The 112,954-nt window shown below is 71.7% G+C and carries 102 protein-coding genes and 1 riboswitch (1 of these 103 running past the window's edge); of the genes, 48 read left to right on the top strand and 54 right to left on the bottom strand.

Going from position 1 to position 112,954, the window contains the following annotated elements; translation table 11 throughout:
* On the top strand, positions 1-140 hold the 3' portion of the coding sequence (locus ACQEU6_RS20940) for a sigma-70 family RNA polymerase sigma factor (protein WP_499334189.1). It extends 790 nt beyond the left edge of the window; the window shows 140 of its 930 coding nt (coding positions 791-930); the start codon falls outside the window, past its left edge; it ends in the stop codon at positions 138-140.
* Entirely contained in the window at positions 137-1,285 is a 1,149-nt protein-coding gene (locus tag ACQEU6_RS20945) for a hypothetical protein (RefSeq protein WP_499334191.1), read from the top strand. The genes ACQEU6_RS20940 and ACQEU6_RS20945 overlap by 4 nt, the downstream gene beginning before the upstream one ends.
* A gap of 52 nt (positions 1,286-1,337) precedes the next feature.
* Here ACQEU6_RS20945 and ACQEU6_RS20950 read toward each other — a convergent pair whose 3' ends face one another.
* The 6 genes from ACQEU6_RS20950 to ACQEU6_RS20975 all read right to left on the bottom strand — a co-directional run bounded on the left by ACQEU6_RS20950 (position 1,338) and on the right by ACQEU6_RS20975 (position 7,116).
* Positions 1,338-2,051: an NERD domain-containing protein gene (locus ACQEU6_RS20950; protein ID WP_499334193.1), complete on the bottom strand. Its 714-nt coding sequence runs from the start codon at positions 2,049-2,051 to the stop codon at positions 1,338-1,340.
* Positions 2,052-2,111: 60 nt separating this feature from the next.
* Positions 2,112-2,900, bottom strand: a complete 789-nt coding sequence (locus tag ACQEU6_RS20955; protein ID WP_499334195.1) for a hypothetical protein — start codon at positions 2,898-2,900, stop codon at positions 2,112-2,114.
* The gene (locus ACQEU6_RS20960; RefSeq protein WP_499334197.1) at positions 2,897-4,858 is read right to left on the bottom strand and encodes a helicase HerA-like domain-containing protein; all 1,962 of its coding nucleotides are present in this window, start codon (positions 4,856-4,858) and stop codon (positions 2,897-2,899) included. The genes ACQEU6_RS20955 and ACQEU6_RS20960 overlap by 4 nt, the downstream gene beginning before the upstream one ends.
* A gap of 28 nt (positions 4,859-4,886) precedes the next feature.
* Positions 4,887-5,213: a hypothetical protein gene (locus ACQEU6_RS20965; protein ID WP_499334199.1), complete on the bottom strand. Its 327-nt coding sequence runs from the start codon at positions 5,211-5,213 to the stop codon at positions 4,887-4,889.
* Between the two features lie 29 nt (positions 5,214-5,242).
* Positions 5,243-6,454 carry a hypothetical protein gene (locus tag ACQEU6_RS20970; protein WP_499334201.1) on the bottom strand — a complete coding sequence of 404 codons (1,212 nt, stop codon included), beginning with the start codon at positions 6,452-6,454 and terminating at the stop codon, positions 5,243-5,245.
* A gap of 74 nt (positions 6,455-6,528) precedes the next feature.
* Positions 6,529-7,116, bottom strand: a complete 588-nt coding sequence (locus ACQEU6_RS20975; RefSeq protein WP_499334203.1) for a hypothetical protein — start codon at positions 7,114-7,116, stop codon at positions 6,529-6,531.
* Between the two features lie 101 nt (positions 7,117-7,217).
* Here ACQEU6_RS20975 and ACQEU6_RS20980 point away from each other — a divergent pair, with 101 nt between their 5' ends.
* The 3 genes from ACQEU6_RS20980 (at position 7,218) to ACQEU6_RS20990 (ending at position 12,659) form a co-directional block, all read left to right on the top strand.
* Positions 7,218-7,868: a hypothetical protein gene (locus tag ACQEU6_RS20980; RefSeq protein ID WP_499334205.1), complete on the top strand. Its 651-nt coding sequence runs from the start codon at positions 7,218-7,220 to the stop codon at positions 7,866-7,868.
* A gap of 141 nt (positions 7,869-8,009) precedes the next feature.
* Entirely contained in the window at positions 8,010-11,816 is a 3,807-nt protein-coding gene (locus tag ACQEU6_RS20985) for a hypothetical protein (protein ID WP_499334206.1), read from the top strand.
* A 273-nt stretch (positions 11,817-12,089) separates the two neighbouring features.
* Positions 12,090-12,659: a hypothetical protein gene (locus tag ACQEU6_RS20990; RefSeq protein WP_499334207.1), complete on the top strand. Its 570-nt coding sequence runs from the start codon at positions 12,090-12,092 to the stop codon at positions 12,657-12,659.
* A gap of 298 nt (positions 12,660-12,957) precedes the next feature.
* Here ACQEU6_RS20990 and ACQEU6_RS20995 read toward each other — a convergent pair whose 3' ends face one another.
* A complete protein-coding gene (locus ACQEU6_RS20995) occupies positions 12,958-16,998 on the bottom strand; it encodes a hypothetical protein (protein WP_499334209.1) in 4,041 nt (1,346 codons plus the stop codon).
* Positions 16,983-19,631 carry an ATP-binding protein gene (locus tag ACQEU6_RS21000; protein ID WP_499334211.1) on the bottom strand — a complete coding sequence of 883 codons (2,649 nt, stop codon included), beginning with the start codon at positions 19,629-19,631 and terminating at the stop codon, positions 16,983-16,985. The genes ACQEU6_RS20995 and ACQEU6_RS21000 overlap by 16 nt, the downstream gene beginning before the upstream one ends.
* Before the next feature lie 150 nt (positions 19,632-19,781).
* Between ACQEU6_RS21000 and ACQEU6_RS21005 the strand changes: the two genes are divergently transcribed.
* Both ACQEU6_RS21005 and ACQEU6_RS21010 read left to right on the top strand, forming a co-directional pair.
* Complete coding sequence (locus ACQEU6_RS21005) at positions 19,782-21,515, top strand: CpaE/TadZ family protein (protein ID WP_499334213.1); 1,734 nt, start codon at positions 19,782-19,784, stop codon at positions 21,513-21,515.
* Between the two features lie 43 nt (positions 21,516-21,558).
* Positions 21,559-23,049 carry a hypothetical protein gene (locus tag ACQEU6_RS21010; protein WP_499334215.1) on the top strand — a complete coding sequence of 497 codons (1,491 nt, stop codon included), beginning with the start codon at positions 21,559-21,561 and terminating at the stop codon, positions 23,047-23,049.
* Between the two features lie 116 nt (positions 23,050-23,165).
* On the opposite strand, the gene ACQEU6_RS21015 is transcribed toward ACQEU6_RS21010, so the two are convergent.
* Together ACQEU6_RS21015 and ACQEU6_RS21020 are read right to left on the bottom strand one after the other, a co-directional pair.
* On the bottom strand, positions 23,166-23,675 hold the full coding sequence (locus ACQEU6_RS21015) for a hypothetical protein (RefSeq protein WP_499334216.1): 510 nt from the start codon (positions 23,673-23,675) through the stop codon (positions 23,166-23,168).
* A gap of 44 nt (positions 23,676-23,719) precedes the next feature.
* Positions 23,720-24,727, bottom strand: a complete 1,008-nt coding sequence (locus tag ACQEU6_RS21020) for a hypothetical protein (protein WP_499334218.1) — start codon at positions 24,725-24,727, stop codon at positions 23,720-23,722.
* Between the two features lie 271 nt (positions 24,728-24,998).
* On the opposite strand from ACQEU6_RS21020, the gene ACQEU6_RS21025 reads away from it, so the two are divergent.
* The 7 genes from ACQEU6_RS21025 to ACQEU6_RS21055 all read left to right on the top strand — a co-directional run bounded on the left by ACQEU6_RS21025 (position 24,999) and on the right by ACQEU6_RS21055 (position 33,007).
* Positions 24,999-26,150 carry a hypothetical protein gene (locus ACQEU6_RS21025; protein WP_499334220.1) on the top strand — a complete coding sequence of 384 codons (1,152 nt, stop codon included), beginning with the start codon at positions 24,999-25,001 and terminating at the stop codon, positions 26,148-26,150.
* 194 nt (positions 26,151-26,344) lie between these two features.
* Complete coding sequence (locus ACQEU6_RS21030) at positions 26,345-26,851, top strand: DUF4282 domain-containing protein (RefSeq protein WP_499334221.1); 507 nt, start codon at positions 26,345-26,347, stop codon at positions 26,849-26,851.
* A gap of 11 nt (positions 26,852-26,862) precedes the next feature.
* Positions 26,863-28,683: a protein kinase domain-containing protein gene (locus tag ACQEU6_RS21035; protein ID WP_499334223.1), complete on the top strand. Its 1,821-nt coding sequence runs from the start codon at positions 26,863-26,865 to the stop codon at positions 28,681-28,683.
* Positions 28,662-29,195 carry a hypothetical protein gene (locus ACQEU6_RS21040; protein WP_499334225.1) on the top strand — a complete coding sequence of 178 codons (534 nt, stop codon included), beginning with the start codon at positions 28,662-28,664 and terminating at the stop codon, positions 29,193-29,195. Before ACQEU6_RS21035 ends, ACQEU6_RS21040 begins: the two co-directional genes overlap by 22 nt.
* Positions 29,192-30,316, top strand: coding sequence for a response regulator receiver protein (locus ACQEU6_RS21045; protein WP_499334226.1), 1,125 nt, complete (start codon positions 29,192-29,194; stop codon positions 30,314-30,316). The genes ACQEU6_RS21040 and ACQEU6_RS21045 overlap by 4 nt, the downstream gene beginning before the upstream one ends.
* Before the next feature lie 37 nt (positions 30,317-30,353).
* A complete protein-coding gene (locus ACQEU6_RS21050; protein WP_499334227.1) occupies positions 30,354-32,267 on the top strand; it encodes an AAA family ATPase in 1,914 nt (637 codons plus the stop codon).
* A 65-nt stretch (positions 32,268-32,332) separates the two neighbouring features.
* On the top strand, positions 32,333-33,007 hold the full coding sequence (locus ACQEU6_RS21055; protein WP_499334229.1) for a 4Fe-4S single cluster domain-containing protein: 675 nt from the start codon (positions 32,333-32,335) through the stop codon (positions 33,005-33,007).
* Here ACQEU6_RS21055 and ACQEU6_RS21060 read toward each other — a convergent pair.
* Positions 32,911-33,876 carry a hypothetical protein gene (locus ACQEU6_RS21060; RefSeq protein ID WP_499334231.1) on the bottom strand — a complete coding sequence of 322 codons (966 nt, stop codon included), beginning with the start codon at positions 33,874-33,876 and terminating at the stop codon, positions 32,911-32,913. The two genes, ACQEU6_RS21055 and ACQEU6_RS21060, sit on opposite strands and share 97 nt — an antisense overlap.
* A gap of 51 nt (positions 33,877-33,927) precedes the next feature.
* Here ACQEU6_RS21060 and ACQEU6_RS21065 point away from each other — a divergent pair, with 51 nt between their 5' ends.
* Positions 33,928-34,320 (top strand): FHA domain-containing protein, encoded by a 393-nt coding sequence (locus ACQEU6_RS21065; protein ID WP_499334233.1) that lies wholly within the window; start codon positions 33,928-33,930, stop codon positions 34,318-34,320.
* A 70-nt stretch (positions 34,321-34,390) separates the two neighbouring features.
* On the opposite strand, the gene typA is transcribed toward ACQEU6_RS21065, so the two are convergent.
* Complete coding sequence (gene typA, locus ACQEU6_RS21070; protein ID WP_499334234.1) at positions 34,391-36,244, bottom strand: translational GTPase TypA; 1,854 nt, start codon at positions 36,242-36,244, stop codon at positions 34,391-34,393.
* Positions 36,245-36,434: 190 nt separating this feature from the next.
* Positions 36,435-36,569: riboswitch (cyclic di-AMP (ydaO/yuaA leader) on the top strand.
* A gap of 7 nt (positions 36,570-36,576) precedes the next feature.
* Between typA and ACQEU6_RS21075 the strand changes: the two genes are divergently transcribed.
* Positions 36,577-37,593 (top strand): C40 family peptidase, encoded by a 1,017-nt coding sequence (locus ACQEU6_RS21075; protein ID WP_499334236.1) that lies wholly within the window; start codon positions 36,577-36,579, stop codon positions 37,591-37,593.
* Positions 37,594-37,939: 346 nt separating this feature from the next.
* On the opposite strand, the gene ACQEU6_RS21080 is transcribed toward ACQEU6_RS21075, so the two are convergent.
* From ACQEU6_RS21080 to ACQEU6_RS21110, 7 genes are all read right to left on the bottom strand, one after another.
* Positions 37,940-38,560 (bottom strand): transposase, encoded by a 621-nt coding sequence (locus tag ACQEU6_RS21080; protein ID WP_499331575.1) that lies wholly within the window; start codon positions 38,558-38,560, stop codon positions 37,940-37,942.
* Positions 38,470-39,015 carry a winged helix-turn-helix domain-containing protein gene (locus ACQEU6_RS21085; protein ID WP_499331577.1) on the bottom strand — a complete coding sequence of 182 codons (546 nt, stop codon included), beginning with the start codon at positions 39,013-39,015 and terminating at the stop codon, positions 38,470-38,472. Before ACQEU6_RS21085 ends, ACQEU6_RS21080 begins: the two co-directional genes overlap by 91 nt.
* Before the next feature lie 79 nt (positions 39,016-39,094).
* Positions 39,095-39,541, bottom strand: coding sequence for a hypothetical protein (locus tag ACQEU6_RS21090; RefSeq protein WP_499334237.1), 447 nt, complete (start codon positions 39,539-39,541; stop codon positions 39,095-39,097).
* Between the two features lie 5 nt (positions 39,542-39,546).
* Complete coding sequence (locus ACQEU6_RS21095) at positions 39,547-40,455, bottom strand: phosphotransferase (protein WP_499340281.1); 909 nt, start codon at positions 40,453-40,455, stop codon at positions 39,547-39,549.
* Between the two features lie 25 nt (positions 40,456-40,480).
* A complete protein-coding gene (locus ACQEU6_RS21100) occupies positions 40,481-41,218 on the bottom strand; it encodes a hypothetical protein (protein WP_499334239.1) in 738 nt (245 codons plus the stop codon).
* Between the two features lie 122 nt (positions 41,219-41,340).
* Positions 41,341-41,637 (bottom strand): hypothetical protein, encoded by a 297-nt coding sequence (locus tag ACQEU6_RS21105; protein WP_499334241.1) that lies wholly within the window; start codon positions 41,635-41,637, stop codon positions 41,341-41,343.
* A gap of 475 nt (positions 41,638-42,112) precedes the next feature.
* Entirely contained in the window at positions 42,113-42,370 is a 258-nt protein-coding gene (locus tag ACQEU6_RS21110) for a hypothetical protein (RefSeq protein ID WP_499334243.1), read from the bottom strand.
* 207 nt (positions 42,371-42,577) lie between these two features.
* Between ACQEU6_RS21110 and ACQEU6_RS21115 the strand changes: the two genes are divergently transcribed.
* The 8 genes from ACQEU6_RS21115 (at position 42,578) to ACQEU6_RS21150 (ending at position 49,390) form a co-directional block, all read left to right on the top strand.
* Positions 42,578-43,414 (top strand): helix-turn-helix domain-containing protein, encoded by an 837-nt coding sequence (locus ACQEU6_RS21115; RefSeq protein WP_499334245.1) that lies wholly within the window; start codon positions 42,578-42,580, stop codon positions 43,412-43,414.
* Positions 43,411-43,593, top strand: a complete 183-nt coding sequence (locus tag ACQEU6_RS21120) for a DUF397 domain-containing protein (RefSeq protein WP_499334247.1) — start codon at positions 43,411-43,413, stop codon at positions 43,591-43,593. Before ACQEU6_RS21115 ends, ACQEU6_RS21120 begins: the two co-directional genes overlap by 4 nt.
* Positions 43,594-44,850: 1,257 nt before the next feature.
* A complete protein-coding gene (locus ACQEU6_RS21125) occupies positions 44,851-45,030 on the top strand; it encodes a hypothetical protein (protein ID WP_499334249.1) in 180 nt (59 codons plus the stop codon).
* 20 nt (positions 45,031-45,050) lie between these two features.
* Positions 45,051-47,303, top strand: coding sequence for a type IV secretory system conjugative DNA transfer family protein (locus ACQEU6_RS21130; RefSeq protein ID WP_499334251.1), 2,253 nt, complete (start codon positions 45,051-45,053; stop codon positions 47,301-47,303).
* Positions 47,300-48,382, top strand: coding sequence for a replication-relaxation family protein (locus tag ACQEU6_RS21135; RefSeq protein WP_499334252.1), 1,083 nt, complete (start codon positions 47,300-47,302; stop codon positions 48,380-48,382). Before ACQEU6_RS21130 ends, ACQEU6_RS21135 begins: the two co-directional genes overlap by 4 nt.
* On the top strand, positions 48,379-48,753 hold the full coding sequence (locus ACQEU6_RS21140) for a hypothetical protein (RefSeq protein ID WP_499334253.1): 375 nt from the start codon (positions 48,379-48,381) through the stop codon (positions 48,751-48,753). The genes ACQEU6_RS21135 and ACQEU6_RS21140 overlap by 4 nt, the downstream gene beginning before the upstream one ends.
* 12 nt (positions 48,754-48,765) lie before the next feature.
* A complete protein-coding gene (locus ACQEU6_RS21145) occupies positions 48,766-49,170 on the top strand; it encodes a DUF4282 domain-containing protein (protein WP_499334255.1) in 405 nt (134 codons plus the stop codon).
* The gene (locus tag ACQEU6_RS21150) at positions 49,133-49,390 is read left to right on the top strand and encodes a helix-turn-helix domain-containing protein (protein WP_499334256.1); all 258 of its coding nucleotides are present in this window, start codon (positions 49,133-49,135) and stop codon (positions 49,388-49,390) included. Before ACQEU6_RS21145 ends, ACQEU6_RS21150 begins: the two co-directional genes overlap by 38 nt.
* A gap of 113 nt (positions 49,391-49,503) precedes the next feature.
* Here the strand turns inward: ACQEU6_RS21150 and ACQEU6_RS21155 are convergent, their stop codons facing one another.
* From ACQEU6_RS21155 to ACQEU6_RS21170, 4 genes are all read right to left on the bottom strand, one after another.
* Positions 49,504-50,643, bottom strand: coding sequence for a site-specific integrase (locus ACQEU6_RS21155; RefSeq protein WP_499334258.1), 1,140 nt, complete (start codon positions 50,641-50,643; stop codon positions 49,504-49,506).
* A 754-nt stretch (positions 50,644-51,397) separates the two neighbouring features.
* On the bottom strand, positions 51,398-51,784 hold the full coding sequence (locus ACQEU6_RS21160) for a (deoxy)nucleoside triphosphate pyrophosphohydrolase (protein ID WP_499340283.1): 387 nt from the start codon (positions 51,782-51,784) through the stop codon (positions 51,398-51,400).
* Positions 51,785-51,812: 28 nt separating this feature from the next.
* The gene (locus ACQEU6_RS21165) at positions 51,813-52,589 is read right to left on the bottom strand and encodes a Mut7-C RNAse domain-containing protein (RefSeq protein WP_499334259.1); all 777 of its coding nucleotides are present in this window, start codon (positions 52,587-52,589) and stop codon (positions 51,813-51,815) included.
* A gap of 19 nt (positions 52,590-52,608) precedes the next feature.
* Positions 52,609-53,892: an amidohydrolase family protein gene (locus ACQEU6_RS21170; RefSeq protein ID WP_499334261.1), complete on the bottom strand. Its 1,284-nt coding sequence runs from the start codon at positions 53,890-53,892 to the stop codon at positions 52,609-52,611.
* Positions 53,893-53,953: 61 nt separating this feature from the next.
* On the opposite strand from ACQEU6_RS21170, the gene ACQEU6_RS21175 reads away from it, so the two are divergent.
* Positions 53,954-54,457: a MarR family winged helix-turn-helix transcriptional regulator gene (locus ACQEU6_RS21175; RefSeq protein WP_499334263.1), complete on the top strand. Its 504-nt coding sequence runs from the start codon at positions 53,954-53,956 to the stop codon at positions 54,455-54,457.
* Between the two features lie 13 nt (positions 54,458-54,470).
* Here ACQEU6_RS21175 and ACQEU6_RS21180 read toward each other — a convergent pair whose 3' ends face one another.
* From ACQEU6_RS21180 to ychF, 9 genes are all read right to left on the bottom strand, one after another.
* Positions 54,471-55,529 (bottom strand): C40 family peptidase, encoded by a 1,059-nt coding sequence (locus tag ACQEU6_RS21180; RefSeq protein WP_499334265.1) that lies wholly within the window; start codon positions 55,527-55,529, stop codon positions 54,471-54,473.
* Positions 55,526-56,167 carry a hypothetical protein gene (locus ACQEU6_RS21185; protein WP_499334266.1) on the bottom strand — a complete coding sequence of 214 codons (642 nt, stop codon included), beginning with the start codon at positions 56,165-56,167 and terminating at the stop codon, positions 55,526-55,528. The genes ACQEU6_RS21180 and ACQEU6_RS21185 overlap by 4 nt, the downstream gene beginning before the upstream one ends.
* On the bottom strand, positions 56,167-58,626 hold the full coding sequence (locus ACQEU6_RS21190) for a type IV secretion system protein (protein ID WP_499334268.1): 2,460 nt from the start codon (positions 58,624-58,626) through the stop codon (positions 56,167-56,169). The genes ACQEU6_RS21185 and ACQEU6_RS21190 overlap by 1 nt, the downstream gene beginning before the upstream one ends.
* Positions 58,623-61,112 carry an ATP-binding protein gene (locus ACQEU6_RS21195; RefSeq protein WP_499334269.1) on the bottom strand — a complete coding sequence of 830 codons (2,490 nt, stop codon included), beginning with the start codon at positions 61,110-61,112 and terminating at the stop codon, positions 58,623-58,625. Before ACQEU6_RS21195 ends, ACQEU6_RS21190 begins: the two co-directional genes overlap by 4 nt.
* Before the next feature lie 166 nt (positions 61,113-61,278).
* Entirely contained in the window at positions 61,279-62,676 is a 1,398-nt protein-coding gene (locus tag ACQEU6_RS21200) for a MinD/ParA family ATP-binding protein (protein ID WP_499334271.1), read from the bottom strand.
* Positions 62,673-64,160 (bottom strand): conjugal transfer protein, encoded by a 1,488-nt coding sequence (locus ACQEU6_RS21205; protein ID WP_499334272.1) that lies wholly within the window; start codon positions 64,158-64,160, stop codon positions 62,673-62,675. The genes ACQEU6_RS21200 and ACQEU6_RS21205 overlap by 4 nt, the downstream gene beginning before the upstream one ends.
* Before the next feature lie 56 nt (positions 64,161-64,216).
* A complete protein-coding gene (locus ACQEU6_RS21210; RefSeq protein ID WP_499334274.1) occupies positions 64,217-64,492 on the bottom strand; it encodes a hypothetical protein in 276 nt (91 codons plus the stop codon).
* A gap of 63 nt (positions 64,493-64,555) precedes the next feature.
* Entirely contained in the window at positions 64,556-65,575 is a 1,020-nt protein-coding gene (locus ACQEU6_RS21215; RefSeq protein WP_499334275.1) for a conjugal transfer protein, read from the bottom strand.
* Positions 65,576-66,029: 454 nt separating this feature from the next.
* Positions 66,030-67,121: a redox-regulated ATPase YchF gene (ychF, locus tag ACQEU6_RS21220; RefSeq protein ID WP_499334276.1), complete on the bottom strand. Its 1,092-nt coding sequence runs from the start codon at positions 67,119-67,121 to the stop codon at positions 66,030-66,032.
* A 154-nt stretch (positions 67,122-67,275) separates the two neighbouring features.
* Here ychF and ACQEU6_RS21225 point away from each other — a divergent pair, with 154 nt between their 5' ends.
* Both ACQEU6_RS21225 and ACQEU6_RS21230 read left to right on the top strand, forming a co-directional pair.
* Complete coding sequence (locus tag ACQEU6_RS21225) at positions 67,276-68,661, top strand: DNA recombination protein RmuC (protein WP_499334277.1); 1,386 nt, start codon at positions 67,276-67,278, stop codon at positions 68,659-68,661.
* A complete protein-coding gene (locus ACQEU6_RS21230) occupies positions 68,658-69,272 on the top strand; it encodes a DUF6542 domain-containing protein (RefSeq protein ID WP_499334279.1) in 615 nt (204 codons plus the stop codon). The genes ACQEU6_RS21225 and ACQEU6_RS21230 overlap by 4 nt, the downstream gene beginning before the upstream one ends.
* A 10-nt stretch (positions 69,273-69,282) precedes the next feature.
* On the opposite strand, the gene ACQEU6_RS21235 is transcribed toward ACQEU6_RS21230, so the two are convergent.
* Entirely contained in the window at positions 69,283-70,245 is a 963-nt protein-coding gene (locus tag ACQEU6_RS21235; RefSeq protein WP_499334280.1) for a 4-hydroxy-3-methylbut-2-enyl diphosphate reductase, read from the bottom strand.
* Between the two features lie 140 nt (positions 70,246-70,385).
* On the opposite strand from ACQEU6_RS21235, the gene ACQEU6_RS21240 reads away from it, so the two are divergent.
* Positions 70,386-71,267, top strand: a complete 882-nt coding sequence (locus ACQEU6_RS21240) for a DUF8129 domain-containing protein (protein ID WP_499334281.1) — start codon at positions 70,386-70,388, stop codon at positions 71,265-71,267.
* 57 nt (positions 71,268-71,324) lie between these two features.
* Here the strand turns inward: ACQEU6_RS21240 and ACQEU6_RS21245 are convergent, their stop codons facing one another.
* From ACQEU6_RS21245 to ACQEU6_RS21255, 3 genes are all read right to left on the bottom strand, one after another.
* Positions 71,325-72,119, bottom strand: coding sequence for an MFS transporter (locus ACQEU6_RS21245; RefSeq protein WP_499340285.1), 795 nt, complete (start codon positions 72,117-72,119; stop codon positions 71,325-71,327).
* A complete protein-coding gene (locus ACQEU6_RS21250) occupies positions 72,044-72,604 on the bottom strand; it encodes an MFS transporter (protein WP_499334282.1) in 561 nt (186 codons plus the stop codon). Before ACQEU6_RS21250 ends, ACQEU6_RS21245 begins: the two co-directional genes overlap by 76 nt.
* A 304-nt stretch (positions 72,605-72,908) precedes the next feature.
* Complete coding sequence (locus ACQEU6_RS21255) at positions 72,909-73,334, bottom strand: MarR family winged helix-turn-helix transcriptional regulator (protein WP_499334284.1); 426 nt, start codon at positions 73,332-73,334, stop codon at positions 72,909-72,911.
* Positions 73,335-73,478: 144 nt separating this feature from the next.
* Between ACQEU6_RS21255 and xseA the strand changes: the two genes are divergently transcribed.
* Both xseA and ACQEU6_RS21265 read left to right on the top strand, forming a co-directional pair.
* Positions 73,479-74,687, top strand: coding sequence for an exodeoxyribonuclease VII large subunit (gene xseA / locus ACQEU6_RS21260; RefSeq protein ID WP_499334285.1), 1,209 nt, complete (start codon positions 73,479-73,481; stop codon positions 74,685-74,687).
* A gap of 64 nt (positions 74,688-74,751) precedes the next feature.
* Positions 74,752-74,988: an exodeoxyribonuclease VII small subunit gene (locus ACQEU6_RS21265; RefSeq protein ID WP_499334286.1), complete on the top strand. Its 237-nt coding sequence runs from the start codon at positions 74,752-74,754 to the stop codon at positions 74,986-74,988.
* Positions 74,989-74,991: 3 nt separating this feature from the next.
* Here the strand turns inward: ACQEU6_RS21265 and ACQEU6_RS21270 are convergent, their stop codons facing one another.
* On the bottom strand, positions 74,992-75,741 hold the full coding sequence (locus ACQEU6_RS21270) for a DUF4245 domain-containing protein (RefSeq protein WP_499334288.1): 750 nt from the start codon (positions 75,739-75,741) through the stop codon (positions 74,992-74,994).
* A 20-nt stretch (positions 75,742-75,761) separates the two neighbouring features.
* The gene (locus ACQEU6_RS21275; protein ID WP_499334289.1) at positions 75,762-76,427 is read right to left on the bottom strand and encodes a TetR/AcrR family transcriptional regulator; all 666 of its coding nucleotides are present in this window, start codon (positions 76,425-76,427) and stop codon (positions 75,762-75,764) included.
* A 207-nt stretch (positions 76,428-76,634) separates the two neighbouring features.
* Between ACQEU6_RS21275 and glpX the strand changes: the two genes are divergently transcribed.
* Positions 76,635-77,669: a class II fructose-bisphosphatase gene (gene glpX, locus ACQEU6_RS21280; protein ID WP_499334290.1), complete on the top strand. Its 1,035-nt coding sequence runs from the start codon at positions 76,635-76,637 to the stop codon at positions 77,667-77,669.
* Between the two features lie 4 nt (positions 77,670-77,673).
* On the opposite strand, the gene ACQEU6_RS21285 is transcribed toward glpX, so the two are convergent.
* The gene (locus ACQEU6_RS21285) at positions 77,674-78,285 is read right to left on the bottom strand and encodes a DUF1707 SHOCT-like domain-containing protein (protein ID WP_499334292.1); all 612 of its coding nucleotides are present in this window, start codon (positions 78,283-78,285) and stop codon (positions 77,674-77,676) included.
* Positions 78,286-78,368: 83 nt separating this feature from the next.
* On the opposite strand from ACQEU6_RS21285, the gene ACQEU6_RS21290 reads away from it, so the two are divergent.
* From ACQEU6_RS21290 to ACQEU6_RS21300, 3 genes are all read left to right on the top strand, one after another.
* Positions 78,369-79,322, top strand: coding sequence for an ABC transporter ATP-binding protein (locus ACQEU6_RS21290; RefSeq protein ID WP_499334293.1), 954 nt, complete (start codon positions 78,369-78,371; stop codon positions 79,320-79,322).
* The gene (locus ACQEU6_RS21295) at positions 79,319-80,128 is read left to right on the top strand and encodes an ABC transporter permease (RefSeq protein ID WP_499334295.1); all 810 of its coding nucleotides are present in this window, start codon (positions 79,319-79,321) and stop codon (positions 80,126-80,128) included. Before ACQEU6_RS21290 ends, ACQEU6_RS21295 begins: the two co-directional genes overlap by 4 nt.
* 119 nt (positions 80,129-80,247) lie before the next feature.
* Positions 80,248-81,477 carry an MFS transporter gene (locus tag ACQEU6_RS21300; RefSeq protein ID WP_499334297.1) on the top strand — a complete coding sequence of 410 codons (1,230 nt, stop codon included), beginning with the start codon at positions 80,248-80,250 and terminating at the stop codon, positions 81,475-81,477.
* Between the two features lie 43 nt (positions 81,478-81,520).
* Here the strand turns inward: ACQEU6_RS21300 and ACQEU6_RS21305 are convergent, their stop codons facing one another.
* Positions 81,521-81,754 (bottom strand): hypothetical protein, encoded by a 234-nt coding sequence (locus ACQEU6_RS21305; RefSeq protein WP_499334298.1) that lies wholly within the window; start codon positions 81,752-81,754, stop codon positions 81,521-81,523.
* A 29-nt stretch (positions 81,755-81,783) separates the two neighbouring features.
* Positions 81,784-83,202, bottom strand: coding sequence for a MocR-like pyridoxine biosynthesis transcription factor PdxR (gene pdxR / locus ACQEU6_RS21310; protein WP_499334300.1), 1,419 nt, complete (start codon positions 83,200-83,202; stop codon positions 81,784-81,786).
* Between the two features lie 113 nt (positions 83,203-83,315).
* Between pdxR and ACQEU6_RS21315 the strand changes: the two genes are divergently transcribed.
* The 4 genes from ACQEU6_RS21315 to ACQEU6_RS21330 all read left to right on the top strand — a co-directional run bounded on the left by ACQEU6_RS21315 (position 83,316) and on the right by ACQEU6_RS21330 (position 88,797).
* Positions 83,316-84,257, top strand: coding sequence for a DMT family transporter (locus tag ACQEU6_RS21315; protein WP_499334302.1), 942 nt, complete (start codon positions 83,316-83,318; stop codon positions 84,255-84,257).
* A 1-nt stretch (position 84,258) separates the two neighbouring features.
* Positions 84,259-85,899: a fumarate hydratase gene (locus ACQEU6_RS21320; RefSeq protein WP_499334304.1), complete on the top strand. Its 1,641-nt coding sequence runs from the start codon at positions 84,259-84,261 to the stop codon at positions 85,897-85,899.
* Positions 85,900-86,051: 152 nt separating this feature from the next.
* Complete coding sequence (locus tag ACQEU6_RS21325) at positions 86,052-87,311, top strand: serine/threonine-protein kinase (RefSeq protein WP_499334305.1); 1,260 nt, start codon at positions 86,052-86,054, stop codon at positions 87,309-87,311.
* Positions 87,312-87,396: 85 nt separating this feature from the next.
* On the top strand, positions 87,397-88,797 hold the full coding sequence (locus ACQEU6_RS21330) for a class II fumarate hydratase (protein ID WP_499334306.1): 1,401 nt from the start codon (positions 87,397-87,399) through the stop codon (positions 88,795-88,797).
* A 64-nt stretch (positions 88,798-88,861) separates the two neighbouring features.
* Here ACQEU6_RS21330 and ACQEU6_RS21335 read toward each other — a convergent pair whose 3' ends face one another.
* From ACQEU6_RS21335 to abmR, 5 genes are all read right to left on the bottom strand, one after another.
* A complete protein-coding gene (locus ACQEU6_RS21335; protein WP_499334307.1) occupies positions 88,862-89,872 on the bottom strand; it encodes an aggregation-promoting factor C-terminal-like domain-containing protein in 1,011 nt (336 codons plus the stop codon).
* Between the two features lie 435 nt (positions 89,873-90,307).
* Positions 90,308-91,654 (bottom strand): RNA 5'-3' helicase PhoH2, encoded by a 1,347-nt coding sequence (gene phoH2 / locus ACQEU6_RS21340; RefSeq protein WP_499340287.1) that lies wholly within the window; start codon positions 91,652-91,654, stop codon positions 90,308-90,310.
* A gap of 189 nt (positions 91,655-91,843) precedes the next feature.
* On the bottom strand, positions 91,844-92,731 hold the full coding sequence (locus ACQEU6_RS21345; protein ID WP_499334309.1) for an isoprenyl transferase: 888 nt from the start codon (positions 92,729-92,731) through the stop codon (positions 91,844-91,846).
* Between the two features lie 92 nt (positions 92,732-92,823).
* Positions 92,824-93,381, bottom strand: a complete 558-nt coding sequence (locus ACQEU6_RS21350) for a hypothetical protein (RefSeq protein ID WP_499334310.1) — start codon at positions 93,379-93,381, stop codon at positions 92,824-92,826.
* A gap of 127 nt (positions 93,382-93,508) precedes the next feature.
* Complete coding sequence (gene abmR / locus ACQEU6_RS21355; protein WP_499334311.1) at positions 93,509-94,030, bottom strand: ATP-binding transcription factor AbmR; 522 nt, start codon at positions 94,028-94,030, stop codon at positions 93,509-93,511.
* Positions 94,031-94,146: 116 nt separating this feature from the next.
* Between abmR and ACQEU6_RS21360 the strand changes: the two genes are divergently transcribed.
* Both ACQEU6_RS21360 and ACQEU6_RS21365 read left to right on the top strand, forming a co-directional pair.
* Positions 94,147-95,685 (top strand): DHA2 family efflux MFS transporter permease subunit, encoded by a 1,539-nt coding sequence (locus ACQEU6_RS21360; protein WP_499334312.1) that lies wholly within the window; start codon positions 94,147-94,149, stop codon positions 95,683-95,685.
* Positions 95,666-96,307 (top strand): acyl-CoA-like ligand-binding transcription factor, encoded by a 642-nt coding sequence (locus tag ACQEU6_RS21365; protein WP_499334314.1) that lies wholly within the window; start codon positions 95,666-95,668, stop codon positions 96,305-96,307. The genes ACQEU6_RS21360 and ACQEU6_RS21365 overlap by 20 nt, the downstream gene beginning before the upstream one ends.
* Before the next feature lie 21 nt (positions 96,308-96,328).
* Here the strand turns inward: ACQEU6_RS21365 and ACQEU6_RS21370 are convergent, their stop codons facing one another.
* The 4 genes from ACQEU6_RS21370 to ACQEU6_RS21385 form a co-directional block, all read right to left on the bottom strand.
* Positions 96,329-97,507, bottom strand: a complete 1,179-nt coding sequence (locus ACQEU6_RS21370; protein WP_499334316.1) for a C40 family peptidase — start codon at positions 97,505-97,507, stop codon at positions 96,329-96,331.
* Between the two features lie 211 nt (positions 97,508-97,718).
* Entirely contained in the window at positions 97,719-99,704 is a 1,986-nt protein-coding gene (locus tag ACQEU6_RS21375; RefSeq protein WP_499334317.1) for a thioredoxin domain-containing protein, read from the bottom strand.
* Positions 99,705-99,735: 31 nt separating this feature from the next.
* Positions 99,736-101,109: a dihydrolipoyl dehydrogenase family protein gene (locus ACQEU6_RS21380; protein WP_499334319.1), complete on the bottom strand. Its 1,374-nt coding sequence runs from the start codon at positions 101,107-101,109 to the stop codon at positions 99,736-99,738.
* Between the two features lie 24 nt (positions 101,110-101,133).
* Positions 101,134-102,069, bottom strand: coding sequence for a ribonuclease Z (locus ACQEU6_RS21385; RefSeq protein ID WP_499334320.1), 936 nt, complete (start codon positions 102,067-102,069; stop codon positions 101,134-101,136).
* 79 nt (positions 102,070-102,148) lie between these two features.
* Between ACQEU6_RS21385 and ACQEU6_RS21390 the strand changes: the two genes are divergently transcribed.
* Complete coding sequence (locus tag ACQEU6_RS21390; protein WP_499334321.1) at positions 102,149-102,625, top strand: pyridoxamine 5'-phosphate oxidase family protein; 477 nt, start codon at positions 102,149-102,151, stop codon at positions 102,623-102,625.
* 195 nt (positions 102,626-102,820) lie between these two features.
* Here the strand turns inward: ACQEU6_RS21390 and ACQEU6_RS21395 are convergent, their stop codons facing one another.
* Genes ACQEU6_RS21395 through mca form a run of 3 tightly spaced genes read right to left on the bottom strand, consistent with a single transcriptional unit; the run spans position 102,821 to position 104,545 of the window.
* Positions 102,821-103,384, bottom strand: a complete 564-nt coding sequence (locus ACQEU6_RS21395; protein ID WP_499334322.1) for a hypothetical protein — start codon at positions 103,382-103,384, stop codon at positions 102,821-102,823.
* A 55-nt stretch (positions 103,385-103,439) separates the two neighbouring features.
* The gene (locus ACQEU6_RS21400; RefSeq protein ID WP_499334323.1) at positions 103,440-103,682 is read right to left on the bottom strand and encodes a hypothetical protein; all 243 of its coding nucleotides are present in this window, start codon (positions 103,680-103,682) and stop codon (positions 103,440-103,442) included.
* Positions 103,682-104,545, bottom strand: coding sequence for a mycothiol conjugate amidase Mca (mca, locus tag ACQEU6_RS21405; protein WP_499340289.1), 864 nt, complete (start codon positions 104,543-104,545; stop codon positions 103,682-103,684). Before mca ends, ACQEU6_RS21400 begins: the two co-directional genes overlap by 1 nt.
* 201 nt (positions 104,546-104,746) lie before the next feature.
* On the opposite strand from mca, the gene ACQEU6_RS21410 reads away from it, so the two are divergent.
* A complete protein-coding gene (locus tag ACQEU6_RS21410) occupies positions 104,747-105,130 on the top strand; it encodes a DUF4307 domain-containing protein (protein ID WP_499334324.1) in 384 nt (127 codons plus the stop codon).
* Between the two features lie 209 nt (positions 105,131-105,339).
* The gene (gene greA, locus ACQEU6_RS21415; RefSeq protein ID WP_179832722.1) at positions 105,340-105,840 is read left to right on the top strand and encodes a transcription elongation factor GreA; all 501 of its coding nucleotides are present in this window, start codon (positions 105,340-105,342) and stop codon (positions 105,838-105,840) included.
* A 73-nt stretch (positions 105,841-105,913) separates the two neighbouring features.
* On the opposite strand, the gene ACQEU6_RS21420 is transcribed toward greA, so the two are convergent.
* Positions 105,914-106,420, bottom strand: coding sequence for an Lrp/AsnC family transcriptional regulator (locus ACQEU6_RS21420; protein ID WP_499334326.1), 507 nt, complete (start codon positions 106,418-106,420; stop codon positions 105,914-105,916).
* Positions 106,421-106,548: 128 nt separating this feature from the next.
* Here ACQEU6_RS21420 and hppD point away from each other — a divergent pair, with 128 nt between their 5' ends.
* The 5 genes from hppD to ACQEU6_RS21445 all read left to right on the top strand — a co-directional run bounded on the left by hppD (position 106,549) and on the right by ACQEU6_RS21445 (position 112,893).
* Positions 106,549-107,640: a 4-hydroxyphenylpyruvate dioxygenase gene (gene hppD / locus ACQEU6_RS21425; RefSeq protein WP_499334328.1), complete on the top strand. Its 1,092-nt coding sequence runs from the start codon at positions 106,549-106,551 to the stop codon at positions 107,638-107,640.
* Positions 107,641-107,793: 153 nt separating this feature from the next.
* Positions 107,794-108,582, top strand: a complete 789-nt coding sequence (locus tag ACQEU6_RS21430) for an RDD family protein (protein ID WP_499334330.1) — start codon at positions 107,794-107,796, stop codon at positions 108,580-108,582.
* 98 nt (positions 108,583-108,680) lie between these two features.
* Positions 108,681-109,616 carry an RDD family protein gene (locus tag ACQEU6_RS21435; RefSeq protein WP_499334332.1) on the top strand — a complete coding sequence of 312 codons (936 nt, stop codon included), beginning with the start codon at positions 108,681-108,683 and terminating at the stop codon, positions 109,614-109,616.
* Positions 109,617-109,697: 81 nt separating this feature from the next.
* A complete protein-coding gene (locus ACQEU6_RS21440) occupies positions 109,698-111,311 on the top strand; it encodes a M1 family metallopeptidase (RefSeq protein WP_499334334.1) in 1,614 nt (537 codons plus the stop codon).
* A 103-nt stretch (positions 111,312-111,414) separates the two neighbouring features.
* Positions 111,415-112,893, top strand: a complete 1,479-nt coding sequence (locus ACQEU6_RS21445; protein ID WP_499334335.1) for a M1 family metallopeptidase — start codon at positions 111,415-111,417, stop codon at positions 112,891-112,893.
* The last annotated feature ends 61 nt before the right edge of the window (positions 112,894-112,954 follow it).

Consider the following 112,954-nt stretch of genomic DNA (forward strand, 5'->3'; position numbering starts at 1 on the left):
CGTTGCGCGTCATCGGCGAACGACTCGGGCTGTCCCGCGAAGGGGTGCGGCAGATCCAGCAGAAAGCGCTGGCCAAGCTGCTCCAGCCCGTCGTCGAGACCCCCGAGGGCACCCGGAGAATCGAAGGACGGGCAGGATGAGCGACGGACGGGAGCACGGGGGCGGCCCCGGCGCGGGACCGGCCGAGGAGGCGTCTGCGTGGATCATCATCGATGACACCGCGGACGCCGCCTCCGAGGAGCCCGCCGCCGCACCGCCCGCTGCCGGAGCGAAGCCCGCCGCTCCCCCGTCCGAACCACCGCGGGAGAACCCGAAGCCCGCGCAGAGCGACCCCTGGGCCTCGGTCGGCACCTGGGACTCCTGGAGCGCCTCCCCACCCGCTCCCTCCGATGCCGCAGGCGAATCCTGGAGCGGTCCCACGGCTGCGCCCGGCTCCGCTCCCGGCGGCGCCGGGAAGCCCTCCACCGGTTCCAACGCCCCCTCCGGGAGCCGGAACCCCCGCCCCGCCGCCCGGCCGGCGAACCCGCCGGCTCCCCGGCAGGGCAACCCGCCCCGCCCCCAGAACAACGTCCCGCCAAACCCGCCGCAGGGGAGCGCGCCGCCGCGCCCCCAGGGCAGCGTTCCGCCAAGCCCGGCGCAGGGCACCGTCCCGCCGCGCCCCCAGGGCAACGTCCCGCCAAACCCGCCGCAGAGCATCCCGCCAAGCCCCCAGCAGGGCTTCGCGGCGAACACCCAGCAGGGCGTTCCGCCGAACTACGGCCACCCGCCGAACACGCAGCACAGCGCGCCGCCGAACTACAGCGCTCCGCCGAGCCCCCAGCACGGCGTCCAGCCGTTCGCCCAGCAGGGCGTCCCGCCGAACGCCCGGCAGGGCGTCCCGCAGAACTACGGAATGCCGCCGGGCACGCCGCCCAGCGCGCCCTACGGCGCGCCCGCGAGCCCTCCGCATGCCGCCGCCCCCGGCGTCGGCCACGCCCCCTCGAACGCGCCCGGCGCGATGCCCGCGCCGGCGCCTCAGGGCTTCCCCCAGGCCGGCGGCGCGCTCCTGCCCGAGCCCGCCGCGGACACCGCGCAGAACGCGTGGTTCTTCGACGAGGAGAACGACCCCGAGGTCCTCCCGGAGCCGGCGAAGGGCTCCGGTGGTGGAGTCCGCCGCATGCTGCCCGGGAGGCTGCCGGGGGCCGGCGCCCTCGACCTCATGCCCATGCTCGTCACCTTCGTCATCACCTGCTTGAGCGTTCTGCTGGTCGTCGCGTCGCTCCTGTGGCGTCCGGACCTGCCGTAGCCGCCTCCCGGCACGCCGGGGGCGGGCACGGCCGACGTCCCGCACCGGCAGGTCAGACCGGGGCCGCGTGCCAGAGGCTCCGCATCGTCTCCCGCGCCTCCTCCGCGGCGCCGAAGACGCGCGGAGCCCGGTCCAGGACCGCCGTCAGGTCCCGTGCGGAGCACACCCACACGCCGGCCGCCGTGGTGAACGGCCGGTTCCGCATCCCCGGCACGCACACGACCGCGAGGACCGTGCTGCCGCCCAGCTTGCGGGAGAGCCGGCGCGCCTGGTTCGCGGCCTGCCGGGCCGGATCGCCGTGCAGCACGCGCTTGCCGACCCGCATGCTCCCGTTCTCGGCGGAGACCCGGCCGTGCCCCGTCTTCACCTCGATGGCCGCGGCGCCGCAGCCGCGGGTGAAGACCACCGTGTCGCAGTCGCCGCCGCGGGCGCCGAGAACGAGCCCGTAGGCCGCCGCGACCGACTCCGTGCGCCGGACGGCGGCGCGCACCTCGCGTTCGGACCGCGCTCCCACGGCCGACCGGCGGGCCTGCCCCAGCGCACGCGTCGCGCGGATCCAGGCGTACCCGCACCCCGCCGCCGCGGCCAGTCCGGCGACCGCCGCCGTCACCTTCAGCGCACTCGCGTCCAGGAGCAGCGCCCCCAGGAGGGCCCCCACGGCCGTGAGGGCCAGCGTGACGGCCCCGGCCGCGTAGAGGGACCCCCGGGTCCGGTGACGCCACATCTGCCGGGAGACGAAGTCTCCGGCCCGTCCGACCTCGTACATGGATCTCCCTTGGACGCTCGACTCCGGGGCCGCGGACGCGCGGCGGACTGGGGTCGCGGATCAGGTCCGCGCGCGGAGCCGCTTGCGGCGGGCCGCCTCGGCGTCCGCGCGGCGCGGCGTGGGCCGCCCCTTCGCGTCCCGCGGGCCGCGCTCCGCTCCGCCGTCCTCGCGCCCACCGCCCCGGCGCCTCCGGATGTTCCTCAGCGCCCTGAACCAGATGACGCTCTGCTCCGACCCGTCGCGGACCACGTCCAGGACCTCCCGGCCGAGCCACCGGCCGACCCGCCGGACGATGCGCCAGATCGTCAGCGCCATGCCGGCGATCATGAAGTTCAGCACCGAGGCCAGCCCGGCCACCTGACCCCAGGCGGCCGCCTCGCGCACCCCGCACCGGCCCGTGCTGAACAGCCCGCCGGGGCACTCGCCCGGCACCAGCACCACGAGCGCGCCCGCGGCGGCGGCGAGGGCGCACAGCGCGGCGGCGGCGGTGAACCGGCCGATCGTCTTCTTCCAGCGCCGGTGGAGCCGCACGTTCAGCCGGACCACCGCGGCGGCCGCGACGCCCGCCGCGGCGGCGGTGACGACGTCCCCGGCGTCGAACGTGACCACGTCCCCGTACTGGAGGACGAGCATCCCGATCGAGAGGCCCGCGAGGACGAAGCCGAGCAGCAGGACGATCGAGGCCTCCAGCGCGATCGCCAGCGGGTCGAACCGGCGCTCCCGCACCTCGTCGTCCGCCCGCGCCTCGCTCTTCGAGTTCGCCTTGCCCTTCGAGTTCGCCTCGCCCTTCGGGCGTGCCTTGCCGTCCGGTCGCGCCTCGTCCTTCGGGCGGCGCCGCGGCGGCCTCACACCGGTCCCCTCATCCCCTGCGGGCTTCCCAGCGGCAGCGTGGTCGGCGCGGTGAACGGGTCGGGCGGCGGCTGGTAGCGGTCCATCTCCTGCTTGCGCATCGGGATGATCACGTACTCGACCCGGCTGGCCGGCTTGTTGACCCGCAGGTACCCCTCACCGGTGCCGAGGGCCCGCAGCTCCTTCGGGAAGACGATGAACTGCTCCTCCCCCATGGCCTGCAGGTTCTGGGTGTGGCCGTCCTGGCCGACCCGCTCGCTGAACTTGTTGTTGTCGCGCATGCCGAGGAACTCGGCGCACTTCTCCGCGGCCTCGGGGGACGACTGGGCCATGGCGATCAGCCAGTTGATGTTCTGGGTGAGCCGCGACCAGTCGTCGCCGTCCTTGTCGATCCAGTCCGTCGGCCCCTGGGTGCACAGGATCATGTTGAACAGCGCGGACCGGACCCGGGACAGCATGTTCATCGCGATCTCGCGATCGATGAAGTTCGCCTCGTCCACCACGATCAGCCGCGGCTTGTCCTTGGGGGCGCGGCCCTGGATCCGCTGCGCGGCGTACACCGACAGCCGCTGCAGCGCCGAGGAGGACAGGATCTTCGCCATGTCGGGCTGGCCGAGGGAGTTGAGGCCGATGTAGGTCAGCCCCTCGCGCCGGACGTCGATCATCTGCCGCTCCCCGCCGGGGACCAGGATGCGGCGGCCCGCGCCGGAGTCGTAGAGCCCGGTCAGCTTGGTGCCGAAGCTCGCCGCGGAGACCCCCTCGTCGCGGGACGGCCGGAGCACGTTGGTGTAGCGCTCGGTGCAGTGGCCGAAGCCGCGGACCCCGTCGATCGCGAGGACGTGCTCCTTGACGGCGCCCTTCATGTTCTCGCCGTGCTCCATGATCTTGCCGATCTCGAGCATGTTGGGCGGATTGAACCTGTCCGGCGCGATCTCGGAGGCCTCGTGGAGCATCTGGACGACCTGCTGGAGGACCTTGCGGTTCAGGGCCTGCCAGTACGCGTCGTCGAACTCGACCATCGTCATGATGGTGTCGAACGCCTCGTCGGCGGACATGCCCGCGAGGGCGTTGAACCAGAAGGCCGGCTGCTGGTCGCCGAGGGCGATCTCCTGCATCGGCATGCGGTGCGTCTGCGCGTAGGCGCGCAGGAAGTCGCGGAGGCCGCCGGGCTCGGTGTCCTCCTTCATGTCGATGACGGTGACGTCGAAGCCCATGTCGAGCGCCGCCCCGATGATCCACATCAGCGTGACGGTCTTGCCGCTGCCGGTGGAGCCGACGACGGCGCCGTGCATGCCCATCTCCGCGGTGCTCAGCCACACCGGACGGTCGTTGGCACCGAGCCCGAGAGGGATGGTCTTGGCCTTGATGGGCGTCTTCCTGGCCTTGTCCGTGGCGTACGGGCCGTGCACCGCGGGGATGTCGGCCACGGTCACCCGCATGGACACCCGCTTCTTCAGCATCTCCCGCCGCCCGTCCCGGGGGGTGATCGGGTCGTCGACCAGCTCCTTCTGCCGGAACCAGGTGCCGTCGAACAGGTCGACGAACTTCTTCTTCTTGCGCAGGAAGGACGAGAGCGTCATGACCGCCGAACCCCGGGCCCTCCCGACGATCAGTCCGAAGATGCCCGCGAGCACCGCGGTCAGCGACAGCAGGACGGTGACGGGCACCTTCCCGGGCTGTCCGGGGCCGAAGTCGGCGAAGCTCGCCAGCCAGTAGCCGTAGGCGTAGGCGTTGTCCTTGGCCCGCAGGGCGAACCCCACCACGCCGGCCAGCGCGACGATGATCCAGTCGCGCCGGGCGAGGAACCTGCGCAGCGCGATGAGCAGCAGCCAGGCGCAGAGGGCCGGGATGAGCACGGCCAGGATGACCGCGAACACCAGCAGGACCACGGTGGGGAAGACATAGCCGCCACCAGCCAGGTCCGCGGGCCTGCTCTCCGGCCCTCTCGGGTCCGCCACGTTCACTCCTTACGTTGAGGTCACCGCATCAGCCGCCGCTGTCGCCGACCTGCTCGACGCTGGTGAAGACTTTTCCGACAAGTTTGCTCATCATCGTGACCCCCTGGACCGTGAGGCCGAGGTTGAACAGCATCCCGCCGATGAGCAGAGCGAAGATGAGCGACTTGAAGGCCTCGCCCGGACGTCCGCGGCCGATGCCGTTGATCATCCGGAAGACGCCGAACACGACGATGACGACCGCGATCGCACCGCAGATCGCGACCAGCGCCTTGCCCGCGGGCGATTCGAAGAAGCTATCGGCGCCGTTGCCACCGAGATCAGGTCCCGCGAGAATGAAAAAACCAGGATCTGACATCCTTTTTCCTCCGTGGTTTGAGGTCCCGGTCAGTTGTTCAGTGCGTTGCTGTAGGGATCGAGGTCCGCCGCGGAACCGGCGGGTCCCCACGCGAGCACCGGGGGCTGCGCCCCGCTGGCTCCCACCAGCAGGTCGAAGTCAGCGAAATTGGTGAATGGCGGGACGTTGACCTTCTTTCCAGTGACCGTCCCGGGTTGTTCGGCTCTGGCAAGCATGATCCGCGCCCGGACGACGAGCTGGTCGTTGAGCGTCTTGATCGCCGAAAGGATCTGTACGGCCTGCGCGGAGTCCGCCAGGCGGAACCCCGAAAGGCCTTCGTAGCGGTGCTTGGGGTCCTGGTCACCGGTGACGGCGAGCAGTGCCGTCGAATCACCCGTGGCGTAGGCCGCCGCCCATCGCAGAATCTGGTTTTTGGACTCGGTACTTACTTCCGTGGTCAGCTGCCGATAATTGGTGTAGTCACCGGTGCCCTCGGGCTTGCCGGTGCCGTTCTTCCAGACCGAGAAGGCGGGAGAGGCGGCCAGGCGGGGGCCCGCGGGGTCGAGCAGCACCGGCACGTCCAGTTGGAGCACATGCGCGCTCATCGGCGGCGTCGCGCCGGCGCTCGGCGACGGGCCGCCCTGCGGGTCGGCCGTCGTGCCCGCAGGCGGCGTGCCCGTCGCACCCGCCTGCGGAGCCGCGCCGGACGGAGACGCGGCCGCTCCGCCGGACGGAGACGCGGAAGCCCCTCCGGACGGGGTCGCGGAAGCCCCTCCGGACGGGGTCGCGCTCGCCCCGCCGCCGGCCGCCGGGGACGGACTCTGCGTCGCCGCCTGGTCGTTCATCACGACGAGGTAGTGGTGGATCTCGAAGTCGGTGAAGCCGAGCTCCTTCGTCCCGAAATGCCGAGGCGTGAAACCGACCCAGTTCAGCGCTCGGTAGTCGAGCGGGGTCGAGTTTCCGCCGGGGTCCTCCGCGTACGCCGCGTCCGGGTCGAAGGACTCGGCGCGGGGCACGTCCTGCATCCGGCCGGCCAGGAAGTTCACCGCGGCGGTGTACGACAGGTCGCGACCCTGCGGTGTGACCGAGGACAGGTCCGGCTTGCCGCTCCCGCTCGTCAGGGCGACGACCACCGCGACGATGCTCAGCGCCGCGGCCAGGAACAGCGCGATCAGGATCCTCCTGGCCCGCCTGCGAGCGGTCGGCTCACTGGAACGCCGGGCGGGCACCATGGTGAAACGAGTGGGTGACTGTTCCGGCATCGTCCCTCCTCTATTTGTCGTGTTGCAGCCAGGACCGTGCGGCCCTCACGCGGATGCGCAAGTGCCGGCCGCGCTCACCCGTGGCGGCGATCCTTCCGGCCGCGCCGGCGGCCGCTGGACAACTGGGTGGACGCCGTCAGCGCGCGTCCCTTGCGGCGGGGCGCCCGCAGCCGGTTCGCCCCGGGGATCTCCTGCTGCGGGTATCCGCGCGAGTCCCAGCGGACGGCGTCCACGGGAACGCCGCCGGGCAGCATGCGCACCTTGCCCGCGGCGGTGCGGCGCAGCGGCGAGATGCCGATGTACAGCCGGACCGGCCGGCCGTCCACGTAGAGTTTGCGGTTGCGGGTCCCGTTGAGCTGCAGCCCCATCCACGTCGCCAGCGACTCCCCGTTCAGCGGGGACAGGCTGACGGACGCCCAGCCGGCCGCTCCGCCGAGCACCGGGCCGTACATCAGCGCGTTCAGCCCCGGGCCGAAGACGAGGAAGGCGAGCAGGAACCCGAGCGCCGCCCCGACGATCATGGCGATGAGCGTGGTCAGCCTGAGCGTGCGGGGCAGCGTGATGTCCTTGTTCAGGCTGCCGATCACCGCGGGCGGCGGCTTCAGCATGTTGGTGGCGGCCAGCATCGCCGGCCCCCTGACGCGGTCGTCCTCCTCGCTCATGCCTCAAACCGTGCGGGGTTGCCCCCCGGACGCCATAACGATTCGCGACACGTCGCCGCGCTCCGGTTGCCCGGCCCCCCTCGCTCGCGACGGTCAGAGGCATGCCGAAGTTGACCGACTACGCCCGCGAGGGCTTCCGGCGGCGGCGCCTCTTCCAGGAGACCGAGCTGCCCGAGTGGTGGAACATCGCGGTATGGGCCGGTGTCGGCGGCATCATCCTGATGCTTCTGGTCAGTGCGGTGTTCGACCGCGATGACTCCTCGGGCGCCGCCCCCGCCGCGAGCCAGGCGCCGCGCTACCAGGTCCAGACGCTCGACCCCCGCGGTCTCACCGCCTCACCGAGCCCGGGGGAAGGGACGCCCAGCCCGTCCGGGAGCCCGTCGCAGGTGCTTCCGACGGGAGCCGCGGCCAAGAACTTCACCGCCACCGCCGCGACCAGGGTCCCGATGACGGACGGCGGCGCGACGGTCGTCCCGGCCGGCGCCCTCAACGTGGCCGCCGCCTCCGCCACGGCCATCGTGACCGGGGACTGGAAGGGCATCCCCGTCATCGGCACGGCGCGGCCGTCTCCGGCCAAACCCATGCCGCGGGGATCGGTGGTGCAGGGGATCACCGTCGTGGATCCCACGAAGACCGGCAACAGCCAGTACCGGTTCAGCGCGACGATCACGCACGCGGGCGGGGCGCGACCGGACGTCGTCGACCTCCTGGTGGAGCCGGACGGGCGCGGATACGCGGTCCGGGCGGGATAGCACACCCGGCGACCGCGATCCGCCGCCCCCTTGCCCTGAACGCGAATCATCGGACGGTCAAGTTCGATCGTCTCCCGCGCCCGGGGGGTGAGCGCAGAGCCGAGCAAGGTACCGGAACCGAGGTAGCGGCTAATGCCCTGGATGGACGAGGACAGCAGCCCGTGGAAGGGCTCCGAGGTCTCACCGCGGCCTCTCGACGGCGATGACCTGCAGGACGGCCCGTCCTCGGCGTCCCCGCAGCCGACCGCGCTGCAGCCGGTGGTGGACGGCGAGCCGCCGGAGGACCTGGCCGAGCTCGCGCCGGAAGAGATCGCCACGCTGGGTTCGGACCCCCGGATCGCCGCGGCGGCCCAGCAGCCGCAGAACGTCTCCGACATCCTCAAGGAGCAGTCGGCGATCGACCGCGGCGCGGACGGGACGGGGACGAACCCGTACGGCGACGCGGCGCTGCGGGGCGGGCCCGTCCAGCTCAACAAGGACAACCCGCTCGGCTTGCAGCGGGCGCTGGACATCGCCGCGAAGGCCGCGCAGCTGGCCAATGACCTCAAGGCCCCGCCCACCGGCACGCCGTCGGAGCAGGCGCCCCAGAGCGACCCCAGGGAGGAGCTCAAGAGGGCGGCCGGCGACTTCGCCGAGGGCAAGCTGCGCGAGGCGGCCGCGAAGAAGGGCCTACCGGCGAACTACGTCCCGTCGATGCCGGAGGGCGACGACCTCGGGGAGATGGGCCTCAACCTCCTCGGGCAGGCCGCCGACATCGGCGCCCGCGCCCTGGCCGACCGGTACGCGCCCCAGGCGTACGACACCGTCAAGGACTCCGGCCTCGGCGGTCAGGCGCTGGACAAGTTCGAGCAGTCCAAGCTCGGCCAGAAGATACCGAAGCCGTTCATGGACGGTTTCCGGCGCCGGAAGGGCGGCGCCCCGAACACGGCGGGCGCGGGCGCCGGGCAGGAAGGCAAGGACGAGAGGGCCGACGGCAAGAAGTCGGAGAAGGACAAGAAGCACGGCAAGCTCAAGATGCTGATGGCCGCCAGCCTTCCGATCCTCATCCCGTTCCTCTGCATCATCCTCCTCGCCGGGATGATCATGGGCGTCAACGTCGACGACGACGTCCCGGAGTCCCAGCCCGAGCTGACCTCGGACAACAAGATCGCCGAGTACTTCCCCGGCAACTGGCAGCGGATCCTCAAGCAGGCGGCGGAGCAGACCTCGGGGAACGCGCAGGACTACTCCGAGGTCCCCTGGACCATCCTCGCGGGCCTCGCCAAGGCGCAGACCGACTTCGCCCGCTACAGCCCCTACGACAACGTCGACCGCGACCCCGGGCGCAAGGCGAAGGTGGTCCCCGGCGGGGACGGCTCCGGCGGCGACGGCACCGGCGGCGTGGACGTGAACGTCAGCAACACGGTCGGCGCCGGCCCCGGTCCGGTCGAGGGGATCACCGGCGCGGGCTCGGCCGCCACCGTCCCCGGCACCGGGAGCGACCACGTCGCGCCGCCGGACGGCGATCTCAGCCACCAGCTCGGCTGGTTCCTCTGGGCGCTGCGGATGCAGGAGTCGAACGGCAACTACACCGCCAACGCCGGGACGCGCAAGAGCACCGCCTGCGGCGCCTACCAGTACATCACCAGCACCTGGAACAACTACGGGGGCTACACGAGGGCCTGCGACGCCCCGCCGAGCGTGCAGGACCGCCGCGTCAAAGAGGACATCCTCAAGAAGTGGAACAAGTACCACAAGTGGCAGCCGGTCGCGGTCGACCACTTCACGGGAAGCTGGGGTCCCAACCCGGAGAAGTGGGACCAGTGCCCGGGGGCCTGCGACTTCAACCCGACGGCCTGGAAGTACGTCGACGGCGTCATGACGAAGATGCGGGCGGCGGCGCAGGCGCACCCGGCCGGCTCCGGCGCCGCGCAGCCCGCCTCGTTCAACGTCGAGCCCGCCGGGCCGTGGGCGCAGACCGCCGCGCTCCGCGCGGACACGGGAACGCCGGAGAGCGGGAGCGCCGGCCTCCGCGCCTGGGGCTGCGACGTCGACACCCCGGACCCCGACATCGGCGGCAAGGACAACCAGGGCAGCGGGCCGTACCTGCTCAGTCCCGCCGCCTCGGGCCAGATGCGGTCGCACCTCATGGATCCGCAGAACCCGTGCCAATCCTCGTACTTCGTGGCCTTCGAGCTCGTCAAGGCGGCGGAGAAGGTGCACCGGGACCCGAAGAGCCCCAAGTGGAAGCCCGACGGCGAGGCGAAGGACCAGGAGAACGCCCGCAAGTACTGGAGCAAGGTCATCGCGACCTCCGGCATCTTCATGGAGCGCACCGGCAACCCCGCTGGAGCCTGCGCCATCCCCCCGCCGGACGACCCCGAGAAGCCGTGGTCGGTCAGCTTCAAGATCATTTCGATCTGGCGCTGCGAGAGCAACCGGCTCCAGAACCTCTACGTGGTCACCGGCGGCAAGCCCGAGGAGGGCGGGTTCAAGTACTCCGTGCAGGAGAACCGCCCCGCCGCCGTCGAGACCCTCGTCAACGAGGCGATGTCGGTCAGCTACGGCGCCGGCAAGTGGAAGACCGACAAGTGCGACGACAAGAAGGACTCGCGCCAGGGCATCTTCCCGATGACCAAGGAGGAGGCGAAGGAGGCCGGCGTCGAGGACCGGTGCGACGTCGACAAGAACATCGCCGGCGCCGCCAAACTGGTGCTGTCCGTCGAGAAGGTCCCGCCGGAGGAGCGCCCCAACGGCATCGGGCCCTTCCAGCCGATGATCGGCGGCTGGCAGAAGCTCAGCATCGCCATGGGCACCGACCTCAAGCTGTTCTCGCAGATCGGCCCCGGGCAGAACAGCTTCGACGCGTCGGACAAGTGCCTCACGGTGATGAGGAAGTTCCTCACTGACATCGCCCCGTTCGCGACCGAGTTCGCGTCGCTGAAGAAGCCCCCCGGCGACGACAAGGTGTACAGCGAGTGGAAGCCGAAGCTGGACAAGGTGGAGGAGGACCACGGGATCACCGACCCCGGCATGGACTCCGCCTGCATGATCGGGTCCTGGGCCCCCGGCTTCAACAACACGCTCGCCCAGATCGCCACCGACCTGGCGGGCAGCGGGGCGAACGGCTCCAACCTCAGCGGCCTGGGCAACTACTACCAGGGCCGGGAGGACGCCAACAAGGAGACCCCGCCGGTCGTCGGCGAGGACACCCTGGTCATCCCGCGGCTGGCGCTGCGCCCGCTGAAGCCGGTCGGCGCGCCGGTCGCCCCGGACGCGACCGAGGCGTGGAACCGGCTCGGCAACACCGAGGGCGTGCTGCTCCCGCTGGAGCAGATCGCCGTCGAGTACGCCTGGTTCTTCGGCGGTGTCATCCCCCCGTTCAACAGCGCGGGCAAACTGATCGGCTCGCTCGCCACCGGCGGGGGCGGCGCGGTGGACAACGGCACCGTGCAGATGACGGTCGGGCCTGACGGCTGCCCCGAGAACGCCCCGAACAACACCCTGCGCGAGGGGGCCAAGGAGATCGGCATCCGCAAGCTGTGCGTGGACTCGGTGGCCGAGGCACGCACGCCCCAGGCGGCGATGGCCATCAAGTGGGCCCTCACCCACCTCGGCTGGCCCTACGCCCCGCTCGACTCGGACAAGCGGAACGACCCCGGCTGGGCCGACTGCTCCAGCTTCGTCTCCAGGGCCTACCGCGACAGCGGCGCCATTCCGAACCTGTACCCGAAGGGCACCAACGCCCCCGTCACCACCACGTTCGTGGGGGCGCGCTGGACGCAAAAGATCTCGCTCGGCCAGGCCAAGGCCGGAGACCTCGTGGAGCCGCACTCCGGCCACGTGGCCATGCAGCTGGCCGACGGCTACAAGGTGCACACCAACCAGACCGGCGATGTCTCCAAGGTGGAGCGCGCCTACACGGGTCAAGTCTTCTGGGTCGGCTTCATCGTGCCCAGCAAGGTGTGAAAAGCTCACCCGTGGCGACCGCCGATTCCGCGTGATGGTGATCACGCGGAATCGGCGTAACGGCCTTTTTGTATTGTGCCTGCGCCCTGTTCAGAAGCCCTGCCCAGAAACGGCCACAGCGCACCTTTCACTTGCGAACAGGGTGCCGTGTGCGCGACAATTGATGAGCACATTGCAAACAGAGCCGACCCGGCCCCGTTCGCATCTCATCAGACGCGTACAGAAGCCGGGTCCATCACCCGGCTTCTCGCGCCTTCACCGAAAGGAAGAACCGTGAACAGCGCGCAGCCGAACAAGCGAATCCAGCACATCGTCCTGGCCGTCGTGGCCGCACTGGCCGTCGCCGGCCTGGCGTTCGGTCTGGTCAAGATGACCGGCTCGGACAGCGCCAGTGACCAGACCGACCCCAAGCCCAGCGCGACGGCCCCGGCGAACGAGAACAAGCCCCGCGAGGTCATCGCGATGGTCGAGCACGGCGAGCAGCACGCCCTGCTGAACTTCGAGGTCTACCCCCAGGGCGGTCAGGTCACCGGGACCTACACGCTGGTGCACTTCGACGGCAACGGCCGCAAGGTCGAGTACCCGAAGGACCAGCAGGTCAAGGGCACGGGCACGAACACCTCGTTCGAGCTCTACGACCTGGGGGACTATGGCCCGGTCAAGGCCACGCTCTCCGCGGACGGAACCCGCCTCACGTTCGACCAGACCTTCGGTGTGGAAGAGACCGAGTGGCAGGTCATCGACTCCGAGAGCGTGTTCGACGGCAAGGTCGACGAGTACGCCAAGCGGTTCGAGTCGTGCTCCAAGAAGCACGACTACAACCCCTGCGAGGGTGTCAGCTGAACGCCCGCACAGGCGCAGGTTCCCAGAACCTGCGGGAACACGACCCGAATCCCGACGACGACCGGCCTCCACCCCCAACGGGGCGGAGGCCGGTTCTTCTTGTGGCTCGACGGTTTCCGGCTAGGGCATTTCTCGGAGTGGCCCCGGCCACGCGCGCGAACGCGTGACCTGCCCGGTGGAGCGAAGCCGAAGGCGAGCGGAACCGGGCAGATCGCGAAGCGCTGCCGCGTTCGCCAAGGCCCGGTCGCGTAGCGATCCGCCAGGCGAGCGAAGCGGGCCGGGACTGTGAAAACACAGCCTACGTCCTGGCCATCTCGTCCCGGTACATGTCCCGCAGCACCCTCCGGATGTCGACCGGGGTGTTCGCGTTCGCCGCCAGCCGGGGGTCGACCTGGGTCATCCGCCTGCTGTCCTGGAGCGACCGCTCCAGGTCGCTCAGCCGGTCGATCACCGCCTGGTTCTCCGAGCGTTCGCCGCGGCCCGCCCGGTCGAACACGTCCCGCAACTCGTCGAGGCTGCGGAGGATCCCCGCCGCGGCCCCCGAGTCGGTCGGCCGCTGGGAGATGGCCCCGACCAGCCGGTCGATCTCCTGGTGCACCTGCTGCTGCGCCTGCTGGTTGCTCTTGGTGATCTGGTCGGCGAGCCGCGTCAGCTCATCGGTGTCGATCATGCTGCTCGGATCGGCCATCTGCACCCGCATTTCGCAGACGCCGCGCGCCGAGCGGGACGCGTCGACCGCGTCCCGGAACATGGCGCTCAGCCTGTCGACCTGCTGGGCGGCCTCCTGCTGCGCCTGGGTGAGCCGGGCGTACTCCGCACCGAAGAACTCCCCGCTGATCGCTCCCGCGTTCATCGTGTCGTGCAGGTTCTTGGTCTCCATGGCGACGCTCACCATGGAGCGGATCTCCCCTTCGAGCTGGCGCTGGAGGTTGCCGGCCGACGCGAAGGTGCCGTCCGGCATCTCGATGCGGATCCTGTTGAAGTCTCCGATCTCGCTCCGGGCCGCGGTCATCACGCCGCTCACCGCGTCCAGGTCGCGCCGCTGGCGGATCTCGGGGGCCGGCATGTCGACGTCGCTGGCCCACTCCCGGGCGGCCTCGACGGCGGCGACCTCTCCCCGGCGGGGGGCGATGCTGATGCGGGAGAGCTCCTCGTCCTTGCCCCCGTCGAGCCAGCGCTCCACCCGCACCTTCACCTCGGGAAGGCGCGTGTCGAACCCGTGGGCTTCCAGAACGTTGACGATCTCGCCTTCGTCGGTGACGTAGCCGCGCTCCCTGAGCTGGGCCGTCATCCGGGCGATCTGCTGGTCCTGGTTCTCCAGGACCCCGTCGGCGGTCATCTGGGGCCGCCGGTCGCGCGCCGGCAGGAACAGGTGCGGCATCATGCCCAGCTGCTCGGCGGTGATGCCCTGGGGCCGGCCGTTCGCGAACTCGATGTTGGGGGCGAGCAGCCCCTGGTTGCTGACCTGGAGCTGGCTGGCGTTCAGGCCCATCGCGCTCGCCGCGTCGGCGAGCGCCCGCAACTTCTCCTCGTCGTTGACGAATCCCGTGAACTCCGGGTGGAGCCCGCCGGGCTGCCCCTGGCCCCACTGCCGGGCCCGCAGCATGTTCAGGCCCTCCTCGGCGTGCTCGCCCATCAGCCGCCGCTGCTCCTCGGAGTCGCTGACGCGGATGATGTTGCGATGCCAGTCGTCGGCCTGCCGCAGGCCCGTCCGGGCGCTGTTCGCCGTGGGCATGCCCGCCGCGGAGATCGCGTCCATGCCCGTCCCGTCGCCGCCGGCTCCGGAGCGCATTCCCCTGATCCCGTTGACGCCGGCCTGGATGCCGCGCCCGGCCGCCGCGGAGCCGGTGAAGGCCATCAGCGGCAGCGTCGCCAGCACCGCCGGCGGCGCCACCATCGTCAGGCCGGCCAGACCCGCGGTCAGCCCGGCGTACGCGGCCGCACGCTGCGCGGGCGACCCGGACGCGGCCTTGCGCTGCAGGGCGTTCACACCGTGCTGGAGCTTCGCGCGGCCGCCTTCGTACTTGTCCTTCGCCCAGTCGGTGATCGGGCGGGTGGCCCGCTGCGCCCCCTTCTTCGCCACGCCGGCGACCGCCCTCGTCGCGCGGTTGTTGAGCATGCGCCGCTGCAGCGACCGCTCGTCCAGTGCGGCCAGCCGCATCTTGCCCACGCCGAGGCGGCCGAGGCGCTGGGACACCTGCTGGCCGGCGTTGCGCGACAGCCTCCGGTCACCGCTGCCCCGCAGCACGATGGCCGAGGCGAACCCCGTGGCCCCCGAGGTGGAGGAGATGTCCCCCAGGCTCAGGATCTTGCTGATCTTCTTGAACAGGAACAGCGCCACCAGGGGCGCCGCGCCCTGCGCGACCTGCTGGAAGAAGTTCGGCGTGGCGTCGGTGGTGGTCGCCTGGATGGCCTGGTACGTCGTATCGGTGAGCATGGTCAGGAACGTCAGGGCAAGGGTGAAGAGGGCGTCACCCGCCGCCGCCGCTCCGGTGAGTTTGAGCAGTCTCATCCCTTGCGGCAGGCCCGCTCCTATGAGCAGCAATGTAAAGGGCAATATCATGACAAGCCCTGCCAAACCCACACTGGACACTGTCATACCGATCGCCATCGGTCCCATGACGAACAGGAAGACGAAGGCGACGATCATCGACAGCAGGCCCTGGGTGAGCCGCTGGGCCTGGTTCTTGCCCAGCCAGGCGCTGACGAAGTTCCAGTCGGCCTGGCAGGCGGGCTCGCTCGCGTAGCAGTTCCCCAGCTTGTCCTTGAGCTCGTCGTCGCCGTTGAAGTAGAACGTGCCCATCGTGCCGTTGTCGCAGAGGAAGCAGAGCAGGTCGACGCCGGCGACGCTGAACTGGTGCCCGCTCTTGTCATCCTCATAGGTGACATTGCTGAAGAGCTTCTCGCAGGCCTTGTCCTTGTCCTTGGTGTCGGTGGCCTTTTCCCACTGCGGGAGCCACCCGGCGCTGCTGAGCCCGTCGTTGTTGGCCTTGCAGGCGCCCCAGGCGATCATGATCATCTGCTCGTCCGCGGCGGGGTCGATGAAGTACCCGCGGGCCGAGTTCGACGTGGTGGTGCCCTTGCCGTGGCCGGTCGCCAGGTCGTAGGCCTCCAGCTTGCTCTCGGTGCTCACGTCGGCGTTGGCTTCGAGCCAGCGGCAGGACGCATGGGCCGGCGAGGGGAACTGCTTCGTCCCTTCGCCGAACTGCGCGGCCTGCCAGGAACGGACGAGCGAGATCTCCCACATCTTGCTCACCTGCACCATCGCCTGTTTCCCACTGGAGAGCGAGGTGTTCTTGTTCCGCTCCATGTACTGCTCGTTGAGCGTTCTGTCGAATTTCGCGCAGGTGACCTCGCCCGCCCCGCCCTCCGGGTGGGCGTCGTAGAACACCGGATTGTTGTCCGTGCCGTCGCCGACCCTGCCGAGCTCCTGCAGGCTGTAGAGCGAGTCCGCCGCGGTGGTGAACCAGCCCTGGACGGTCGCGGCCGTCCACGGCATCGTGTACGGCGCCGTCGGATTGTCCCGGTTGCTGTAGGCCTGGTCGCCGATGTAGAAGATCAACCCGTTGGCGGCCAGGAACACCATGATCAGGCGCATCGCGGCCGCGGGCCCCCGGCGGTGGCCGCTGCTGGACCAGCGCCGGATCACCGCCGCCATGACGAGCATCCACGAGGGGATCAGGAACCACTCCGCGTACAGGGAGAAGGTGCGCACGACGCGGTTGATCGGATCCGCCGCCCGGCAGATCATGTCGAACGAGTAGCCGAACCCCATGAGCGCGCCGATGATCCGCCAGCAGAGCGCCCCCGCCATGAACATCAGGCTGGCGATCATCGAGACGAACCGCTGGGTCTTGAAGATCCGGGCGTTGTCCACCACGAAGAGCTCGAAGGACGTCCACCGGTGCATCGGCAGGAAGGACCTGGACTCGTTGTAGGCGGCGCACTTGTCCTGCTTGATGGCGTAAGTGGGGAGCGTGTCGTCCGGGGCCGCCGCGAGGAGGCGCCCGCCGGCGCCCGTTCCGGTCTGCGCCACCGGCGCGGAGGACGCGCCGGGCACAGAGGAAGCGGCGGACACGGGCGACGCGACGCGCGCGGCGGGCGCCACGGGCGCGGCGGCGTTCGACGGCCGGCCGCCGGATCCGAGGCCCTCGGTCTGCCCGGAGAGCAGCGCGAGACCACCGAAGACGGTCAGCGCCAGCGCCCACACCAGCAGCTGGAGTCCCCGGCGTGGGCGCGGGGGTGCCGCCTTCGCGCCGCCCGGCTCCGCCTGGACGGAACGGCTCCGCTTCCGCGGGTCGCCGCGGCGGGCCGTGCCGGGCCTCAGCCGACGAGCCATGGGTTCTCCTCCCCCGTCTGCGGCGGCGCGGCGGTGACGTCGTGTCCCGTGTGCGGTGCGGCGCTGATGTCCTGCCCCGGGGCCGGGGCCGGGGCCGCACCGTTCTGCCCCGGCGGTGCCGTCGCGCCGGGATCCTCCATACGCGCGGCCGCGGCGACGGCCGCCTCGTACTCGGCCCGCTCGACCTCCTCGCGCTTGCGGCGCTCCTCCTCGCGCTTGCGGCGGTCCTCCGGGTTCGTGCTGTACGCCTGCGCCGCCTCGGGCGGCGTGGGGCCGAGGACGACCTGGGCGTGCCGCCCGAACAGGTCGCGGAAGATGCCGCGGGCCCAGCGCGCCGGTTTGCCGTCCTCCGGAGGCAGCGGGCCGAACTCGCGGATCTGCGCGAGCCGTTCGGAGGTCGGGTTGAGGCCGCACAGCCGCAGCGCCGTCTCCGCCTCGCGCTTCTCGTTCAGCTTCAGCACCAGCACCCGGCTCAGGTAGGACTCCAGGTCCTTGGTGACCACGTCCGCGATCCGCTGGGTGAGGAACACCGGCATGATGTTCAGCGACCGGCCCTCACGCGAGATGCGCTGCAGCGAGGCCAGGCCCTCGGCCTGCGAGAGGAAGGTCCACGCCTCGTCCACGATCAGCACGCCGGAGCGGTTGGCGATGAGGATCTCCAGCGAGGCGCGGATGACCAGGCGCACCGCCGCCAGCGCGATGCGCTCCGACACCGAGTACTCGCTCGGCGTCTTGCCCTCCGGCAGGCCGAGCTCGCGGTCGAAGTCGACCAGCGTGAGCCGCTGCGACATGTCCAGGCGGGGCAGCGGCTGGAGGGCGATGCCGAGGGAGAACATCGAGGACGCCTCCATCTGCTGCTCCACCAGGCTGCGCACCCGCTCCGCCTCGTCGCCGGGGACGTACTTCAGGGCGTCCCAGACGCAGCGCGCGCCGTTGAGCGCCCCGCGCTTCAGCCCGGAGCCGAGCGCGAGCCGCTCCGACAGCGAGAGCCCGTCGCGGGAGTCGTCCAGCGCGGACAGGATGTGCACGTTCGCGATCTCGGCCGCGATCGTCGGCGGCGCGTACCGGAACGGGTCGAAGGCCCCGGGCGACTCCTCCAGCGCCGACATCGACACCCGGCCGGCGGGGATCCCCATCCGCTGGACGTAGTCCACCATCCCGTAGAGGGAGTCGCCGCCCTTCGGGTTCACGAAGATCACCGGTAGGCCGTTCAGCGCGGCCTGGGTGGCGATGGACTGGGCGAAGAAGGTCTTGCCGCTGCCCGGGTCCCCGAAGATCCCGAAGACCGGCGGCAGGTTCTTGCGGGGGGCGCCGAGCGGGTCGACGAAGAAGGGCGTGCCGTCCGGGTCGATGAGCCCGCCGTAGACGCCGAGGTCGTCACCGAGGTCGGAGAACGCCTGGAGCCCCGCGTGCGAGACCATCGGCACGTTGACGTCCTGCAAGAACGGGTTCACCCGGACGGAGGAGCAGGGCAGGGTCTCCTCCAGCGCCTGGATCTGCCGGTGCTCCAGCGCCTTCATCTGGATCCCGTAGTACTGGGCGAGGAACTCCATGTAGGTCTCGGTGGCGTCGGTCATCTCCCGCGCCATGATGAAGCTGCACTGGGCCAGCATGGGCTGGTTGGAGCTCGCGAGGTAGTCCTCGACCTCCTTGGCCTGCTGGAAGGTCTGGGAGAGCTCGACCTTCTCCAGGTCCTGGGTCTTGCGCTCCTCCTCCATGTTGGACATGATCCGGCGCTGCGCCCGGCGGGCCCTCGCCCGCGTCAGGTTCGCGGGTTCGAGCTCGGCCCTGATCGAGATGACGTGCGGGGCGTCGCCGGGGTGGCTGATCACGTCCAGCGCCCACTGGGCCTCGGGGGACGGCATGATCGGCTGGTCGAACCGCATGACGGCGGCCATCTCCAGCTCGCCGATGCCGGTGACGTCGAGCCGGGTCGGCATCTCCTCGATGACCGCGTCCGGGCCCCGCCCGAGGTTGTACCAGGACTCCAGCTGGTCGAGCTCCTGACGGGTCGGCTCCTGCGCGTCCGCCCGCTTGAAGATGGAGACGATGTGCTCCATGTCCTTCTGGTAGTCGGCAAGGTCGGGGACGTCGTCGGCCATGGAGTCCTTGACCAGGTCGGTCAGGGCCTTGATCGTCCCCATGCCGCCCTGCGAGCCCTTGCCCGCGCGGGACGTCTTGTCCATGAGCGACGACCGGAGCTGCACGCCGATGAACAGGACGCGCTTCGGGGCCAGGAAGCCGAAGGCCTCGGCCTGGTAGGCGCGCAGCTCGTCGGTGTTCTCCTTCGGCGGGGTGACGAGGTCGTCCCAGGTGATCGAGACCAGGTGGACGTTGCGGTTGTTGGACAGGGTCGCCAGCCCGCCCACGGGCTGCCGCGACGTCCGGCCGAGGTCGCCCAGGAGCCGGGACAGCGGCGCCGCCATGGACAGCTGCTCCGCCGGGTCCTCCCACTTCATCGGCGACAGGCGCACGGTGCGGTAGATCCACACCTCGCCGTTGTAGCCGACGTAGACGCCGTCGGCGGTGCGCCAGGCGTACGGAGTGGTCCACATGGTGGCGGTGTCGGCCTCGGAACGGCCTGCGCGGCTGGTCCCGGTGAGACGTCCGAGCGCCGCCCTCAGGTTGACCATGTGCTGTCATCTCCCTGGTCGTGTTGGCTCTCAGGGAGACAGTCCGGCAACCGGGGCTGGCGGCATCCGTCATTGTCCGCACAGTCGCTATTAGAGATTCCGGCCGCTTCGCCGACCGGGTGACAACCAGAGCGCTGAGGACACTGAGTGATGGCAACTGCGCCGAACCTCGTCGTCGCGGGGGACCCGGGCGTCGCCCGGAGTTTGCGGGATACCGGTCGGTTCTCCGCCGTGTACGACGCCGCCTCCGCGGCGGAACTCCGCGACCTGTCCAGGAGCGGGCGGGTCGGATCCCCCGCCGCCTTCATGTTCGCCCCGGGGTTCGTCGAGGACCTCCCGGGGGCAGGCGTGTCCGTCCTGGCGAACGGGCTGGCGGGCCGCGGGTTCACCGTGCTCGTGCACGGATACTTCGCGGAGCGCGGCGACACCTTCGATCCGGGCGTGCACGTCATCGGCGGGCAGCTCAAGATGTCGGACCTGCTGGCACTGTTCGGCATCGCCGGCCAGCCCGGCCAGCCCGACCGGCCCCCGGCCCGGCCCGCCGCCCCGCCGCAGGCCGCACCCCGGCCGCAGGCCGCGCCCCCGGCGCAGCCGGTGGCCCAGCCGTTCGGGGGCGCCCGGCCGCCCGGCGAGCAGCCGCCGGCCCCGGCGCCCCCCGAGCGACCGCCCGCCCAGGCGCCCGCCGAGCAGCCCGCCGCCGGCGGTTGGAACCCCGACCCGGCGCAGCCTCCGTCCTTCGCCCAGGCGCCCGGCACCGCGGCGCCGCAGGCCGCCGAACGACCCGCGCCGTCCGCGCCGTCCGCACCGGCTCCCGACGACCAGGCGTGGCCGGCGACTCCGCCGGTGCAGCAGGGGTTCGCGGGGCATCCCGTCCAGGGGGCCCCCTCGGAGCCGGCGCCGGACCAGGGGTCCGCGACGAGGCACGACCAGAATCCGATGCCGGCCCAGCCGGCCTCGAACGGATGGCCGGGCCCGCAGCAGACGCCGGCGCCCGCGCCCGTCAGGGCCGAGGCGCCCGCCCCGGCCCTGGGGCGGGTCATCGCCATCGCCTCGGCCAAGGGCGGCGTGGGCAAGACCACCACGGCGGTGAACCTGTCGGTCTACGCGGCCAGGCACCTGCACGCGGCCGGCCGGCCGGGGAGGGTGGCGCTGGTCGACACCAACTTCCAGCAGGCCGACGTCGCGCGGTACCTGAACGTGGAGACGCCGACGATCCTCGACCTGCTCCGGGCGAACGGATCGCTCAGGGTGGAGAACGTGCGCAACCATCTCGCGCACATCGCGGACGCCGACCTGTTCACGCTGCTCGGGCCGCAGGACATCACCATGGCCGACCCGGCGCTGATCAACGCGGTGCTGTACCGGCGGATCATCACGGTGCTGCGGCAGGCGTTCGACTTCGTGTTCGTCGACACGCCGGTCGCCGAGCTCTACCACATGACGTTCACCGACCTGGTCCTGCCGGAGGCCGACGCGATCCTGGTCCCGGTCGAGCCCAACCGGGTGACGCTGGAGGCCGCGCGCGCCTGGCTCAGCGCGATCACCATGGCGCGGCACTCCCGGAGCGGCGGTGTCGACCCCGAGAAGCTGTCGCTCATCCTCAACCGGGCCCGCACGGACGTGGACTGCAGCCCGGAGGACGTCATGGACCTGATGCCCGGCTGGCGGTTCGTCGGCATGATCCCGGAAGACCTGGAGTGGACGCAGGCCGCCAACAACCGCCGGCTGAACGCGCTGCGGATCGGCCCGGACCTGGAGACGACCTTCCGGGAGATCCTCCAGTTCGTCACCGGGGACCCGGTGTTCGGCCAGACCCTGGCCGCGCAGCCGGGGGCCGGCCGGGGCGGCATCTGGAAGCGGCTCCTCGGCATGGACCCCAAGTGATCAATCTCGATCCGGCCCTACTCACGAGAAAGGAAGCGGCCATATGGCAGCGCAAAATGAGCCCGCCACCGGAATGGACTTCTGGGCGGCCATCGGCGTCGGCCAGGAGGAGGACGACGGGCCGGAAGAGCAACCCTCGCAGGACAAGCTCCTGGTGACAGGCACCCCCGCCCCCGCCGCGCCGGCGGACGCGGGAGCGGCGGCACCGGCGGACACGGGCGCCCCCGCGGACACCGTCGTCGGTCCGGTCGCGGACTCCGAGACGGAGACCGACCAGCGGAGCCCGCAGGACGACTGGGCGTCGCTGTTCTCCGCCTGGGACGACTCCGCCAACGGCGCCGCCCCCGCACCGGCGGCTCCGGCGACTCCAGCGGGCGAGGCGGGCGGGGCGCAGGCTCAGGCGTCGGCGGCCGCCACCGAGCCGAAGGCACCGAAGGCGCAGAAGGCGCAGAAGGCGCAGAAGAAGACCAGGAAGCAGGACCCGGAGCAGCCCGCGGACGCGCCGACGGAGCAGCCGCCCAAGGCCGCCGAGAACGCGCAGGGCGCCGAGGCGCCGTCCGCGCCGGAGGCGGAAGGGGCGGGGCCGGCCTCCCCGCCCGCGCAGGATCACCGGACCACGCGCAGCACGCCCTTCGGCACGGCCGGGCAGGCGACCCAGACCGCGCCGCCCGCCCAGGCCCCGCAGAGCGCACCCGCACCGCAGGAGGCGCCGGCGGCGCAGACCCCGCGTGAGCCGGCGGAGGGCTCCTCGTCCCAGACCCCGCCCCCGCCCGCGGCGGACCAGGCGTGGGCCGTCGCGGAGAGCATCGCCACCACGCTCCGCCCCCGGGTGGCCGAACTCTGGCTGGAGGTCCTCACCCGGCACACCAACGGCGACCCGGCCATGGCCAGCAGGGTCTACCACGTCCTGAACGGCACCCACCTGCTCGGCGAGCTGATGCGCGACGAGACGATCGACGAGGTGCACGTCCACGGGACCCAGGTGACCGTCTGCGGAGCGCGCGGGATCCGCCAGATCCCCGGGTTCCCGAGCCTCTCCGCGTCCCGCCGGGCCGTCAAGACGATCACCGCCTCCCGGGAGAAGCGGGGCCTGGTCGTCTCGAAGGTGAACGACTCCGTCGTGATCAGCAGGCGGAACGGCGCGGTCCCGAACACCAACGGCCTCGTCGCCAGCGGGGTCGTCGGCGGGGACCAGCTCGCCCGGATCCGGCAGGCGCTGCAGCAGATGCAGGCGGTGACCGTGACCGGCCCGGCCGCGCGGATCGTCATCCGCGCGCTCGCCTCGCTGATCCCGGAGGGCAGCCGCGTGTTCCTCGGGGCGTACGCGACGCTGCCCGCCGGGTGCGTCACGGCGGTGAGCCCGATGGAGGCCGACTACGTGCTCGGCGTGCGCCCGGGCGCGGTGGCCGAGGAGATGGCGGGCGCGGGCCAGGTCGGCGGCCTCATCGCCAACCCGGAGACGCAGTTCCCGGCGGCGCTGCGGTTCGCCGTCACGGGGCCGTCCGCCGCGCCGGAGCGCCTCGTCGACCGCTGACCGCGCGCCGCCGGAGCCGAGGCCCGTCCACGGCCCGCACCCGGTCTCCGAGGACGACGAAGGGGGCGCCGCTCGCCACGTCCGGCGCCCCCTTCGCCTCCCGGCTCACCCTCTTGTCAGCTCAGGTGCACGGTGCGCTTGTGCTCCCCATCGCCTATCTCCAGCACGTGCGCGCGTGCCGCCGCGTCGGCCAGCGGCGCGATGAGACGGGCCAGGGGGGCGCGCTGCGGGGTGCCCGGCACCTCGGCCAGCTCGGTGACCCGGCGCACCCCGGTGGCCTCGTGGAGCTCGAAGCCGCGGACCGGGTGCGCCCAGAGCCTGCCCTGGGCGGTGTCCATCACCGGCACCGCCTGATCGCCGGGGGCGACGGCGATGTCGCCTAATACCCAGCCGGTCCGGCGCGCCGCGTCGGCGTAGGCGATGACCTGCTCCAGGTCACGCCGCAGCCGCGCCACGCAGGAGCCGCCGAACGTGACCGGCGGGCCGGCCAGCGCGACGGCGTCGCGGCAGCCCAGCCGGCCCGCGATCTCGGCGACCCGCTCGAGGACACTGCGGTGAACGTGGCCCACGTCCTCTCCATCCACGGTCAGCAGCACCACGTTCGCGCGGCCCTGCGAATCGGCCATCGGTTCCCCCAAGCCCGGGCGGCCCCCGCGGCCGCCGGGGTCGCTCAGGCAGTACGCATGTCCACGACGCGGTCGGAGTCCAGGATGAAACTCGCGGCCTCGTCCGGCGTGACCCCCAGGACATCGATGACCAGACGGATCGGGCCGACCTTCTCGGCGTCGCAACGGTGGCACCTGGTCCGGTTGTCTCCGTACACCTTCATCGAGGGGTTCTGGTCGCCGTTGCTGTGCCTGCTCGGACGCGGGCAGTGCCACAGGTTCCCGTCGTCGGAGGAGGAGCCGAGCCGCGTCAGCACCGTCCGGACGTCCACCGACTTGGCCTCGGCGATCCGCTTGTTGTGCGGCGAGACGGGGACGGGCGGGACCATGTCGGCGCCCCGGCGCCCGGCCCGCAGCTCCTGCCGGTACTTGGCCGCCTCGCGCCGCAGCTTCTCCAGGTCGATGCCCTGGGTCGGGTCGTCCTTGGTGACGGGGGCCGGCTCGTTCCCCGTGGACAGGTAGGGGAACCGGTCGTCGGCCCGCCGCCGCAGCGCGGCGACGAGGACGAAGGTGGCGAGCGCGTCCCGGGCCGATTCCGGCGGGACCATGCGCAGCCGCGCCGCGTAGCGGATCACGGTGGCGGCCGCCGGGGTCACGAGCTGCTGGGCGCCGGAGCCCACCTGGACGGTCGGGACGCCCTCCGCGTCCGCGCCGCCGACCTGGCCCCACTCCAGGTATCCCGGGGGCCGGCCCGCGTCGGGGAAGGCCTCCCCCTGCGGGTCCAGCCGCGAGAACTCCAGGACGGTGCCGCCTGCGTAGGCGTCGACGCGGCGGCCGGCGAAGCCGCACAGGGCCGCGTACGGCACGAGGCAGTTCGGGTCCTCGGGCGCGAGGTAGATCACGCGGGATCGGAAGTCGGCCGCGGTCAGGCCGCTCGCCCGCAGTCCGGCGATGGTCGCCGCGATCACGTCCTCGTCGTCGCCCGGAACCAGGTCGACCGACTTGACCCCTTCGATCGCCGGCGGCGAGCCGGTGGTGCGAACGGCCAGCACGTAATCGGTCAACTGGTGCATCTGGTCTCCTTTGTAGTGTGCCGCCCCCGTGTGTCACGCATGACTGTCCACGTACCGGGGCGAGCCGCATCCTTTATTTGTCAACCGGTTCGTCGAGACCCCGGTCCGGTCCTCTGGTACTTGCCGATCCGACCTCGCCCGAAACGGTTATGACTGAAGAGTGGACACCGGCCGGTGCGACCGGTGCCGCACCTGGCCGGAATCGGCCGGGTGCCGAAGTTACCGCCAGCCGTCCGCGCGGCCGGTGGCAGGACACGGAGAAGGGTGCACAGTGCCAACGCAAACCAAGGAAGAATTCTACGTCCGGCGCCTCTTCGACGACGACGTCCCCGTGTTCGTGGACGCGACCAAGTACGTCCGGCAGGACCTGCCGTACCCGCTCAGCGCCAAGAAGGCGCTGAAGGCGACCTGCGGGGTGCGCACGGACAACGAGGTCCTGGCCTTCAGCCTGCGCAACTACACCGGCAAGCAGGCCGAGCGGGAGGTCGAGCACGTCGAGAACACCGTCGGCGGGCGGGTGACCGCGCAGAACCAGCTGCGGCTGCGCATGCCGCGCAGGACTCTGCACGGCCTGAACGAGACGGCGCGGGCCCTGTCGGTCGTCCTCGGCGACGAGGTGATCACCGAGCTCGACGGCGACCTCTACGTCCTCACCCTCACCCGCACCGGCAACGAGGGGACGCTGGCCCTGGCCGGCAAGCTGACCAGATCGGAGAGCGGCTTCGACCGCTCCGAGGTCGGCGACGCCGACACCGAGTTCGAGCTCCCCGTCGCGGGGGTCCGGCTGCGGATCTTCCTCCGGTCCCCGGTCCGGGAGCGCATCATCGCCTACGGGTTCAGCGGCTACCTCACCCGCAAGCCCGGTGAGATGGAGACGGTGACCCGGGCGACCGCGCTGGCCATCAACAGCATCCTCGGCCTGGCGACGTTCCGGATGCTGTCGCAGCTGGACCACATCGACGTCCCCGCCGTGCCGCGCGGCAACGCCGTCCGGGCGCGCAAGCCCGCCGAGCGGGTGACCTTCTCGGTCCCGGCGCTGCTGTTCACCGAGGACGGGACCCCGGCGGCCCGCGGCCGCGTCGCCGCCGAGATCGACCTGGACCAGGTGGACCCGGTGACGGGCGGCCTGCAGCTGCACGTCACGGCGGGCGACCAGATGGAGTGGAACCCGGCGGTGGCCGAGACGACGGCGTTCGACGCCTACGAGCGGGTGCTCACCGAGACCATCGGCGCCATGCTCCACTCGGCCGTCGGCGTCGACACGGTGCGCGACCTGGCCTACGACATCATGCTGGGCGATCTCGGGGCGGAGGGCATCGCCCGCCTGCGCGCCGCGACCACCGACCTTCCGGGCCTGGCGGCCAAGCCCAACCAGGCCGAGGTCCGGTCGGCGCAGCCGGCCTCCGGCGTGCCGGCCGCCTGAGCCGGGGCGCGGCCCGGCGCCGCGCCCCGCACCGTTCGTCCGGACCGGTGGCGCCCGAACACCGGCGCCACCGGTCCGAGCGTTCACACCGGTCTCCGCGCGATACGGGATCGTCGCGCGGCGGGTTCCGGCGGCGGACGGGGCCAGGCTCTAGAGTCTCCGTGTAGCGGTCCCCACACTGGAGACGAGCGGTCATGACGAACCCACCGGACCCCGGCCCCCCTCCCCGTCCGCAGGCGCCCGGCGGGCCGGGCGGGCCCTACGGTCCGCCGCCCGGCGGACCCGCCGGGCCCTTCCCCGGTCACGGCCCCGGTCACGGCCCCGTCCCCGGCCCCCGGCCGCCCGGCCCGGCCTCCGGGTACCAGGACCCGCACCAGGGGTGGGCTCCCGCGCCCGGCGGTCCGGCGGGCAAGAACGTGCTCCAGGCGCTGTTCGACCTGAACTTCGACAACATGATCACCACGCGGGTGGTGAAGATCCTCTACGTGCTCGCGCTGATCCCGATCTCCCTGTTCTCGCTGCTGATGGCGGTGTACGGGCTGGCCTGGATGGACGACAGCACGGCGTTCGGCCTCCTGCTCCTCGTCGGGTCCCCGTTCGTGTGGTTCTTCCAGGTCTTCGCGACCCGGATCGTCCTGGAGTTCGTCATCAACCAGTTCAAGATCAGCGAGTATCTTCGGGCCATCAAGGACAAGGGCTAGACGGGACTGCTGTGGGCGAGTTCGATGGCGCCCCGCCGCGGGACACCCGGCGGGACGCCGGGACGACGCGGCGGGACGCGGGAGTGCCCGGGCCGCGCCCGGCGTCGTCGACCCGGCGGGAGGGGCACGGTCCCGGCGATCCGCTGATGCGGCTGCCGGCCGTGCTCGGCGAGCGGTACGCGGTGGTCGCCGAACTACCCGTGCAGGGCGCCGAGTCCGACCTGCTCCTGGTGCGCGACGCCGGCGGCGCCGAGTTCGTGGTGAAGATCTTCCGCCGCGGGTACCGCGCCGACCGCGAGGTGTGGGCGAAGCTGCCCGCGCTGGAGGCGCCGAACGTCCTGCGCATCCTGGAGACCGGGCACGCCGACGGGCGCGACTACGAGATCGCCGCGTACGCGCCGGACGGCAACCTGCGGGCGCTGATGGACGAGGGGCCGCTGTCCGGGGAGGCGGTCGGCGAGGTCGCGGGCCAGCTCGCCGCCGGCCTGCGGGCGCTGCACCGGGCTGGCATCGTGCACCGGGACCTCAAGCCCGAGAACGTCCTGGTGCTGGGCAGGGAGCCGCTGCGCCTCACGATCGCCGACTTCGGGCTGAGCCGGGTCCTCGACCAGAGCGTGGTGTTCGCCTCGTCGTCTCGGACGCTGGCCTACGCGGCGCCGGAGTCGCTGTCCGGCCAGGTGTCCCCGGCGCGCGACTGGTGGTCGCTCGGCATGATCGTCCGGGAGCTGGCGACGGGGCGGGCGCCGTTCCAGGGGCTGAGCGAGACCGTCGTGGTCGACCATCTCGCGACGCGGCCGGTCAGCGCGGACGACGTCCCCGACCCCCGGCTGCGGCTGCTGTGCCAGGGGCTGCTGACCCGCGACCCGCGCGGGCGGTGGACGGGCGAGCAGGTCCGGGAGTGGCTGGACGGCGGCTCGCCGCGGGTCGCGGAGGAGAGCGTCCAGCCGGGCGCCGGGCTGCCGTTCGGGGGGCGGCGCTACGCCGGCAGGAGCGAGCTGGCGCGCGCTCTCGTCGAGAACTGGGACCACGCCGCCCAGTACTTCTTCGGCCGGGGCGAGACCGGCGAGGCGTGGCGGAGCCTTCGGGAGTGGCTCGCGGAGGTGCCCGACGACAGCCGCATCGCGCTCGTCGACGGCCACCTCATGACGACGCTGCCGCCCGACGTCAAGCTCCTGCACCTCGTGCGGTGGCTGGATCCGGCGCTGCCCCCGCACTACCTCGGCCGCCGGATCACCGCCGACGACCTGCCCGGGCTGGCGGGCCTGGCCGACGACCGGCGCCACCCCGACCACCGCACCGCCTGCCTCATCGGGCGCGCGCTGTGGGAGCACCGGCTGCTGCCCGTGCTCGCCGGCTTCGCGGGCGGCGAGGAACTGGCCCGGGTCGACGACCAGTGGCGCGCGCACGTGTCGGCGTGGAACGACCTGGCGCGCTGGCTGCGCGAGCAGGCCGCCTCCCCGCCGGGCCTCGCCGCCCGGCTGCCCGACGCCGGCGCGGAGGAGCCGCCCGCCGTGCTGCTCGCGCTGCTGGCGCTGGCGGCGCGCCCGGAGGAGACCGGGCGGCTGATCGCCAAGGGCGCGGCGCGGGCCCGCGAGCCGGTCTCCGCGCCGGTGCCGTGGTTCGCCTGGATGGCGGACGGGGCGGGCGACGATCCGCTGCGGCTGCTCGCCCTGGCGCGCGCCGCCCCGAGGCCGTCGCGGAGAGCGAGTCGCGGACGCGCGAGCGGCACGCCGCCGAGCAGCGCGACGAGGCGCTGCGCACGCACTGGGCCGACCGCGAACGGCAGCGGCTCGCGGGGCGCGGCAGGGCCGTGGCGAAGGCCGTGGCGCTGACCTCGCCGCTGCTGCTCTTCTGGCTCCTGGGCAGCTGGGTCATCGGTTCGCTGTTCGGCGGCGGCAGCGACGACGGCACGACGTCGGTCGGCCTGCACAGCTCGTCCTCGGGCATCTCCTTCGGCGTCCTGGCCGTCGTGTCCGTGCTCGCCTGGGCGGCGCAGTGCGGCGGTGAGGTCCTGGTGGCGCGCGCGCAGGGCGCGGACTACCTCCCCCACGGGCCGTGGGCGATGCTCTCGGGCGTCCTCGGCGCGGGCGGCCGCGGGCTGTCGACGGCGTCCCAGACGATGTCGGGCGCCGCGCAGCGGACCGGGCGGCGCGGCTGCGGGTGCGTGCTCGCCGCCGCGACGGTGCCGCTGCTGCTCTTCCTCCTCCTGCTCGCGGCGGTGACGTCGATCGCGAGCCTGCTGTGGGTCCTCGTCCTCGTCGCCGTCCCCGCCGCGCACGCCGTCGCGGCCGGGGTGCGGCTGCACCACTGGCGGCAGGCACGGACGATCGGAGGGACCCCATGAGCAGCGGGATCGACGCGGACATCGCGCTGGACGCGGCGGTGGTGCTCAGCCTCGGCATGAACCGCCTGCTCGGAGGCGGCGCGGGCCTGGCCGGGCGCGGCGCGGAGGCGCTGGCCGCGCTCGCCGCCGGGCGCGCCGAGGCGCGGGCGGCGGCGCTCGCCGAGGTCCGGACGCACGAGCGGGCGCTGCGCGAGGCGGTGGAGCGGAGCGCGCGCATCGCCGCGCTCGCCGAGACCCGCGCGAAGATCGGGGCGGACGTTCCGCTGCCCGCCGCGCTCGACCCGGCCGAGCGGTCCGCCGCCGAGCTGACCGCCTGGTGCGCCGCGACCGACCCCGTCCTGGACGAGGCCGAACGGCGCCTCTCCGAGCATCTCGCCGCCCAGGTCGGCGCGCAGATCTTCGGCGTCCCCGCCGAGGGGCTGGCGGCCGACGTCGGGGACGGCGCGCCGCCGCCCGCGGGCGCCGACGTGCGCGAGCACCTTGAACGGATCATGGCGCGGCTGCTGCCCGACGCGCCGGAGGCGGAGCGGCGGGCGGTCGCGGAGGCGGCGCGGCTGCTGGCCGCCGCCGCGACGCCGGCCGACGCGGAGGGCGTCCTTCAGGAGGTGCGGCTGCGGATCCAGGAGGCCAACCGCCGCACCCGGGAGCGGCGGGACGAGGAGCGGCGGCGGGCGGCCGAGCGCGACGCCGCCGAGCAGGCCGAGGCCGAGCGCCGGTACGTCCTCGACTCGGTCACGGCGGCGTTCGAGGACATGGGGTACGAGGTCCGGGCCGGATTCGAGACGCTGACGGCCGACGGCGGCACCGTGACGCTGACCAGGGGCGCCTGGCCCGACCACAGCGTCCGGATGCGCGTGGACGACGCCGCGCACGTGCGCGCCTCGATGGTGCGCGAGCGGCCCGCCGAGAGCGAGGACGACCGCCGGGTGGACGTCGAGCGTGAGCGGGAGTGGTGCGAGGCGTTCGAGGCGGCGCGGGAGCGCCTGGCCGGCGCGGGGATCAGCTCGGACGTGGCGTGGCGGCTGGAGCCCGGGGTGCGTGAGCTGCCCGTTTCGGCGGAGGCACGGCAGACTAGGGGCCGTGTCGGCCAACGCGAACGCTCCCGCGAGCGTCACAAGTGAGGTGTGCGGGGGGCGCCGGACGGAGTGGAGTGACCAGATGAGCATTGATTCGCCGACCCTCGGGGGCCGGCTGCAGGGTTGGCCGCCGTTCATCCGGGAGCTGGACGCGACCCTCTCGGTGCACTCCCAGTACGTCCTGTCGGGCAACCTCCACGACAGCTTCCTCGCGCCGTCCTCCGACGGCGGCCCGGCGGTCCTGCTGCCGCTTCGGGAACTGCTGTGGGAGACGCTGCGCTCCAGCGGCGCGTCCTTCATGGCCGTCTACGACCCGGTGGACGGGCTGCAGATCGTCCCCGGCCCGACCGACGCGTCCGGCGGCGAGGCGGCGTCGGCGGCGGAGTCGCTGCTCGGCAAGGTCAAGGCGGACGAGAAGCCGTCGCTGGAGGGGCTGACGCGGCATCTGGCGGCGATCGCCCGGCCGCAGGAGAACGTCCGCGCCGCGTTCGTGATCGACTCGGCGTCGCGCATCGCCCGGACCCCGACGGACCTGGAGCCGGCCGAACGCGACTTCTTCCGGTTCTGCGTGAAGCTGTCGCGCGGCGCGCGTCCCGTCCGGGTGGCGGGGGCGCGGCCGAAGCCGCTCTACAACCCGGTCATCTGGCTGGTGGAGCGGCCGGGCGACCTGCCGCCGTGGCTGACGGCCGACAACGAGAACGTCCGCGAGATCACGATCCCGCGCCCGCACCTCGGCGACCGGCAGGAGACGGCGCGGCTGCTGGCCCGCGCGTTCGGGGTGGGCGACGTCGGGTCGGACGAGGCGGCCGCCGCGGCCTGCGACGCGTTCGCCGAGCAGGCCGACGGGCTGACCCTCCAGTCGATGATCGAGGTGACCCGGCTGGCGAAGGAGCGCAATGTCGACCTCGCCGACCTGCCGGACGCGGTCCGCACCTACAAGCTGGGAGTACTCGACAACCCGTGGAGCCGCGGGCACCTGCGGCGCCGGGTGCTGGACGGCGAGAAGCGCGTCCCCGAGCGGGTGATCGGGCAGCCGCAGGCCGTCACGAAGACGCTCGACATCCTCAAGCGGGCGGTGCTCGGCCTGTCGGGCGCGCAGGCGACGCGGTCCGGCAGCCGCCCGCGCGGGGTGCTGTTCTTCGCCGGCCCGACCGGCACCGGCAAGACCGAGCTGGCCAAGGCGATCACCGAGCTGGTCTTCGGCGACGAGTCGGCCTACCTGCGCTTCGACATGAGCGAGTTCTCCGGGGAGGGCTCCGGCGACCGGCTGATCGGGTCGCCGCCCGGGTACGTGGGGCACGAGGCCGGCGGCGAGCTCACCAACGCCGTGCGCGAGGACCCGTTCCGGGTGATCCTCTTCGACGAGATCGAGAAGGCGCACCCGCGCATCCTGGACAAGTTCCTGCAGATCCTGGAGGACGGCCGGCTCACCGACGGGCGCGGCAACACCGTCCACTTCTCCGAGTCGATCCTCATCTTCACCTCCAATCTCGGGATGTTCGTGCCGGGACGGGACATCACAGCCGGTGACGGAGCCGCGTACGGGTCCCCGGACCGTGTGCAGAACATCACACCCGGGATGTCCTACGAGCAGGTCGAGCAGCGCATCAAGGGCGCCGTCGCCGACCACTTCACGGCGGTGCTGAACCGGCCGGAGCTGCTCAACCGGTTCGGCGACAACATCGTGGTGTTCGACTTCATCTCCGGCGAGGCGGCGCACAAGATCTTCGATCTGCAGTTCGCGAACATCTGCCGGCGGGTCACCGAAGAGCACCGGCTCGTCCTCGCCGTGAAGGGGGACGCGCTGAAGACGCTCCGCGGATGGTGCACGGAGGCGCTCGCCAAGGGCGGGCGCGGCATCGGCATGGCGCTGGAGTCGCACTTCGTCAACCCGCTGGCGCGCGCGCTGTTCGACCGGGAACTCGTCCCGGACGAGAAGGTCACCGTGACGGGGATCCGGCGCGAGGGCACCATCGTGCACCTGGACCTCCAGTGAGCACGGCCCGTCCCCCCGCGGCCGGAGACGGCGGGTCGCTCCTGCTCGCCAAGGCGCACTACCCGGTGACCACACTCGGCCCCGGGACGCGGGCGGGCATCTGGACGCAGGGCTGCACGCTGCACTGCAACGGCTGCCTCTCGCGGGACACGTGGGACGCCGACCCGGGGCGGGCGATCCCCGTCGACGCGGTCCTAGGATGGCTCGCGTCCCTTCCCGAACCGGTCGACGGGGTGACCATCTCGGGCGGCGAACCGTTCCAGCAGCCGGCCGCGCTGGCGGCCCTGGTGCGGGGGATCCGCGCGTGGCGGGAGACCCGCGACCGTGAGACGATTGCGTTGGACATATTGGTTTACAGCGGATATGTCTTCTCTCGGCTCTCGCGCGCCGCCGCGACGCGAGAGATCGTGGACATGTGCGACGCCGTGATCACGGGACCCTACGTCGACCGGCTCAACCCTGGGGGGAGACACTCCGGGGACGGCTCCCTACTCTGGAGGGGGTCGGCCAACCAGCGTGTCGTGCCGGTGTCCCCCCTGGGACGCGAGCGGTACGGGGCAGTGGCCGGCGTCGGTGACACTGAAGGAAGAGGGCCCCGAGTACAGGTGTCCGTGGACGAAGGGCCGGAGGGAAAGCGGGTGTACTACATCGGGATCCCGCGAAGAGGTGACATGGAGCACCTCTCGTCGAGGCTCGACCGCGCCGGGGTGCGCTCGGGGGATGTGTCATGGCGACCTTGAACTGTCCGGTCTGCGACGAGCCGTTCCAGCCGGGCGACCTGCTCTGCATGAGCTGCGGAGCCAACCTGGCGCGCGCCGGTGGCGGCGCTCCACAGCAGGGCCCGGGCGGGTACGAACCGCAGCGGATACCACCGCCGCCGGGGCCGCAGCAGGGGGGCCAGCAGTACGGCGGCCCGCCGCAGCACGGCCAACCCCAGCATGGGCAGCCCCAGCACGGCCAGCCCCAGTACGGGCAGCAGCAGGGGCAGCCACAGTACGGGCAGCCGCAGCAGCAGCAGGACCAGTGGGGCGCCCCGCAGCAACAGCAGCAAGACCAATGGGGTGCGCCGCAGCAACAACAGCAGCAGCCGGACGCGTGGGGTCCGCCCATGCCCCAGCAGCCTCATGACCAGCACGGGCAGGGGCAGCACGGGCAACCCCAGTACGGGCAGCAGCAGGGGCAGCCACAGTACGGGCAGCCGCAGCAGCAGCAGGACCAGTGGGGCGCCCCGCAGCAACAGCAGCAGGACCAGTGGGGTGCGCCGCAGCAGCAGCAGGCGCCCGACCCCTACCAGCAGCAGCCGCAGCAGCAGCAGTACGGCGCCCCGCAAGACCAGTACGGCGCTCCACAGGACCAGTACGGCGCTCCGCAAGACCAGTACGGGGCCCCGCAGGACCAGTACGGGGCGCCGCAGCCCGGCCCGGCCGACCACCAGTACGGGCAGCCGCAGCACGGCCAGCCCCAGTACGGCCAGCCGCAGCACGGGGGGCAGCCGCAGCACGGAGGGCAGCCGCAGCACGGAGGGCAGCCGCAGCACGGAGGCCAGCCGCAGCACGGAGGCCAGCCGCCGCTGCCGCCGCACGGCCGCGAGGCGACACTGCTGCCGCACGAGCACAACCAGGGCCAGCAGCGCCCGCCCGCGCCCGACAGCACGGCGTTCATGTGCCCGTACTGCGAGGCGGTGCTGGCCAACCCGGGCGCCGCGCAGTGCGACTCGTGCCTGCGCCCGCTGCCGCAGAAGGGCACGCCCGTCCTGCGCGTCCAGTTCCCCACGGGCGAGCTCAAGGTCTCGGTCGGCCAGCACCTGGTGCTCGGCCGGGACGTGGGCCAGTCGCCGGTGGCGGCCACGTTCACGCAGTACGACAACGTGTCGCGGCGCCACTCGACGGTGTGGCTCGACCCGTCCGGGACGGCGTGGGTGCGCGACGAAGGCTCCACCAACGGGACGTTCGTCAACGGCGAGCGGCTCCCCCGCGGCGTGGACGCCCCCCTCCGCGACGGCGACCAGCTCCGCCTGGCCGCCGACGTCACGGGCACCGTCCAGCTGAGCTGACCGGCACACGTCGAAAGAGGCGGCCCCGCGGTTCCGAGAACCGCGGGGCCGCCTCTTTCGGCTTCGGCGCTCAGCCGGCGCGCTTGGTGCGGGCGCGCGTGCGCTCGCGCTCCTTGGCGTCCAGGACGACCTTGCGGATGCGGACGGCGGTCGGGGTGACCTCGACGCACTCGTCCTCGCGGCAGAACTCCAGGGCCTCCTCCAGCGACAGGCGGCGGGGCGGGGTGAGCCGCTCCAGCTCGTCGCCGGTGGACGACCGCATGTTCGTGAGCTTCTTCTCCTTGGTGATGTTGACGTCCATGTCGTCGGAACGGGAGTTCTCGCCGACGATCATGCCCTCGTACACCTCGGTGGTCGGGCCGACGAAGAACGTCCCGCGCTCCTGGAGGTTGGTGATCGCGAAGGCCGTGGCGGCGCCGGACCGGTCGGCGACGAGCGAGCCGGACGGGCGGGTGCGCAGCTCGCCGAACCAGGGCTCGTAGTCCTCGAAGACGTGGTGCGCCATGCCGGTGCCCCGCGTCTCCGTCATGAACTCGGTACGGAAGCCGATCAGGCCGCGGGCCGGGACGAGGAACTCCATCCGGATCCAGCCCGTGCCGTGGTTCGTCATGTGCTCCATGCGGCCCTTGCGGACCGCCATCAGCTGCGTGACGGCGCCGAGGTACTCCTCGGGGATGTCGACGGTGAGCCGCTCGACCGGCTCGTGCTTCTTGCCGTCGATGTCGCGCGTGACGACCTGCGGCTTGCCGACGGTGAGCTCGTAGCCCTCGCGGCGCATGTTCTCCACCAGGATCGCCAGGGCCAGCTCGCCGCGGCCCTGCACCTCCCAGGCGTCGGGACGCTCGGTCGGCAGCACCCGGATCGACACGTTGCCGACGAGCTCGCGGTCGAGCCGGTCCTTGACCATCCGGGCGGTGACCTTGGTGCCCTTCTCGCGGCCGGCCATCGGCCCGGTGTTGGTGCCGATCGTCATGGAGATCGCCGGCTCGTCCACCGTGATCAGCGGCAGCGGGCGCGGGTCGTCGGGGTCGGCGATGGTGTCGCCGATCATGATGTCGGGGATCCCGGCGATGGCGATGATGTCACCGGGACCGGCCTCGTCCGCGGGCTTGCGGGTGAGCGCCTCCGTCATCATCAGCTCGGTGATCTTCACCCGGTCGACGCTGCCGTCGTGGCGGCACCAGGCGACCTGCTGGCCCTTCTTGATGGTGCCGGCGTGCACCCGGCACAGCGCGATCCGGCCGAGGTAGCTGGAGGCGTCCAGGTTCGTCACGTGCGCCTGGAGCGGGGCGTCGGGGTCGTAGGACGGAGCGGGGATCGTCTCGGTGATGACCTTGAACAGCGGCTCCAGGTCCTCGCTGCCCGGCATGGCGCCGTCGGCCGGCTTGTCGAGCGAGGCCCGCCCGGCGCGCCCCGACGCGAACACGATCGGGAAGTCGATCTGGTCCTCGTCGGCGTCGAGGTCCATGAACAGCTCGTAGGTCTCGTCCACGACCTCGTCGATGCGCGCGTCGGGACGGTCGGTCTTGTTCACGACCAGGATCACGGGCAGCCGCGCGGCGAGCGCCTTGCGCAGCACGAACCGGGTCTGCGGGAGCGGGCCCTCGCTGGCGTCCACCAGCAGGACGACGCCGTCCACCATGGACAGGCCGCGCTCGACCTCGCCGCCGAAGTCGGCGTGCCCCGGGGTGTCGATGATGTTGATGGTCAGCCCGTTGTGCAGGACCGCGGTGTTCTTCGCGAGGATCGTGATCCCCTTCTCGCGCTCCAGGTCGTTGGAGTCGAGCACCCGGTCGTCGACGTCCTGGTTCTCGCGGAAGGCGCCGGACTGCCAGAGCATGGCGTCGACCAGCGTCGTCTTGCCATGGTCGACGTGGGCGACGATCGCGACGTTACGGAGGTCGTCGCGCGTGGAGATGGGCATGCGGGTTCGCCTTGCGTGAGAGTTCGGGAGTCGCCGCAGACGTGCGGCCGTATCCATTCTACTTGGCCGTGCGTACCACCCACTCCGAGTCGTTCGTCCCCTCCGTCACACGAACCTCGATTGGCCAACTTTGCGCATCCTTTGTAATCTGCCCGAGATCCGGTCGTCCGAGGCCCCACCCCCCGGGGCTGCGGCCGGAACGCCGAATCTCCCGCGGGGAGAACCGGGGACCCACGTCCTCCGGGGTGAATCGACTCACACGTCGTAGGGCGACTCCTGGCCCGAACCCGTCAGCTAACCCGGTAGGCGTACGAGGAGAGGAGAGCACCGGCTTGGCTCCGGATCCCCATCGGCGGCGTCGCGTCCTGCCCACCGCCACCGCCACCCTGCTCCTGATAGGCCTCGGCGCCACCGCGCCGGACCTCGCCCACGCCGCCCAGCCGTTCCGGCCCGCCTCCGCGCCCGCCGCGCCGAGCCCCACGCCGACGACGGAGAAGGGCCTGCGCAAGAGCCTCGACGCGCTGAACGAAGAGGCCGAGATCCTCACGGAGAAGTTCAACAAGGCCCGCGTGGAGTTCACCAAGGCCCGCAAGGCCGAGCGGGACGCCACCAAGGAGGCCGAGCGGCTGCGCGCCCTCGCCGAGCCCGCCCGCCAGAAGCTCGGCAGCCTCGCCGCCGCGAACTACATGGCCGGCGGCCCCGACGTCCTCTTCGGCTCCGGCACGTCCGCCGAAGGGCTGTCCGACCGCGCCTACCTCGCGCAGAGCCAGGCCACCGCCGTCCTCGCCCTGAAGAAGCAGATCGACCAGGCCGACGCCGCGGAGCGCACCGCGAAGGCGAGGACCGCGCAGGTCAAGAAGACCTGGGACGACGCCAAGAAGACGCGCGAGGCCGCCAAGACCAAGGTCTCCGAGGTGATGAAGCGCCTCGACAAGCTGACCACCACCCACGCCAGCGACCCGCGCACCGGCCTCAGCGCCACCGTGAAGGGCTCGGGCCTGCCCGCGAAGATGGCCCGCAAGGCGCTCACCAAGCTCGGCTCCCCGTACGTGTGGGCCGCCGCCGGACCGAGCAGCTTCGACTGCTCCGGCCTCGTCGTCTGGGCCTACGGCCAGGTCGGCAAGCCCGGCCTCCCCCACTACACCGGCGACCTGTTCGCCATGGGCACGAAGGTCTCCCGCGGCGCACTCCGCTCCGGCGACCTGGTGTACTTCGGCGGCAACCTGCACCACATGGGCATCTACCTGGGCGACGGCAAGTACCTCCACGCCCCCCAGACCGGCGACGTGGTCAAAATCTCCAAACTCTCCGACCGCTCCGACTACGCAGGCGCGAACCGTATTTCTTAGCTTCTTTCTCCTCCTTCGGGCCTGGCGGCCCTCCCGCAACCATCTTGGTCACAGAGTCTGGCAGGGTCGCCGGGATGGCCGTTGACCAGCCGATACGCCGGTTACCCGCCAAGGGGCGTCGGGGGATGACGGGCGAGATCTTGGGGAGTTGGCTCCCTCTCTGGCTCCCGTGGGCTCCCCTGTGCCGGGTCCTAGGGGGCTGTTCGCCCCCTAGGTCTGGTGGTGCTCGACCTGCTGACGAGTGAACCGCCGAATGCCTGGAAGGTGCCGAACCTAGACAAGGCGCAGGGCCCGTACATCACCCTGGAAATGTACGGGCCGTGTCTCTGCGCCCTTCTAGAGAGCTTCAATAGCTGGGGTTACTGATTTGCAGGTGGGTGTGGGCGAGGAGGCTGTTGAGCAGTGCGGGCCGGTGCTGGATGCGTTTCAGGCGGGTCTTGATCAGCTGCATGAGCTGGTCGATGGTGTGCTTGGTGAGGTTGGCCAGGGACCGTTTCAGGTGTGACCACACGCCCTCGACGGGGTTGAGTTCAGGAGCATGGGGCGGCAGGTGGAAGACGGTGAGCCAGTCCCGGGCGGCCAGGTAGCGGCGCATCCGGGCCGAGCGGTGGGTGTTGAGGTTGTCCCACACGACGACGATCGGCCCGCCGAGTTGCTGGTGAGCGGCATCCAGTAATCGGATGTAGTCGCCCTCGTCGAATCCCTTCCTCTCGTGTTTTCGGCCGCGGTAGGCGTGTGCGCGGTAGATCAGCCGGGGATGCTCGCCGGGCTTGATCGCCACGAGCGCGGCCAGCGAGATCCGGTGGGTGCCGCGGGCGGTGACGCGCACCACCGGTGTGCGTCCGCGTCGTCCCCAGGTGGTGCCTTTGGGCGGCCTCAGCCCCTGGCCGGCTTCGTCTTCGAAGCAGATCCAGGCGCCCAGGTCCGCCGCGGTGCTTCCACCGTCGGCCACACCTCCGCCCGCCACCGGTCAACCCGCTGCTCGTCGCGCTCGGCCGCACGGCGGGTCGGCGTCTGCACGCTCCACCCGATCCGGTGCAGCAGCACGTCCACTCCGGCCGGTGTGTAGGAGACCGAGAACAGATCCCAGATCACCTCGGCGATCCGCGCGAGTGTCCACCGCTGGTCTTCGGTCCAGCCGTGCGCGGCCGGGCCGAGATCCAACGCCTCCTCCAGGAGATTCACCTGGTCATCGGTCAGTTTGCATTTCGCGCCGCCGGCTCCCTTGGACGCCAGCGCCGCCGTACCGCCGCTCTGCCAGGCCCGCCGCCACCGGTTCACCGACATCCGCGACACACGGAACCGCCGCCCGATCTGCGCATCTGACAGCCCCACCTCGAACAGCCGGGCCGCCTCCAGCCGCAGCGCCTCCCGCCGCGCCCGCTCCACAGCGGTCAACCCGCCGCCCTCGCCATACCGCATCCACCAAGGGAAACCCGCCCACACCCGACAGGCCAGTCACCACCAAGACACAGTCGGTAACCCTAACTATTGAAGCTCTCTAGCTGTTTCGGGTCGCCCGTTCTTGGGTGAGGATATCGGTGACCTCGGCGATTTGTGTTCGTGGGAAGTGCACTTGTGCCCACGTCGATAGAGACGCACCGTCTTCGTCTGCGGTGATGTAGACGTATGAGTCCCATGCGTCGGGCATCGTCCACCGGTTAAGGCGTTCCCGGAATACCGGATTGGTCCCCACGAGCGACAGGAAAGCGCACGCGTCGGCCTTGGGCATTTTGAGCCACGCTTGCCCGGTGTAGAAATGCGCGTGCCTGCGTCGGCCGGTGCAGGTCTCCCATGCGGCTGCGGGCAAGATAGATTCGCCGAGGTCCTGGCAACAGCCAGCCGTGCGGAGCCTGATTGCCCACAGCGCGCGAATGAGTGGGATCATTTCGGTGTCTATCGAGACCCGGTCGCCTTCGGGCGTAGCCAGTTGCTCGGAGGGGTGCACGTTCGCTAACAAAGACATTCGGTTGCCTCCGACAGATGTCGCCGCACAACTTTCTGAACGGCCGGGTCATTGGCTGGGTCTGGAATCCAGTAGACGCACTGTTGCAAGTACCATTCACTGATCCATACGCGATGCCACCCCCCGGCCCATATCTGCGGCGCTAGTCCGTCTCGCTTCTTCATTGCTTCGAGAGGGCCGCCCGCTTCGACGTAGCGGACGATCAGGTTGGCTAGCGCGTCGGTGTTGAGTGGCTTTGGCGTGTCCTCCCAGGATGCGAGATCGAGTAGACCGGGCCCGGTGAATGCGCGTGCCCAATCGAGCACGTACAAGCCTCGCGGTCCTCTGTGTATCGACGTCGGATGAAACTCGCTGTGGCACATCCCGAACGGCGGAACGGCTGCATCACGAGACCGCCGCCGTGCAACCTTCACGAGTGCCTCTAGCGATTCCCGGATGTCGTCGGTGTCGCTCCATCTGCCGAACCTATGCAGGGTGGTCAATGACGCGAGGGCATCTTTCGGGAGTGCGGCAAGGCGCGCTCGCGATAGACGGGGAAGTGCGCCTTTCGGCGGGCATGCGTGCACCCCGACGGCGACGCGTGCGCCTACCTCTAGTGGCGGGTCTTCCTCGGGATGCTCGCCCAGATCTTGCAAAAGCATGGCTAGGCGGCCGTCGGGAAGTGTGCGTGCCCCAAGCATTTGCGGGACGGGAACGTAAGGAGCGACGTGTTTCAGGGTCGCCGCTTCTTTGGCGAAGAGTGGGGACGCTGATTTGAGGATGACCGTTTGGCCGTCCTTCAAATGGACGCGTTCCACCGATGACATTGCCCAGACGTGGATTGGTTCCCGCCGGATGGCTGGCGGAAAATCGCGGGCTCGTAGCATCGCGGCGAGGACGGGGAAGGGGGCGGACATTCCGCCCGCCCCCTCCAGTCCGGAGTTACCGGCCACAGGCTTCCACCCGCGTGATCCAGTCGTCGCCGAAGTGGGCGAGTTCCCGCCGGAACTCGGTGAGGTCGACGCCGAACGGCACCACAGCGCCGCCCCGCATGTCCGCTTGCGACTGGCACCCGTGAACCAGTCGGCCGCCGAGCGCGGCATTGGCCTTGACCGCCTCGACTCTGCGGGACTCGTCGAACCATGCGCCGTGGTACAACTCGTCGACGAGTTCGGCCTCACCCTGGTTCAGGCCGTAAACGGCTTTGACGGCAATCGGTGCCATCCATGCCGGGCCGACGTTGCTGATGCGCCCGGACAACTCGACCCGGTTGAGGGCCATGAGCGTTGACACCTCCCGCAGCATTCGCGCGTGCACCGGCCGGACGCCGAGTTTCGCCATTCCCGGCTCGGTTGCGATCTCGTCGCGGAAGATCCACGCGTTGACGTGCCACGCGACGCCCAGAACGGCCGCCGGGTCTTCGGTGGTGCGGCCGTAGGTCTGGACGAATTCCAGAGCCTGCTGCTCGATGGCTTCTGTTGTGGTTTCCCGGACGTTGAGCAGGCCCGCCCTGACGTGTTGCCAGTCGCACACGATCCATGAAGGGTTCTCGTACCGGAAGAAATACTTCTCCGGCTGGATCGTGAGGGATTTTCCGTCGACGGTGACACCGTCGATTCGGTTCCACCCCGGGTGGAATTGCTCGGGGAACTCCACCCGAATCGCTTCGTTCTGCTTCATGCCCTCTCCTGGTTCCTGATCGGCTTGACTTGACCGTTCATGTCTTGGCGCTGTCGCGTAATCCATAACGCTGCACACAGGAGGTGCCCGAGCTAACCGTTGAGGTGCAAGCATAATTCGCTTTACACCGTCCCCTCTATCTTATTGAGCACGGACAGGAATTCGACATACGCGCGGATACGCCGGGCTGCCCCGGAAACGTCGTCCATCGAATGATGGTTGAGACTGCAACCCCAGAAGAATCGAGACTCGCCGTCGCGGCCATACACGAACACTCCATTTCCGGGGTTTCCGGTTTCCGGGTCGAGTTCCGTAAAGGCCGTGAAGTACTCATAGTTCCCTTCGCTGGACCTCGTTTGAACGCCCATCTGCGCGAGAGTGTCCCGAAGTGCAAGGAACTCCAGATCTTCGCGAGCCATAGCAATTGCCCTCCCTTCTAGGGAGTCGGGTCGGGGAGTTGCGGGGGGATCAGTCTGTGCGCTTCTAGAAGGAAGTTGATCTCGTGTATGTGGCGTGTGGTTAGTCCATCAGTCGATTCGAGTTGATCGATGGCGCGCAGTTTGAGTACGTGCCCGATCTCCAGTCCCGCCCCGTAGGTGTCGGTAAGTGGCTCCAAAGCGCTGCCGGATAGCCCGAGACAGACCAGAAGGCACCCGTTTGTTAGGGGTGCGCGGAATCGACCGTGCAGCAGGTCGACCAAGGCACGGGCATGCGCTGGTGCCGCGTCCAAGATCTCGCCATGTATTTCGCCGACGAGATCGGGCAGCGCAGCCGTGAGGCAGCCGGGGGCGGTCGCCTCGTTCGGAGCGCGTTCTATCGACGGGGAAGACGGCGGCTCGGGAGTCGCGACGTTGGTTCGGGGTGCCCGAAGCCCTGAGCGTGTCTGTGGGCGCGTCACGGCCGCCGCCCGTGCCCGTGGTAGGCGTCGACCTCCGTCATGCGGGCGGCGAGCGCTTCGGGCGTGACGCCCTCCACCACCCCGCGCCAGGGGTACGGGTGACGAGGCATGCCCCAGTAGTGGCCTGTGATGTGTCCGTACCAGCACACCCACCGGTCGCCAGTCCACGCCTGGAGCTGGGCGGCCGTCGCGTCCTGGGGGAGTCTGCGCAGCAGGTCACTCATAGTCGGTGCCGGGTCGGGTAGGTTGCTCACGGGTCGGAACCTCATTTCCGATCAAGGCCCCGCATTCCGGTGTTTGCACCACCGGGCGGGGCCGCCCTCGTTTGAGGGCCCCACCTGCGAGGTTGTGAAGGCGTCGGGGTACTCACCGTGACCCGAACGGCCTACGATTGGTAGCCGGAGCACAAGCGCGCCGACCGGACAAGACCCCACCCCCAACTTGTACGGAGCCGTACCCCCATGACTTCGCGTATCAATAGGTCCCCTCGCAGGTTCCTTGCTAGAGAGATACAGCGTGCTCGTGAGACAAAAGGGATGACTCGGGACGCATTGGCCAAAGCGATCTATGTTTCTGAATCGCTTGTCCGATCATGGGAGCGAGGCCGGCGGCTACCCAAACCGGACACCCTAAAGGATGTTGAGAAAGTCTTGGGGCTGGGCGACGGAGCCGAGCCGGGGATTCTTTGCAGAATTCGCAACGACCTCATTAACGACTCCGTGCCCGTGGAATGGTTCGGGAGATGGCAAGAGGCCGAGGGGCAAGCCACGTCTCTATGGACAGTTCAACCCCTTCTAATCCCGGGGCTACTGCAAACGGAGGGTTATGCAACCGCCGTATTGCGCGCAGCGAATCACAATGCCGACCTGGAAGAAATGGTCTCCGCGCGTCTTGAGAGACAACGGATTCTGACCAAAGAAGACTCGCCGATGTTCGTGGCCCTGATTGCCGAGGCTGCGTTACGACACACTATCGCCGACCCCAAAGTCATGCATGAGCAGCTTTTGCATCTGGTCGAGATGGCAGGGCGGGACAACGTCATCGTACAAATCATTCCGGCTAGCTCTCACGTCTGTGCCGGTTTCCTGAGTGGGTTCGTGGTCGGGAACCTTGATGGTGGCGATGATGTGGCCTACGTTGACAATCAATTAAGCGGCGAAGTAATCGAGGATGCCGAAGAAGTTACGCGACTTAGACATATGTTTGAGGTCTTCCGCGCGGAAGCCCTTCGGGCGCAAGAATCAATCACATTTATCAAGAAGGTGGCGGACGAACTATGGATGGAACAGGAAACATGAGGTGGCGTAAGTCGTCATACACCGGTGCCAACGGGGGCGACTGCGTCGAACTCGCAGAACTTCAGCAGGCAATCACGGTCCGGGATTCCAAAGACCCAGACGGCCCCGCGTTGACAGTGCCGCGCCGCGCTTGGGCGACGCTGCTGATAGAGGTAAAGCGTGGTCGACACGATTTTTGATGTCGACTTGCCGCCTGTTGGGCACTCGGTTCTGCGCAAAAGATGGCGGCCCGGCTTTTAGATAAACGTAAACGCTCCGCCGATGTTCAGCCATCGGCGGAGCGTTGCGTGTGCGGGGTAGTACTGCTTTCAGGCCCTTGTTTGGGCCGAGGGTTGCTGTATTCGGTAGATTTCCATTGCTACTTGTAGGAGTAGCATGCGTTCATGCCGGGGGCGGCGGAACGTGTCCGGTTGTATGTCGAGGATTCGTGCGGCGGCTTTGCGGCGCGTCTCGACAGTTGTCGCGGTGTACCCAGGCGCGAGGCCGAGGAAGACGGTTAGCGCTTGTGCTCTGTTTCCTCCGATTCGCCGGATGATAATCCGAAGTTGATGCTCGGCTTCCATTGCCCTTTCTTCGATTGGCTTTTCGGATTGCGGGTCGGGCGGTGCCAGTAGGTTGATCAGTGGGCGCGAGTAGACGACCATTTGTGCCGGGTGCATTCCGTGGCGGAGTGCCCGGCGCAGGAGGCCGTAGATTGACGTTATTCCTATTCTGCGCTGACGGTGGCTGGTGGCGGGGGTCGCGCGGCTGTTCATCTTTGCTGTTTTGTTCCTCCCGGCCTGGCGGGGTACGGCTGTGGCTTTGACGGCAAGCTTAACTAACCCCGCTCTAATAGAGATCAAGTTTCTTTTCTACGGCCGGACACACTCCGCAGCGATCATTGACATGAGCAGGTCAGCGCGCGTGGCTGTGGAGTCAGGTATCGCCTGATTGGTCACAGGAGTCACGTGAGTATCAGTTTCGGATACTCGTCAATTGCCTTTCTGGTCGGGCCGTTTGCCCGGCGCGCGTTCTGCTACGGAGCGTGCATATGAGGCGGTCAGTCCGCCTGTCCGGACGTCTGTGACGCCGGTTGGCCCTTCGGGCACGCTCCGAACCCAACTGCGCACGCACCGTTCCGGACACCTCGCGCCGGCACTCCCTGACCTGCGGCGATGCCACATCTAGGCCCCGTCTTCGGTGCCGTGCGCCGTGCCAGATGACAGGCGCACTGACGGGTCCACTACAGGCCCGCTGACATGCCCGGCCTGCGGCCGGTCGGCGGGCCCCCATTAGTGCCGGGTTCCATGCCGCCTTTCCCGCCTTGTTGTGCGCCCCGGTTGATGCCGACAAATTGCCCTCTGCCGAATTGCTGGCTGGCGCGCCAGATTGGAAGTCGGCCGGACCGTTCAAGGCCCCGGCAGACCTTCACAGCCCGACAGGAGAGGGGAAGAGGCATGGCGCGTTACTACGTCCGGCGATCGATCTGGGGGCGCTTCCTCGCGTTTCTGGTGGCCGTTCCCGTGGTCGCCTTCCTGGCGCACCTGACGTATCGGTGGCTGCTGCCGTTCGTCCCGCTGGCGCTGGCGGGCGTCCTGCTCATCGTCCTGTGCTGGGCCGGTTTCCGGCGTCGCTGACCACAGGCAGGAGGGCACACGTGGATTACTCGGCAATGGACTTCAAAACGGCGATCGAGTTCCTGGTCACCGCGCTCACCGGGCTCGGCATCGTCGGTGCGGCCCGATGGATACACGGCCGCATCTGGGCGCGGTCGCTCGTCGCCTTCCGCGTTCGGCTCCCCGCCGACGTCGGCATCGACGCGGTGGCGCGGACGCTGGCGGTGGTGGCGGGCTCGACCCGGCGGCGGCCGATCGTGTTCGAGACCGTGGGCACTCACCGGGGGATCTCGCACTTCCTGCTGGTGGGCGAGCCGATGGCACCGGGGGTGGTGACCACGGTCACCGCCACCCTTCCCGGCGTCCGTCTGGAGGAGGCCGAGGGGTACCTCTCGACCCGCCCCCAGGTGCGGCTCGCGCGGGAGCTGGGCGTCGCGCGCACCTGGCGGCCGCTGGCCACCGACCGCGCCGCACACGCGGCGGCCGGAGTGCTGACGGCGCTATACCCGCTCAACCCCGGGGAACTGGTCCGGGTGCAATGGACGCTGCGGGCGCGCGGATACGTGCGCCCCGTCGGCGACCTCCCCCCGGAGATGGTCCGCGACTTCCAACTCAAGCAGTCCGCGCCACTGGTGGACGCCTGCGGCCGGGTGGCCGTGACCGCCCCGCATCGCAAGCGTGCGGGCCTGCTGATGTGGCGAGTGCTGTCGGGCCTCAAAGCGCTCGACGCGCCCGGAGCGGCCTTCTCAACGCGGCTCACACCTACCCGGGTGGTGGCACGGCGGGTGCGGGTGCGTGCGGTGCCGCTGCTGCCGTGGCCGTGCGTGTTCAACACCGGTGAGGCGGCGGCGCTGCTGGCCTACCCGACAGACGGCCTGACCGTTCCTGGGCTGACCACCGGCAGCGCGCGGCCCTTGCCGGTCCCCGCCGACATGGGCGGTTCGGGGCTGGTCGTGGGGGAGAGCAACTATCCGGGAATGGCGGGCCGCCCGCTCAGCCTGGATACCGGGGACCGTTTGCGGCATGTGAGCGTCCACGGTCCGACCGGTGCCGGGAAAAGCGAACTCATGGCGAACATGATTTGCCAGGACATCGAGGCCGGCCACGGGGTCGTCGTCATCGACCCGAAAAGCGATCTGGTGTCACAGGTCCTCGCGCGAATTCCCGAGCATCGAACCGATGACGTCATCGTGATGGACGCATCGGCGACCAAGAATCCGATCGGATTCAACCCGCTGTTTTCGGGAGCCGGTGACCATGCGCGGGAACTGTCGGTGGACCGGATGGTCTATGTGATGTCGAATCTGTGGCGGAATTCGTGGGGGCCCCGTACCGCGGACGTCCTCCGGAATGCGCTCCTTACGCTCACTCATGCGCGTGCGGAAGACGGCTCCAGGTTCACCATGGTGGAAATTCCCGCACTGCTGGCCGACTCCGATTTCCGGCGTTCGGTGCTGGGGTCGTCGCGGAATATCCCGCAACCGGTCCGCGAGTTCTGGTCGTTCTACGATCAATTGAACGAACATGAGCGCTCGCAGCTTGTGGGCCCGGCGATGAACAAGCTTCGGGCTTTCACCACACGAACCGCGCTGAGGCTGGTCCTGGGGCAGAGCGAGGGAATCGACCTCGGGGCCGTTCTGCGGGAACGGAAGATTCTCCTGGTGCCGCTCGCGAAAGGCGTTATCGGCCCCGATGCCGCTAATCTTCTTGGCTCTCTTCTGGTCGCGATGCTCTGGCAGGAGACCCTTAACCGGGCAACCGTCGCCGAGGACAAAAGAAGCCCGGCATTCGCCTACATCGACGAATTTCAGGAGTTCTTGAAATTTGGCGCCGGCGGAGACATCGCGGAAATGCTCGCGCAGGCCCGCTCATTCGGGCTGGGAGTGGTGTTGGCCCACCAATACCTTGACCAGCTTCCACACGATGTCGCGGCGGCGGTACTCGGCACCGTCCGCTCTCAGATCGTGTTCCAACTCGAATACAGCGACGCCCGGGAAATGGCGCACCGGTTCGCGCCTCTGGAAACGGCGGACCTGTCCGGCCTGGACACATACGAGATCGCGATGCGGCCGTGCGTGAACTCACGCACCCTTTCCCCGGTCACCGGCCGCACCCTGCAACTACCCGAGCCCATTCGCGCCCCCGCAGACCTCAAGCGAGACAGCCTCGCCCAGCACGGAACCGCCCGCGCTGAGATCGAGGACGCGTGCCTGCGGCGAACCATTCTCGCCCTGCCGACTCGTCCCGCCAGCCACAACAACAGCCGCCAGCGCATGCCCAAGGAAGGGTCATGAACCACCCGCCCCCCGACGTCCCCGCCGGACCCCCTTTCGGGGTGCGCCGACAGGCACCGTCTACGCAGGCCACAGGCGCGCCTGACAGCGAAGCCCGCCGGACTCTCTCTCCGTTCGGCGGCGGCTCCGCCCCCGCCTCACCTCGCTCGGCGAGCCCCTCCCCAGAAGGGGAGGGGACTCGCCCCGCCCCGCCCGCGAAAAGCCGAAATCAGCCCCTCCCCCGCCCCTCCCCTCCCCTACCCCCGCACCGAATCAACGCCCGTGCACAATGGCTCGAACCGCGCCTCAGCGTCCGGGATTGGGCCATTCTCGACACCCTTTATCGCGTCAATATGGCGACGTCAGGGCAGCTGCAAAGAATGCATTTCTACGGGCTGGCGCAAGCCATCCACGCACGGAAACGAACATTGAAGCGACTTGTTCGGTCGGGGGCGCTTATCGCCCCGCCCCGACGGGTCGGAGGCCCGCAAGGGGGTTCGCAACAGCGAATCTATTCACTCGATCCCGCAGCGAGAATGCTCATGCAAATGCGGGTCGGGGTGGCCGAGGACGAGCCCGGCGACTCCGGATATCTGCGCGCATTGCGACTCGCACAGCACACCCTGACCGTGTCGGAACTGTACACGCGGTGTGTCGAACTCGCCCGAAATGCGCCGGTCGACATCGTCGAATTCCAGGCGGAACCGCAATGCTGGTGGCCCCTCGACCGGCGTCGCTATCTCAAACCAGATGCGCACCTGAGACTCGCCAACTTCGACAATCAGATCATCGACAATTGGTGGCTAGAAGTCGACCTAGGCACCGAACGAGCCCGCGCGATCCGCGACAAATTCCGCCGGTACCTGTCCTTCTACGCCAGCGGCGAACCAGGCCCCGACGACGCGATACCCCGCGTACTCGTGACCGCTCCCGACAATGCCCGCGCGAAAGCCCTCACGCGCGCCGTCGCGCGCCTCGGGCCCTACGCGCAATCCCTCATTCACGTCACGGCATTCGATGCCGCCACGACCTTTCTCGCCACGTTCTCAACAACCCCTATCCAGCCACCGAACGAACCCACCGAAAGGAATGAACCGTGACCGACGAAACCCACCCGGAAACCCCGAACGACCCGACCGCCGACCCACGGCCCGAACGCCGTTCCCGACTCGTCGACGGGTTGCGGAACCTCGCCGCATTCCTCGAAACACACACCGACCTCCCCGTCCCCGGAACCGTCGAAGTCCTGTATTCGGTCATCGACGCGACCGACGAACGCGAACGCGCCGAGGTGGACCGAATCGCCGAAATCCTCGGCGTGACCGCCACCCCCGAATGCGACGGCGCGCACTACGTCGCGACCGGCAGTTTCGGGACCGTTCATTACCGCGCCGTCGCCATCACGGAAGAATGGATGAAACGCAGAACGGGAGCAGTCGACGTCATCACGTCCGAGGAATGGCCCATCTGAAAGGGAGGCGTGATGCGCACCGCGCCATACCGCAGATTCAACCGGAGCCCGTTGCGGCTGCTGTTCTCCGCCGACTACTCCGAATTCGTCACCACGCGGGTCATCACCACCGGATACCGCATGGTGATCACGGCAACCGTGATAGCCGTAACATCCTGCTCATGGATCGGCCTTTCCGTGGCAGAAACCGCCGGGTGGGGAGTCGCTGGACTCATCTGCATATCTGCCACATTCTGCGGGCTGGCCACGCTCACCGCCGTCCGCGTATCCTTCGAGTTCCTGCTCGTGGTCTTCGACATCGCGGAAACGCTCCACCGCACCGACAGGAAACCCGGCGACCTGACGCGCATCGCCCACAACGAGAGAAAGGAAGCCAATCGTGCCCAAAACGAACAAGACCACACCACCACCGGATGACGAGGGCGATCACAACGGCGCACCCGGCGACCCGATACCAGACGATCGGCTGCTCACAGTTATGGATGTGGCGCATTATCTCCGAATAGGCCGTGACTCGGTGTTCGGCCTTCTGCGGTCCGGCGAACTGAAATCAGTGCTCGTCCGCAAACGGGGTCGCCGCGTCACCCCCGAACAACTCCGCGACTACATCACCGGACTACAGCAGCAAGAGCACTGACCGGACACACACCGCCTGCGCGGCGCTGAGAGTCACGCAGACGGCCGCGCATCCCCCGGCGAACATAAGAGAGCCCCTGACGGCCGTCAGGGGCTCTCTCGCGTGTTTGGGCGTCAGGCGGCCCGGAACACGCTGTTGATCACATCGGCGCTTTGCCGGTGAACCGGCCGCAGAACCTTGCGGTAGTGCTTTTCCAGCGTCCGGACCGTGTGACCGCAGATGTCCGCGATGACCTCACGCGGGACACCGTTATGCGACATCACGCTCACGAACGTCGTCCGCGTCTCCCGAACCGTCCACGCGTCCGGATCGGCGATACCCGCCGCCTTCAACACCTTGCGGAACTCATACCGCGCCGTCCGCTGGCTGTACTCCGACCCGTCCGGCCGCGTGAACACCGGCGTTTCCTCGGTCACCTGACCACCGAAAGCAGCGAACTCCTTGGCCTGCATTTCCCGCCATGCCTTGAGTGCGGCAATGGCGATGTCCGCCAATTCCAGCGACCGGACCGATCGACGCGTCTTTGTCTTCCCCTGGAATCGGTCGGCGCGCACCACCGAAACCGTTCCCGAATCCAAGTCGAGCCCGTACCACTTGAGCCCGTCCAACTCATCCCCGCGCAACCCACTCGTGAGAGCGAGAATCACGTAAGCGCCGAAACGCAGACGGGGGATACCGGCGCTGGCACGGGCGAGAATCCTGCGCACATCATCGGGGCTGAAACTCTTACTTTCGCGTCCCTCGTTCTCGCCCTTGATGTTGACGACCATTCGAGACACGTTCCGATCGGCGAGACCGTGAACCATCGCGCGATCAATGGCACTGGAAAGCAGACCATGCACGCTCACGATGGTTTTGGAAGACAAGTTCTGCGAGATGTCCACGAGCCAATCGGACACGTGCGTCGGGGTGAGTTCCTCCCGGACTTTCAGCGCGCCGATCTTCGCGATGTGATTCCGGAGAAACGAACGCAGACCCTCAATGGTCCTCGGGGCGCGTCCCTGCCGGGCGAGATCGTCAATGTAAGCCGTGACGATAGCCGTCACGGTCTGGTCCTGCTTCGGCTTGATTCCCTTGCCCAGATCATCGGCAAGGCGCGTGAGCTTTTCCGCCACGGCCGCCTTGCTCGGGCCCTTGCGCTTCGGCCGGTTCCGCTTGCCGTTCGGGTGGTACCCGAGATCCAGAACCCCGGTGTACCCCTTGCCCTCCCGGTAGATGCTGCCCTTGTAGCCGTTGATGAGTACGCTAGCCATTGCGTTCGCCTCTCGGTCTCGTCGAGTGGTGGGCGAAGGGGAGGTCAGACGTTGGCGCGTCTGGCCTTCCCGCCTCTCGACCTCTAGGAGTTCGAACGACTGTTCGAATGGGTCGGTTCCTGCGGAGCCTAGATTATGGCTCCCCGGATGGCTCCCTAGAGGTCATATGCTGTTGTGAACCCCGATCTAGCTGGGGCTTCACAGCATGTCACTTTGGCGGCCCTCCATCGTCGAAAAAAGCGGGCGATCGCTGGCATCGCTCCGGCTCGCCTGGCGGCTCGCTGCGCGATCAGGTTCTCGCTTCGCTCGAACCTGCCTTCGGACGCGATCGCGGCTCCTCAGGTTGTTGCGGGGTGCTGTGGGGCTGAGGTGGTCGCGATAGTGGGTGCGCGCTGGCGCGGTGTTTATGGCAGTGCTCTCCTCCTTCGGGCGCTGGGCGCCCTCCATCGTCGAGAACTGCAGCGATCGCTGGCATCGCTCCGGCTCGCCCAGGGGCTCGCTGCGCGATCAGGTTCTCGCTTCGCTTGAACCTGCCTTCGGACGCGACCGCGGGGCCTCAGGTCGTTGCGGGTTGCGGCGATGGCTGGGGCCAAGTGGCCCCGGCCATGCGCGCGAACGCGTGACCTGGCCGGTGGAGCGAAGCCGGAGGCGAGCGGAACCGGCCAGATCGCGAAGCGATGCCGCGTTCGCCCCAGGCACGGTCACGCAGCGAGCCGCCAGGCGAGCGAAGTGGGCCGAGACTGAGGAAACACCGCTAGGTGAGGCCCTCTTTGGCCAGGAGGTCTATTACCGGGCGGTCGCCTGGGAGCCATTGGACGGTGTAGAGGTCGGGCTCGGTCAGCCAGCGGAGTTGCAGGTGTTCCAGGGGCTGGGGCTCGCCTTCTACCAGTTCGGCCGTCCAGACGCGTAGGACGGCGCGAGCGCTCAGGTGCCAGTCGCCGCCCAGGCGGCGGCCCAGGCGCACCTTGACGGCCAGTTCCTCGTGGCACTCGCGTACCAGGGCGTCCTCGTCCGTCTCGCCGGGGTCGACCTTGCCGCCGGGAAGCTCCCAGCCGCCCGCCATGTGCGGCGGCTCGGCGCGCTGGGCGGCCAGCAGCCGACCGTCCGCGAGGATCGCCGCACCCACCACCACGAGTTCGATCGCGACCAGCTCCTCTCCGTGTTCGTGATCAGACTCCGGCGCCGGCCCTTCCGGTTCCGTTCCCCCGGAGGGAGTCGACCAGTCGCGTCGCCTCGCGGACGATCTCCTCCAGGTGGTCGCCGTGGGCCCCGCGCCAGTACACCTGCCCGCACCCGGCGCAGCGGCCGTAGACGTCGTAGCTGCGGCGCGTGCCCGACTGGAGCTCGCGCTCGATCTCCTGCTTGTCGACCGGCACGAGCTCGCCGTTGCAGGCGGTGCAGCGCGTCCACGGGCGCAGGACGGGCGCGAAGCGGTCGAGGAGGTCGCGGAGCTGGTCGTCGGGGCGCGAGCCGCGGACGTAGGCGCCGAACCACAGCGCGCGGCGGCGCAGGAGACCGCGGTCCTGGGTGAGCAGGACGCGGCGCTCCTCGTTGGCCTGGACGACCAGCGCCGGGTCGTCCATGTCGTTGTGGTAGGCGGTGTCGAGGCCGAGCAGGCGCATGCGCCGGGCCAGCGTGCCGAGGTGCACGTCCAGGAGGAAGCGGGGGGCGACCTGGCCCGGGTCCAGCGGCACGGGCTGGGGGCGCGGCACCGCCGCCACGCGGACCTCCGCCCCGGCGTCCGGGCGGGTGGCGGGCCCGGCGGGCTCGCCGTCGGCGGTCATCGGGCCCGCCTCGGGCAGCGGCACGCCCAGGGACTCCACCAGGTGCCCCAGCGTCGAGGTTCCGTCGTAGGGCACCCGCGCCGGGGACTCCCGCCGGGTGGCGGGCAGGAACATCAGCAGCTCGTCGGCGACGCCGATCGTTATCTCCACGCCGCTCAGCATGCCACGCGCGGCCGACGGTTCAGGCGGCCGCCACGTGCGCGGCGGAGTCGGTCAGGGACGCCAGGAGGGCGGGAACGTCGTGGCCCTCCAGCACTCCCCCGCGCTTGACCACGCGTCCGCCGACCAGAACGGTGTCGACGTTGCGGGTGTCCGCCGCCAGGACCACGGCCGCGATGGGGTCGTGGGCCGCCGCGAGGCCGAAGGTGTCGGTGCGCAGGACGAGGATGTCGGCCTGCTTGCCCGCGGTCAGCGAACCGGTGACGTCCGCGAGACCCGCGGCCTCGGCGCCCTCGATCGTGGCCGTCCGCAGGGCGCCGGCGGTGGTGAAGCCGAGGCCGGCGCCGTCCGGGCGCGCCCGTTCGAGGACGTAGGCGGCGCGCATGACGCTGAACATGTCGCCGGGGCCGGAGGCGACCGTGTCGGCGCCGAGCCCGGTCGGGGCGCCGGCGGCGCGGGCGCGTCCGGTGGGCGGGGCGCCGATGTCCAGCGCGGCCTCGATCGCGGGCGCGACCGACACCGTCCCGCCGCTACCGGCGATCCGCTTCAGCTCCTCGTCGGTGTAGAAGTTGGCGTGCACGTAGGTGGCCGGGTGGTCCATCAGCCCGTTGGCGTCGAGGAACGCCAGGCCGCGCGCGGCGCTCTCGGCGCCGTGGCCGCCCATGTGGGCGGTGACCGGCAGCCCGAGGTCGCGGGCCGTGCGCCATTCGGCGAGGGCGCGCTCGTCGCCCGCGATCTCGGGGCCGAGCGCGGCCATCGCCATCGTGAGCGCGCCGCCGGACCCGAAGTGCTCGCGGTGGACGCGGCCCGTCTCGGCGGCGAGGGCGTCGAGGTCTCCGCCGCCGTAGCAGTACCCGAACACCGCCCGGATGCCGGACGCGCGCAGCGCCGCGACGCCCGCCTCGGTGTGGGCCGGGCTCAGCTGGATGTGCGACCAGTCGACCAGCGTCGTGATGCCGGAGTCGAGGCACTCCAGGGAGCCGGCGAGCGTCCCGGCGAACACGTCGCCCGGCCGGTACCGGGGCGCCAACTCGACGAGGACCCGCTGAAGGTAGCCGGGGAGCGTTCCGTCCGGCAGGGCGGCGCGGATCCCGGCCTGCCAGGTGTGCCGGTGCGTGTCGACGAAGCCCGGCATGACGATGCGCCCGGTCGCGTCGATGGTCTCGGCGCCGTCCGGCGCGGCCAGGCCCGGGCCGACCGCGGCGATGCGTCCGTCCTCGACGAGCACGTCGGCGATGCCCAGCACGACGGGTTCGGGGGCCGTGTCGATCACGAGGCCGTTGGTGAGCAGGAGCGTCTTTGTCATGCGTGAAAGCTTAAGAGTTAGCTTTTTAAAAAGCAACAGGCTGAGCGAGTACGCTCGGGGCGTGCGGGACGAGATCGATGACGTGGCCGAGGCGTGGCGGCGGGACGGGCTGTCCGAGCCGCTCCTGGCGATGCTGGAGCTGAGCAAGCGCGCCGGGCGCGTCGCCAACCTGGTGCAGCAGGCCCTCCGCGGCCCGCTGGCCGAACTCGGCCTCACCTACGCCGAGTTCGAGGTGCTGACCGTGCTGCGCCGGGAGGGCGAGCCGTACCGGCTGAGGCCGAGCGAGCTCACCCGGTCGGCGTTCCTCACCTCGGGCGGGACGAGCAACGTCCTGCAGCGGCTGCAGAAGGCCGGCTACGTGGAGCGCGAGGCCAACGCGGGCGACGCGCGCAGCCGCTTCGTCCAGCTGACCGCGGACGGGCTGCGCGTCACCGAGCGGGCCCTGGCCGCGTCGGGGGCCGCGCACGAGGACGTCCTGGAGCGGGTGCCGCCGGAGGACGTCCGGGCCGCCGCCGACGCGCTGCGCGAGGTCCTGCTCGTCGCGGGCAGGCGCCGGTTCCGCTGAGCCCGCCGGGCGGCTACTGCCGCGCGGCCAGCTCGGAGACCTTCTTCTTGAAGTCGGGGCGCGCGAGCGGGCGGGTCACCCCGACCCAGTTCGCCTTCTTGTAGGTCTTCACGCCGATCGCGGGCACGCACGCCGAGCAGCTCGCCACGATCATCTTGCCGCCCCCGATGACCATCCCGACATGGCCGGGATTGTCGGCCGAGGTTCCGGGGCCGGAGTTGAAGAACACCAGGTCGCCGGGCTGCTCCTTGCCCTTGGCGATCTTCACGCCGAACGGCCACTGCTCGAACGTCGTGCGCGGGAGGTTGAGCCCGACCTGCCGGTAGGCGGCCTGGAGCAGGCTGGAGCAGTCGTAGGCGTCCGGCCCGTTCGCCCCGAACACGTACGGCTTGCCGCGCTGCGCCATCGCGAACGCGATGATCGTCTTGACGAGGGCGCCGACGTTGGCGGGGAGCTCGTTGTCCTCGCAGTTGATCCCGTTCGCCTGGACGGCCTTGAAATCGCCGCCGACGTAGCGCTTCGCCCAGTCCAGGACGAGGTCCACGTAGTCCCACGAGTGGTTGTACTGGAAGATCGCGGTGCGCATGCGCTCCGGGGCGCCGTTGTGCTTGAGGTAGGCGGCGGCCGTCGGGACGGCGTCCGCCGGGTCGTAGCGGTCCTTCTTGCCGTCCTTGTCGCCGTCCACCGCGAACGCCTTGAACGTCGCGGCGAGGAACTGCATGGGCCCGCCCGCGCCGGCGTAGTTCTCCCCGCTGGAGACGCCCGGCATCGTCGACCGGCCGTGGTCGGTCTCGACCTTGCCGACGCCCGCCAGGACGTTCCAGGGGATGCCGTACTTCTTGCCGGCCTCCTGGTACAGCTTCAGGAAGTCGGCGGGGACGGACTTCGCGTCGGCCGCCGCCGCGGGCTGCGCGCCGGCGCCGGCGACGTTCACGCAGCCGCCGCCCCCGCCGATCCCGCCGCCGAACAGGAACTGGCTCGCGCCGAACAGGATCGGGATGAAGACCAGTGCCACGAACATCACCGCGGCGACGCCGAGGGCGCCGACCATCAGCAGCCTCCGCGGACTCATCCCGTGTCACCCTCCTGCCCGGCGTCGGCGGGCTCGAACGAGTAGACCCGCAGCGAGCCGCCGTCCCGCGTCACGGTCACCGCGTACTGCTTGGTGTCGCTGCTGGTCCGCCCATTCTTGGTGACCTGCTGCCGGCCGGTCACCAGGAAGATGATCGAGTTGTTCTCGATGTCGCGGACCTGGTCGAGGGACGCCGTGCCCTGCGCGACGAGTTCCTCGCGGCGGCGCTCCTCCACCATGCCTGGCGTCGCCACGCCCTGTCCGAGCCGCTGCCCGAGGTCGGTGGTGGTCAGGCCGGTGAAGCGCGCCATGTAGGCCTGGGGGGCCTCGTCGTAGCGGTACGTCCCGTAGGCGGCGACGAACCGCTGCGCCATGTCGGCCGCCGTGGCGAACTCCTGCCGGGAGAACGGCAGCAGCCGGTAGAGGTCGAAGTCGTTCGGGTCGACGGGGCTCCGGATCCCCGGCGGCGGCGACGCGGGGGCCTGCGGGCCCTGCGAGGCCGTCGCGCTCGGACGGGCCTGCGGCTCGTCGCCGGACCCGCCCGAGGGCGAGGCCACCGTCAGGTAGACGCCGACCGCCGCGAGCAGCACGACGAGACCCGCGAACAGCAGCTTGCGCCGCCGGTCGTTCAGGTTCATCACTCGTCCCGGCCCGACTCACCGGACCGGCGGTCCACCGGACGCAGCCAGAACGGGATCGGCGGGCTGGCGTTGGAACCGCCCCTGCCCCACAGCGGCGGGGGCGCCTGCCGCCCGCCGGGCTCGGGACGCGAGGGCCTCGCGCCCCCGCCGCCGCCGGAGCGGCCGCGCTGCCGGGGGACGTTCCCGGAGCCGCCGCCCGAACCGCCCGAGCCTCCGTTGCCGCCGCCGTTGCCGCCGCCGAACCAGCCGCCGCCACCGGAGCCGCCCGAACCGCCGGAACCACCCGAACCGCCGGAACCGCCGCCCGAACGTCCGCGGCCGCGCCCGGAACCGGACGAGCGTCCGCCACCGCCGCCGAACCAGCCTCCGCCGCCACCGCCGGAACCACCGCCCGAACCGCCGCTGCCGCCCGAACCACCGCCGTCGGACACGCCGCCGCCGTTGCCGCCGCGCCCCGTCCAGGACGTCGGGCGGACGGTGCCCTTGCCGGAGCCCGTCCCGCCTCCGCCGCCGGAGTCCTCACCGTCGCCCTTCGCGACGGTGACGCCGCCGGGCTTGGCGGCCCCCGCCCTGCCGCCGTCCGTGCGGCGGTCGCCGAGCGCGCCCGCCCTGGTCGGCAGGTTCAGCGGAGGAGCACCGCGCCTGGAGCGCCCCTGCGCCGCCGCGGCGCCCGCGCCGCGCGGCTTGGCCGCGAGCACCGGCGCGTCCTCGGGCGACTGCTCGGTGCCCGCGCCGGGCGTCGTCCGGTCGGCCGCGGCCACCGTGCCGGCCACCGCGCCGCCGCCCGTCACGCCGCCGGCGACGGCCGCGGCCACCGCCGGGTCGTTCTTGGCCTTGCGGAACATCTGGTAGGCGGCCACCGGCGGCATCGCCTCGGTGCTCTTGCGGGCCGCCGCGATCGACTTGCCGAGCTCGGCCTCGCCCTTGCCCCTGGCTCCGACCGCCGAGTAGCCGACGGAGGAGAACAGGTGCTGGAACGGCTTGCGGTACACGAACGCCGCGAACGTCACCAGCGCGATCAGCACCACCTGCAGGCCCCAGGGCAGCGTCTCGCCGAGGATCAGGCTGTACGCCCACAGCAGCAGCGAGAGCACCCCGATGAGCGCGGCCTGTTTCAGCAGCATGGACAGCAGCAGTTCGAGCCAGCGGATGGCGACGACGCGCCCGACGCCCGGATGGATGCCGATCCCGAGGAAGATCGGCCCCGCGACGAGGAGCAGCAGGAACGCGATCTTCACGACGATCAGCGCGAGCGCGATGACCAGGATGAGCAGGCCCGCGACCAGCGCCGCGAACAGCGCGATGAGCGACACTCCCAGCCGGTTCTGCCAGTCCTTGCCCTGGAAGAGCGCGTAGTTCTGGGGATGGTTGTCGTGGATGTCCTTCGTGACGTCCTTGTAGGCGTCGGACTTCTTCCCCAGGTCGACCTTGTTCGTCCCGTACGTCTCCGGAAGGTCGACCGCCTGCGCCCAGAGCAGCTTGTCGGCGTTCTGCTTGATGATCTTGGCGTTGGGGTCGCTGGTGCCGAACTCGCCCTGCAGCCACGGCTTGCAGACCAGCGCGACCCACAGCGCGTTGGCGTTGCGGGACGTCGCGTCCATGCGCTCCGACGTCGCCGGGTCGGGTCTGCCCTCGGGGACGGGAACGCACGTCCCGCCCTTGGTATCGCTCGGTGGCAGCGCGGCGCTGAACGCGGCGCTGGTCGCCTCGGACACCTTCGTCCCGAGCGTGGTGAAGTCCGCGGGCCGCGCGATCAGCCAGACCAGCGCCACCATCGCGGCGACCATCCAGATCACGCCCTCGGTGACCTTGCTCGCCCGCTTGCGCACGAGCCCCCACCAGGCGAGCCACATCGCGCCGAGGATGACCACCCACGACCAGTAGCGGGCGTTGAACGTCTTGCCGACGTTGGTGATGACCCCGTCGACGGTCTCCTTCAGCCAGCTCAGCAGCGACTCCGACGCGGCCGCCTGGTAGACGCTGATCGTCGTCCGGTCGATCGTCCGGACGAGGGTGAACACGGTGTTCGCGATCGCGTTGCCCATCATCGACATCGCGTCCGAGCAGCCCATGTCGACCGCGTACCAGGTCTGCCCGGCGGTGCCGTACCGGTCGTAGTACGTGAGCTTCTCGACGGGCGTCTTGCGCAGCTTCTCGTTCGGGTAGTCGGGCGGCTTGATCATGCCGTCCGTCCCGGACCCGTACTGCTCGGGCGCCGGATGGTCCGCCGGGCTGCACGCGTCGTTCAGCGGGTTCGGCAACTGCGGCACCGACGCGGACGCCGGCGACAGCGGGCCCAGCATGAACAGCGCCATGACGACCAGCAGCATCACCGAGCGGCGCGTGCGCGGCGCGTGGCGGCGCCGGACGCGCCGAGGGCGCCGCAGAACCTTGGGGTCGAGTCCTTCGGCGGGCGAGCGCTGCAGTCGCGCGGCCCTGTCGCGGGAACCCATCATCGGGAGACCTCCTCGACCTCGGCCCCCGCGGCGGTGAGTTCGGACGTGCCCGGACGGGACCGGGTCGGGTTGGTGTCGAGCCAACGCTGCAGTTCCTCGGAGATCAGGTCGACGCCGATGCGCCCCGCACGGCCGTCGAGGTCACGGAAGATGCATTCGCCGTTGCCGAGGTTGCGCAGCACGGCCTTGTGCTCGTCGGACGCCTCGACCCCGAGTAGGGACATGACGCTGCCGACCTCGACCCGCTCGGTGGAGCGGAACGAGAACACCGAGGACAGGCAGTTCGTCACCTGCTCGTTCAGGAGGTCCCCCGCGTTCTGGGAGACCAGGATCAGCGCGGTGTTGCGGGAGCGTCCCATCCGCGACACCTCGGGCACCAGCTTGGCCCCCTCGGGCGTCGAGGTGATCGCCCACGCCTCGTCCAGGAAGATCGCCTTCGGGAGCCGCCGGTCGAGGCCGTGCATGAGGCGCCGCGCGAACTGCGACACCAGGTACATCAGCGCGACCGACAGCCGCTGCTCGTAGGAGTAGTCCTCCCGCGAGATCGCGACGTCCGGCAGGGTGAGCCCGCCGAGCGTGAACACGGTCGTCCAGCCGGCGCTGTCGATGCGCTCGCCGCCGGACGGGTCGAAGCACAGCCGCGCGAGCCGCATCTCCGACATCGAGCGCAGCACGGCGCCGAGGTTCTTGGACGCCGGGTCTTCGGCGGCCTCCAGGTGGTCGACGACGCGGCCGAGCGAGGGCCGCTCGGCGTTGGCGACCGCGCCGACCGCCTGGATCATCGCGGACTCGCGCTCCTCCGACATCCGCGGCAGCAGCAGCCGCAGCGTCTCGGTCGCCATCGTCTTCATCGTGGCGAGGTCGTCGCCGAAGGAGAACGGGTCGAGCAGGCCGGGCGCCGCCGAGCCGAGCGGCAGGATCCGCGCCTTCCGGCCCCGCGCCTTGAGCAGCTCCACGAGCGACTCGGCGTCGCCCTTCGGGTCGATCGCCGCGATCGTGACGCCGCGCAGCGCCATCTGGTAGATCAGCAGCAGCGCGAGGGTGGTCTTGCCGCCGCCGGGCTCACCGGTGATCGCCACGGCCGTCGGGCGGTTGCGCGCCGCGGCGACGAGCGGGTCGAAGTGCACGATCGCGCGGGCCCGGCCGAGCGTCTCGCCGATGTAGGGGCCGACCCAGCCCTCGCCCTCGTCGTCGGAGCGGTCGCCGAGGTCGACGGTCGCGACCGGCATGCCGCCCGCGATGGTGCGCAGCGGCTGCCGCTGCGCGTAGGCGTTCAGGCGGATCTGGTCGCCGGGCAGCGACTCCAGGAACAGCGAGAACTGGTCGCCGGTCGAGTTGACCACGTCGATGCCGATGTCGCGGTAGTGCTCCACGACGGCGTCCACGCGCTGCGCGAGCAGGTCCTCGCTCGGCGCCGACACGATCAGCCGGTGCCACCCGTAGACGAACGGCAGCCGCTCCTTGGTGATGCCGTGCTCCAGCATGCGGGCGGCGTCGATCTGCTCCGCGAGCGCGATCGGCGCCTCCGCGCCCGCCTCCCGGATGTGCTGGTCCATGTCGCGGGCGTGCGCGAGCTTGCGCGAGACGTCCTTGGACGCCTTCGCCGGCGGGATCAGCTTCATCCGCGCGCTGATCTCCACGGGGAACGGCAGCGCGTCGGCGTAGTGGAACCAGGGCTCGCCGTCCGGGAACGGCATCATGTCGGGGAAGCGCGCGAACGACAGGTACGCGACGTACGACGCGGCCGTGGCGCCGCCGCCCGCCCCGGTGAAGTTCGGCTGCTCGATCCGCAGGTACGAGCGCCCGTTGTGGATGGCGCCCTCCACCAGCGACTCGATCTCGCCCTTGCCCCACGTCCGGCGCGGGACGGCCGACGGCGGCGGATCGGCCAGCGAACCCGTCACCGCGTGCTGGAACAGCCACGCGACCTCGGTGGAGGTGGCGTGCCTGGCGTACAGGGCGGACCCGCCGAGCGCGCGGCCGATCCGCTCGGCCTGCTCCGTCCAGCGCGCGATCTCCTTCTTGTCGACCGCGTCGTCGTGCACGCCGAGGACGCTCTCGCTGCGCTTGTAGGCCCTGAGGAGCTGCGGCAGGACGCCGCCCGACAGGTGCGCGCCCATGCCCCGCGGGCCGAGCCGCACCCCGAGGTAGACCTCCTTGGTCCAGAAGTCCTTGGCCCACACGTGGGCGTAGGTCTCCTCCAGGTACTCGCGCCACCCGGTGCCGCCGTCGGACGTCCGGTCCAGCGCGAGCGCCCATTCCGCCGCCGGATAGGTCCGGTGCGCGATCCGCAGGTGGACCTCGGCGTCCTGCATGCGGATGCCCGCCAGGGCGATGGTGATGTTGGTGGCGAGCGCCTCGCGCTCCTCACCGGTCGTGAACTCGTACGACACCGTGGGGAGCCGGAAGTACGCCCACGCGGCGCTGTCGGTCAGCAGGACGCGGTCGTCGAAGTACCGCACGGCCAGCCGGCTCGACTTGCTCATGCCGTCCTCCCGACGCCGGTTCCGATCAACGATTCTCTCCACCGCCGGGCGGCCGCACAGGGCTGCCCGGGAGAGTGTTCGCCATCCGGACGGTCATGAACGTCAGGCGCGTCCGCCAGCAATGCCCGGTTCACCTCGGTCTCCGCTCGATGCCCGCGAGGGGCGCTCATCGGGTGGCCTCCTGCTCCTGCTGAAGCTCCTGGTAACGCTCGGGCATGACGGTGAAGCCGCCGGCCACGACGCCGGCGAGGGCAAGATAGGCACGCCGCGTGGGCGTGCGCAACGACTTCAGTTCGTTGCGGGGCGCGCGGTCCATGCTCAGGTGATCATCCCACGGGATGCGCACCAGCGCCCGGCACCGGCCCCGCGCCACGGCCTCGGCCTGCTCGACGTCGTCCATGCTGCGGCGGCTCACCCCGTTGATGACCGTCACCGCGCGGGACCGCAGCTCCTCGTAGCCGTGGCCGTCCAGCCACTCGAACGTCATCGCGACGGCGCGGGGCGCGTCGGCGCTCGCCGGGGCGACGAGGACGATCTGGTCGGCGTACGGCAGGACGCGTGCCACCACGGCGGCCGCCGCGTCCAGCAGCGTCACCGAGTAGAACTTGTCGATCGTGCGGATGGCGAGCGCGTAGTCGCGGTCGTCGAGCGCCTGCAGCGGGTTCTTGCCCGCCGCGATGACGTCGAGGCCGGACTTGGCCTGCGAGGTGTACCGGCGCATCGCGGTGAGGCTGGAGACCTGGTCGGCGCGCGTGATGAGCCCGGTCAGCGTCTCGTTGGTGTCGCTGCGGGTGCGCCGCGCGAGCGCGCCCGGGCCGGGGTTCACGTCGATCGCCACGACCGGCTCGCCGTTGTGCTGCGCGAACGTGTGCCCCAGCATCAGCGCCGTGACGGTCTGCCCGGCGCCGCCGGTGCAGCCGAGCACGACGACGTGGCGCGTCCCGTGGAACGGCTGCTGGATCCGCTGCTGGTAGTCGGCGTCGACCTCGCCGTGCCCGCCGCCGACGGCGTGGATGAGCCGCCGCAGCCCGCCGGAGGTCACCTCGTGCTCGGGACCGGGCGGGGTGATCGCCGGACCGGACGGCGGCGGCGACGGAGGCGGCGGCAGCGGCCGCGGCCGGACGGGCGACGCGGGCTGCGAGCGCACCTCCCGCGGCGGCGCCTCCTCCTCCACCGGACGCGGCGGTTCGACGGGACGCTGTAGTTCGACGGGACGCTGTAGTTCGACGGGACGCTGTAGTTCGACGGGACGCTGTAGTTCGACGGGACGCGGCGGTTCGACGGGCGGCGGGTTCTGCGCGGGCGGCGCCACCGGCTCGGGACCGGCCTGCCGCTGCGGGTTGGACAGCCCCTTCGACCAGGGCCTGGGCGGCTCCCTCAGCGCCCCGGGCTGCTCCGGCGGCACGGCGGGCCGCACCGGCGGCGGCGCGCTCGGCTGCTCCGCCGACGCGGCGGGCGGCTCGGGCCGCGCGGCCTCCCGCTCCCCCGGCACGGCGGGCGGCCGCACCGTCCACTCGGGACGCCGCGCGGGGGGCAGTTCCGGCGGCGCGACGGGACGCCTCACCTGCGCGGGCCGCTCCGGCGGTGCGGCCGGACGCTCCGTCTGCGCGGGCGGTGCGGTCGGACGCTCCGCGTGCGCAGCGGGCTGTTCCGGCTGCGCGGCGGGACGCTCCGTCTGCGCGGCGGGCGGCTCCGGCAGCGCGGCGGGACGGCCCGTCCCGGCGGGCTGCTCCGGTGGCGGGGTCGGACGGCCCGTCTGCGCGGCGGGCGGCTCGGGGGGCTGGGCCGGCTGCGCGGCGCGCTGGTGCGGGGGCGGGCGCCGAAGGCGCCGGGGACCATGGGGATGTCGGGGCGGGTGGCGGCGGGGGCCTCGGGGGCCGGGGTCTCGGGGGCGGGGGTCCTGGGGGCCGGGACCGGTCCGTGGGGGGCGCGCGTGCCGGCGACCTTCCTGTCGCCGGGCTCTCCGTTGAACGCCTGCGTCACGCGCACGCGCTCGCCGTCGGCGGCGTGGGCCTGGTCGGGCTCGGCGGGCGGCTGCCGCGTGACGCCGTCGCCCGGTTCGGCGGGGCGCACCCACCGGACGCTCGGCGCCGCGGGGGCCTGCTCGTCCGCGCGCGAGGGCGGTTCGGGGGCGCCCGCGATCTCCTCGGCGGCCCTGCGGACGTCGGGGCGGGGCTGCTCGGGGATGTCGGGCCGCGTGTCGGCGACGGGGACGGCCTGCCAGAGCTCCGCCTGCTCGCCGGGGCGGCGGACGCCGGAGGCCAGGGCCCGCTTGCCGGAGCCGGGCGGCGGGGCGGGCGGGGGGACCTCCAGCCGCGGCGTCGCCGGGGGCTGCTCGACCCCGGCGGGGAAGGCCAGGGCGTCGTCCTCGTGCGCGATGTCGCGGGTCGTGCGGCGCCACGCCTTGGGCGGGACGACGGGCTGGGGCGCGGCGGGGGGCGGGAGGGCTCCCTGCGGGAGGAGGGGCTGCGCGGCGACGGGCTCGGGGGCGGCGGGGACGGGCTCGCGCTGGGCCGCGTACTCGTCCAGGGACGGGGGCGCGGAGGCGACCGCGGGGCGCGGGACCAGGACCGGGGTCGCGGCGGGGGCCGCGGCGGGTTCCGGCTCCGCGGCGCGGCGGCGGGCGCGGCGGCGGGTCTTGATCGCGGCCCGTTCCATCGCGGCGGCCGGGGCGGGGCCCCCGGTGCGCCGCCAGACGCGGGCCACGATGACGACCTCGCGGGGCTCCTGGATGGGGGTGAGGCGGCACCAGGTGCGGGGCTCGGCGAGGTAGCGGCTCTGGGAGAGCAGCAGCTCGGTGAGCCTCTTGCCCTCGATGACAGGGCGTGTCGCCAGCCAGGTGAGCACTCCCGGCGGGACGATGTAGAGCACGTGCCAGGGGGACGCGAAGGGGATCCCGACGAGCCGGAGCAGCAGGATCCACGGCACGAACACGCCGAGGAAGACGCCGATCTGGACCAGCGGCAGCGGCATCGGAAGCCGCAGGTCGTACAGCTTGTAGAGCCGCTTCTCGATGCGCCAGATGTTCGTGTACGTGGGTAGATCCACGCCCCTACTCCCCTAACTGCGCGAGCACCGTGCCGCCTGCCGACCTCCGCCCGAGGTCAGGCGTCCACGCCTAGGGCCTTGGCGATCGCCTTGGCCGTGGTCTCGATGATGTTCGGTACGTAGAAGACCACTCCGATCCCGATCGCGAGGCAGATGAACTGCACGAACCGCGTGATCTCGCGGGTGAACAGGAAGAAGATCGCCACAATGGAGACGATCACGAGGAACAGCGGGCCGAAGATCGAGCGCAGCCAGTCGGCGAGCTTGTCGGTCTTGAGCTCGTCGGCCGCGAGGATTTCGTGCGGAATCGCCGCCATGAGGTGCTGCAGCATCGCCTGGCTACCTTCCCTGGTTGGCGGTCGGTCTGGGGGTCGTGGTACTCATTTCGCGGCCTCTCATGACGCGTTGGGTTGTGTGGTGCCGCGAATGTCCTGGACGAGCCAGGTCGTCCCCTTCTTCACCATGGCGAGCTGGTAGCTCTGTTCGAGCTCACCGCCGCCGCCCCCCGCGGGCTGCCACACCACGGTCGCGGTGACGGTGCGCGAGCCCTCGGGCCCCTTCGGCGCGACGACCTCCTTGACCTGGACGAAGACGACGGACTTGGCCAGGCCCGCGATGGTCGTCCCGTTGGAGAAGCGCGACAGGGCCGCCTGGTTGCCGTTCGCGTACTCCTGGAAGAAGGTGCCGAGGAAGGGCTGGAGTTCGGTTTCGAGGGAGGCGTCGCGGTCTTGGACCCCGTCCTGAGGAAGCTGCGCCTTGGCCGGAGGGGGGAGCAGGGCGGGGCGGGCGGAGACGACCAGCGAGCCGCTCCGGTCGGCGTACACCGGGACGGCGAGGCGGAGCCAGCGGTCGGCGGTGCGGGCCAGGAGCGTCACGGTGGCGTTGCTGGCGTCGCGGGCGTCGACGCCGGCGACCTGGACGGACTGGACCTGCATCCTGCCGACGCCGTTCCAGCCGTACTGGGCGTCGGCCCCGTCGGGCAGGAAGGTCCGCAGCTGCGCCTCGCGGGCGGGCGCGGTCTTCTGGTCGAAGTTGAGGTAGACGTTGGCGAACTGGAGGGCGAACGCGCCCGCGGCGCTGCTGGGGAACCCGGCGTTCTTCGGGGCCTTGGACGCGGCGCCGCCTCCGCTCGGCGTGTCGTCGGCGGTGAAGCGCTCGAACGGGGCGCGGACGCCGTTGACGAGGATGACGATGATCAGTGCCCACAGCACGGCGCGGCCGACCCAGACCCACCAGCGCCCGCCGGAGCCGCCCCAGCGGCCGCCGCCGCGCGAACCGCCTCCGCCGGACCGTCCGCGGCCGCGCTCGGGCAGGTCCCACGGGTCGGCGGACGCCGCGAGCGCCCGTCCGGGCGCCGCGGTCTCCTCGACAACGGCGGTGTCACGGCCGCGTCCCACGGCCGACCTGCGAGCCATCCTGCCTCCGCTCGCGCCTCGCCCCCGGTCGGCGCGGTCCTGTGTGCCTGGTCATGTTCCGGTGGCTTTTCCGAACCCACCTCGGGCCCAGGGTAACCACGGGCGTCAATTGTTCCAGCGCATCCCGGCGAAGCACAGCCCCGGCACGCGGTTGCGGATAATGCAATCCACCTCAGCAGGAACGGGAGGGATTGCCAAACGGTGACGTTCTTCTACCCAGGGCTCCGAACGGTGCGCATGCCCAGGTAACGGACAAGCGGGTCGCCTCAGAAGTTGCTTGGTCACGGGATGGCGTCGGGGTCCGCAATCCGTTCCCGAAAATAATGGACACGAAGTCGAAAATGCGACACTCGACACCAAACCACACAGCCCACCGGGCACGCCCTCCGCACCGGCACCCCGTGTCGCCAAAATCACACAGGTCACGGCGCCGCCCGGCCCCCGGCGGGCGCGGTCAGACGTTGAAGCGGAACTCCACGACGTCGCCGTCCTGCATGACGTAGTCCTTGCCCTCCATGCGCACCTTGCCGGCGGTGCGGGCGGCGGCCATCGAACCCGCCGCGGTCAGGTCGTCGAAGGAGACGGTCTCGGCCTTGATGAAGCCGCGCTGGAAGTCGGTGTGGATGACGCCGGCGGCCTCCGGCGCGGTGGCGCCCTTCGGGATCGTCCAGGCGCGCGACTCCTTGGGCCCCGCCGTCAGGTAGGTCTGGAGGCCGAGGGTGGCGAACCCGATCCGGACCAGCTGCGACAGGCCGGACTCCTCCTGCCCCATGCCCTGCAGCAGTTCGAGCGCCTCGTCGTCGGGCAGCTCGATCAGCTCCGCCTCGATCTTGGCGTCCAGGAAGATCGCCTCGGCGGGGGCGACCAGGGTGCGCAGCCGCTCGCGCAGGGCCTCGTCGGTCAGCTCGCCCTCGTCCAGGTTGAAGACGTAGAGGAACGGCTTGGCGGTGAGCAGGTGCAGCTCGCGCAGGAGCTCGGTGTCGATCCCGGCCTGCTCGGCGCCCGCGAACAGCGTGACGCCGTCGTTCAGGAGCTTCTGCGCGGCGTTGACGGCGTCGACGACGGCGAGCTTGTCCTTGTCCTTCTTGGTCCGGGCCTCCTTGTCGAGGCGCGGCAGCGCCTTCTCGATCGTCTGGAGGTCGGCCAGGATCAGCTCGGTGTTGATCGTCTCGATGTCGCGGGACGGGGCGACGTCGCCGTCCACATGCGTGACGTCGGGGTCCTCGAACGCCCGGATGACCTGGCAGATCGCGTTGGTCTCCCGGATGTTGGCGAGGAACTTGTTGCCGAGCCCCTGCCCCTCGGACGCGCCCTTGACGATGCCCGCGATGTCGACGAACTCCATCGTCGCCGGGATGACCTTCTGCGAACCGAACAGCTCGGCGAGCACGGTCAGCCGCTGGTCGGGCACCCCGACCACGCCGACGTTGGGGTCGATGGTCGCGAACGGGTAGTTGGCCGCCAGCGCGTCGTTCTTGGTCAGCGCGTTGAAGAGCGTCGACTTGCCGACGTTGGGCAGCCCGACGATTCCGATGGAGAGGCTCACGGCCGTCAAGTTTATGGGCGCTCGCGGACCCCTTGGGCTGCCCGGAACCTCCGTCCGGCCTCCCGCCGGTGAACACTGGGCCAAATGTCCGGTGACGCGGCGCGTCCCGGCGCGTCGCGGTCGCCGATCGCGGACGCGCTGTCACGATGAGCGGATGGACCTCGCGCTGTTCGCCGGACTCCTCGTCGGCGCCGTCTTCGGCGCCGTCGCCGGGTACGCGCTGGCGACGAGCCGGCAGGGCGCGCTGATCGCGCGGGCGCGCGCGGCCGAGGAGAAGCTCGCCTACGCCGAGGAGCGGATGGCCGAGCACTTCGAGAACCTGTCGGCCAAGGCCCTGGACGCCAGCAACCAGCGGTTCCTGGAGCTCGCCGACGCGCGGCTCAAGGCGGCCGGCGTCGAGGCGGCGGGAGAGCTGCAGCGGCGCCAGCAGGCCGTCGAGCACCTGGTCGGGCCGCTCAAGGAGACGCTCGCCAAGGTGGAGGAGCAGCTCCGCGAGGTGGAGACGGGCCGCCGCGAGTCGCACGCCATGCTGGCCAAGCAGGTCGACTTCGTCCGGCAGAGCTCCGACCAGCTGCGGCGCGAGACGCAGTCGCTCGTGCGGGCGCTGCAGCGGCCCGAGGCGAGGGGGCGCTGGGGCGAGCTCCAACTCCGCCGCGTCGTGGAGCTGGCCGGGATGACGCACCACTGCGACTTCGACGAGCAGGCGAGCGCGGTCACCGCCGACGGCACCGTCCGCCCCGACATGGTGGTGCGGCTGGCCGGCGGCAAGAGCATCGTGGTCGACTCCAAGGTCTCGCTGGCCGCCTACCTCCAGGCGGCGGAGAGCGGCGACCCCGTGCGGCTCGACGCGCACGCCCGGCACCTGCGCGACCATGTCGACCGCCTGTCGGCCAAGTCGTACTGGCAGGCGTTCAGCCCGGCGCCGGAGTTCGTCGTGCTGTTCATCCCGGGCGAGGCGTTCCTGGCGCCCGCCCTCGACCGCGACCCCGGCCTGCTGGAGTACGCGATGAGGCGGCGCGTGCACATCGCCACGCCGACCACCCTCATCACGATGCTGCGGACGGCGTCCTACGCCTGGCAGCAGGCCGCCCTCTCGCGCAACGCCCGCGCGGTCTTCGAGCTGGGCAAGGAACTGTACGAGCGGCTGGGCACGATGGGGCAGCACGTCGACGAGCTGGGCCGCGCGCTGACCGGCGCCATCAAGTCCTACAACCGGACGGTCGGATCCCTGGAGACGCGCGTTCTGGTCAGCGCGCGCAAGCTGAACGAGCTCGGAGTGGTGGACGACGGCCTGGAAAGCCCGCATCCTGTCGAGGAGAGCCCCCGCGCTCTGTCCGCGGCCGAACTGACCGGATACGACGAACTTTTCGACGACGAGGACCATCTGCCTGATCGGGACCATTCCCGGCCTGGGCCCGCCCCGGGCGCGGCGGGTCTCGGCGGGCGCGTCCCCGAGCAGGGCGATCCGCGGAACGTCCGGGAGCGGAACGGGCCGGGGCGTGTGGGGGGTCCGCCTCCCACGGGGAAGAGGTGGCGATGAGTTCATCGGCGGTACGCGACGCGCCGGAAGGTTCCCCGGCGTCCCCGGAGGGCCCGGCGCGGCGCCGGCGCGGCGGCCCGGCCCGCTCGGAGTCGGCCGGCCCGGTCACGCTCACCGGGCGCGGCGGCATCGTGGTCATGTTCGCCGCGGGGGTGCTGTGCGGGCTGCTGTCGCGGTGGTTCGGCGTGCCGCTGCTCGCCGGCGCCGGGTTCGCGATCGGCTGCGCGCTCGCCGCGTTCGCGACGCGTCCCGCCGACCTGCTCACGCTCGTCGTCAGCCCGCCGCTGGTGTTCCTCGCCGCCACGTTCACGGTCGTGCTCGTCACCACGCTCGGCGAGGGCTCGCTGCTGCGCGGCGTCACGGTGGGCCTCTTCACCGCGCTCGCGGCCACCGCGCCGTGGCTGTTCTTCGGCACGCTGCTCGTGGTCGTGATCTGCCTGGCGCGCGGCGTCCTGACGAACGCCCGGGAGCTGCACGACAAGCTGGTCGGGGTCCGCCTCTTCGAGAAGGAGGAGAACGAGAACCCCGTCCGGTGGGACGAGTCCCCCGGTGGGGCGAAGGAGGGCCGCCACGCCCGCGGCGACCGTCCGCCGTCCGGGGCCGCGGGCTAGCCGGACGGGCCTAGACGGGCGTGATGCGCAGGTCCTTGCGGAGTTCCTTCGGCAGGGAGAAGCGCATCCTCTCCTCGACGGACTCGATCTCCTCGGCCTCGCCGTAGCCGCGCTCGGCGAGCCAGGCGAGGACGTCCTGGACCAGCTCGTCCGGGACGGACGCGCCGCTCGTGACGCCCACCGTGGTGACGCCGTCGAGCCACGCCGGGTCGATGTGCTCGGCGTAGTCGACGAGGTAGGAGGCGTCGGCGCCGTGCTCCTTGGCGACCTCGACCAGGCGGACGGAGTTGGAGGAGTTCGTCGACCCCACCACGATGACGAGCTGGGCCTGCGCCGCCATCTCCTTCACCGCGACCTGCCGGTTCTGGGTGGCATAGCAGATGTCGTCGGACGGCGGGTCCATCAGCTTGGGGAACCGCTCGCGGAGCTTCTCGACGGTGGCGACCGTCTCGTCCACCGACAGCGTGGTCTGCGACAGCCACGCCACCCGCTCGGGGTCGCGGACGGTCACGTTGGCGACGTCGTCCGGGCCGTCCACGAGGTGGATGTGGTCGGGGGCCTCGCCGGTGGTGCCGATGACCTCCTCGTGGCCCTCGTGGCCGATCAGGAGGATGTCGTAGTCCTGCGCGGCGAACCGCACGGCCTCCTTGTGGACCTTGGTCACCAGCGGGCAGGTCGCGTCGATCGTGCGCAGGTCGAGGCCCCTGGCCTCCTCGTGCACGACGGGCGCCACGCCGTGCGCGGAGAACACCACGATGGAGCCCTCGGGGACCTCCTCGGTCTCGTCCACGAAGATCGCGCCACGCTCCTCCAGCGTCTTCACGACGTGCACGTTGTGGACGATCTGCTTGCGGACGTAGATCGGGGCCCCGTACTTCTCCAGGGCGATCTCGACCGCTTGGACGGCCCGGTCGACGCCCGCGCAGTAACCACGCGGCTTGGCGAGCAGGACACGGCGCTGGGTGGAGGTCATGGCTCCATCGTACGAGGGTCCGGGCTGTGACCGACTCCACGGCACGCTTTGCCAGAATTCCATTCACCCCGCGTGACCAGGATCGCACCGATGGGGCAGAGTGAGAGGGGACGATGACGAGGCAGGAAGAGGAACGTCCGATGAGGAAATCGCCGCGCCGCCTCACTGAGCAGGTCCGCGAAACGGTGGGCGAGCAGGTCCGGGACCTCCCGCTGCACGCCGTCCGGCTGGCCATGTTCGGCGTCGGCCGGGCACTGCTGCTCAGCGACCGGGTGACCAGGGACTACAAGGAGATCACCGAAGGCGGCGGTGTGAAGCCGGTGGCCCTGCGGCTGCGCGAGGACGTCCAGCACACGGCCGGGAAGGTCGTCGGGCTGGTCGCCGAGCGCGTCCGCGGTGAGGAGTCCGAGCCCGAGCCCGAGCCGGTGCGCCGCACCAGGACGGCCGGCGCGCGGACGCCGGCCGCCGAGGAGATCTCGGTCGGCAAGCCCGGCGCCGGGCCGGGCCACAAGCCGAAGCACGCCCGTCCCGGGGCGCCGCCGAAGCCCGCCAAGCCGGGCGCGCTGGGCAGGCACCACGCCAAGACGGAGGGCGGGGCCGGACCGGTCGCCGAGCCCGCGCCGAAGCCCGTGCCGTCGGAGCCGAAGCCGGAGCCCGCGCCGCAGGCCGAGCCCGCGCCGAGCCCGAAGGCCGCCGAGCCCGCCAAGCCGAAGCCCAAGCCCAAGCCGAAGGCGGCCGAGGCTTCGAAGGGCAAGGCGCCGGAGAAGAAGGCGGACGAGGCGACCTTCGCGCCGAAGCCCGAGTCCAAGCCCGCCGCGCAGGCGGAGGCCAAGCACGTCGCCAAGGAACTGCCGGTCCCCGACTACGACAGCGCCACGCTGCCGCAGCTGCGCGCACGGCTTCGCGGCCTGTCCGCCGACCAGGTGAAGCTCCTGCGCGAGTACGAGCGCAAGCACGCCGGTCGTGAGGACGTCATCCGCATGTACGAGCGCCGCATCGCCAAGCTCAACGGCCTCAACTGAGCGACACGTCGGAAGAGAGGCCCCCGGGAGATTCCGGGGGCTTCTTCCGTCGCGGGGTCAGGCCGCCGCGGGGGCGTCCTGGAAGGAGTGGTCGATGTCGACCCGCTCCAGGGGCTCCAGGTGGCGGCGGCGCACCGCGAGGATGCCGATCGCGACGGCGCAGCAGGCCGCGCCGACGACGTACGGCAGGTTCGCGTCGACCTCCTCGGCGAGCTTCGTCGCGATGAAGGGGGCGAGCGCGCCGCCCATCCACCGGACGAAGTTGTACCCGGCGGACGCGACGGGCCGCGGGCTGTCGGAGACCTCCATGGCGGCCTCGGTGAACGCGGTGTTGTTCAGCCCGATCGGGATGCCCGACAGAACGGTGCAGGCGATGATCCCGCCGTGCCCGAGGAAGGCGAGCCCGAGCTGGAACACGATCAGCAGGGCCAGCGCCAGGTACATGACCCGGACGGTCCCGATGCGCCGTTGCAGCACGGGGGCGCCGAACACCGACGCCAGGGCGACCATCACGCCCCAGCCGAAGAAGACCAGGCCGATGCCGTGCGCGCTCATCCCGAGGACGAACGGGGTGAAGGCGAGGATGGTGAAGAAGGCGTAGTTGTAGAACAGCGCGGTGAACGCGGTGGTGGACAGTCCGCCGTGCGCGAGGGCCCGGATGGGCGCGCTCAGGCGGGTCTTCTCGGCGGGCTTCGGCGTGGGCCGGAGCAGCGTGAGGATCAGCAGGAAGCCGACCGCCATGAGCGCGGCGGTGCCGAAGAACGGGAACCGCCAGTTCATGTCGCCGAGCAGGGCTCCGACGAGCGGGCCGAGCGAGATGCCGATGCCGAGCGCCGCCTCGTACAGGATGATCGCCGACTCCGTTCCGCGCCGCCCCTTCGCGGGGGCCGGCCCCCCGCACCCCCCGGATCGCCTCCGGCTCCGCCGGAGGCCGCGCCCACGATCACCGCGAGCGCCGTCGCGACGAACAGGGCGTTGCCGAGGCCCCAGCCGGCGCGGAACCCGACGAGCTGCCCGACGGTCCCGGACGTCCCGGCGAGGGCGGCGAAGGCCACGACGAGGGCGAGGCCGATCAGCAGCGTCCTCCTCCCGCCGATCCGGCTGGACACCCAGCCGGTGACCAGCATCGCCACCGCGGTGATCAGGAAGTAGCTGGTGAACAGCAGGGACACCTGACTCGGCGAGGCGTCCAGGTTCACCGCGATGGCGGGCAGGATCGGGTCGACGAGGCCGATGCCCATGAAGGCGACGACCGCGGCGAAGGCGGTCGCCCACACCGACATCGGCTGCCTGAGGATGCCGCCGCCCCGCGGGGTCGCCGAGGGCTTCGCGTGCATGGGTACCTCCGTGTGCTGGTTCGGGTGCGCCGAAGAGCTCGCCGAGGGCGGGCGGCGCCGCGGCGACCGCCGCGCGCTCCTGGTCCGCCGGCTCGCGTTCGGACGCGGTCGCGGTGTCTCCTCGGAGTTACTTAGTTAGACTAACTTAGCTCGGCTAATATTCATGCCCGCCGCGGATGTCTCTTCGGTCACCGCGGCCGGGGCGGCGACGGGCGAACGCGAAAAACCCCGGCCACGCCGGGGCGCGCCGGGGCGTCCGGGCGGCGAGGGGAGGGTCCTGCCGAGGCGGGGGCGGCGTTGCGGTTCAGGGGGCGCCGAAGAGCTTGTCGAGGGCGGGGAGGGCCGCGGCGACGGCGGCGCGCTCCTCGTCCGTCAGCTCCGCGAACCGCTCGGCGAGGATGCCGATCCGGCGCTCGCGCCCGGCCGCCAGCCGGTCGCGCCCGAGCGCGGTGAGCCGGGCCGTCACGACGCGCGCGTCGGCGCCGCTCCGGCCCCGCGCGACGAGCCCGTCGCGCTCCAACCGGTTGATCTGCGCCGTCATGGTCGGCAGCCGCACGCCGTGCTCGGCGGCCAGCTCGGTCATCCGCCGCGGCCCGTGCTCCAGGGAGCCGAGCACCGACAGCTGCTGGCTGGTGATCGGCTGGTCGGCGCTCACCTGCCGCAGCATCAGCACCACGTGGCGCAGGCGCCGGTTGAGCCGCTCGGCGAGCTCGCGTTCGGATGCGGTCACGGTGTCTCCTCGGAGTTGCTCGGCCGGGTCCGGGCCGGCTCGGCTGAAGATCGGCGCCAGGGACGTGCTGTCCGGTCACAGGGATTCTGCCGGGGCGGGCGGTGTGCGGGCTCTTGGAACGGGGGCGCGCCGTAGGCTGCCTGCATGGCGATGGAGACCACGGCCGAGAACCCGGTCCCGGTGCGCACCGTCCTTCAGGCGGTGAGCGGATGGATCGGCAGGCTCGGCCGCATCTGGGTGGAGGGTCAGATCACCGACCTCAACGCCCGCGGCGGCACGGTCTACATGACGCTCCGCGACCCGGTGGCGAACATGTCGGTGCGGGTCGTGGGCCCGCGCGCGGTGTTCGAGGCCGCCGGGCCGGCGGTCACCGACGGCGCCCGCGTCGTCGTGCACGCCAAGCCCGACTTCTGGATCAACCGCGGGACGTTCTCGCTCAGCGTGCTGGAGATCAGGCCGGTCGGCGTCGGCGAGCTGCTGGCCCGGCTGGAGCGGCTCAAGCGGGTGCTGGCGTCCGAGGGGCTGTTCCGGCCCGAGCGCAAGCGCCCGCTGCCCTTCCTGCCCGCCCGCATCGGGCTGATCTGCGGGCGCGACTCCGACGCCGAGCACGACGTCCTGCAGAACGCGCGGCGGCGGTGGCCGGCGGTGGCGTTCCGGGTGGAGAACACCGCGGTCCAGGGCTCCTACGCGGTCGGCGAGGTGATGGAGGCGCTGCGCGCGCTGGACGCCGACCCCGAGATCGACGTGATCATCATCGCGCGGGGCGGCGGCGCGATGGAGGACCTGCTGCCGTTCTCCGACGAGGCCCTCGTCCGCGCGGTGCACGCCGCCCGCACGCCGGTCGTCAGCGCGATCGGGCACGAGCAGGACAGCCCGCTCCTGGACCTGGTCGCCGACGTCCGGGCCTCCACCCCGACCGACGCCGCGAAGAAGGCCGTGCCGGACGTGCGGGAGCAGCTCCAGCTCGTCCGGCAGCTGCGCGACCGCGGGCGGCGGTGCCTGTCCGGCGCGGTGGAGCGGGAGCTGGCGTGGCTGCGGTCGGTGCGTTCGCGGCCCGCGCTGGCCGACCCCGTGCGGGAGATCGAGCGGCAGTCCGAGCAGGTCGCGGCGCTGCGCGACCGGGCGCGGCGGTCCCTGTCGGCGGCGCTGGACCGGGCCGGGGACGAGCTCGGGCACACCCGCGCCCGCCTGCAGGCCCTCTCCCCCGCCGCGACGCTGGAGCGCGGGTACGCGATCGTCCAGCGGGAGGACGCGTCGGTGGTGCGGGAGGCGGCGTCGGTCAAGGACGGCGAGCGCCTGCACGTGCGGCTCGCCGACGGGCGGCTCGGCGTGAGCGTGACCGACCGGGAGTGAGCCGCGGATCGCGAGGTGCCGACCGGGGGACGGGGAGCTCCCCCGAGGATGAGAGGGTGGGCCGGTGGCGGACGAGAACGGGACGGCCGAGAAGCCGTCGTACGAGCAGGCGCGCGACGAGCTGGCCGAGGTCGTCAAGCGGCTGGAGGCCGGCGGCCTGACGCTGGAGGAGTCGCTCGGCCTGTGGGAGCGGGGCGAGAGGCTCGCCGCCGTCTGCGAGGAGTGGCTGGAGGGCGCGCGCGCCCGGCTGGCCGCGGCCCTCGAACGGCCGGACGACGGCGAGGCCGCCGCCCCGTTCTGAGGGTCAGGAGGCCGGCGTGGCCGTCGCCGGAGGCGTCGGCCCCCCGTTCTTCGCCTGCTCCTTGAGCGCCCCGGCCAGCACCGCGAGCTCCGCGTAGGACGCGGTGCCGGTGACGACGACGCTGACCCCGTTCGGAAGCGTCCGGGCGAGCGTGTTCGCCTTCTTGTCCTTGCGGTGGTACTTGGTCCAGGAGACGCCGTTCACCTGCTGCGTCCCGACCGGCTGGCTGCTGTTGGCCATGCGCGGGACGTACTGCGACGCCTTCTCGTTGCTCTGCTCCAGCGCCGCGTACTCGTCGCTGGGCGTCACGAACCCCAGGTGCCAGGCGACCGGGTCCTTGCCCTCGGCGTCGAGGCCGTTCACCCGTGAGCTGTTGGGACGCCAGTTCGCCGGCAGCCCCTCGGGCGCGTAGACGCTGTAGGGCGCGTCGTTGCGCATCGCCCACAGCTGCGAGCTGTAGTCGACGGTCGGCAGGACCTCTTCGTCGCTGCGCGGCGTGACGACGTAGACCGCCAGCACGATCAGCAGGCAGGCGCCCATCGCCATGGTGAAGCCGCCGAGGCCCGTCGTCAGCCGCTTGTACACGCCGGGGCTCACCTCGACCACGGGCCGTTCCGCGGGGCGTTCCCGCTGAGCGTCCGTCTCGGGCCTGGCCTCGGGCGCGGCCGCCTCGGGGGCGTCCGCCTCAGGCGCGGCCGCCTCGGGCGGGGCGGCCTCGGCGTCCGGGGCGGAGGATGGGGTCTTGTCGGTCACCCCTCCAGGATCCCCCACCCTCAGCGCTGCTCCGTACCGGGGTTGCGGATCGTGCCGACGATGGCCATGATCTTGTCGGCCAGCCTGCGGGCGGCGTCCTCGTCGTCCAGCAGCGAGATCTCCGAAACCGCGCCCGCCATCGCGCCCGTCAGCACCGTGACCAGGGCCTCGTCCACACCGCCGTCGGCGGTGTGGAACAGGGCGGCGTTGCGGCGGGCCCACTTGTTCAGGCGCTGGCGCATGACCCGGTCGAACCCGGGGGGCCCGTCGCCGGAGATGAACAGCCGGGCGACGTCCCGCTCGTCCAGGCAGCCGTTGAGGTAGGCGCCCGCGCCGGCGATGAACTGCCGCATGGGGTCCTTCTCGCCGGCCTCCCGGACGGCGCTGATCGCCTCGCGGGTGCGCTCCTGCTGGCGGCCCTGGAAGTCCTCGAACAGCGTCAGGTACAGGTCCGCCTTGCCGTTGAAGTGGTGGTAGAGGCTGCCCACGCTGGCACCGGCCTTGGCGACGATGTCGGTCACCGCGGCCTGGGCGAAGCCGGACTCGCAGAAGACGTCCCTGGCCGCGGCCAGCAGGGCGCCGCGGGTGGCCGCCCCTCGGTCGGAGGTCCGCGCGGGCGCGTCCGCGGGCCGAGGGCCCCCGTTCTGACTCACCCCGCCGGACGGGACGTCGATGTCGCTGCTCATGACGCCTGAGATTACGCCCTCTCCCAGGGGGAAACGATCCCTTGTCCGTGCCGCGGTGGTTTCCCGCGCTCGTTTCGCCCGCGCCAGGACACCTGTTCGACCCCGTGCCCGGACGGCCCGCGGCCCGGCTGGTCTGGTCCAATTTGTGGCCTGCCATCCGGTCCACGGAGAATCCGAGTCACCACCGACCGAAGGGGCTGCCCCGCCATGTCCGATGAGACCACCGTTTCCTCCCCCCTCGCCACCGAGCCGTCGGCGCCGGACCGCAACCTCGCGATGGAGCTGGTCCGGGTGACCGAGGCCGCCGCCATGGCCGCGGCCCGCTGGGTCGGCCGGGGGGACAAGAACGGCGCCGACGGGGCCGCCGTGAACGCGATGCGCCAGCTGATCAACACGGTGTCCATGCGGGGCGTCGTCGTGATCGGCGAGGGCGAGAAGGACAACGCGCCGATGCTGTTCAACGGCGAGGACGTCGGGGACGGCTCCGGCGCCGAGTGCGACGTCGCCGTGGACCCGGTGGACGGCACCCGGCTCACCGCGCTCGGCATGAGCAACGCGGTCGCGGTGCTGTCGGTGGCGCCGCGGGGGTCGATGTTCGACCCGTCCGCGGTGTTCTACATGGAGAAGCTGGTGACCGGCCCGGAGGCGGCGGACGTCGTCGACATCGAGCGGCCGATCGCCGACAACATCCGCGCGATCGCCCGCGCCAAGGGGTCCTCGCCGCACGACGTGACGGTCTGCATCCTGGACCGGCCGCGGCACGAGGGCATCGTCAAGGAGGTCCGGGAGGCCGGGGCGCGGATCAAGTTCATCCTGGACGGCGACGTGGCCGGCGCGATCATGGCGTCCCGGCCGGGGACCGGCGTGGACCTGCTGCTCGGCATCGGCGGCACCCCGGAGGGCATCATCGCCGCGTGCGCGATCAAGGCGCTCGGCGGGGTGATCCAGGGCCGGCTGTGGCCGCAGGACGACGAGGAGCGGCGGAAGGCCGCCGACGCCGGCCACGAGCCGGGCCGCGTGCTCACCACCGACGACCTGGTGACCTCCGACGACGTGTTCTTCGCCGCGACCGGCATCACCGACGGCGAGCTGGTCGACGGCGTCCGCTACAGCAAGGGCACCGCGGTCACGCACTCGCTGGTCATGCGGTCGCGCAGCGGCACCATCCGGACGATCTCCAGCGAGCACCAGCTGAGCAAGCTGCGCGCCTACAGCGCGATCAACTTCGACACGGCGGTGTAGGGCCCTAGCGGCCGCGGGTGAGGCGGTTGCGGACGCGGCTGCGCAGCGAGAGCCTCGGCGCCCGCGCCCGCACCGAACCGAAGATCAGCGTGCCGCCCACCTCGATGGTCGGGCCCTCGGCCGCGGGGCGGGCCCGCAGGTCGCGGGTGCTGAGGATGGTGCGCCCCGTGACGTCCACCCGGACGCCCTCGGGGACCAGGAGCCGGATCCGGCCGCCGAGCACCAGCGAGTCGACCACGATGTGGCGGCGCTGCAGGACGGCCTCGCGCAGGTCGAGCTCGACCGTCCCGAACAGGGCCAGGAGCGGGAGCTTGACCGGGACGACCCAGCGCCCGTCCCGCCGGGTGCGGCCGAAGAAGACCGAGACCGGGCGGTCGTCCACGAGGATGGGCTGCGCCTCCTCGGGGCTGAGGTCGCCGGTGAGCCCGGTCAGCTCGCCCAGGGTGCGGGCGGCGTAGACGCGGGAGGTGCGCTCGGAGTGCTCCTCCATGGTGAGCCGGCCGTCCGCGAGGGCCTCGCCCAGGACGGCGGCGACGCGTTCCCGGTCGGCGTCGGACGCGCGCAGGTCGCGCACGTTGGTGACCTTTTCGGTCGCCGGGCGATGGGGGACGTCCACAGGGAAGAGGGTATCTCCCGGCGGGGACGGCCCCACGGGAAAACCCGTGGGGATTCGTCCCCCCTGTGCTTAGTGTGAGGGGTATGACCTTGCAACGTGCCCAGATCGCGGCCGCCCGCGAGGGCACCGGCACGGCGGCGATCAGCCTCCGGGGCGTCGTGAAGCGGTTCGGCGGCTTCACCGCCGTGGACGGGCTCGACCTGGAGGTCCCCTCCGGGGTCTGCCTGGGGCTGCTGGGCCCGAACGGCGCCGGCAAGTCGACCACGATGAAGATGCTGACCGCGCAGGCGATCGCCGACGAGGGCAGCATTCGCGTGCTCGGCTTCGACGTGCCGCGGGAGTCCAAGCGCGCGCGGGCGGCGATGGGCGTCGTCCCCCAGCAGGACAACCTGGACGAGGAGCTGACCGCGCGCGAGAACCTGGAGGTGTTCGCGCACCTGTACCGGGTGCCGCGCCAGGCGCGGCGCAAGGCGGTGGACGACGCGCTGGCGATCGCGCATCTCACCGGGCGGCAGCTGACCAGGGTGGACGACCTGTCCGGCGGCATGCGGCGCCGGCTGCTGATCGCCCGGGGACTGGTGCACCGGCCCGCGCTCGTCCTGCTGGACGAGCCGACGGTGGGCCTCGATCCCCAGGTGCGGGCCGAGCTGTGGGGGCTGATCGACGGGCTGCGCGCCGGCGGCACGACGGTGCTGATGTCGACGCACTACATCGAGGAGGCCGAGCGCCTCGCCGATGAGTGCGCGCTGATGTCGCACGGCAGGGTCATCGCCCGGGGCACGCCGCCGGACCTGGTCGCGGAGTACGCGGGCGAGCGGGTCGTCGAGCACTACGGGCCGCCGGACCGGCTGGCGGAGGTGGAGCGGGTCGCGCGGGCGGCCGGGCTGCCGACCCGCCGCACCGGGCCCTCGGTGTCGGTGCTGAAGGCCGAGACCATCGCGCCCTCACTGGAGGCCGAGCTCGGCCCGGACGGCGTCCGGCGCGCCGCCAACCTGGAGGACGTGTTCGTGGTGCTGACCGGGGAGCGTGTGGAATGACCGCCCAGGCCGAGGCCGCCCCGGAGCGGGCGCCGCGCCTGCGCCGGTTCGAGACGGCCCCCGTCCGCGGGATCTGGCGGCACGAGCTGGCCCTCTACAAGCGGTACTGGAAGTCGCAGTCGTTCGCCTCGATGGTGGAGCCGACGTTCTTCCTGCTGGCCTTCGGCTACGGGTTCGGCTCGATGGTCGCGGTGATCGGCGACTACCGGTACCTGGACTTCGTCGCGACCGGCGTCGTCGGGACGGCGGCGCTGTTCACCTCGGTGTTCCCGGGGATGTTCAACGGCTACATCAGGCGCGTGTTCCAGCACACCTACGACGCGATGCTCGCCGCGCCCGTGGACGTGCACGAGCTGGTGACGGCCGAGGCGCTGTGGATCAGCGCCAAGTCGGCGGTGTACTCGTGCACCCCGATCGTCGTGGCGCTGTTCTTCGGCCTCGACCCGTCCCCCGGGATGCTGCTGGTGCCGTTCGTGACGTTCTCCACCGCGCTCGGCTTCGGGCTGTTCGGCATGTGGACGTCGTCGGTGGTGCCGTCGATCAACTCGTTCGACTACGTGATCACCGGCGTGGTGACGCCGCTGTTCCTGATCGCCGGGACGTTCTTCCCCATCGAGGCGCTGCCGGGCTGGGCGCAGAAGGTCTCCTACCTCAACCCGCTGTTCCACTGCGTGCAGCTGGTCAGGGACGCGGTGTTCGGCCTGCACCCGCTCGCCGACCTCGGGCACCTCGGCGCGCTCGCGGTGTTCGCCGCGCTGATGTGGATCATCGCCGTGCGGGGCATGCGCAAGCGGCTCATCGACTGAGGCCGCCCGCCCATTGACCTGGGGCGTACCCTGTCCCTACGCTGACGCGAATCTTCTTCACATTGCGTCTTTCCACGGTGCGCTCTTCTCACGGTGCGCAGCCAGAGAGGTCGGGGCGCATGAGCGAGGGCACCACCGCCCGGGACCGCCGGGCCCGGTTCGCCGCGTACACCGCGTTCGCCGTCCAGGGGCTCTGCTTCGCCTCGCTGGTCACGCAGGTGCCGAAGATGCAGGAGTCGCACCACCTCAGCGACGCCACGCTGTCGCTGGTCCTGCTCATGGTGCCGCTGGTCGCGGGCGTGGGGAGCGTCGCGTCCGGGGCGCTGTTCCAGCGGCTCGGCAGCGGCCCGGTGCTGCGCGTCTCCCAGCCCGCCGTGGCGGTCACGATCGCGCTGATCGGCCTCACCGGCGACGACGACCTCGCGCTCTACGCGGCCGTCGCCGCCTTCGGCCTGTTCGTGGGCGCGGTGGACGCGTCGATGAACGCGCAGGCGATCGCCGTCGAGCGCCGCTACGGGATCAGCCTGATCACCGGTTTCTACGCGGTGTGGAGCGTCGCGGGGATCCTCGGCGGCCTGTGGGCGTCCCTCACCAACAAGCTGGACCTGTCGCTGTTCACCGGCTTCGCCCTCGCCGCCGCCGTCGGCGTCGCCGCCTCGCTCGCCACCGGCGGCCGCCTCTACCGCCGCGCGGAGGAGGGGGACGGCCCGACCGCCGAGGAGCTGAAGAAGGCCGGGCGCAGCGTCCCGTGGCGCCCGATCCTGGTCGTCGGCGCCGCGATGGCCGTCGCCTACCTGGCCGACTCGGCGATCTCCAGCTACGGCGCCAAGTACCTGGACGACGAGCTGTCGGCGAGCGACTGGGTCGCCCCGCTCGGCTACGTCGCCTACCAGATCACCATGGTCGTCAGCCGCGCCGTCGCCGACCTCGCCGTCCGCCGCTCGGGCCCCGTCACGGTGGTGCGGATCGGGGGCCTGGTCGGCATCGCCGGCATGGCCTGCGTGGTCGCCGCGCCCAGCGCGGCCTTCGCCATCGCCGCGTTCGCGCTCGCCGGGCTCGGCCTGAGCGTGATCGCCCCGGTGTCGTTCTCCGCCGCCGGACGCGTCGACCCGACCGGCCTCGGCGTCGCCGTCGCCAGGGTCAACATCTTCAACTACGTCGGCTTCGTCCTCGGCGCCGCCGTGGTCGGGGCGATCGCCCCGCTCAGCGCCGACCACGGCCTGCGCATCGCCTTCGTCGTGCCGACGGTCCTGATCCTGGTCGTCTTCGCCACCGCGAGGGGCTTCGCCCCGGACCCGGTCAAGGGCGCCCGCCCCGATGCTCCCGCAATGGAACGCCCCATGGCCTGAAACAGTGTCTTCCCAGGGGAGCGACCCCCTGGGAAGACGTTCCTCACGCGTCTTCGGCCAGGGCTGTGACGGCGCGTTCGCCTTCCGCCTGGGCCTGCTCGGGAGTCATGTCCTTCAGGGCTTGGCTGAGCGACACTTCCGCGGCGTCGGCCGCGGCCCGGAGCGTCACAGCGTGCTCCTGCGCCCTTTCGAGGTCGCCCAGACCGACACAGTCGAAGGCCACCTGCGCGTCATGGCCGGCCATCTTCAACTGCCGCGCGGCCTCTTCCAGACTCATGCATTCCTCCTACACCGGGGATGCTGTTCTTACCCCTCATCACCATGTGCAACCGCTTGACCCAGCAGTTGCGCGGCTTTGACCAGGCGGGGCTCCGAAAGAGCGGCGTAGCCGAGGACGAGCGCGGGGGGCGCCTCCGCGGCGCGGCGCGGCGACCACATGGCGCGTGCCCCGCCGACCGAGACCCCGGCTCGCGCGGCTCGCTCCACGACCCCGTCCTCGTCGCATCCGCCCGGCAGTTCCACGTAGAGATGGATGCCCGCCGAGACGCCGCGAACCCTGGCGCCGGGCAGGTTCTCGGCGAGCGCCCCCGCGAGGGCGTCCCGCCGGGCCCGGTACCGCCTCCGCATGGTGCGCAGATGCCGGTCGTAGCCCCCGCCGCGCAGGAACCCGGTCAGCGCGTACTGCTCCAGGACCGGCGCGCCGAGGTCGGTGTTGGTGCGGTGCTCCCGCAGGCCCTCGGCGAGGAACTGCGGCGCGACGGCCCAGCCCAGGCGCAGGGCGGGGGCGAGGGACTTGCTGACCGAGCCGAGGAGGACGACCCGGTCGGGGTCGACGCCCTGGAGGCAGCCGACGGGGTCGCGGTCGTAGCGGAACTCGGCGTCGTAGTCGTCCTCCAGGATCAGGCCGTCCACGTCGCGCGCCCAGGCGATCAGCTCGGCGCGGCGCGCCGGGGACAGCACGACGCCGGTCGGGTACTGGTGCGCGGGCGTGACGAGCACGGCGCGCGCCTGGGTGCGGGCGAGCGCCGCGACGTCCACGCCCTCCTCGTCCACGGGGACGCGGACGACGCGGACCCCGGCGGCGGCCAGCATCGGCAGCTGCCGGACGCTGGTGGGGTCCTCGACGGCGAGCGCGGTGTGGCCGTCGGAGCGCAACTGCCCCAGGAGGGCCGACAGCCCCTGCGCCACCCCGTTCATGATCACGACTCGGCCGGGGTCGGCGTGCGCGGCGCGCACCCGGCCGAGGTAGGACGCGAGCTCGGCGCGCAGGTCCGGGACGCCGCCGGGGTCGGGGTAGGCGAGCGCTTCGTGCGGCAGGGTGCGCAGCGCGCCGCGGGCGGCGGAGATCCAGCGCTCGCGCGGGAACGCCGACAGGTCGGGCCGCCCCGGCGACAGGTCGTACAGGACCGCCGGCTCCGCCCGGGGCTCGGCCGGCCGGGCGGGCGCGCGGGGCGCCGGCGCGGCCTCCTCGTCGGGGCGGGCCAGCGGCGCGATGCGGGTGCCGTCGCCGCGCCGGGCGATCAGGAAGCCCTCGGCGGTGAGCTGCTCGTAGGCGGTGACGACGACACCGCGGGAGACGTCCAGGTCACGGGCCAGATCGCGGCTCGACGGCAGGCGCGTCCCGGCGGTCAGCCGGCCGGAGCGCACCGCCGCGCGGAAGCCCGCGGCGATCTGCGCGGCCAGCCGCCCGGCGGACCGGTCGAGGGAAAGATGAAGGTCGGTCACATGACTCTCAGCGTCAAGGGGCGGCGTGGACGTCACGGCGAGAATATTGGTCCGGTTCAACGCGGATTGATTGGCTCTGTCTGATGGACCAACCGCGCCCTAGCGTTCGGTCCATGAGCACCTCCCGCAAGCGCGGCATGGCGGGCGCCGGGGCCGCGATGTCGCTCGTCGGCACGCTGACCGCCGTCTCGGCGACCATCTCCGACTTCCCCGTCCTCGGCGGCCAGGCGGCCCGGTACGCCGCCGCCGCGCTGGTCCTGCTGGCCGTGGCCCGCCTCTCCCGAGGCCCCGCGCGCCGGCCCTCCGCGCGGGACTGGCTGCTGCTCACGGCGCTCGCGGCGACGGGGCTGGTCGCGTTCAACGTCTGCATCGTGCTGGCGACCCGGGACACCAGCCCGGCCACCGTCGGCACGGTGATCGCGACGGTCCCGATCGTGCTGGCGGTGGTCGGCCCGCTGCTGGACGGCCGCCGGCCCGCCCCGGCGATCATCGCGGCGGCCTGCGTGGTCACGGCGGGGGCGGCGCTCGCGAACGGCCTCGGCGGCGGCAGCGTCCGCGGGCTGCTGCTCTCGCTCGGGGCCCTCGGCGGCGAGGTGGGCTTCTCGCTGCTGGCCGTGCCGCTGCTGCCGCGCCTCGGGCCGCTGCGGGTCTCCGCCTACTCCGCCGCGCTGGCCGTCCCGATGCTGCTGGGGACCGGCCTCGTCGTGGACGGGACGGCGCTGCTGCGCGCCCCGACGCCCGGCGAGCTGGCCGGCTTCGCCTACCTGTCGATCGTCGTCACCACGATCGCGTTCCTGCTCTGGTACGACGCCATCGGGCGGCTCGGCGCCGACCGCGCCGGGCTCTGCGCGGGCCTGATCCCGGTCAGCGCGGTGGTCACGACCGTCATGCTCGGCATCGACCGGCCGGGACCGGCCGACCTCGCGGGCGCCGCCCTGGTCGCCGCGGGCGTCGTGGTGGGCCTGCGCGCCCGGGTCGCCCCCCGTGAGCCCGCGCCCGCCGAGCCCGTAACCTGTGAGGCGGCCCCCATCGGAATCGCGCGAGGATCTGCCTGAGATGCCTGAGTTCTCCTACACCGATCTGCTCCCGCTCGGCCCGGACGAGACCGACTACCGGCTCCTGACCTCCGACGGGGTCTCGACGTTCGAGGCGAACGGGCGGACGTTCCTGCAGGTCGAGCCGGAGGCTCTGCGGCTGCTCACCGAGACCGCCATGCGCGACATCTCCCACCTGCTGCGCCCGGCGCACCTGGCGCAGCTCCGCCGCATCCTGGACGACCCCGAGGCGTCCCCGAACGACCGGTTCGTCGCGCTGGACCTGCTGAAGAACGCGGGCATCGCGTCCGGCGGCGTCCTGCCGATGTGCCAGGACACCGGCACCGCGATCGTCATGGGCAAGCGCGGTCAGCAGGTCCTGACGGACGGCGACGACGAGAGGCACATCTCGCACGGGGTGTACGACGCCTACACGAAGCTGAACCTGCGCTACTCGCAGATGGCGCCGGTGACGATGTGGGACGAGAAGAACACCGGCTCCAACCTGCCCGCGCAGATCGAGCTCTACGCGACGCCCGGCGACGCCTACAAGTTCCTGTTCATGGCCAAGGGCGGCGGCAGCGCCAACAAGTCGTTCCTCTACCAGGAGACCAAGGCCGTCCTGAACCCCAAGCGGATGATGTCCTTCCTGGAGGAGAAGATCCGCTCGCTCGGCACGGCCGCGTGCCCGCCGTACCACCTGGCGATCGTCGTGGGCGGCACGTCCGCCGAGTACGCGCTGAAGACCGCCAAGTACGCCTCCGCCCACTACCTGGACGCGTTGCCCGCCGAGGGCTCGCCGCTCGGGCACGGGTTCCGCGACCCGGAGCTGGAGCTCCAGGTGTTCGAGCTGACGCAGCGGCTCGGCATCGGGGCCCAGTTCGGCGGCAAGTACTTCTGCCACGACGTGCGGGTGATCCGGCTGCCGCGGCACGGCGCGTCCTGCCCGGTCGCGATCGCCGTCTCGTGCAGCGCCGACCGGCAGGCCCTCGCCAAGATCACCGCGGAGGGCGTGTTCCTGGAGCGGCTGGAGACCGACCCCGCGCGGTACCTGCCCGACACCACCGACGAGCACCTGGACGACGACGTCGTCACGATCGACCTGAACCGCCCGATGGCCGAGATCCGCGCCGAGCTGACCCGGTACCCGGTCAGGACGCGGCTGTCGCTGACGGGCCCGCTCGTCGTGGCCCGCGACATCGCGCACGCCAAGATCAAGGAGCGGCTGGACGCGGGCGAGCCGATGCCGCGGTACCTGCGCGACCACGCCGTCTACTACGCCGGCCCGGCCAAGACGCCCGAGGGCTACGCGTCGGGCTCGTTCGGGCCGACCACGGCCGGCCGGATGGACTCCTACGTCGAGCAGTTCCAGGCCGCGGGCGGCTCCCTGGTCATGCTGGCCAAGGGCAACCGGTCCCAGCAGGTCACCGACGCCTGCAAGGAGCACGGCGGCTTCTACCTCGGCTCGATCGGCGGCCCCGCGGCCCGGCTGGCGCAGGACTGCATCAGGAAGGTCGAGGTCCTGGAGTACCCGGAACTCGGCATGGAGGCCGTCTGGAAGATCGAGGTCGAGGACTTCCCGGCCTTCGTCGTGGTGGACGACAAGGGCGAGGACTTCTTCGCCGACGCCACCGGACCCGTCCTCAGCATCGGCAGGCGCTGACGTTCCGCGGGCCCCCGGCGGCCCGCGCGGGGGGCCGCCGACCGGCGGTCCCCTGCGGTTTCTTGTCGGTAGGTCACAGTATTGGGCCAAAATTCGCGTTGGTGATGAAGTCTCCCCGATGACCGGCTGGCCACTCCGGTATCTTTTCCGCCATGTCACAGTCAGAGCGCCTCGTGCTAGCGACGCGCTACCGGCTGGTCTCGGAGATCGGTCAGGGTGCCAACGGCACCGTGTGGCGGGGGCACGACGAGCTCCTCGACCGCGCCGTCGCGATCAAGGAACTGCGGCTCCCCGACAACCTCGCCGAGGACGACCGGGTGGTCTTCTACCGCCGCACCCTCCGGGAGGCGCGCGCGCCCGCGCAGCTGCGCACGCACTCCATCGTCGAGGTCTACGACGTGGTCATCGAGCAGGGCCGTCCCTGGATCGTGATGGAGATGATCGAGGCGCCCAGCCTCGAACAGCTCATCGAACGCTCGGGCCCGCTGCCGCCCGACCGCGTCGCGCACATCGGCCGCGCCCTGCTCGACGCGCTCAACACCGCGCACAGGGCCGGGATCGTGCACCGCGACCTGAAACCGAGCAACGTGCTGCTGGACGGCGACCGCGTCGTCCTCACCGACTTCGGGCTCGCGTTCTCCTCGGAGTCGGTGAGCCTCACCAAGACGGGCCACTTCATGGGGTCGCCCGCCTACGTGGCGCCCGAGGTCGCCGCCGGGGAGAAGGCGACCCCGCGGTCCGACCTGTGGTCGCTCGGCGCGACGCTGTACGCGGCGCTGGAGGGCCGGCCGCCCTTCGAGCGCGAGAACGTCATGGCGACGCTGTCGGCGCTGGCCAACGAGTCGACCCCCGCCCCGCAGAACGCCGGGGCGCTCGGGCCCGTCATCACCGGGCTGCTGGAGAAGAACCCGACCCGGCGGCTCAGCCACGCCCGCGCGGTCGACCGGCTCGAACGGGCCCTGGCGGGCCCCCGCTCGGGGCGCCGCGCGCCGACCCCCCGCTACCGGCTGATGGTCGTGATCGGGCTCATCGGGGCGACCGTCGCCTCCTGCGGCATCGGCGCCACCGCCCTCATCGTCGGCATGATGCGGGAGAGCCCCGGCCCCTCCCCCACCGCCGCCGCGTCCAGCCCGGCGGCCACCCAGGCCGCCGCGCCGCCCGGCGCCGCGACCAGCACGCTGGTCGTCCGGGCCCGCAGCGACTCCTGCAAGATCTTCGTGTCGGTGCCGGGGGCCGCGATGACCGTGCTCGCCGACGAGACGCTGCGGATGGGGGAGGCGCGCCGGTACGACCAGCCGCGCATCAACGCGGTCGTCTACGACGCGTCCGCCTGCGACGTCTGGGTGAACGGGCGGCAGAAGCCGGCGGGCAAGCCGGGCGAGCGGCAGAACTACACGCTGAACAAGGAGTGATCCGCGCCTCACGCGGGAATGCGTGACCCGTCGACCGGGCTGCCATGAACGACGGCGGCCGCCGAAGTCGAGTGGGAGGCGTTCCATGGGCGAGCAGGGGTTCCGGGTCGAGCACGACTCGATGGGCGAGGTCCGCGTGCCGGCGGCGGCCAAGTGGCGGGCCCAGACCCAGCGCGCGGTGGAGAACTTCCCGATCTCGGGGCGGACGCTGGAGGCCGCGCACATCGCCGCGCTCGGCCAGATCAAGGCCGCCGCGGCGGTCGTCAACGCCGAACTCGGCGTCCTCGACGGCGACATCGCCGGCGCCGTCGCCGAGGCCGCCCGCGAGGTCGCGGGCGGGCGGTGGGACGACCAGTTCCCGATCGACGTGTTCCAGACCGGGTCCGGAACGTCGTCGAACATGAACGCCAACGAGGTCGTGGCGACGCTGGCGCAGGAGCGGCTCGGCCGCCCCGTCCATCCCAACGACCACGTGAACGCCTCCCAGTCGTCCAACGACGTGTTCCCCTCGTCCATCCACATCGCGGCGACCGGGGCCGTCGTGAACGATCTGATCCCCGCGCTGCGGCACCTGGAGGCCGCGCTCGCCCGCAAGGCCGAGGAGTTCGCGACCGTCGTCAAGTCCGGCCGCACCCACCTGATGGACGCGACGCCGGTGACGCTCGGCCAGGAGTTCGGCGGGTACGCCGCGCAGGCCGGGCACGGCGCGGAGCGGTTGGAGGCCGTCCTGCCGCGGCTGGCGGAGCTCCCGCTCGGGGGCACCGCGGTCGGCACCGGCATCAACACCCCGGAGGGCTTCGCGGCCCGCGTCATCGCCGAGATCGCGCGGGCGACCGGGCTGCCGCTCACCGAGGCCCGCGACCACTTCGAGGCGCAGGGCGCGCGCGACGGCCTCGTCGAGGCCAGCGGCGCGCTGCGCACGGTCGCGGTGAGCCTCAACAAGATCGCCAACGATCTGCGCTGGATGGGGTCGGGGCCGCGAGCCGGGCTGGCCGAGATCCGGCTGCCCGACCTGCAGCCCGGCTCGTCGATCATGCCCGGGAAGGTGAACCCGGTGATCCCCGAGGCGGTCGCGCAGGTCGCCGCGCAGGTCATCGGGAACGACGCGGCGGTCGCGTTCGGCGGCGCGTCCGGCAGCTTCGAGCTGAACGTGATGCTGCCGATGCTGGCCCGCAACGTGCTGGAGTCGATCACCCTGCTGGCGAACGCGTCCCGGCTGCTGGCCGACCGCTGCGTGGACGGCGTCGAGGCCGACGTGGAGCGCATGCGCGAGTACGCCGAGTCCTCACCGTCGATCGTGACGCCGCTGAACCGCTACATCGGGTACGAGGAGGCGGCGAAGGTCGCCAAGCAGGCGCTGCGGGAGCGCAGGACGATCCGCGAGGTCGTGCTGGAGCGCGGCCACGTCGAGGAGGGAAGGCTGACGGTCGAGCAGCTGGACGAGGCGCTCGACGTGCTGCGGATGACCGGCGCGGCCCGCCGCTGAGCCGGACGGCGCCCGCCGCGCGTCCCAGACGCCGCTCAGGACGTCCGGGACGCGCCGGGCCGGGTCAGTACCAGCCGACGGACTGCGAGTGCGACCAGGCGCCGCACGGCGTGCCGTAGCGGTTCTTGATGTAGCCGAGCCCCCACTTGATCTGGGTGGTGGCGTTGTTCTGCCAGTCGGGGCCAGCGCTGGCCATCTTGGAGCCGGGCAGGGCCTGCGGAATGCCGTACGCGCCCGAGGGGTTGGCCGCGTGGGCGTTCCAGTGGCTCTCCTTGTTCCACAGGTTGACCAGGCAGCCGAACTGGCCGGTGCCGCTGAAGCGGTAGCTCGGCAGCAGCCGCTTGGCGATGGTCTGCGCCTCGCCGGCGGGGACCGGGTCGCCCGTCGGGCCGCCGCCGGTGCCGCCGGTGGGCTTCTTCTCCGGCGTCTTGGTCGGGATCGGCTTGCCCTTGGGGAGCAGCGAGGGGCCCTTCTTGCCGCCGTCCTGGCGCGTCGCGCGCGAGGCGCGGTCGAGCGCCAGCTTCTTGCGCTGCTGCTCCAGCACCTTCGGGTCGATCTTCGGCGGCGCGGCGGCGTCGGCGAGCTGCCTGCCCGGCTTGACGGTCTGCGTGCCCTCGTCGCCGGAGCCGCCGGTCAGCGCGAACGCGGCGACCGCGCCGCCGCCGAGCAGCACGGCCGCGCCGGCGGCGACCACCGCGATCCGGACGCCGTTGCGTCCGCCGGAGCCGTCCTTGCGGCTCGCGGAGCCGTCCTTGCGGCCCGCGGAGCCGCCCCTGCGTCCGGCGCGGCGGGGGCCGCGCGGTCCGGAGGAGATCTCGTCGCCGGGGCCGTCGGCGGACACGCCGGTGCGCGGCGGCTCCTGCAGGGCCTGGAGTCCGAGCGTGTCCCCCGCGGGGGCGCCCGCGCGGGGGCCGGTGCCGGCGACGCGCACGTCGTCCTCGTGCGGCGCCTCGGACCCCTCCGCGAAGAGGCCGGGCGTCTGCGCCGGGTCGGGGGCCTCGGCCGTCAGGGGCTGCCGGAAGTCGGAGCTCTGTCGATCGTCTCGCCTAGGGGACCCGGGACGGTCTCCGAACAAGGCGGTCCTTCCGACGGTCGCACGCGCATGGACACGCGCACGAACTGTTTCCACCCCGGTCCGGCCGGCCGCCGGAGGTTCGGCGGCCTCGGACCCGGGACGGCGCCCCGCTCGTCGCGCGCGTAAGGGGGGCGCGCTCCGGGCCGGCACCGCACTGGGGGTGCTTACGGGGAGACACAATGCCCCAGGCCGAGGGCTGCTTCGCAACTAAAACGAGACGAATGCGGCCGATGGGACGATTGTCAACCCGGCCCGGCCGACCCCGAAAACACGGACGGACCTGCGGTTCTCCGCCACTACACCTGAAAATGTGACCTTCGCCACATTCCCACTCTACGGAGTTCAGTGATCACCCTCCGCAGGAATATGGACGGCGTTCTGGGACACGAGGGCCCCGGCGGCCGGCACGGCCCGCCGGGGCCCCCACCCGTCCGGTCAGACCCCGACGTCGGCGAGCATGTCGGTCACGAGCTCCGCGATCGGCGAGCGCTCCGACCTGGTCAGCGTCACGTGCGCGAAGAGCGGGTGGCCCTTCAGGCGCTCCACCACGGCCGCGACGCCGTCGTGCCGGCCCACGCGCAGGTTGTCGCGCTGCGCCACGTCGTGGGTCAGCACGACCCGCGATCCGGCGCCGATCCGCGACAGGACCGTGAGCAGCACGCCGCGCTCCAGCGACTGCGCCTCGTCCACGATCACGAACGCGTCGTGCAGCGACCGGCCGCGGATGTGCGTGAGCGGGAGGACCTCCAACATGTCACGGTCCACGACCTCGTCGACGACCTCCGGCGTCGTCACCGCCGAGAGGGTGTCGTAGACCGCCTGCGCCCACGGCGACATCTTCTCGCCCTCCGAGCCCGGCAGGTAGCCGAGCTCCTGGCCGCCGACCGCGTACAGGGGGCGGAACACCACGACCTTGCGGTGCCGCCGCCGCTCCAGGACGGCCTCCAGCCCCGCGCAGAGGGCGAGCGCCGACTTGCCGGTGCCGGCGCGCCCGCCGAGCGAGACGATGCCGACGTCCTCGTCCATCAGCAGGTCCAGCGCGATCCGCTGCTCCGCGGACCGGCCGCGCAGCCCGAACACCTCGCGGTCGCCGCGCACCAGCCGCACCGACTTGTCCGGCTGGACGCGGCCGAGGGCCGAGCCGCGCTCCGACAGCAGCCGCAGCCCCGTGTGGCAGGGCAGGTCCCGCGCCTCCTCCAGGTCGGTGGTCCCCGCGTCGTAGAGCTCCTCGACGGCCCCGGCGGTCACCTCCAACTCGCGCATCCCGGTCCAGCCGGACTCCACGACGGCCAGCTCCGCGCGGTACTCCTCGGCGGCGAGCCCCACCGCGGACGCCTTCACCCGCATCGGCAGGTCCTTGGAGACCAGCACGACGTCGTGTCCCTCGTGGGCCAGCCACGCGGCCACCGACAGGATCCGGCTGTCGTTGTCGCCGAGCCGGAACCCGTCCGGCAGGACGCTCGGGTCGGCGTGGTTCAGCTCGACGCGGAGCGTTCCGCCCTGGTCGCCGAGCGGCCCCTCGACCGAGACGGGCTCGTCCAGCCGCCCGTGCAGCAGGCGCAGGTCGTCCAGCGTGCGGAGGGCCTGCCGGGCGAAGTAGCCGAGCTCCGGGTGGTGCCGCTTGGCCTCCAGCTCGGAGATGACGACGACGGGGAGTACGACCTCGTGCTCGGCGAAGCGGGTCATCGCCCCCGGATCGGCGAGCAGGACGCTGGTGTCCAGGACGTACGTGCGCCGGTCCGGCTCCCTGCCGGGGACGGCGCCCCCGTCGTCTCCGGAAATCTCCGGGTCGTTGTGGGGGGACGACCCCCCACTCCCCCCGGAAAAGCCCGGAACAGAGGTCCCGGAAGGGTTCCCGGACGAGCCGGGACGGCGCGCGGAGGTTGTGGCCACTCGATCTCCCTGGATATGGGGGAACTGCCGGTGGCGCGCAGGTCCGCCCGCGCAGGGGCGGTGGTCCGCAGGGGACGGTCAGGTACCGTAGCGCCGATGCCGCGCGGCGTAGGAGCGGATGGCCCGGAGGAAGTCCACCTTGCGGAAGTCCGGCCAATGGACTTCGCAGAAGTAGAATTCCGAGTGGGCGCTCTGCCAGAGCATGAAGCCGGAGAGACGCTGCTCTCCCGAGGTGCGGATGACCAGGTCCGGATCCGGCTGGCCGCGCGTGTAGAGATGCTCCGCGATGTGCTCCACGTCGAGGATCTCGGCGAGTTCCTCGATGCTGGTGCCACGACTCGCCTGCTCGATGAGCAGTGAGCGCACCGCATCAGCGATCTCACGCCTACCTCCATACCCAACCGCGACGTTCACAATCAGGCCGGGTGCGCTCGATGTGGCCTCTCCGGCATCTTTCAGGACGCGGGCCGTCTTATCGGGCAGCAGGTCGAGGGCGCCGACGGGCTTGACGTGCCAGCCGTCGGCGGCGAGCTTGCGGACGGTGTTCTCGATGATCGCCAGCAGCGGTTCCAGCTGGTCGGCGGGGCGGTTGAGGTTGTCGGTCGACAGCAGCCACAGCGTGACGTGCTCGACCCCGGCCTCGGCGCTCCACTGGAGCAGCTCGGAGATCTTCTGGGCGCCGCGCTGGTGCCCGGTGTTGACGTCGGCCAGCCCCATCGACCTGGCCCAACGCCGGTTGCCGTCCAGGATCACGCCGACATGCCGGGGGGTGACGTCGGTGGGCAGATCGGCCTCGACGCGCCGCTCGTACATCCGGTAGACGGCGTCGCGGACGGCCGCGTACGGGCCGCTGCGGCGGAGGGCGGAGACGAGCCGCCCGCCCTCGGAGGGGCGCCGGCGCACGCCGTCCCGCCGCGCGCCGCGCGCCATCCTGGTGCGCGGCTCTCCCGTACGCCGAACCCCCATGTGGGCTTCCCTTCGAGCGACCGAGCCTGGCGGAAAGTCGCTCAATTATGGCCCGAAGGCGACACTTCTCCCACCGCCCCCGTGATGCCAGGCTAACGCGCGGGGCGCGCCAGGCGGGGCGGATGGCCTGCTCTGGCCCGGTCCGCCTCGGCGAGCAGGTCGGCGAGAAAACGCGCCAGTTCCGCCGACGTGAGGACGGCGCGGACGCCGCGCCCGCCCGACCCCCAGGCCTCGACCACGGCGCGCCGCGCGACCCGCCACCGCCCCGCGGCGGACCGCTGGCGGCCGACCCACAGCGAGGACGTGCGCAGGGCGCAGCGCAGCTCGCCGGTGCTGACCACGTCGCCGCGGTCGCGGTAGCGGAACGCGAACAGCTCGGGCTCGCGGGCGGTGTCGCCGGGGGCGGGGTCGGGGAAGCGGTCGTCGGGGTCGGGCCAGCGCGCCGCCTGCGGCGACCCGTCGGCCCTGGCGACGGCGACCCGGGCGGCGAGACCGGCCAGGAAGTAGCCGCACCGCTCCCCCACCGCCCCGAACGCGTCGCCGTCGCGCCACAGTTCGAGCGTGACCTCGAACGGGGTGCCGCCGCGGTCGAGCGAGGCGACCGGGACCACCGCGAGGTCGGACCCGTCGAGGCAGCGCAGCCCCGGCATCCCGTGCACCTCCCGCCCGCGTCCGGCCCGCTATCCAGGCACAGTAGGGGAGGTCCCCACCATGATCACACCCAGTGATCATCGTGATCGGGTAATGGTTGCCCGCGGCCCCGCCCGGGAGGGCCGGTCAGGCCTGCGGGCCGGCGGCGCGGGCGCGCTCGACGTGCTGCAGCGCGCTGCGCAGTTCCGACAGCCAGTCGTCGGTGTTCTTGCCGACGAGCCGGACGCACCAGGCGAGGGCGTCGCTGCGGCTGCGGGCGACCCCGGCGTCCACGAGGGTGTCCAGGACGCGGCGCTCGGGCTGCCGCAGCCGCGTCATCACCGGTACCGACAGGGTGGTGAACATCTCCCGCCCGCCGTCGCACTCGACGCCCCAGGACACCTTGCGGCCGAAGTGCTGCTCGGCCTCCCGGGCGATGGCGATGCGCCGGTCGCGGGTCTCGTCGCGGAAGCGCTGGACGTGCCCGGCGACGACGCCCGCGCGCTCGGCCCCGGACGCCTCGCCCGCGGCGGCCGGGACGGGCAGCGTGCCGACCACCGCGACCTCCTCGCGGTCGACGACGACCTCGGGCGCGCCCTCGAACCACTCCTCGGGGAGCCGCCCGGTGAACCAGCCGCGCAGCTGCTCCACCGCTTCGCTCGTATTCATGTAATCAAAATTACAGCCCTGTGAAGCGGGGCGCCAGCTCCTCGCCTCGATTGACAATCACCTCCATTTGATAGTTACTTTCATTTTATAGAGACACTCATTTGGAGGCGACAGTCATGACTGTGGGTCACCGGCGGCGCTGGTTCGGGCTGGGCGCGCTGGCGCTGAGCATGCTCGCGCTCGGGTTCGACATGACGATCCTCAACGTGGCGCTGACCACGCTCTCGGAGGAGTTGCACGCGAGCACCAGCGAGCTCCAGTGGATCGTGGACTCCTACCTGCTCGTGTTCGGGGCGCTGCTGCTCCCGGCCGGGCTGCTCGGCGACCGGTTCGGCCGCAAGCGGCTGCTGGTGGCCGGTCTCGCCGTCTTCGGCGCCGCCTCGCTCGCCGGGGCGTTCGCGGACGGCCCCGGCGGCGTCGTCGCGGCGCGCGCGTTCATGGGGCTCGGCGCGGCGGTCGTGATGCCGCTGTCCATGTCGATGCTCCCCGCGATCTTCCCGCCGGAGGAGCGCACCCGCGCCGTCGCGGTGTGGTCGTCGGCGATGGCGCTCGGGCTGCCGCTCGGTCCGCTGCTCGGCGGCTGGCTGCTGGAGAACTTCCGATGGGGGTCGGTGTTCCTGGTCAACGTGCCGATCGTGGCCGTCGGCGGCGTCGCGGTGGCGCTGCTGCTGCCGGAGACGCGGGACCCGTCCGCGCCGCGGGTGGACGGGGCCGGCTCGCTGCTGTCGGCGGCCGGCGTCGCCGCGCTCGTGTACGGGGTCATCGAGGCCCCGGCGCGCGGCTGGGGCGACGCGGTGGTGCTGCTCTCGTTCGCGCTCGCGGCCGTCCTGCTGGCCGGGTTCGTCCTGTGGGAGCGGCGCGCCGCCGCGCCCATGATGGACATGGCGCTCTTCCGCGACCCCGGCTTCGCCTGGGCGATGGTCGCCGCCGTCACCGCGAACCTGATGATGGCCGGGGCGCTGTTCGTCCTGCCGCAGTACCTGGAGGCCGTCCAGGGCAACGACGTGCTCGGCACCGGGCTGCGGCTGACGCCGATGCTGCTCGGCCTGCTCGCCGGCGGGGTCGTCACCGACCGGGTCGCGCACCGCGCCGGGCACAAGCCGATCCTCGTCGCCGGGCTGCTCGTGCTCGCGGCCGGCTTCGGCTGGGGCGCTCTCACCGGGCCGGGCGACGGCTACGCCGCCACCGTCCCGTGGCTGCTCGTCCTCGGCCTCGGCTGCGGCCTGACCATCGTCCCGGCGATGGACGCGGTCCTCGCCGCCCTGCCCGCCGAGCGGGCGGGACGCGGCTCGGGCCTCGTCCAGACGCTGCGCCAGACGGCCGGGACGCTCGGCGTCGCGGGGCTCGGAAGCCTGCTGTCGGCGTTCTACCGGGACCGCGTGGCCACCGGCGGGCTGCCGCCCGGGGCGGCCGGCGCGGCGCGCGACTCCATCGGCGGCGCCGTCGCCGTCGCCGGGCGGCTGGACGACGCCGGGCTGCTCGCCTCGGCCCGCGGCGCCTACGTCCACGGCATGGACGCGGCGTTCGCCGCCTGCGGCGCCGCCGCCGTCGCGGCGGCCCTGCTCCTGTGGCGCTTCCAGCCCGGGCGGGCCCGGCGGGGTGCGGCCCCCGCCGCCGATGCACGAGAATCGGGCCATGAGCACGTCGTCCCATGAGCACGCCATCGACCGGCTGGAGGACCGGCTCGCCCGGCTGCCGCTGCGGGAGCGCAAGAAGCTGCGGACCCGCCGGACGATCCAGGACCACGCCCTCCGCCTGTTCGGCGAGCGGGGGTACGACGAGACGACCGTGGAGCAGATCGCGGCGGCGGCCGAGATCTCACCGAGCACGTTCTTCCGCTACTTCCCCACCAAGGAGGACGTGGTCGTCACCGACGAGTACGACCCGATCATGGCGGAGGTCATGCGGGGCCAGCCGGCCGGGATGTCGCCGATCGAGGCGCTGCGCGCCACGCTCCGCGAGATGCTCCCGCTGATGTACGAGACCGACCTGGACGTGGTCAACGCCCGGCTGCGGCTCACCTCGCAGGTCCCGGCGCTGCGGGCCCGGACGTTCGAGTCGCTGCGCGAGGGCACGCACGCCATGCTGACCGAGGTCGTCGGCCACCGGACCGGGCGGCGGCCGGACGATCCGGACGTGGAGGCGTTCACCTGGGCCGTCCTGGGCGTGCTCCAGGCGGCCATGTACCGGTGGGTCGAGGGGCGCGCGACGACCGAGGAGCTTCCCGGGATCGTCGACCACAACCTGGAGTTCCTGGGCCGCGGCTGCCCGCTGTGACCGGGCGCCCCGGCGCGGCGGTCAGCGCGCGAGCGCGGCGGCCGTCTTGGGGCTGACGCGGACGGCGCCCCGCATGTTGCGCGTGTAGACGTTCTGGACCTGCACCACCGTGCCCGTCCGCGGGGCCGCCAGCATCTTGCCCCCACCCAGGTAGAGGGCGATGTGCGAGATGTAGCCGGGCGCGGTCGGGTCGTTGGCCCAGATGAGCATGTCGCCCGGTTCGGCCTTGCCGTAGGGGATGACCCAGCCGGCGCGGGCCTGGTCCGCGGCGACGCGCGGGAGCCGGATGCCGGCCTTCGCGAACGCGTACTGCATCAGGCCGGAGCAGTCGTAGCCGCCCTCGGCCTCGGACTCGCCGCCCCACACGTACGGCCAGCCGAGCCGGGTGTAGGCCGCCTTGATCACCGTGCGGACCTGGCCGGCCGTCATGACCTGGCCGCCCGCGGTCGGCGGGTTCCCGTTCCCGGACTTCGGGAGGTCGATCTCCGGGTTGACCGCGGCGGCCCTGGCGCCCTTCGGCAGCGACTTGCGCAGCTTCTCGATGAACGTCTTCGGCGCGGTCTTCGGGACGCTGACCAGCATCGCGTTCCCGGTCGGCATACCGAGGGCCTGCGCGGTGGCGTGCGAGACGACCGCGTCGACGTCGCTGATGCCCATCGTCGCGTACGCGCCCACCCGCAGCTGCGACTGGTGCTGCCTGCCGCCGACGGGCACCTGGCTGCCGAGCTTGACGCCGCCGTCGCTGCCCATCGTGAACGAGATGGCGACGTCGCCCGAGGCCACGTTGCGCCAGAGCGCGTCCGACTTGGCGGTCGGCTTCGGCGTGTAGTTGCGGAACGTGGACGGGTCGACGCCCATCAGGCCCACGCGCTTGCCCGCGACCATGCCCTGCACGGCGTCGACGACCTCGACGCCCTTCACGCCCTTGGCGTCGCGGACCTTCCGCACGAAGTCGGCCGGGAGCGTGGACGGCGCCGCCACGAGGACGTGCGGGGCGAGCCTCTTGCCGAGCGGCGCGACCGCCGTGGGCGACAGGCCGGTGCTGCCGGACGCGGCCACGAACCGGGCGCGCTGCTCGCGGGGCCGCTCGTCCGCCGGCGCGTCGTCGCGCGCGACGAGGACGGCGGTGTTGGCGGCGAGCGTCGTCAGCACGGAGACGCCGATGATCGTCGGTAGCATCCGGCGGTTCGGCTTGCCCACTGCCACGCTCCTTCGATGGTCGCCCTGCACCGGCTCCTGACCGTGCACCGGACACGACTATGACTCAGATGGTCGGCCATCGTCCAGATACCCGGGGCGCCCTGTGACACCCTCGTCCGCTCTGCCCCTTCGGGTCAGGAGCGTCCCAGTTACTCATTAGTAACAGCCCGGTCATCTGAGATCAAGGTCACGTTGCCACAAAAGTGGATGCTCAATCCAATTGCCCACGTAGCTCGCGGTTCAGCTCGGCCTGGGTCGTGACGGGCAGCCTGCAGACGAACCCCCGGCAGACGTACGCCGCGGGCTCACCGTCCACCAGGCCCCGCCCCTCCAGCAGCGGCACGCCCTCGGCGTCCGGCGGCCCGGCGCTCACCACCGCGCCCGGGGCGACCGCCATGAGGGCCGTGCGGTGCAGGGCGCGGGTGCGCTCGTCGTCCGGATCGCCGATCACCGCGATCTCCACCGGCCCCGCCGCGCGGGCCTCGGCCACCGCGAGGCCCCAGCCCGCGAACCGCGCGTGCTTCCCGGCGAGAGCCCCGGCGGGCGCCAGCGCGTCCTCCGCCGCCTGCCGGTGCCAGTCGGACCCGGTCAGGGCGGCGAACGACAGCAGCGCCCCCGCCGCCGCGAACTGCCCCGACGGCGTCGCGTTGTCGGTCGGGTCCTGCGGCCGCCGGAACAGCCGCTCCGCGTCGTCGGCCGTGTCGTAGAAGCCGCCGGACCCGTCGCCGAACCGTTCGAGCACGGTGTTCAGCAGCTCGCCCGCCAGCCGCACATGGTGCGGGTCGCCGGTGACCGCGTGCAGGGCGAGCAGCCCCTCGGCCACGTCGGCGTAGTCCTCCAGCACGCCGGAGTTCGCGCCGGCCGTCCCGTCCTTGGACGTGCGCGCCAGCCGGCCGTCCCGCAGATGGACCTCCACCAGCAGCCGCACGACCTCCTCGGCCGCCCGGACCAGGTCCGGGCGGTCGAACAGCGCGCCGCACTCGGCCAGCGCCGCCACGGCGAGCCCGTTCCACGCCGCCACCACCTTGTCGTCCCGCGCCGGCGGGATCCGCTGCGCACGCGCCGCCAGCAACGCGGTGCGCACGCGCTCGTACCGCCCGGCGTCCTCGGGGTCGCCCAGAAGCTGGAGGACGGAGGCGCCGTGCTCGAAGGTCCCCGTGACCTCGAACAGGGTCTCCGCGAACGCGCCGTCCTCGTCCCCGAGCACCTCACGCAACCGCTCGGGCGTCCACACGTAGTACCTGCCCTCCGCGCCCTCGCTGTCGGCGTCCAGCGCCGAGGCGAGACCGCCCTGAGCGGTGCGCAGGTCGCGCAGCATCCAGTCGCACGTCTCCAGCGCGATCCGCCGCGCGAACGGCGTCCCCGTCAGCCGCCACCAGTGCGCGTAGACGCGGGCCAGCAGAGCGTTGTCGTAGAGCATCTTCTCGAAGTGCGGGACGATCCACCGCTCGTCCACCGAGTACCGCGCGAACCCGCCGCCGAGCTGGTCGTACATCCCGCCGCGGGCCATCGCCTCCAGCGTGCCGGACGCCATCGCCAGCGACTCCCCGTCGCCCGTGCGCGCGTGGTGGCGCAGCAGGAACTCCAGCACCATCGACGGCGGGAACTTGGGTGCGCCGCCGAACCCGCCGCGCACCCCGTCGTAGGAGGCCGCGAGCACCTTCACCGCGTGCGCGAGCACCTCGTCCCCGGGCGCCTCCGTCCCGGCGAGGCCGGACCCGCGCGAGGTCAGCGCCTCGACGACCTGCTGCCCCTGCTGGGCGACGTCGTCGCGCTGCTCCGTCCACGCCTTGTGGACGGCCTGGAGCAGGGCCCGGAACTGCGCCCGCGGGAAGTACGTCCCGCAGTAGAACGGATGCCCCTCCGGCGTCATGAACACCGTCATCGGCCAGCCGCCCTGGCCTGTCATGGCCTGGGTCGCCTCCATGTAGACGGCGTCGATGTCCGGGCGCTCCTCCCGGTCGACCTTGATGTTCACGAACAGCTCGTTCATGGCCCGCGCCGTCTCGCCGTCCTCGAAGGACTCGTGCGCCATGACGTGGCACCAGTGGCAGGCGGCGTAGCCGACGGAGAGCAGGACGGGGACGTCGCGCCGCCGCGCCTCGGCGAACGCCTCCCCGGTCCACTCCCACCACTCCACCGGGTTGCCGGCGTGCTGGAGCAGGTACGGGCTGGTCGCGTCCTTGAGCCGGTTCATGCCCCCGATCCTGCCCGATCCGGCCGTCGCCTCACTCCCCCCGCGCCTGCGCGGCGAGATCGGCGAGGGCGGACTCCACGGCGCGGTGGAAGGTGGGGTAGGCGTAGATCATCTCGCGGAGGGCGGCGGTCGGGGTCTCGGTGTGGACGGCCACGGCCAGCAGACCGAGGACCTCCCCGCCGGACGGGCCCGCGGCGGTGGCGCCGACCAGGGTGCCCCACTCGACGTCCTCGACAAGCTTGACGAAGCCGTCGTTGCCCGCCTTGTGGATCCAGCCGCGCGTCGCCTCGGGGACCGGCGTCACGGCCGTGCGGACGGGGAGGTTCTGGTCGCGGGCCTGGGCCTCGGTCAGGCCGACGGACGCGATCTCCGGGTCGGTGAAGGTGACGCGCGGCACCGCGCGGTAGGCGGCGGGCGGCCCCTCCTCGCCGAGGACGTCGCGGACGGCGACGGCCGCCTGGTACATCGAGACGTGCGTGAACGCGCCCATGCCGGTGATGTCGCCGATCGCCCACACGCCGTCGGCGGCGCGCATGTGCCCGTCCACGGGGATCCGGCGGGCGTTCTCGTCCAGGCCGACGGCGCCGAGGCCGAGCCCCCGGAGGTTGGGGCGGCGGCCGGTGGCGACGAGGAGGCGGTCGGCGGCGAGCGTCTCGTCGCCGAGGTGCATCGTGAACTCGGACCCGTCGTGGGTGACGCGGGTGACGTCCACGCCGGTGCGCACGCCGATGCCCTCGCGTTCGAAGACCTCGCGCAGCAGGGCGCCCGCCTCCGGCTCGTCGTTGACGAGCAGGCGGTCGGCCGCCTCGACGACGGTGACGCGGCTGTCGAAGCGGGAGAAGACCTGCGCCATCTCGACGCCGACCACGCCGCCGCCGAGGACGAGGAGCGACCCGGGGATCTCGGTGGCCTGGACGGCTTCGCGGTTCGTCCAGTACGGGGTCCGGTCGAGGCCGTCGACGGGCGGGGCCGTGGGCGAGGTGCCGGTGTTGAGCACGATGCCGCGGCTGGCCTGGAAGACCCGGCCGTCCACGGTCACCTCGCCGGGGCCGGTGATGCGGCCCCGGCCGCGCACCAGCCGCACGCCCCTGCCGGTGAGGCGGTCGGCGGCGGCCGTGTCGTCCCACCCGCCGGTCGCCTCGTCGCGGATCCGGGCGGCCACCGGCCCCCAGTCGGGCCGGACGGACGCCTCGCCCGCCATGCCGGGGACGCGGCCGGCCTCGGCGAGCAGCCCCGCGGCGCGGACCATCATCTTGGTGGGGACGCAGGCGTAGTAGGGGCACTCCCCGCCGACCAGCCGCGACTCCACGCCCACGACCGACAGGCCCGCCTCGGCCAGCCTGCCCGCGGCGTCCTCTCCCCCCGGCCCGAGACCGATCACCACGACATCGACTTCGTCAGCCATGCCCTGGGTCCTGCCCAGCTCCCGTCAGGTCAGACGGCGCGGGGGCAGCGGGATCCGGTCCAGATCGCGGACGAGGGTGATGTCGCCGCCGAACGCCGCGGCCGCCTCGTCCGCGAAGCGGTGCTCGTCGGCGGCGGGGTAGCGCTCGGAGAAGTGGGTGAGGACGAGGCGCCGCACGCCCGCCTCCGCCGCCACCGCGCCCGCCTGGGCGGCGGTGAGGTGCCCGTACTCGGCGGCGAGGGCCGCGTCCTCGCCGAGGAAGGTGGACTCGATGACGAGCATGTCCACCCCCGCGGCCAGCTCGCGGACCCCGTCGCAGAGCCGGGTGTCCATGACGAACGCGACCTTCTGTCCGGGACGGGTCACGCTGCACTCGTCGAGCGTGACGGTGCGCCCGGCGGGCGTGGTGACCCGCCCGTCCTCCTGGAGGCGGCGGATCAGCGGCCCGCCGACGCCGCGCGCGGCGAGCTCGTCCGGCAGCATCGTCACGCCGTCCGGTTCCTCCAGCCGGTACCCGTACGCCTCGACGGGGTGGGACAGCCGCCGCGCGACCAGGCCGAACGGAGCGTCCCCCGTGTCGAGCACCGTCCGGTCGCCGGACACCGGCCGCTCGCGGATGACGCCGGTGTCGCGGAACGCGCTGGCGTGCCGCAGCCGCTCCCAGTAGGCCCGTCCGCTCTCCGGGAACGCCGCGTCCACCGGGTGCGCGACGCCGTCGCGGGCGATGCGCTGGACGATCCCCGGCACCCCGAGGCAGTGGTCGCCGTGGAAGTGCGTCACGCAGATCCAGGTCACGTCGTTCGCGGAGAGCCCCGCGTGCGTCATCTGCCGCTGCGTCCCCTCCCCCGGGTCGAACAGGACCCCGTGCCCGTCCCAGCGCAGCAGGTAGCCGTTGTGGTTGCGGGACCTGGTGGGCACCGCGCTGGCGGAGCCGAGGACGGTGAGATCGCGAACGGACATCCCCCCATGGTGCCGGTCGCGGGGCCGTGCAAGCGCTTGGTTATTCTGTGCGCGATGCAGACGACCTTGGGAGGGCCCGTTGGCCGGTAGCAAGCGCGACAAGATCAAGATGACGCCGGAGGAGGTGGCGGACTACCTGGCCGCCAACTTCAAGGTGCAGGTCGCGACCGTCGGCAAGGACGGCGAGCCCCACCTGGTGACGATGTTCTACACGCTCTACGAGGGCAGGATCGCGTTCACCACGTACAGGTCGTCGCAGAAGGTGATCAACCTGCGCCGCGACCCGACCATGACGTGCCTGGTCGAGGACGGCGTGGAGTACGACGAGCTGCGCGGCGTCGCCCTGTACGGCCGGGGCCTGGTCATCGAGGACCCCGGGCCGCGGTCCAAGGTCGGCATGGTCGTCGGCTCCCGGATGGCGGGGCTGCCCGTCCCGGAGATGGGCGAGCCGGTCGACCCGGTCATCGCCGAGGGCATCGAGCAGGCCCTGTCCAAGCGCGTCCTCATCGTCATGGAGCCCGACCGGGTCGTCAGCTGGGACCACCGCAAGGTGTAGGCCGTGTTCATTCAGTCCCGGCCCACTTCGCTCGCCTGGCGGCTCGCTACGTGACCGGGCCTGGGCGAACGCGGCATCGCTTCGCGATCTGCCCGGCTCCGCTCGCCTCCGGCTTCGCTGCACCGGGCAGGTCACGCGTTCGCGCGCGTGGTGAGGTCTCTTCGAGGCAGGCCCTGGGCCCGCGGGCCGGGCGGGTCAGGCCGGGCGAGTCAGTTCGGCGGCGCGGTCGAGGGCGGCGCGCTCGGCCGCGCCGTCGCCGCGCAGGCGGGCGGCGTCGGCGAGGCGGACGAACATCGCGGCCTGCCCGCCGACCGCGTCGAGCCGGCGCAGGATCTCCAGGGCCTGGCCGAAGAAGTTGACGGCCGCGACGGGACGGCGGGCGCGCAGGTAGGCCTCGCCGAGGCTCTCCAGCGCGCGGGCACGGGCGTGCTCGTCCGGTTCCGGCAGTGCGGCGAACTCGTCCGGCAGCGGGCCGAGCAGCGCGATCGCGCGGTCCAGGTCGCCGCCGCCGATCAGCGCCCGGGCGAGGTCGTGGCGGGCCGCCAGCACCGCGTGGAGGTCGCCGCCGCGCTCGGCGAGGCGCAGGGCCTCCTCCAGCATCCCGGCCGCCTCCTCCCAGCGTTCCCGCTCCAGCAGGGCCAGCCCCTCGGCCCCGGGCTCGGCCGCGCCCGCGGCCGCCCCGGCGAGATGGCGGTCGAGGTCGCGGCGGGCCGCCGCGGGCGGGGGACCCCCGCCGGCGTCGTCGATGTTCGCGCACACGCCGGGGGTCCTCCCCGGAGGCGGCGGCGTCCAACCGGCGCCGGGCCCTGCCGGGTCAGGCGTCGTCGTCGGAGGCCTTGGCCGCCGTGCCGGCCTTCGCCGCCCTGGCCGCCTCGGCGCGCTCCCACTCCTGCTGCCTCAGGTCGGCCTCGCGGGGCGCCTGGATCTTCTTCATCTGCTTGCCCATCGACCGGATCAGCAAGACCGTCGCGGCCAGCAGGAGGAGGAACACCACGAAGCCGAGGACGCCGGGGCTGACCGTGTCGTCGTTCAGCGGCATGGCGTAGACGGCAGGCATCACAGACACACCTTCTCCCGGATGCCGGCGAACAGGTCGTCCTCCGGCAGTTCCGTGTCGACCAGGGACCTGGCCAAATGGTAGTCCTCGGTCGGCCATGCCTCGCGCTGGACGTCCAGCGGGACGACGAACCAGAACCCGTTCGGGTCGATCTGGGTGGCGTGGGCGAGCAGGGCCTGGTCCCTGGTCTCGAAGTGGTCGGCGCAGGGCACCCGCGTGGTGACCTCCCACCTGGCGCGCTCGTCGCCCTCCTCCTCGAAGCGCTTCAGCCAGTCGCCGTAGGGGGACTCAAGGCCGGCCTTCTCCATGGCGGCGTGCAGGGCGAGGATGCGGCCCTTGCTGAAGGTCATGTGGTAGTAGAGCTTCAGCGGCTGCCAGGGGTCGCCCGTGCCCGGGTAGCGCTCCGGGTCACCCGCGGCCTCGAACGCCTCCACCGACACCTCGTGGCACTTCACGTGGTCGGGGTGGGGGTAGCCGCCCTGCTCGTCGTAGGTGAGCATCACGTGGGGGCGGAACTCGCGGACCGCGCGCACCAGCGGCTCGGCGGCGGTCTCCAGCGGCTCCAGCGCGAAGCAGCCCTCCGGCAGCGGCGGCAGCGGGTCGCCCTCGGGGAAGCCGGAGTCGACGAACCCGAGCCAGCGCTGCCCGACGCCGAGGATCTCGCGGGCCCGCGCCATCTCCGCCTCGCGGACCTTGCCGATGTCGGCCTTGACCTCGGGGCGGTCCATGGCCGGGTTCAGGATGTCGCCGCGCTCGCCGCCGGTGCAGGTGACGACGAGGACCTCGACGCCGTCGGCGACGTAGCGCGCCATCGTGGCCGCGCCCTTGCTGGACTCGTCGTCGGGGTGCGCGTGCACCGCCATGAGACGCAGGGGCTCGCCGCCGCCGGACGGCCGTTCGAGCGCCGCGCCGTCGAAGACGCCGGACGTACCGTCGATGACCTCGGACACTTGGGGGTCTCCCTCTCCGGACTGTAGAGCGGCCCCCGGTTCGAGGCACGCGCCGTGACAGACGAGAATGAATTGTCCCTGACAACGTCCGCACCCCGCACGAGGATTCCCTCCATGACGACGAGCGTGTCGAAAGCAGCGGTTCCCGCCCAGTCCCGGCGGAGTCGTCTCGGCCTCGCGGCCGTCGGTCTGCTCGTGGCGGTGATGGCGGCCGGCTTCGGCATCATCGCCGCGCACACGGGGCAGACGCCCGGGATCGTCCCCCAGACCGTCACCTACGACATCACCGACACGTCGGTCGAGATCAACTACACGGTGGCCAAGGGGAAGGGCGACGACGTGCGCTGCACGGTGGACGCCTACGACACCGACTTCGCCGTGCTCGCGCAGAAGGAGGTCTCCGTCCCGCCCGGGACGTCCAGCGTGAAGGGGACGGAGACGTTGCAGACGCCGCGGCGGGCCACCGGCGCCAGGATCCGCGACTGCCGCAAGGCCTGACCCCTGCCGCCGGGGTCCGCCACGACCGGCTGACCGATACGCCCGGTGAGTGACGAGACACGGTTTGGCGGATTGCGGACGCCGTGTTCAGGGAACCTTTACCCGCACACACCGGATAGGCTAGAGGTTTCACCCAGCCGCACTTCATGTCGATGTGACGCCCGCCCGCGGGGGCGGGTGAGATCGCACCATGTGGATGAGGAGTACCCGTGACCGAGACCCGCGCTGACAACGTCACCTGGCTCACCCAGGAGGCGTACGACCGGCTCAAGGCTGAGCTGGACCACCTGTCGGGCCCGGGCCGCATCGAGATCGCTCAGAAGATCGAGGCGGCGCGGGAGGAGGGCGACCTGCGCGAGAACGGCGGCTACCACGCGGCCAAGGAGGAGCAGGGCAAGATCGAGGGCAGGATCCTCCAGCTCCAGGGCATCCTGGAGAACGCCCGCGTCGGCGAGGCCCCGCGCACGGAGGGCGTCGTCGGGCCCGGCATGACCGTCACGGTCTCGTTCGAGGGCGACGACGAGGAGGTGACGTTCCTGCTCGCCTCCCGCGAGGAGGTCGGCGCCCCCATCGACGTCTACTCCCCGAAGTCGCCGCTCGGTGCCGCCATCGACGGCAAGAAGGTCGGCGACAAGGCCACCTACAACCTCCCCAACGGGCGTTCGATGACCGTGGAGGTCCTCGACGCCACCCCCTACGGCGGCGCGTAGCCGCCGTCCTCGGCACTGCGGAGGTGAAGGCCGCCGGGCGGGTTTCCGCCCGGCGGCCGTTGCTTGCGCGCCCCTACCCGGGCGGGCGTCCGCGGGACCGCCCGGCCCCGGCGGGGTCGGAGACCGCGCGCACGAGGGGCAGGGTGCGGTAGGGGACCTGGTTGGCGAGGGAGATCACCGACGAGGCGCGCTCCACGCCGGCGACGTCCACGATGACGTCGATGACGCGCTGGAGGTCGGTGTTGCTGCGGGCGACGACGCGGCACAGCATGTCGCCGGGCCCGGTGATGGTGTGGGCCTCGATGACCTCGGGCACCTGGGCGAGCCGGGCCGCCACCGGATCGTGGCCGCCCGCCTGCCGCAGCTGGAGCGTGACGAAGGCCGTCACCCCGTAGCCGAGCGCGGCCGGGTCGATCTCCGGACCGTGGCCGGCGATGACGCCGTCCCGCGCGAGCCGGTCGAGCCGCGCCTGGACGGTGCCGCGCGCGACCCCGAGCCGCCGGGACGCCTCCAGGACGCCGACCCGGGGCTCGGCGGCGAACAGCTCGATCAGCCGGCCGTCCAGTTCGTCGATCGGCACGGCGCCCTCCTGCGGTCGTGGTCACCCTGTACAGAGCGACCGGTCTCGATGCGATGACACTGTACAGATTGACCAGTGTTTCAGCTCGCTCTTGCGCACCTTGCAGGCACATGTCGAGATTAGGTGGCATGGATGAGTTTCCGGTCAAGGGTATGGACGCCGTCGTCTTCGCCGTCGGCAACGCCAAACAGGCCGCCCACTACTACTCGACCGCGTTCGGGATGCGCAGGGTCGCCTACCGGGGCCCGGAGAACGGCAGCCCGGACGAGGCGGTGCACGTGCTGGAGTCGGGCGGCGCCCGGTTCGTGTTCCGCGGCCCGGTGAAGGCGGGCACCGAGCTCGGACGGCACATCGCCGAGCACGGCGACGGCGTGGTGGACCTGTCGATCGAGGTGCCCGACGTCGAGCACGCCTACCGGCACGCGCTCGCGAAGGGCGCCACCGGCCTGCGGGAGCCGCACGTCCTTGAGGACGAGTACGGCAAGGCGACCGTCGCGGCGATCGCCACCTACGGCGAGACCCGGCACACGCTGGTCGACCGCTCCAACTACACCGGCCCCTACCTGCCGGGGTTCGAGCCGGCCGAGCCCATCGTGGCGCCGGTGGACAAGCGGTACTTCCAGGCGATCGACCACTGCGTCGGCAACGTCGAGCGCATGGACGAGTGGGCCGAGTTCTACCACCGCGTCATGGGCTTCACGGACATGGCGGAGTTCGTCGGCGACGACATCGCGACCGAGTACTCGGCGCTGATGTCCAAGGTCGTCGCGGACGGCACCCGCAAGGTGAAGTTCCCGCTGAACGAGCCCGCCGAGAGCAGGCGCAAGTCGCAGATCGACGAGTACCTGGAGTTCTACGGCGGGCCGGGCGTCCAGCACATCGCGCTCGCCACGAACGACATCCTGGCCTCGGTCGACCGGATGCGCGCGGCGGGCGTGGAGTTCCTGGAGAGCCCCGACTCCTACTACGAGGACCCGGAGCTGCGCGAGCGCATCGGCCAGGTGCGGGTCCCGATCGAGGAGCTGAAGGAGCGCAGGATCCTGGTCGACCGGGACGAGGACGGCTACCTGCTGCAGATCTTCACCAAGCCCGTCCAGGACCGTCCGACCGTGTTCTTCGAGCTGATCGAGCGGCACGGCTCGCTCGGCTTCGGCAAGGGCAACTTCAAGGCGCTGTTCGAGGCGATCGAGCGGGAGCAGGAGCGCCGCGGCAACCTCTGACGCGCGCGGCTCCGCGATCTCCGCGGCGCCGCGGCGAGCCTCGACGCCGCGGCGCCCGGACTCGGGGGACCCGGCCCCGGACGCGCTCCGCGTCCGGGGCCGGTCGTCGCCCGGCCGACCGCGCGCCGCCCGCACCCGGCACACTGTGGGGGCATGAGCGAACCACCCCAGGACACCCCGAAGCCGGACAGCGGCTGGCAGCCCCCGGACCAGCCGCCGGGCGAGGCCCCCGCCTCACCCGAACGTCCGCCGCCCTACCAGGGCTCGTACGGCGGGCCTCCGCCGCAGGCCGTACCCGGCGCCGGGTACGGCCACCCCGGCGCGCCGCCGCAGGCGCCGCCGGTCCCGGGCTACGGCCCTCCCGGCCACCACCCCGGTCCGCAGGGCCCGCAGGACGTGTTCGCCGGGCGCGGCGCGCGGCTCGGCGCCGGAATCCTCGACAGCGTCCTCATCGGCATCGTGGCGACGCCGGCCGTCCTGTTCTCGATCCGCTGGGACCGGGTCCAGGAGATGGCCGAGTCCGGGGAGCCGATGACCGATCCGCTGGACCTCTACGACATTCCGCGCCTCATCGCCGGGTACGCGATCGCGTTCCTGCTGGGCTTCGTGTACTTCACCGTCCTGCACGCCCGGTGGGGCCAGACGCTGGGCAAGAAGGCGTTCGGCATCCGGCTGGTGCGAGCCGCCGACCTCTCGGCGGTGAGCTGGGGGCAGGCGCTCGGCAGGCAGGCCTTCGTCTACGCCGTCAGCGTCACGACGGGCGCGCTGAACTTCCTCACGCCCGCCGCCGGGATCCTCGGGCTCGTCGCCCTGCTCGACAACGCCTGGATCCTCTGGGACGAGCGGCGCCAGGCGCTGCACGACAAGGTCGCCGGGACGGTGGTGGTGAAGGCGACGCCGTGGACGCCGAACCCCTACGCCCGCGAGCGGCCTCCGTCCTGACCGCGTCCCGGCAAGGGCCCGGCCATGCGGGGGTAAACATTCCGGCTCCACCCGGGCGCGGCAGGGTTGGGCCGCGGCGACGCGGCGACCCTCACGGCATGACGCAACCGCCGCACGACCCCGCGTCCGGGCGAGAGCCGGAAGACGACCGGCCGCCGGGAGACCAGGAGCAGCCCGACCGGCCAGGTCCCTACGGCGGCCCCCCGTACGGCGGTCGACAGCCGTACGGGGAACAACCCCGGGAGCAGCAGCCCCCGTACGGCGAGCAGCCTCCCCATGGCGAGCAGCCCCCGTACGGTGAGCAGCCCCCGTACGGAGGCCAGCAGCCGTACGGCCAGCGGCCCCAGGGGGAACAGCAGTGGGGCGGGCAGCAGTGGGAGCAGCAGCCGTACGGGGGCCAGCAGCAGCCCTACGGTCAGCAGCAGCCGTACGGTCAGCAGCCGTACGGCGAGCAGGGGCAGTGGCAGCAGCAGCCGTACGGTCAGCAGCCCTACGGGACCCAGCCGGGGTACGGGCAGCAGCATCCCGGCCACGGGGCGGGCGGGTACGCGCACCCTTCCGGAGAGCTGGCGAGCCGCTGGGCGCGGCTGGGCGGGGGCATCGTCGACCTCGTCATCATCGGCATCGTGACGGGCCTGATCTCGATCCCGTTCGTGAACTGGAACAACGTCGTCAACCCGGAGCCGGGCGCCTCGATGTACAACGGCGCCCAGGTGGGGACGAACGCGATCAGCGTCGTGCTGGCGTTCTTCTACTTCTGGCTGATGCACGCGAAGTGGGGGCAGACGCTCGGGAAGATGCTGGTGCGGACGCGGGTCGTCCGGGCCGACGACGGGCAGGCGATCACGTCCGGCCAGGCGGCGGGGCGCTCCGCCTTCTACAGCGTGCTCGGGGGCGTCTGCGGCTGCATCGGCCTGATCGACGTCGCGTGGATCCTCTGGGACCAGCGCAAGCAGGCGCTTCACTGCAAGGTCGCGCGGACCGTCGTCGTGAAGGCCGACCCGTACCGGCCCAATCCGTACTCCCACCGCTGAGACCGCCCGCGCCGGCGGGCCTTCCGGCGCCGTCCGAGTTGCCGGGCGGGGTCCCGTCCGGGCAGGCTGGACGGCGTGCATATGGCCGGAAACACACCCAGTCCCCGCCGTAACGGCTCCAGGGCCGTCCGCGGCGCCGCGTCGCGCGGCGTCCCGGGGCTGGCCGCCCTCGCCGTGGCGGGGGCGCTGACCGCAGCCTGCCAGACCCCGTTCGACGACCCGGGCGCCTCCGGCCCGTCCAAGGGACCCGTGGTGAACGGCCCGGCGGGCACCACGACCGCGGGCGACGACTACGTCCCGGGCAACGGCAACGGCGGCTACGACGTCCAGCACTACGGGCTGAAGCTCACCATCACGCCGGACGGTCCGAAGCAGCTCGACGGCGTCGCGACGATCACCGCCAGGGCGACCGCGCGGCTCGCCCGGTTCAACCTCGACCTGACCGGCCTGGACGTGTCCTCCATCAAGGTGGACGGCGCGGCCGCGCGGCAGCAGCGCGGCGGCGGCGAGCTGGAGGTGACGCCCGCCAAGCCCCTGGAGAAGGGCAGCACCTTCACCACGGTGATCGCCTACTCGGGGACACCGCGGCCGGTGTCGGACCCGGTGCTCGGCCGGTACGGCTGGATCCGCACGTCCGACGGCGTCTTCGTGGCGTGCCAGCCGAGCGGCGCGCACACCTGGTTCCCGAGCAACGACCACCCGAGCGACAAGGCCACCTTCGACTTCGAGATCACGGTCCCGCAGGGGCTGACGGCGATCGCCAACGGCGAGCCGGACTCGCCGCCGCAGGACTCCGGCGGCGGGACGCCCGGGACGCAGCCGGGCCTGCCCGGCGGGCCGCCCAGCGAGACCCCGCCCACCGGGCCGACCGACGGGCCGACCGACGGGCCGGGCGTCGTCCCGGTCGCCCACCGCGCCGGGGCGGGCGCCACGACGACCTCGAAGTGGCGGGTCAAGGACCCGATGGCCACCTACCTGGCGACGGTCGACGTCGGCCGGTTCTCGGTGCGGACGGGCAAGACGGCCGGCGGCGTCCCCAACATCACCGCCGTGGACGCGAGCACCGCCGGCGTGAACATCGACCAGTTCCACCAGCTGAACGGCCGGGTCATCGACGAGTGGTCGAAGCTGTTCGGCCCGTACCCGTTCTCCTCGACCGGCGGGCTGATCGACGACGCCGACGTCGGCTTCGCGCTGGAGACGCAGACGCGGCCGGTGTACGGGGCGTTCGGGCTCCAGCCGACCATCGTCGCGCACGAGCTGGCGCACCAGTGGTTCGGCGACAGCGTCAGCCTGACGCGCTGGCAGGACATCTGGCTGAACGAGGGCTTCGCGACCTACGCCGAGTGGCTGTGGGACGAGAAGACCGGCGGCCGGACGGTGCAGGAGCACTTCGACGAGGCCTACAACGGCATCGGCGGCGGGGAGCTGTGGAACGTCCCGCCCGGCGATCCGGGGCGCAAGCAGATGTTCGGCCGGTCGGTGTACGACCGGGGCGGCATGACGCTGGTCGCGCTGCGCGCCCGGGTCGGCGAGGACGTGTTCTACAAGATCCTCCAGACCTGGACGAAGGAGCACCGGCACGCCTCCGGGACGACGAAGCAGTTCATCGCGACGGCGAACCGGGTGTCGGGCAAGAAGCTGGACACCTTCTTCGACGACTGGCTGTACAAGAAGGGCCGCCCGTCCAAGTGACCGGGTGACCTCGGTCAGCCGCGGGTGAACGCCCGGCCAGGAAAGGGGAAAGCCCGGCCGGTCCCCGGCCCTGCGGGACGGGCGCGCCGCCATCATCGGCCTGATGAACGGGCATTCTCGGCGGATGACCGCGGCCCTGGCCGCCGCGTTCCTGGTCGGGTCGCCCGGCGCCGCGTCCGCGTCCAAGGATCCGGGCGCCGCGGCGGAGCGGCGGGCGGCCGCACCTTGTCCACAGCCCTTGCCGCCCGCCGTGCCGCCGTCGCCGGACGGGTGCGGCACGCCCTCCCCCGGGGCGGCGGGTATCGGCGACCCCTACGTCGAGGGGGCGGGCAACGGCGGCTACGACGTCTCCCACTACGACGTCGCGCTGGCCTACGCGGGCGTCAGGACGGGATCCGTCGACGCGGCGGTGACGGTCACCGCGACCGCCTCCCAGGACCTGTCCTCGTTCGACCTCGACTTCCGCGGCCCGCGGATCACCGCCGTCGCGGTGGACGGCCGCGACGCGCGCCACCGCCGCGCGGGCCGGGAGCTGGTGATCACGCCCGCCGAGCCGATCCGCGCCGGGCGGACGTTCCGGGTCGCCGTCCGGTACGCGGGCAGGCCGGCGCCGGTCGGGGACCGGACGCTCGGCGCCTACGGGTGGGTGCCGAGCAGGGACGGCGCGGTCGTCGCCTCCGAGCCGGACGGCGCGTCGACCTGGCTGCCGGTGAACGACCATCCCCGCGACAAGGCCACGTACGCGTTCCGCATCACCGTCCCGAAGGGCCTGCGCGCCGTCGCGAACGGGCGGCCCGGCCCGGTCCGCGCCGGCGGCGCCACCACCACCTACGAGTGGACCGAGGACGCGCCGATGGCGAGCTACCTGGCCACGGTCGCCATCGGGCGGTTCCAGGTGCGGCGGACCGAGGCGGCCGGCGTCCCGGTGATCACGGCCGTCGACCCCGCGTTCGCCCCGGCGGCGAAGGGGCTGGAGAGCACCACCGTCAAGGTGCTGCGGTGGGCGGCGCCGCTCTTCGGCCCGTACCCGTTCGCGACGGCGGGCGGCATCGTCGACGACCCGAAGCTCGGCTATGCCCTGGAGACCCAGGAGCGTCCCCTCTATGGCGGTTTCGCGCCGGACGAGGGCTTCATCGTCCACGAGATGGCCCACCAGTGGTTCGGCGACAGCGTCGGCCTGCACGACTGGAGCGACATCTGGCTGAACGAGGGCTTCGCGACCTACGCCGAGTGGCTGTGGCGCGAGCGCACCGGGAGGGACTCGGCCGAGAAGATCTTCAAGCGGTACTACGCGCAGCCCGCGAGCTCGCCGATCTTCAGCCCGCCGCCGGGCGCGCCGGGCGCCGCGAAGATGTTCGGCCTCTCCGTCTACGTCCGGGGCGCGATGACGCTCCAGGCGCTCCGCGAACGGGTCGGCGACAAGGCGTTCTTCACGATCCTGCGGACGTGGACCGCCGAGCACCGCCACTCCACCGCCACGACCCCGCAGTTCGTCGCGCTGGCCGAACGGGTGTCGGGCCAAAGGCTCACCACGCTCTTCCAGACGTGGCTCCGTTCGGGGGCCAAACCGCTGAGTTGGTGACCGAACACCGGACCCGGCCACAGAAACCTCACCTCATAGGCAGATTCGATATCAAATCGCG

This window comes from Spirillospora sp. CA-108201 (assembly GCF_050936235.1).
Lineage (GTDB): Bacteria > Actinomycetota > Actinomycetes > Streptosporangiales > Streptosporangiaceae > Spirillospora.

Excerpts from the sequence above, each read along its gene's own strand:
- ACQEU6_RS20945 (WP_499334191.1), top strand. The coding sequence starts at position 137 with ATGAGCGACGGACGGGAGCACGGGGGCGGCCCCGGCGCGGGACCGGCC.
- ACQEU6_RS20950 (WP_499334193.1), bottom strand. The coding sequence starts at position 2,051 with ATGTACGAGGTCGGACGGGCCGGAGACTTCGTCTCCCGGCAGATGTGG.
- ACQEU6_RS20965 (WP_499334199.1), bottom strand. The coding sequence starts at position 5,213 with ATGTCAGATCCTGGTTTTTTCATTCTCGCGGGACCTGATCTCGGTGGC.
- ACQEU6_RS20970 (WP_499334201.1), bottom strand. The coding sequence starts at position 6,454 with ATGCCGGAACAGTCACCCACTCGTTTCACCATGGTGCCCGCCCGGCGT.
- ACQEU6_RS20975 (WP_499334203.1), bottom strand. The coding sequence starts at position 7,116 with ATGAGCGAGGAGGACGACCGCGTCAGGGGGCCGGCGATGCTGGCCGCC.
- ACQEU6_RS20980 (WP_499334205.1), top strand. The coding sequence starts at position 7,218 with ATGCCGAAGTTGACCGACTACGCCCGCGAGGGCTTCCGGCGGCGGCGC.
- ACQEU6_RS20985 (WP_499334206.1), top strand. The coding sequence starts at position 8,010 with ATGGACGAGGACAGCAGCCCGTGGAAGGGCTCCGAGGTCTCACCGCGG.
- ACQEU6_RS20995 (WP_499334209.1), bottom strand. The coding sequence starts at position 16,998 with ATGGCTCGTCGGCTGAGGCCCGGCACGGCCCGCCGCGGCGACCCGCGG.
- ACQEU6_RS21000 (WP_499334211.1), bottom strand. The coding sequence starts at position 19,631 with ATGGTCAACCTGAGGGCGGCGCTCGGACGTCTCACCGGGACCAGCCGC.
- ACQEU6_RS21005 (WP_499334213.1), top strand. The coding sequence starts at position 19,782 with ATGGCAACTGCGCCGAACCTCGTCGTCGCGGGGGACCCGGGCGTCGCC.
- ACQEU6_RS21010 (WP_499334215.1), top strand. The coding sequence starts at position 21,559 with ATGGCAGCGCAAAATGAGCCCGCCACCGGAATGGACTTCTGGGCGGCC.
- ACQEU6_RS21015 (WP_499334216.1), bottom strand. The coding sequence starts at position 23,675 with ATGGCCGATTCGCAGGGCCGCGCGAACGTGGTGCTGCTGACCGTGGAT.
- ACQEU6_RS21020 (WP_499334218.1), bottom strand. The coding sequence starts at position 24,727 with ATGCACCAGTTGACCGATTACGTGCTGGCCGTTCGCACCACCGGCTCG.
- ACQEU6_RS21030 (WP_499334221.1), top strand. The coding sequence starts at position 26,345 with ATGACGAACCCACCGGACCCCGGCCCCCCTCCCCGTCCGCAGGCGCCC.
- ACQEU6_RS21045 (WP_499334226.1), top strand. The coding sequence starts at position 29,192 with ATGAGCAGCGGGATCGACGCGGACATCGCGCTGGACGCGGCGGTGGTG.
- ACQEU6_RS21050 (WP_499334227.1), top strand. The coding sequence starts at position 30,354 with ATGAGCATTGATTCGCCGACCCTCGGGGGCCGGCTGCAGGGTTGGCCG.
- ACQEU6_RS21065 (WP_499334233.1), top strand. The coding sequence starts at position 33,928 with ATGTGCCCGTACTGCGAGGCGGTGCTGGCCAACCCGGGCGCCGCGCAG.
- typA (WP_499334234.1), bottom strand. The coding sequence starts at position 36,244 with ATGCCCATCTCCACGCGCGACGACCTCCGTAACGTCGCGATCGTCGCC.
- ACQEU6_RS21085 (WP_499331577.1), bottom strand. The coding sequence starts at position 39,015 with ATGCGGTATGGCGAGGGCGGCGGGTTGACCGCTGTGGAGCGGGCGCGG.
- ACQEU6_RS21095 (WP_499340281.1), bottom strand. The coding sequence starts at position 40,455 with ATGTCCGCCCCCTTCCCCGTCCTCGCCGCGATGCTACGAGCCCGCGAT.
- ACQEU6_RS21100 (WP_499334239.1), bottom strand. The coding sequence starts at position 41,218 with ATGAAGCAGAACGAAGCGATTCGGGTGGAGTTCCCCGAGCAATTCCAC.
- ACQEU6_RS21105 (WP_499334241.1), bottom strand. The coding sequence starts at position 41,637 with ATGGCTCGCGAAGATCTGGAGTTCCTTGCACTTCGGGACACTCTCGCG.
- ACQEU6_RS21115 (WP_499334245.1), top strand. The coding sequence starts at position 42,578 with ATGACTTCGCGTATCAATAGGTCCCCTCGCAGGTTCCTTGCTAGAGAG.
- ACQEU6_RS21120 (WP_499334247.1), top strand. The coding sequence starts at position 43,411 with ATGAGGTGGCGTAAGTCGTCATACACCGGTGCCAACGGGGGCGACTGC.
- ACQEU6_RS21125 (WP_499334249.1), top strand. The coding sequence starts at position 44,851 with ATGGCGCGTTACTACGTCCGGCGATCGATCTGGGGGCGCTTCCTCGCG.
- ACQEU6_RS21135 (WP_499334252.1), top strand. The coding sequence starts at position 47,300 with ATGAACCACCCGCCCCCCGACGTCCCCGCCGGACCCCCTTTCGGGGTG.
- ACQEU6_RS21145 (WP_499334255.1), top strand. The coding sequence starts at position 48,766 with ATGCGCACCGCGCCATACCGCAGATTCAACCGGAGCCCGTTGCGGCTG.
- ACQEU6_RS21155 (WP_499334258.1), bottom strand. The coding sequence starts at position 50,643 with ATGGCTAGCGTACTCATCAACGGCTACAAGGGCAGCATCTACCGGGAG.
- ACQEU6_RS21165 (WP_499334259.1), bottom strand. The coding sequence starts at position 52,589 with ATGCTGAGCGGCGTGGAGATAACGATCGGCGTCGCCGACGAGCTGCTG.
- ACQEU6_RS21170 (WP_499334261.1), bottom strand. The coding sequence starts at position 53,892 with ATGACAAAGACGCTCCTGCTCACCAACGGCCTCGTGATCGACACGGCC.
- ACQEU6_RS21180 (WP_499334265.1), bottom strand. The coding sequence starts at position 55,529 with ATGAGTCCGCGGAGGCTGCTGATGGTCGGCGCCCTCGGCGTCGCCGCG.
- ACQEU6_RS21185 (WP_499334266.1), bottom strand. The coding sequence starts at position 56,167 with ATGAACCTGAACGACCGGCGGCGCAAGCTGCTGTTCGCGGGTCTCGTC.
- ACQEU6_RS21190 (WP_499334268.1), bottom strand. The coding sequence starts at position 58,626 with ATGATGGGTTCCCGCGACAGGGCCGCGCGACTGCAGCGCTCGCCCGCC.
- ACQEU6_RS21195 (WP_499334269.1), bottom strand. The coding sequence starts at position 61,112 with ATGAGCAAGTCGAGCCGGCTGGCCGTGCGGTACTTCGACGACCGCGTC.
- ACQEU6_RS21210 (WP_499334274.1), bottom strand. The coding sequence starts at position 64,492 with ATGCTGCAGCACCTCATGGCGGCGATTCCGCACGAAATCCTCGCGGCC.
- ACQEU6_RS21215 (WP_499334275.1), bottom strand. The coding sequence starts at position 65,575 with ATGGCTCGCAGGTCGGCCGTGGGACGCGGCCGTGACACCGCCGTTGTC.
- ACQEU6_RS21225 (WP_499334277.1), top strand. The coding sequence starts at position 67,276 with ATGGACCTCGCGCTGTTCGCCGGACTCCTCGTCGGCGCCGTCTTCGGC.
- ACQEU6_RS21230 (WP_499334279.1), top strand. The coding sequence starts at position 68,658 with ATGAGTTCATCGGCGGTACGCGACGCGCCGGAAGGTTCCCCGGCGTCC.
- ACQEU6_RS21235 (WP_499334280.1), bottom strand. The coding sequence starts at position 70,245 with ATGACCTCCACCCAGCGCCGTGTCCTGCTCGCCAAGCCGCGTGGTTAC.
- ACQEU6_RS21240 (WP_499334281.1), top strand. The coding sequence starts at position 70,386 with ATGAGGAAATCGCCGCGCCGCCTCACTGAGCAGGTCCGCGAAACGGTG.
- ACQEU6_RS21250 (WP_499334282.1), bottom strand. The coding sequence starts at position 72,604 with ATGCACGCGAAGCCCTCGGCGACCCCGCGGGGCGGCGGCATCCTCAGG.
- xseA (WP_499334285.1), top strand. The coding sequence starts at position 73,479 with ATGGCGATGGAGACCACGGCCGAGAACCCGGTCCCGGTGCGCACCGTC.
- ACQEU6_RS21275 (WP_499334289.1), bottom strand. The coding sequence starts at position 76,427 with ATGAGCAGCGACATCGACGTCCCGTCCGGCGGGGTGAGTCAGAACGGG.
- glpX (WP_499334290.1), top strand. The coding sequence starts at position 76,635 with ATGTCCGATGAGACCACCGTTTCCTCCCCCCTCGCCACCGAGCCGTCG.
- ACQEU6_RS21290 (WP_499334293.1), top strand. The coding sequence starts at position 78,369 with ATGACCTTGCAACGTGCCCAGATCGCGGCCGCCCGCGAGGGCACCGGC.
- ACQEU6_RS21295 (WP_499334295.1), top strand. The coding sequence starts at position 79,319 with ATGACCGCCCAGGCCGAGGCCGCCCCGGAGCGGGCGCCGCGCCTGCGC.
- ACQEU6_RS21300 (WP_499334297.1), top strand. The coding sequence starts at position 80,248 with ATGAGCGAGGGCACCACCGCCCGGGACCGCCGGGCCCGGTTCGCCGCG.
- ACQEU6_RS21305 (WP_499334298.1), bottom strand. The coding sequence starts at position 81,754 with ATGAGTCTGGAAGAGGCCGCGCGGCAGTTGAAGATGGCCGGCCATGAC.
- ACQEU6_RS21315 (WP_499334302.1), top strand. The coding sequence starts at position 83,316 with ATGAGCACCTCCCGCAAGCGCGGCATGGCGGGCGCCGGGGCCGCGATG.
- ACQEU6_RS21320 (WP_499334304.1), top strand. The coding sequence starts at position 84,259 with ATGCCTGAGTTCTCCTACACCGATCTGCTCCCGCTCGGCCCGGACGAG.
- ACQEU6_RS21325 (WP_499334305.1), top strand. The coding sequence starts at position 86,052 with ATGTCACAGTCAGAGCGCCTCGTGCTAGCGACGCGCTACCGGCTGGTC.
- ACQEU6_RS21330 (WP_499334306.1), top strand. The coding sequence starts at position 87,397 with ATGGGCGAGCAGGGGTTCCGGGTCGAGCACGACTCGATGGGCGAGGTC.
- ACQEU6_RS21345 (WP_499334309.1), bottom strand. The coding sequence starts at position 92,731 with ATGGGGGTTCGGCGTACGGGAGAGCCGCGCACCAGGATGGCGCGCGGC.
- ACQEU6_RS21350 (WP_499334310.1), bottom strand. The coding sequence starts at position 93,381 with ATGCCGGGGCTGCGCTGCCTCGACGGGTCCGACCTCGCGGTGGTCCCG.
- abmR (WP_499334311.1), bottom strand. The coding sequence starts at position 94,030 with ATGAATACGAGCGAAGCGGTGGAGCAGCTGCGCGGCTGGTTCACCGGG.
- ACQEU6_RS21360 (WP_499334312.1), top strand. The coding sequence starts at position 94,147 with ATGACTGTGGGTCACCGGCGGCGCTGGTTCGGGCTGGGCGCGCTGGCG.
- ACQEU6_RS21365 (WP_499334314.1), top strand. The coding sequence starts at position 95,666 with ATGAGCACGTCGTCCCATGAGCACGCCATCGACCGGCTGGAGGACCGG.
- ACQEU6_RS21375 (WP_499334317.1), bottom strand. The coding sequence starts at position 99,704 with ATGAACCGGCTCAAGGACGCGACCAGCCCGTACCTGCTCCAGCACGCC.
- ACQEU6_RS21380 (WP_499334319.1), bottom strand. The coding sequence starts at position 101,109 with ATGGCTGACGAAGTCGATGTCGTGGTGATCGGTCTCGGGCCGGGGGGA.
- ACQEU6_RS21385 (WP_499334320.1), bottom strand. The coding sequence starts at position 102,069 with ATGTCCGTTCGCGATCTCACCGTCCTCGGCTCCGCCAGCGCGGTGCCC.
- ACQEU6_RS21400 (WP_499334323.1), bottom strand. The coding sequence starts at position 103,682 with ATGCCTGCCGTCTACGCCATGCCGCTGAACGACGACACGGTCAGCCCC.
- mca (WP_499340289.1), bottom strand. The coding sequence starts at position 104,545 with ATGGCGGTGCACGCGCACCCCGACGACGAGTCCAGCAAGGGCGCGGCC.
- ACQEU6_RS21410 (WP_499334324.1), top strand. The coding sequence starts at position 104,747 with ATGACGACGAGCGTGTCGAAAGCAGCGGTTCCCGCCCAGTCCCGGCGG.
- hppD (WP_499334328.1), top strand. The coding sequence starts at position 106,549 with ATGGATGAGTTTCCGGTCAAGGGTATGGACGCCGTCGTCTTCGCCGTC.
- ACQEU6_RS21430 (WP_499334330.1), top strand. The coding sequence starts at position 107,794 with ATGAGCGAACCACCCCAGGACACCCCGAAGCCGGACAGCGGCTGGCAG.
- ACQEU6_RS21435 (WP_499334332.1), top strand. The coding sequence starts at position 108,681 with ATGACGCAACCGCCGCACGACCCCGCGTCCGGGCGAGAGCCGGAAGAC.
- ACQEU6_RS21440 (WP_499334334.1), top strand. The coding sequence starts at position 109,698 with ATGGCCGGAAACACACCCAGTCCCCGCCGTAACGGCTCCAGGGCCGTC.
- ACQEU6_RS21445 (WP_499334335.1), top strand. The coding sequence starts at position 111,415 with ATGAACGGGCATTCTCGGCGGATGACCGCGGCCCTGGCCGCCGCGTTC.